Origin of the sequence: Cellulomonas chitinilytica (assembly GCF_016862675.1) — a bacterium.
GTDB classification, from domain to species: Bacteria; Actinomycetota; Actinomycetes; order Actinomycetales; family Cellulomonadaceae; genus Cellulomonas; species Cellulomonas chitinilytica.
The window spans coordinates 1-114,215 of sequence record NZ_BONK01000003.1 but is presented as its reverse complement, the minus strand read 5'-3'; the positions used below and the strand labels follow the sequence as shown (position 1 = coordinate 114,215).

Genomic DNA, 114,215 nt, shown 5'->3' with positions numbered 1-114,215 from the left:
TGGTCCCCCACCGCCACAAGACCGGTGCGCTCGCCCGCGTGCTCGCCGTGTCCGAGGCCGACGCGGCCATCGTCTTCGTGCGCACCCGCGGTGCGGCGGAGGAGGTCGGCAGCGCGCTCGTCGAGCGCGGGATCTCGGCGGCGTACATCTCCGGCGACGTCGCGCAGACCGAGCGCGAGAAGATCGTCGACCGGCTCCGCACGGGTGCGCTCGACGTGCTCGTCGCCACCGACGTCGCCGCCCGTGGCCTGGACGTCGACCGCATCGGTCTCGTCGTGAACTTCGACGTGCCGCGCGAGCCCGAGACGTACGTGCACCGCATCGGCCGCACCGGCCGCGCCGGTCGGGAGGGCGAGGCGCTGTCGTTCGTCACGCCGGCCGAGCAGTCGCGCCTGCGCCAGATCGAGCGGACCACCCGGCAGTCGCTGCTCGAGGTGAAGATCCCCACGCCCGCCGAGGTCTCCGCGCACCGGGTGCAGGCGCTCCTCGCCCGGACGGCGGCACGTGCCGAGGTCGGCCGCCTGGACCTGTACCGCGAGGCGATCGCGGTGCACCTCGCGCAGAACCCGGGCGTCGACCCCGTCGACCTGCTCGCGGTGGTCGCCGCGCTCTCCGTCGGCGACGAGGGCCCGGTCGCGGTCCAGGGCGACGACCTCGACGACGCGCTCTCCCGCGCCCACCTCACCGGTGGCGGCCGCGAGCGTGACGGCGAGCGCGGCTACGACCGTCCCGAGCGGGGCGAGCGTCGCCGTGCCGACACGCACATCGCCGGCGGGCCGCCGCGGTGGCGCGTCGCGGTCGGGCACCGTGACGGCGTCCAGCCCGGTGCGCTCGTCGGGGCGCTGACGGGTGAGGGCGGCCTGACCGGCAAGGACCTCGGCAAGATCGACATCTTCGGCAGCTTCTCGCTCGTGGACATCCCGGGCGGGCTGTCGGCCGAGACCGTGGACCGTCTCGCGCGGACCCGGGTCGCCGGCCGGCCGCTGCGGATCCGGCTCGACACCGGCCCGCGCCCCGGGCACGGTGCCTCGCGCCCGCCGCACGGCTCGCACGGCCCGCAGCGCGGCCGCAGCTGACCTCGCCTCACGCACGACCTGCCGAGCCCGGACCGCACGTCGGCCCGGGCTCGGCCCGTCCTCAGCGCAGGACGGGCCCGGGACGCGCCTCGGCGCGGTGGGGTGCGGGTCCGCCGCGGAGCACCACGATGTCCGCCTCGCGGAGCACCTCGGTGACGTCGCGGAACCCGCGGATGCTGCCGAGGACGCCCACGCGGACGCGCGTGCCCATCTCGTGCTGGAGCTGGTCGAGGAGCTGCGAGAGGCGGTCCGGCAGGCCGCCAGGCCCGACGTCGTCCAGCAGCACGGCGAACTCGTCCTCCCCGATCCGGGCGGGCGTGTCGCCCTCGCGCAGCGGGCGACGCAGCCGGCGCACGAGCTCCCGGTGCAGGTCGACGCGGGCGTCGCCGTCGGGGCGGCCCTGCGTGGGCACGGCCTGGTCGTCGATCACCCGGACCACCGCGAGGGCGCAGTCGTACGTCGACGAGCGGCGGGTGCGCAGGACGGCGGTGCCGAGCCGGTCGAGGAACAGCAGCCGGTTGACGAGTCCCGTCTCCGGGTCGTGCAGCGCGTCGCGCTGCAGGGCGAGCTCGGCCTCCTTGCGCTCGGTGACGTCCACCAGCGCTCCGACCAGCCGCGCGGGGCAGCCGGCGTCGTCGAGCACCGTGACGGCGCGGCAGAGCATCCAGCGGTAGTCGCCCGACGACGTGCGGACGCGGTGCTCGAGCTCCAGGGGTGTGCCCGTGCCGGCGAGCTGGGAGGCGATCGACGCGGAGACCTCGTCACGGTCGGCGGGGTGGATCCGTTCGAGCCACTCGCCGGGCGAGTCGCCGATCACGTCGTCGTCGTAGCCCAGCGTCTGCTTCCAGCGCGGCGAGTAGTAGACCGTGCCGGCGGACACGTCCCAGTCCCAGGTGCCGTCGTGCGCGGCCATGGAGGCGAGCGCGTACCGCTCCTCGCTGGCCCGCACGGTGTCGGCGAGGGAGCGCTCGCGTGCGGCGGCCTGCTCGAGCGCGCGCCGCTGCTCGCGCAACGAGGCGAGCAGGCGCTCCTGGTCGAGGGCGACGGCGAGGAGGGCGGCCCAGTGGTTGAACCGGTCGCGTGCGCTCGTCGCCCGTGTCTCGACCGTGCCGTCGATGGCCAGCAGGCCCCAGTCGCTCCCGCCGAACGTCACGGGGACGACGAAGGTCAGCTCGTTGGACCCGACGGTCCCCGCGCGGGTCAGCGCGGCGGGCGGGAACTGGCTCGCGGTCGTCCGCATGCCCACCAGCCGAGACAGCGTGCCGGACGTGTCGTGGACGCCGACGATCTCCATCTCGCGGTCGCCCGGGCCGCGGTCCGCACCGAGCCACAGCGCGAGGCACGCGTGGCCCCGGACGCCGCGGGGCAGCCAGCCGAGCGCGCGCGGGCTCGCGCCGTCGCCGCGCAGCAGGTCCATGTCGACCTCGTACTGGTCGACGATCGTGCGCTCGAGCTGGCCGCTGCGGGCGAGCATCGCGCGGGTGCAGCCCTTCGTCAGGGCGAGGAGCACCTCGGTGACGGTGCGGCGCAGCGGGGTCTCGTGGGCCGGGTCGGAGAGCGCTTCCACGTGCTGCGACTCGATCGCACGGACGCACGTGACGAGCTGTTCGAGAGCCTCCGGGTGCGGCTGCATCGCGGACGTGAGGTCCGCGAGGCGGGCGAGGGTCGGCGGGTTGGGCACCGCGCCACGCTCCGCCGCCGCCTCCAGCGGCTCGACGACGGCGTGCCACCAGGTGTCCCGCGGCGCGCTGCCCGACCGGCGTCCCGCGCCCGCGCCGAGCGGGCCGACGAACGCCGACTCCGCGACGGCCCGCAGGGCCTGGTGGCAGGCGGCGAGCGTCGACCCCGGCGCCCCGACGCGCGTGGCGGCGGCGAGGTCCGTGCAGCCGCACGACTCGCGCAGCACGAGCGAGGACGGGGCGCGGTACTCGCCGCCCGGAACGTCCTCGCCGCGCATCTTCGACAGCAGCAGCGAGACGGCGGTCTCCCCCACCCGGTCGTAGTGCGCGTCCACGGTGGACAGCCGCGGCGTCACCCGGGCGCCCGAGTCGGCGTGGTCGAAGCCGATCACCGCCTGGTCCCGGGGCAGCACGAGTCCCGCGGCGCGCAGCGCCCGCTGGAACCCGATCGCGTTGCGGTCGGTCGCCGCGACGACGGCCGTGGTCGGCATCCCCGCGGCGAACATCCGGGCCGCGGCGTCGGCGCCACCCTGCTCGTGGTTGTCGGACGCCTCGTAGACCCACTGCTCGGCCGGCTCGATGCCGTGCTCGGCGAGGGTCGCCCGGTACGTCGCGAACCGCTCCCGCTGGTCGCGCTGGGTCAGGCAGCCGAGGAACCCGATGCGGGTGTGGCCGTGCCCCAGGAGGTGCTCGACGGCGGCCCGGATGCCCCCGTCGTTGTCGGGGACGACCACCGGGTCATCGGCGGAGGTCGGCTCTTCACTCACGAGGACGAGCGGGACGCCCCACTGCTGGACGGCCGCGAGACGGTCCGCGCGCAGCGCCCTGCCGACCACCACGAGCCCGTCCACCGCCCCGAGCGCGACCGGGGCGTCGAGGATCGACTCGTCGGGGTACCGCTCGCGGTCGAGCCCGGCAGGGTACGTCTGGACGGCGACGACGCGGTGACCTGCGGCGCGAGCCGCCCGGGCGACGCCCGCGATGAGCGCACCGAAGTAGAAGCCACCCACGACGGGCGACAGCACGCCGATCGTTCGTCGTGCCGTCGGTGACACCGGCCCACGCCGCACCGTTCCCATCACAGACACCCCTCGCCCACATCGTCGGAGTCGAGATGATGCATTTGACCCGCATCGGGCGACACACTAGGTGATCGTGGTCACACCTGCATATGACTCAGCGCGTCACGGTTCCTCCGGAACGTCCGTCCCGACCCCCGCCGGGGGCGTCGGTGTACCGGTCGCTCCCCCGACCCGGCGCCCCACCATCACCGACGTCGCCCGCGCCGCCGGCGTCTCGATCGCCGTCGTCTCGTACGCCCTCAACGGGCGGCCGGGCGTCTCGGCCGCGACCCGGGAGCGCGTCCTGCGCGTCGCCGACGAGTTCGGCTGGCGTCCGAGCGCGGCGGCGCGCTCGATGCGGACCGGTCCACGGGCGGTGGGGCTCGTCGTGGACCGGGGCGCGTCGGGACCGGCGGCACCGGCCTCCGGCGTCCTGGAGTTCGTGACGTCGCTCCAGGAGGTGCTCGCGACGCGCAACCTGGCGCTCGTCCTGCAGATCGTCGACGGCCCGCAGGCCGCGGTCGCGCTGTACGGCGAGTGGTGGGCGGAGCGCCGGTTCGACGTGATGGTCGTGACGGACGTGCTGCTGGAGGACCCCCGGATCGACGCCCTGCGTCGCCTGCGCGCACCCGCGGTCGTGGTCGGCGGCGACGGCGAGCACGACCTCGGGTCGGTCGCGCTCGACGAGTCCGAGGCGTTCACCCGGGTGGCGCGGTACCTGCTCGAGCTCGGTCACCGGCGCGTCGCCGCGGTCACGGGACCGGCGAGCCTCGCCCGGACCCGCACGCGGGCCGCGGCCCTGGAGCGTGTCCTGGACCCCGCGGGCGGCACGCTGATCCACGAGGCCACGGCGGGCACGGCCGAGGAGGCGGCCGTCGCGACGAGGCGGCTGCTCACGGGCGGCCGGGCGCCGACGGCGATCGTGTTCGACACCGACCAGATGGCGATCGCGGCGCTCGACGTGGCGCGCCGGACGGGGCTCGCCGTGCCGTGGGACCTGTCGATCGTCGCGGGCTCGGACTCGGCGCTGTGCCGGCTCGCGACGCCGTCGATCACCACGCTCCCCTCCGGCCAGCGCGAGCTCGGGACGGCGACCGGTGAGGCCGTCCTCGCCGTCCTCGACGGCGACGTGCGCGCCCGGCGCGAGCTCCAGCTCGGTGGGCTGGCCGTGCGCGGGAGCACCGGGCCGCGCTCGCGCTGACGAGGCTCCCGGCCGGGGTCGGCGCCGGGAGTCTCGAGCTAATGTCACGATTCGGTAACGGCGTTTGCTTAAACGATTTGCCCCATGCCGTCCGGGTGGGCCGCGTGATCAGGTGGCGGCCAGTCGCCGTGGACTCCCCCCGGGCGACTCGCGCCTGAGCAGGACGGTCTGCCGGGCGTGCCGAACGACATCCGGAGGACTACGTGTCCACACACGGCAAGAGAGCAGTCGGGCGGCGCCTGCGCGCCGTAGCGACGGCTGCGACGGCGACAGCCATGGTGGCTGTCCCGCTGACCTTCTCGGCGACAGGCGCCAGCGCCGCCGAGGCGCACGTCGACAACCCTTACGCGGGCGCCACGCAGTACGTGAACCCGACCTGGGCGGCGTCGGTTGAGAGCGCTGCCACACGGCAGAGCGACTCCGCGCTCGTGGCCAAGTTCCACACCGTGGCGAAGCAGCCGACGGCCGTGTGGATGGACCGCATCAGCGCGATCACGGGCAACGCCGACGGCCAGGGCCTGAAGTTCCACCTCGACAACGCGCTGACGCAGAAGTCGGGCTCGACCCCGCTCGTCGTCAACATCGTCATCTACGACCTGCCCGGTCGTGACTGCTACGCGCTGGCCTCGAACGGTGAGCTGCCCGCCACCGACGCCGGTCTCGCGCGCTACAAGACCGAGTACATCGACGCGATCGCCGCGCTGCTGTCCGACAGCAAGTACGCGAACCTGCGGTTCGCGCTCACCATCGAGCCCGACTCGCTGCCGAACCTCATCACGAACAGCTCCGAGGCCCTCTGCCAGCAGGCGGCCCCGTACTACCGGGCCGGCGTGAAGTACGCGCTCGACAAGTTCCACGCGATCTCGAACGTCTACAACTACATCGACATCGGCCACTCCGGCTGGCTCGGCTGGGACAGCAACGCCGGCCCCGCCGCGCAGCTGTTCGCCGAGGTCGCGAAGACCACCACCGCGGGCACCGCGTCCGTCGACGGCTTCGTGTCCGACACGGCGAACACCACGCCGCTCAACGAGCCGTTCCTCCCCGACGCCAGCAAGCAGGTCGGCAGCGGGCAGATCAAGTCCGCCGACTTCTACGAGTGGAACCCGGACCTCGACGAGGCCGACTTCACCGCCGACATGTACACCCGTCTCGTCGGCGCGGGCTTCCCGTCGTCGATCGGCATGCTCATCGACACGTCCCGCAACGGCTGGGGCGGCACCGCCCGTCCGACGGCCGTCTCGACGAGCACCGACCTCAACACCTACGTGAACGCGTCGAAGGTCGACAAGCGCATCCACCGCGGTGCCTGGTGCAACCCGCTCGGCGCGGGCATCGGCGAGCTCCCGAAGGCGTCGCCGTCGGGCTACACCGCCTCGCACCTCGACGCCTTCGTCTGGATCAAGCCCCCGGGCGAGTCCGACGGCGCCTCGACGGACATCGCGAACGACCAGGGCAAGAAGTTCGACCGCATGTGCGACCCGACCTTCACCTCGCCCAAGCTGAAGAACCAGCTCACCGGTGCCACGCCCAACGCGCCGCTCGCCGGCCAGTGGTTCGAGGAGCAGTTCGTCACGCTCGTCAAGAACGCGTACCCGGCCATCGGCGACAGCAACCCGCCGCCGGTCGACACCACGGCGCCGTCCGCGCCGACCGGCCTCACCGCCGGCACGCCGACCGCGACCACCGTGCCGCTGTCGTGGACCGCGTCGACCGACAACGTCGGCGTCACGGGCTACGACATCTACCGGGGCACCACGCTCGTGGGCTCCTCCACCACGACGAGCTACACGGCGACCGGCCTGACCGCGTCGACCACCTACTCGTTCACGGTCAAGGCCAAGGACGCGGCGGGCAACGTCTCGTCCGCCTCCGCCGCGGTCTCGGCCACGACGTCGAACACCACGACGAACGACACCACCGCGCCGTCCGTCCCGACCGGTCTGACCGCCGGCACGACGACGCAGACCTCGGTGCCGCTGTCGTGGACCGCGTCCACGGACAACACCGGTGGTTCCGGCGTCGCCGGCTACGAGGTGCTCCAGGGCTCCACGGTCGTCGGCACCACCACCTCGACGAGCTACACGGTGACCGGCCTGACGGCCGGCACGGCGTACTCGTTCTCCGTCCGGGCCAAGGACGTCGCGGGCAACACGTCCGCCGCGTCGTCGGCCGTCTCGGCGACGACCCAGCCGGGCACCGTCACCGACACGACCGCTCCGTCGGTCCCGGCCGCACTGGCCGCGAGCACCACGACCACGAGCAGCGTCCCGCTGTCGTGGGGTGCCTCGACGGACAACTCGGGTGGCTCCGGCCTCGCCGGCTACCAGGTGTTCCAGGGCTCGACGCTCGTCGCCACGGTGACGACCACGAGCTACACCGTGACCGGCCTGACCGCGAACACGGCGTACACCTTCACCGTCAAGGCCAAGGACAACGCGGGCAACGTGTCCGCCGCCTCCAACGCCGTGACGGCGACGACGCAGAACACCACCACCACCGGTGCCTGCAAGGTCGTCTACACGGCCAACAGCTGGAACAACGGCTTCACGGCCTCCGTCAAGGTCACCAACACCGGCACGTCCGCGCTGTCGAGCTGGAACCTCGGGTTCTCGTTCGCGAACGGCCAGAAGGTGACCCAGGGCTGGAGCGCCGACTGGTCGCAGTCCGGCACGGCCGTCACGGCCAAGAACGCCGCCTGGAACGGCACGCTCGCCGCCGGCCAGTCGATCGACATCGGGTTCAACGGCTCCCACACGGGGACCAACAACAACCCCACCGCGTTCACGCTGAACGGTGCTCCCTGCACCATCGGCTGATCCGCACCGCATGACGCAGCGGGGGTCCTCCGGTTCGCCGGAGGGCCCCCGCCCGTCGTCCGCCCCCGGGGCGCGACCTGTGCCGTCAGGCGGTCGGGACGGCGCCGAGCGCCGCGGCGACCGCCGCGACGAGCTCGTCGACGTCGGACTCCTGGGTGTCGAACGAGCACATGAGCCGGACCTCGCCGGTCTCGATCCGCCAGCCGTAGAAGCGCCAGCGCTCCCGGAGCAGGGCGGTGACGTCCGCGGGCAGCGCGACGAACACCCCGTTGGCGTGCGTCGGCTGCGTGATGTCCGCGCCCGGGACGTCGGCGAGACCCGCGGCGAGGCGGGCCGCCATGGCGTTCGCGTGCCGGGCGGACCGCAGCCACAGGTCGCCCTCGAACATCGCCACGAGCTGCGCGGACACGAAGCGCATCTTCGAGGCGAGCTGCATGTCCATCTTGCGCAGGTACGGCAGCCCGGTGGCCGCCGCCGGGTCGAGCACGACCACGGCCTCGCCGAACAGCAGGCCGTTCTTGGTGCCCCCCAGCGACACGACGTCGACGCCCGCGTCGGTCGTGAAGGCCCGCAGGGGCAGGTCGAGCGCCGCGGCGGCGTTGGCGATGCGGGCCCCGTCGAGGTGCAGCCTCAGGCCGAGGGCGTGCGCCTGGTCGGCGAGCGCGCGGACCTCGTCGGGCGTGTACAGCGTGCCGAGCTCGGTCGCCTGGGTGATCGAGACGACGCCGGGCTGCGCCCGGTGCTCGTCGCCGAAGCCCCAGGCCTGCCGCTCGACGAGCTCGGGGGTGAGCTTGCCGTCGGGGGTCGGCACGGTGAGCAGCTTGATGCCGGCGACCCGTTCGGGTGCGCCGTTCTCGTCGGTGTGGATGTGGGCGGTGTCCGCGCAGATGACGGCACCCCACGGCGGCAGCACGGCCTGCAGGGAGAGCACGTTGGCGCCGGTGCCGTTGAACACCGGGTACGCGCTCGCCTGCGGGCCGAAGTGCGCGGCGACGACCTCCTGGAGGCGTGCCGTGTAGACGTCCTCGCCGTAGGCGATCTGGTGGCCGCCGTTCGCGTCCGCGATCGCGGCGAGGACCTCGGGGTGGGCGCCCGCGTAGTTGTCGGAGGCGAAGTCGCGGTGGTCGGCGTCGTGCAGTCGGGTCACGCGCACCAGTGTCCCCCGGACGTGGCCCTTCCCGCGCAGCAGCGGTGCCGGTGAACTTGCGCGATGATCCGACCGACGACCAGGCAGGCAGGAGGAGCTGTGACGCTGGAGCGCGACGCGGACCCGACGGACGACCGGCACGAGACGTTCACGGAGCGGATGGACCGCAACTGGGACGAGCTGCTGCAGGAGCTGCGCGTCACGCAGACCGGCGCGCAGATCCTCACGGGCTTCCTGCTGACGTTGCCGTTCCAGCAGCGGTTCGCCGAGCTCGACGACTACCAGCGCACGCTGTACCTGGTGCTCGTCGTCCTCGCGGCCGTCGCGACCGCGCTCATCGTCGCGCCCGTGAGCCTGCACCGGGCGCTGTTCCGCCGGCGGATGAAGGCCGAGCTCGTGGGTGCCGCGAACTGGTTCGCGCGGGCCGGGCTGCTGGTGCTCGCGCTGGTGCTCGCGGGCGGGCCGATGCTCCTGTTCGACATCGTCGTGTCGCGGACCGCCGGGTGGGTCGTGGGCGGTGCCGTGCTCGTGATGCTCGTGGCGTGCTGGTGGGTGCTCCCCCGCGTCATCGCGCGGCGGGCGCGGGTCTGAGCACGAGACTCGGTCAGCCGGCCGCCCGGCACGTCGCGCACGTGCCGACGAGCTCGATGGTGTGGTCCACGTCGTCGAAGCCGTGCGCCGCGGCGACCTGACCGGCCCAGGCCTCCGCCTGACCGGCGTCGATCTCGACGGTGCGCCCGCAGGACCGGCAGACGAGGTGGTGGTGGTGGCTGCGCTGGGCGCACCGGCGGTAGACGGACTCGCCCTCCGCGGTGCGCAGCGAGTCGACCTCGCCCGTCTCGGCGAGGCTCTGCACCGCGCGGTACACGGTCGCGAGCCCGATGCTCGAGCCGCGGGTCCGGAGCATTTCGTGCAGCTGCTGCGCGCTGCGAAACTCGTCGACGTCGTCCAGGAGGTCGAGGATCTCGGCGCGCTGCCGCGTCTGCCGCACCACCATCGCCGCGCCGCCTTCCTGAGAGTCGTTCGCATCATAGTCGACGGCAGGAACGGCGTCGGGCCGGGCACGACCCCCGAGGAGGTCGTGCCCGGCCCGATGCGGTGCGGGTGTGCTCAGCCCTGGACGGCGCGCTTGAGGGCGCTGCCGGCCGTCAGCTTGACGCGGTAGCCGGCCGGGATCTCGAGCTTCTCGCCGGTCTGCGGGTTGATGCCCGTGCGGGCCGAACGCTCGGCACGCGCGACGGCCAGGAAGCCGGGGATGGTCACGCTCTCGCCGCTGGACAGCTGCTCGACCAGCACCTCCTGGAAGGCCTTGAGGGCCTTGTCCGCCTCGGTGTTGGAGAGGCCGGCCTTCGCGGCGACGGCCTGGACGAGCTCGGTGCGGTTCACGCTCACGGAATCATGCTCCTTGTTGACTGTGGGACATGCGGCCCGGTCCCCGGGCGGGGCGCCCCGAGACGCGCGGGCGGGCCGCGTGCACGGGGTCGATGCGCAAGACACTAACCCGTCCGTGAGGCCTCGCCGTGCACGACGACACGCGGGATTCACGCGCGGGTGCGGGCGAGCAGGTCCTGCACGGGCCACGTCGTGAGCACCCGGGCGGGGTCGATCGCGTGCTCGGCGGCCCTCGCGCAGCCCGCGCCGAGCCAGTCGAGCTGGCCCGGGGCGTGGGCGTCGGTGTCGATCGTGAAGTCGCAGCCGACGTCGACGGCGAGCTGCAGGAGGTCGTGCGGCGGGTCGAGCCGGTCCGGGCGGCAGTTGATCTCGACGGCGACGCCGTGCTCGACGCACGCCTCGAACACCGCCCGGGCGTCGAACTCGCTCTGCGGCCGCTGCCGGCCGAGCAGGCGCCGGCCGGTGCAGTGGCCCAGCACGTCGGTCCGGGGGTCGCTGACCGCGGTGATCATGCGTCGGGTCATCGCCGCGCGGTCCATGCGGAGCTTGGAGTGGACCGACGCGACGACGACGTCGAGCTCGTCGAGCAGGTCGGGGTCCTGGTCGAGGGTGCCGTCGTCCAGGACGTCGACCTCGATGCCGGTCAGCACGACGAACGGCTCGACGGCCCGGTTGAGCGCACGCACCTGCTCGAGCTGGGCCCGCAACCGGGGTGCGGACAGGCCGTTCGCGACGGTCAGCCGAGGCGAGTGGTCCGTCACCGCGAGGTACTCGTGCCCGAGCTCGAACGCCGCGAGCACCATCTCCTGCATCGGCGCCGACCCGTCGGACGCCTCCGTGTGGGAGTGCAGGTCGCCGCGCAGCGCGTCGCGCAGCGCGTCGCGCAGCGCGGCGGCGGCCGGGTCGACAGCGGTGGGCACGGACGCGGCGAGCTCGGCCTCGAGCGAGGCCAGGTACGGCGACGTGCCGCCGCGCAGGGTGATCGCGACGACCTCGGCGGTGCGGGCGCCCACCCCGGGCAGGTCGGTGAGGGCACCCGCCTTCGCCAGGACGTCCAGGCGGTCGGGGTCCTGCTTCTCGACGGTGCGGGCGGCGTTGCGGAACGCGTCGCTGCGGTACGGGCTCGCCTGCGCCCGTTCGAGCAGGAACGCGACGCGACGCAGCGCCGCGACGGCGTCGTCGCGGCGACCGGACGCCGTCACGACGCCTTGCGGCGGGTCTTGCGGGGCTTGGTCTCATCCGGCTCGTCGGCCGGCTTCGCGTCCGCGTCCTTCGCGCGCGCCTTCGTCTTCTTCGCCGGCGCCTCGTCGTCGGCCTTTCCGGTGCTCTTCGCCGCGGGCGTCGCCGTGTCCCCGCCCGGCCGCGACCCGCGGGCCTTCTCCACGCTGCGCTGCAACGCCGCCAGCAGGTCGACCACCTCGCCGCCGCCGGCACCCTCGGCCTCCTCGCCCGCCGGGACCGGCACCGGGCGGGTGCTGCCCGACGACACCTTGGCCTCGATCATCTGCTCCAGCGCGGCGGCGTACCTGTCCTCGTACTGGCTCGGGTCGAAGTCCGCGGCGAGCGACTCCACGAGCGACGACGCCATCGCGAGCTCCTGCGGCCGCACCGTGACGTCCGCGTCGAGGATCGGGAAGTCCGCCTCGCGCACCTCGTCCGGCCACAGCAGCGTCTGCAGGCAGATGACGTTGTCGCGCACCCGCAGGACGGCCATCGTCTCGCGCTGGCGCAGGGCGACCTTGACGACGGCCATCCGGTCGGCCTGCTCCAGGGCGCCGCGCAGCAGCGCGTACGGCTTGGCCGCGGTCTTGTCCGGCTCCAGGTAGTACGTCTTCGCGAGCAGGATGGGGTCGACCTGCTCGGCGGGCACGAACTCGAGCACCTCGATCTCCCGCTCGGTCGCGAGCGGCAGCTGCTGGAAGTCCTCGTCGGTCAGGACGACGAGCTCGCCGTCCTCCGTCTCGTACCCCTTGGCGATCTCGGAGTACTCGACCGTCTCGCCGTCGATGCTGCACACCTTGCGGTAGCGGATCCGTCCGCCGTCCTCACGGTGCACCTGGTGCAACGTCACCTCGTGCTCGCCGGTCGCCGCGTAGAGGCGCACCGGCACGTTGACCAGGCCGAACGCGACCGCACCTTTCCAGATCGCTCGCATGGGTCGTCGCCTCCGGGGGATGAGGGCCGGTGCGGCCGGGGCAGGCCGCCGGCCCGTGACGTGCACGGGTCCTGTCGGCAGGATGGACCCGTGGAGCCCATGCTCGCCACCCCTGCACCGCAGGTCGGCGCCCTGCCGCGGGGTCCGGCGTGGGCGTACGAGGTCAAGTGGGACGGTGTCCGGGCGCTCGCGGACACCACGGGCACCGCCCTGCGGCTGTGGAGCCGCAACGAGCGGGACGTCACGCCCGCGTACCCCGAGCTCGCCGGTCTCGCCTCCGTCCCGGCCGCGGTGCTCGACGGGGAGATCGTGCTCCTCGCCGGCGGCGTGCCCTCGTTCGCGGCGCTCGCCGAGCGGATGCACGTGCGCGACGCGCGCCGGGCCGCGGCGCTCGCCCGGCGGCAGCCCGTGTCGTACCTCGTGTTCGACGTCCTGCGCCTGGACGGCGTCGACCTCACGGATCGCTCGTACGACGAGCGGCGGGACGTGCTCGGCCGGCTGGCGTTGCCCGAGCACGTCCAGCTCTCCCCCACGTACCCCGACGGCGACGACCTCTGGCAGGTGACCCGCGAGCACGGCCTCGAAGGGGTCGTGGCGAAGCGGCGGACCTCGACGTACCAGGCCGGCCGTCGCTCCGCCGACTGGGTGAAGTCCGCCCACGTGCGGACCCGGACCGCGGTGGTCGGCGGGTGGCGGGAGGAGAGCACCGGGACGGGTCGCCTCGGGGCGCTCATGCTCGGCGCCTACGACGAGCACGGGGCGCTGCGGTTCCTCGGCCGGGCCGGCAGCGGCCTGACAGGTCCCGTCGCGCAGGACCTCGGTCGCCTCCTGACGGCCCGCGGCTCGAGCCCGTTCGACGACGAGGTGCCGGCGCTCGACGCGCGCGGCGCCCGGTGGTGCGATCCCCTGGTGGTCGTCGACACCCGCTACCTCAACCGCACGCCCGACGGTCGTCTGCGGCAGCCCGTGATCCGCGGCATCCGCACGGACGCCGCCGCCGCCGACCCCTGGGAGCAGCCGTGACGCCCGAACGTCAGATGGTCGACGTCGAGGGCCGCCAGGTCCGGGTGAGCCACCTCGAGAAGGTGATGTACCCGTCGACGGGGACGACGAAGGCGGAGGTGATGAACTACCTCGTCCGCGTGGCCCCCGCGCTGCTCGCCCAGCTCGCGGACCGTCCGGTCACGCGGATCCGGTGGCCCGACGGCATGGGCGGCGAGAAGTTCTTCGAGAAGAACGTCCCGCGTGGGGCCCCCGACTGGGTGCGGCGGCAGACGATCCGGGCGGCTCCGGGGTCGGACGACGAGGGGGCCGAGCTGGTCCTGCCGTTCGTCGACGACCTCGCGGGGCTCGTCTGGTGCGCGAACCAGGGCTCGCTCGAGCTGCACACGCCGCAGTGGACCGTCGGTCCGCGCGGCGGCGTCCGCAGGCCGGACCGGCTGGTGGTCGACCTCGACCCCGGGGCGCCGGCGGGGCTCGACGAGTGCGCGCAGGTCGCCCACCTGGTCGCCGACCGGCTGCGCGAGGACGGGCTGCCGGAGTCGGTGCCGGTCACGTCGGGCAGCAAGGGGATGCAGCTGTACGCGAAGCTCCCGGGCACGCGTTCCGTGATGGAGGTCCGGCAGTACGCCCGCGACCTCGCGTACGCCGTCGCGGCGGCTCACCCGACGCTCGTCGTCGCGGTCATGAAGAAGGACGTCCGGGGCGGGAAGGTGCTCATCGACTGGTCGCAGAACCACCCGGCGAAGACGACGATCACGCCGTACTCGCTGCGTGGCCGCGACCTGCCTCGTGTGGCGGCGCCACGGTGGTGGGACGAGGTGGGGCCGGGCCTGCAGCAGCTCGGTCCCGACGAGGTAGCGGACCGGCTCGAGGCCGACGGGGACCCGTTCGGGTGAGCCGTCACGGCGGCCGGTCGCGCGCCGGGCTCCGATGGCGGGCTCGCGTCACCTGAGGCAGCGTGGACCGACCGGGAAGACGTACCCGAGCGACGAGCACAAGGAGCGCCCTCATGGCACAGAAGCTGCCCAAGTACACCGTCCCCTCCCTCACGAAGCAGCAGGGGGCCGAGGTCGCCGCGATCCTCCAGCAGCGCCTGGACTCCCTCAACGACCTCGCGCTGACGCTCAAGCACATCCACTGGAACGTGGTCGGCCCTCACTTCATCGCGGTGCACGAGATGCTCGACCCGCAGGTCGACGCGGTGCGGCTCATGGTCGACGCCATCGCCGAGCGCATCGCGACCCTCGGCGTCGCACCCGTCGGGACGCCCGGCGCGCTCGTGGCGAACCGCACGTGGGACGACTACTCGATCGGCCGTGACGGTGCGATCGCGCACCTCGGCGCGCTCGACGAGGTGTACGTCGGCGTGATCAGCGACCACCGCCAGGCGGCCAAGGACACGGAGGAGACCGACCCGGTCACGAACGACCTCCTCATCGGCCACCTGCACGAGCTCGAGCTGTTCCACTGGTTCGTCCGGGCCCACCTGGAGTCCTCCGGCGGCGCGCTGAGCACGGCCGCCGCAGACGGGGAGAAGGCGTCGGCCCGGAAGGCGGCCGAGAAGGAGAGCGCGTGACGACGGTCCGACCCCACCGGCCCGGGCACGCCCGCAGCGACGGCTCGACCGTCCTGCGGGCGGCCCGGGCGGGCGCCCGTCCCACCGGGTCCGCGCGACCGCCGGTGCACCGGGCGGCGCGCTGGGAGGACGCCTTCGACCGACGTCTGGCCGCGGTGCTGAGACGACGCGGGTGGACGGTCCGCATCGAGCCGTACGCCGGCTACGGCGCGCCCGGCTGGGTCCGCGTCATGGCGCGCACGCTGCTCGCCGCGCCCGTGGTGCGGGACAAGGACCTGCCGGGGGCCGGCGCCACGGCACAGGCGGGGACGCGTGCCGCACCGAGCCTGCGCGGGTGGCGCAGCTTCGCGACGGCGCAGGTCGCCGGGGCCGAGCTCGACGTGACCGTCGGAGACCGGACGCACCGGGTCGTGACCGACCGCGGCGGGTACGTCGACACGCTCCTGGAGTCCGACCTGCCGCCGGGGTGGCACGACGTGGTGCTGCGGACGCAGGACGGGGACCGCGCGGTCGCGCCCGTGCACGTCGTCGACCCCGAGGTGCGGTACGGGATCGTCAGCGACATCGACGACACCGTCGTCGTGACGCGACTCCCCCGGCCGCTCGTCGCGGCATGGAACGTCCTGGTCCGTCATGAGAACGCGCGCGAGCCCGTCCCCGGCATGGCGGACCTCTACCACCGGCTGCTCGCCGCCGACCCACGAGCGCCCGTCGTCTACCTCTCGACAGGGGCGTGGAACGCCGCTCCGACCCTGGGGCGGTTCCTGCGCCGGCACGGCTACCCGGCCGGCCCGATGCTGCTCACCGACTGGGGTCCGACGAACACGGGGTGGTTCCGCAGCGGCCCCGAGCACAAGCGTGCGCAGCTGCGTCGGCTCGTGCACGAGCTGCCGGACGTGCACTGGATCCTGGTCGGCGACGACGGGCAGCGGGACCCCGAGATCTACGCCGAGGCCGCCCGGCTCTTCCCCGACCACGTCCGAGCGGTCGTGGTCCGGCAGCTCACGTTCGGCGAACACGTGCTCGCACGCGGCCTGCCGGTCCAGGGGCCGGCAGGGGTGCGGGCGGAACGGGCTGCCGAGCGGGAGGGCGTCCCGGTGGTGCTGGGGGCCGACGGGTCGGCGATCCTGCGGCAGATGCGGGCGCGCGGGCTGCTCGACCCGTGAGGCGACCGGCCTGCTAGAGGCGCTGCGGGTCGTCCCAGTCCTCGAGGCTCGCGATCGCCTCGTCGTCCGCCTCGAGCTCGACGGCGCGCAGCGACCGGGGCGCGCGCTGGGCGTCGCCGCCCGAGCGGGCGTCGGCGGCGGCGAGCTGCGCCTCGGGCAGGACCGGGTCGGCGAGGTGCTCGACGGCGGGGTCGGACGTCAGGTCGCGATCGCGGCTCATGTCTTCGGTTCTACCCCGGTCAGGGCCGGTATGCACGCGCCGTCCGAGGGGTGTTCATAAACCTTTCGCACACTGCCCCGCGTTCGAAGCGCTTCGATACGTTCCCCGCGACCGACGCCGGGCCGGCTGCGACCACGCACCGCGCGACGGTCGCCCGCGCCCCCGCGGACGTCGTCGGGGCGTCCTGACCGCCACGAAGGAGTGCAGCGGATGCGTGTCCCCGTCCCACCACCCCGGGAGGCCGAGGCGCCGACGCGCCCCGCCACCCGGACCACCCGAGCGACCGCCGTCGCCGGGCTCGCCGCCGTCCTCGCCGCAGGACTCGTCCCCGCGGTGCTCGCCGGCGCCTCCCCCGCCGTGGCTGCCACCCCCGCGTACAGCTGGGGCAACGTCGAGATCGTCGGCGGCGGGTTCGTCCCCGGCATCGTCTACAACCAGTCCGAGAAGGGCCTCGTCTACGCGCGGACCGACATCGGCGGCGCCTACCGGCTCGACCAGACGACCAAGCGCTGGGTGCCGCTGCTCGACGGCGTCGGCTGGGACGACTGGGGCCACAACGGCGTGCTCAGCCTCGCGACCGACCCCGTCAACCCGAACAACGTGTACGTCGCCGCCGGCATGTACACGAACAGCTGGGACCCGAACAACGGTGCGATCCTGCGCTCGTCGGACCGCGGTGCGACCTGGAAGAAGACCGCCCTGCCGTTCAAGGTCGGCGGCAACATGCCCGGCCGTGGCATGGGCGAGCGCCTGCAGGTCGACCCCAACGACAACCGCGTCCTGTACTTCGGCACCGAGGGCGGCAACGGCCTGTGGCGGAGCACCGACTCGGGCGTCACCTGGGCCAAGGTCACGACGTTCCCGAACGCCGGCAACTACGTCGCCGACCCGTCCGACCCCAACGGGTACCTCACGGGCAACCAGGGCGTCGTGTGGGTCACGTTCGACCCGACGAGCGGCACCAAGGGCTCACCGACGAAGACGATCTACGTCGGTGTCGCCGACAAGGACAACAACGTCTACCGGTCCACCGACGCGGGTGCGACGTGGTCGCGCGTCGCCGGGCAGCCGACCGGGTTCATCCCGCACAAGGGCGTCTTCGACGCCAAGGGCAAGCAGCTCTACGTCGCGACGAGCGACACCGGCGGCCCGTACGACGGCGGCCACGGCGACATCTGGCGGCTCGACGCCGCGACGGGCACCTGGACCAACATCTCGCCCCTGCCGTCGACCAGCAGCGACCAGTACTACGGGTACAGCGGCCTGACGATCGACCGGCAGCACCCCGACACGATCATGGCGGTCACGCAGATCTCCTGGTGGCCGGACATCATCGTCTACCGGTCCACCGACCGCGGTGCCACGTGGTCGCGGATCTGGGACTTCAACGGCTACCCGAGCCGCACCGACCGCTACACGCAGGACATCTCCGGGGCGCCGTGGCTCGACTTCGGCAAGCAGGCCGTCGCGCCCGAGACGAGCCCGAAGCTCGGCTGGATGACGGAGTCGTTCGAGATCGACCCGTTCGACTCCAACAGCTTCCTGTACGGCACCGGCGCGACGATCTACGGCGGGTCCAACCTCACCGCGTGGGACACCGGCGGCAAGGTCGCCATCGGCGTGAAGGCGCAGGGGCTCGAGGAGACCGCCGTGCTCGACATCGCCGCTCCCCCGGGCTCGACCGAGCTGCTCTCGGCGCTCGGCGACATCGCCGGGTTCGTGCACACCGACATCACCAAGGTGCCGTCGAAGTCGATCGGCACCGCGCCCGTGCACTCCTCGGAGCTCGGCATCGACTTCGCCGAGAAGGCGCCCGCGACGATGGTCCGGGTCGGCAACGCCGAGTCCGGGGTGTCCCGCATCGGCGTGTCCACCTCGGGCGGGAGCTCGTGGTGGGCCGGCCAGGAGCCGCCCGGCGTCACGGGCGCCGGGACCGTCGCGATGGCGGCGGACGGCAGCCGGATCGTGTGGAGCCCGACCGGTGCGGGCGTGCACGTCTCGACGACGTTCGGCTCGAGCTGGGCGAAGTCGACCGGCGTCCCCGTCGGGGCACGGGTCGAGTCGGACCGGGTCAACCCGCTGAAGTTCTACGCGTGGTCGGCCGGCACGTTCTACACGTCCACCGACGGCGGTGCGACGTTCACGGCGTCGGCGGCCACCGGTCTGCCGACCGCCGCCGCGCGGTTCGGCGCCGTCTTCGGCCGTGAGGGCGACCTCTGGCTCGCGGGCGGGGAGACGAACGGCACCTACGGGCTGTGGCACTCGACGAACGGCGGCACGTCGTTCACGAAGCTGACCGGCGTCGCCGAGGCGGACACGATCGGCTTCGGCAAGGCCGCACCCGGCACCACCTACCCGGCGCTGTACAGCTCCGCGAAGGTCGGCGGCGTGCGCGGCATCTACCGGTCGATCGACGCGGGTGCGTCGTGGGTCCGGATCAACGACGACCAGCACCAGTGGGGCCACACCAACGAGACCATCTCGGGCGACCCCGACGTGTACGGGCGCGTGTACGTGGGCACCAACGGCCGGGGGGTGATCGTCGGCAACCTCACGGGCACCGACCCGACGACGACCCCGACGCCGACGGTGACCCCGACGCCGACCGTCACGCCGACACCCACGGTGACCCCGACGCCGACCGTCACGCCGACACCCACCGTGACGCCGACGCCGACGCCGACGCCGACACCGACGCCCAGCCCGACGACGACGGTGGTCCCGACCGGCTGCAAGGTCAGCTACACGACGTCGGACTGGCCGACCGGGTTCACCGCGTCGGTGAAGATCACCAACGCGGGGACGGCCCCGGTCAACGGCTGGAAGCTCACGTTCCAGCTCACGGCCGGCCAGCAGGTGACGAACGGATGGTCGGGCGTGTTCAGCCAGTCCGGCTCGCTCGTCACCGTGACGAACGCGGCGTGGAACGGGACGATCCCGGGCACGGGCAGCGTGGAGCTCGGCTTCAACGGCTCGCACACGGGTCAGAACCCGAAGGCCACGTCGTTCACCCTCAACGGTCAGGTCTGCGGCTCGTAGCGGGCTGACCAGCGGCTGCGGGGCGGGGTGCCGAGAGGTGGCCCGCCCCGCAGTCATGGGACGAGACGAAGATCACATCTTCCTCGTCGTGGAGATTCTCGACGTCAACATACGATCGATTTCGTGACGGCACGCAGAGACCAGGTGGACGTCGTCCTCGTCGGGGGCGGGATCATGAGCGCGACGCTCGCCGCGCTCCTCACGACGCTCGAGCCCACGTGGACGGTCGAGATCCACGAGCGCCGCGGCGCACCCGCCCAGGAGAGCTCGAACCCCTGGAACAACGCCGGCACCGGCCACGCCGCCCTCTGCGAGCTCAACTACACGCCCGAGCGGGCCGACGGCACGATCGACATCACCAAGGCCGTCACGATCAACGAGCAGTTCGAGCTGTCCCGCGAGCTCTGGCACCACCTCGCCACCCACGACCGGCTCCCCGGCGGCACCGGCTTCCTGTCGACGACGCCGCACATGACCTTCGTCCGCGGCGAGTCCAACGTCGACTACCTGCGTCGCCGCTGGGAGACCCTGCGCCGGCACCCGCTCTTCGCCGACCTCGAGTTCAGCGACGACCCCGCGCAGATCGCCCGGTGGGCTCCCCTGCTCACGGCCGACCGCGACCCCTCCGAGGCCGTCGCGGCGACGCGCGCCCCGTCCGGCACGGACGTCGACTTCGGCGCCCTGACCCGCTCGATGCTCGACGACGCCGTCGCCCGTGGCGCCCGGCTCGTCACCGAGAGCGAGGTCACGCGGCTGCGCCAGCAGGCCGACGGCTCGTGGCGGCTCGCGATCAAGGACCGCCGCTGGAACGGCCACCGCCGCGCCCGGAAGGTCAACGCGCGGTTCGTCTTCATCGGGGCCGGCGGCGGTGCGCTCCAGCTCCTGCAGCGCTCCGGCATCCCCGAGGCCAAGGGCTTCGGCGGCTTCCCCATCAGCGGGCAGTTCCTGCGGACGACGAACCCCGAGATCGTCGCCCAGCACCAGGCGAAGGTGTACGGCAAGGCCGACATCGGCGCACCGCCCATGTCGGTGCCCCACCTCGACACCCGCGTGGTCGACGGCGGCACCGCCCTCATGTTCGGCCCGTACGCCGGCTGGAGCATGAAGTTCCTCAAGCACGGCTCGTGGCTCGACCTGGTCCGCTCCATCCGGCCCGGCAACATCGTGCCGATGCTCGCCGTGGGCCTGAAGAACCTCGACCTCGTGAAGTACCTGGTCGGCGAGGTCACGGCATCGGACGTCGACCGGCTGCGCACGCTGCGTGCCTTCATGCCGTCCGCGCACCCGCGCGACTGGGAGCTCATCACCGCCGGTCAGCGCGTGCAGGTCATCAAGAAGCACCCGACCAAGGGCGGCGTGCTCGAGTTCGGCACCGAGCTCGTCACCAGCGCCGACGGCACCATCGCCGGTCTGCTCGGCGCCTCGCCCGGTGCGTCGACCGCGGTCGCGACCATGCTCGACCTGCTCGAGCGCTGCTTCCCGGACCGTCAGGAGTCGTGGCGCCCGCAGCTGCACGCGATGATGCCCAGCCTCGGCGGAGAGTGGGACGATTCCTTCGACCAGCTGGTCGACGAGGCAGTGCACAGCGAGAGGTGACCATGACCCCGACGGGCGAGGAGATCACGGCGTCCGTCCCGGTCAGCGCTCCCATGCGGGCCGCGAAGGTCCGCGCCGCGACCGAGCACACGACGGTCGGCCAGGTCGAGACCACCCCCGACGGACGCGTCACGATCACGTGCGCGTGCGGCATGACGCTCACCAACGGGCCGACCTGGTCCCTCGACGAGCACATCCGCCTGCACCGGGCCGAGGCCCGGTTCCTCGCGCTGGCGGCCGTGGCTCCCGAGGGCATCCCCCGCCTCGTCGCGTGGCCGCTGGCGCCGGGCGTGGACTCCCCCGCCTGACGGGTCGGCCCGTCCGACGACACCCCGGGGCGGACGGCTCGGCCCGCCGGGCGCGGCGCGGCTCAGTGCACGGAGGCGGCCTGCAGGTCGTCGTCCTCGTCGTGGGTGTGCGGCAGGCCGAGCTCGTGCAGCCGTTCGTGCTCCTCGCGGGCCGCGATCCGGGCGGCGATGCGTGCCTGCACCTCGGGCCGGCGCAGCGGCGGGACCGTCGCGGGTGGCTGGCGCCGCTCGGGCAGCTCGCGGAGCAGCCGTGCGGTGATCGCCGCGACCTCCGCGACGGCCGCCTCGAACGGGTCGCGGGTCGCGTCGCTGAGCTGCTGGACGCCGGTCACCTTGCGGACGTACTGCCGCGAGGCGGCCTCGATCTCCTCGGACGTCGCGGGCGGCTCGAGCCCCCGCAGGTTCGTGATGTTCCGGCACATGCCCTCGACGCTACGCCGCGGCACCGACCGTCGTCTCGAGGGCCAGCAGGGTCAGCTTCGCCTCGTCGCCGCCCGCGTACCGACCGGGTGAGCCGTCGGAGCGCACCACGCGGTGGCACGGGAGCACGAGCGGCAGCGGGTTGAGGGCGCAGGCGGTGCCGACCGCGCGCACGGCCCGCGGGCTCCCGGTCGCCGACGCCACCTCGGCGTAGCTGGCGGTCCGTCCGTACGCGATGTCCGGCAGGTGCTCGACGACCGACCGGCGGAAGCCGTGCAGCAGCCGCAGGTCGAGCGGGACGTCGAACGTGCGGCGGTGCCCCGCGAAGTACTCGTCCAGCTCGCGGGCGACGTCGTCGAGCAGCGACTCGGCCCGCAGCACCCGCGGGCTCACCGTGTCGGCCAGGGACTGCAGGACGGCGTCGTGGTCCTGCACGGCGAACGCGACGCGGACCAGCCCCGCAGGCGTGCGCGCGAGCAGCAGCGGGCCGACCGGGCTGTCGACCGTCCGGTACGCGACGTCGAGCGTGCCGTCCGCCTGGGCGGCGGTCGCGAGCCGGGTGCGCAGGCGGGCGAGGTCGGTGTCGTCGGTCGGTGCGGTGGTGGTCATGGGGTGGCTCCTCCCGGGTGCGGGGTGGGCAGAGTTCCGGCGTAGGTGCGGCGGAGGGTGGCGACGCCGTCGGCGGCGGCGCGACGGGCGGCTGCGGCGGTGCCGCCGAGCACGCCCGCGACCTCGTCGTAGGGCAGGCCGGCGAGGTGGTGGTAGGCGACGGCGTGGCGTTGCTTGGTGGGCAGGGCGGCGAGGGCGGCCCACAGGTCGAGGTCGCGGCCTTCCGTGGGGGCGACCGCGTCGGGGAGGTCGGCCACCGGGACCGCATGGCGGGCGGCGCGGCGGACGACGTCGACGGCCTTGCGGTGCGCGATGGTGACGAGCCAGGCCTGCACGTTCGCGTCGTCGGGGAGGTCGGGGTAGGCGCGCAGGGCGGACAGGAACGTCTCGGACCAGGCGTCGTCGGCGTCGACGGGGCCGACGACGGCACGGCACACGCGCAGCACGGTGGCGCCGTGGGTCTGCACGACACGGTCGAACGGTTCCTTCACGGTCACAGTGTGCAGACGTGCGGGGCCGGGCGTTCGTGAGGTCCGGGTGGCGCTCGTCCCCCGCGCGGGTGCGTCGGGAGGCAGAGTGTGGGCATGACGAACCTCGACACGCGTCCCGACGAGGAGGTCTGCGGCGCTGTCGTGCCGCGTGGCCCGGTCGTGGAGCGGTACGACGCCCGTGAGGTGCCGCTCGGTGGGATCCGGGCGATGCAGGTGCGCCGGACGTTGCCGCAGCGGGGTCTGCCGTTCGTGGGGGCGTGGTGCTTCCTGGACGAGTTCGGGCCGCAGCGCGTGGACATGCGGGTGCTGCCGCACCCGCACACGGGTCTGCAGACGGTGACGTGGCCGGTCGCGGGCGAGATCCGGCACCGGGACAGCGTGGGGTCGGACGTGGTGGTGCGGCCGGGGCAGCTCAACCTGATGACGGCCGGTCGTGGGATCGCCCACTCCGAGTTCTCGCTCGGGGACGAGCCGTTCGTGCACGCGGCGCAGCTGTGGGTGGCGCTCCCGGACGGGCCGGCGGACGGGCCGGCGTCGTTCCAGCAGGTCGGTGACCTGCCGGTGTGGGAGGCGCCGCGGGTGCGGGCGACGGTGATGGTCGGTTCGGTGGACGGTGCGGTGTCGGCCGCGCGGGTGCACTCGCCGCTGGTGGGGGCGGACGTGGTGGTCGAGCCGGGAGGTGCGGTGGAGGTACCGGTGCGGTCGGGGTTCGAGCACGCCGTGCTGGTGCTGTCGGGGTCGGTCGAGGTGGCGGGGGTGCCGCACGGGCCCGGTGGTCTGCTGTACCTGGGTGACGGACGGGACTCCGTGGCCTTGCAGGCCGACGAGGGGGCGCGGCTGCTCCTGCTGGGGGGTGAGCCGTTCGGGCACGACCTGGTGATGTGGTGGAACTTCGTCGGGCGGACGCACGCGGAGATCGCGCAGGCGCGGGCCGCGTGGGAATCGCCGGACCGGGCCGACCGTTTCGGAGAGGTGGCCGGTCACGACGGTGCGCGCATCCCTGCGCCGGAGCTGCCGAACGTGCGCCTGCAGCCCCGTCGGCGGGACGCCCGGTGACCGAGCCCGCGACGCGCGACCGGGCCGCGTCCGCCCCACGTCCTGCGCTCCTGACGGTCGACGACGACCCGGCGGTGTCGCGGTCGGTCGCGCGCGACCTGCGGCGACGGTACGGCGACGAGTACCGGGTGGTGCGGGCGGAGTCGGGTGAGGCGGGCATGGAGGTGCTGCGCGAGCTGAAGCTGCGCGGCGAGCAGGCGGCGGTGCTGGTCGCGGACCACCGGATGCCGGGGATGAGCGGGATCGAGTTCCTCGAGCACGCGATGGACCTGTACCCCCAGGCGCGCCGGGTGCTGCTCACGGCGTACGCGGACACCGACGTGGCCATCGACGCGGTCAACGTGGTCGACCTCGACCACTACCTGCTCAAGCCGTGGGACCCGCCCGAGGAGAAGCTGTACCCGGTGCTCGACGCGCAGCTGGAGGCGTGGGTGGCGTCGGCGCCGCGCCCGGTCGTGGAGACGAAGGTCGTCGGGCACCGGTGGTCGGCGCGGTCGTCGGAGCTGCGGGAGTTCCTGGCGCGCAACCAGGTGCCGTACCGGTGGTTCACGTCGGACGGGCCGGAGGGGCGGCGCCTGCTGGAGGCAGCCGGGCTGGACGAGCGTGCGGTGCCGGTCGTCGTCACGACGGAGGGCGAGGTGCTCGCGGCGCCGTCGGACGCGGAGGTCGCCGCGCGGGTCGGGCTCAGCGTCGAACCGGCGGCCGAGTTCTACGACCTGGTCGTGGTCGGGGGCGGGCCGGCCGGTCTGAGCGCGGCGCTGTACGGCGCCTCCGAGGGGCTGCGGACGGCACTCGTCGAACGGACCGCGACGGGCGGGCAGGCCGGGCAGAGCTCACGGATCGAGAACTACCTGGGCTTTCCCGACGGGGTGTCCGGGTCGCAGCTGACCGAGCGGGCCCGCCGGCAGGCGCTGAAGTTCGGTGCGGAGATCGTCATGACGCGCGACGCGGTCGGTCTGGAGGTCGCCGGGTCGGCGCGGGCCGTGCGGTTCGCGGACGGGAGCACCGTCGGCGCGCACACCGTCATCCTGGCGTCGGGCGTCGCGTACCGGGAGCTCGACGGGCCGGGGTTCGCGGCGTTGACGGGCAGCGGCGTGTACTACGGGTCCGCGCTCACGGAGGCGCCCGCGTGCCGGGACCACGACGTGTACGTGGTCGGTGGGGCGAACTCCGCCGGGCAGGCGGCGATGTTCCTGTCCCGCACCGCCCGGTCGGTCACCCTCGTCGTCCGCGGCGCGTCGCTGGCGTCGTCCATGTCGCACTACCTCGTCGAGCAGGTCACCACCAACGACCGGATCCGGGTGCTCACCCGCACGGAGGTCGTCGAGGCCGTCGGCGACGGGCACCTGGAGCGGCTGGTGCTGCGCGACTGCGACACCGGCGCCCGGCAGACGGTGGACACCGGGTGGCTGTTCGTGTTCATCGGCGCCGCACCGCACACCGGGTGGCTGGAGGGCACGCTCGCGCGCGACGAGCACGGCTTCGTGCGGGCCGGGCACGACCTGCTCGTCGACGGGCACGTCCCGGCGTCCTGGCCGCTCGACCGGCCGCCCTACCACCTCGAGACGAGCGTCCCGGGGGTGTTCGCGGCCGGCGACGTGCGCGCCGAGTCCGCCAAGCGCGTCGCGTCCGCCGTCGGCGAGGGCGCGATGGCCGTCATGCTCGTGCACCGTTACCTGGAGCAGCTGTGACCACCTTCCTGCCGTGCGACATCGACGAGCTGCGCACCCTGTTCCTGTTCGAGAAGCTCACCGACGACCAGCTCACGTGGCTCTGCGAGCACGGCCACATCGAGCTCGTCGGGCCGGGGATGCTGTACCGCGAGGGCGACGACGCGACGTCGTTCTACGTGCTCATGGACGGCGGCGTGGCGCTGTACCGGCGCGTCGGCGAGGACGACGTCGAGGTGAGCCGGACGACGCAGCGCGGCGTGTACGCCGGCGCGTGGGCCTCCTACCTGGGCGAACGGGTGCAGACGTACACCCAGTCGCTGCGGGTGCTGGAGCCGTCCCGGTTCTACGTGCTCGCCGCGGGTGACTTCGCCGCCCTCATGCACGACTGGTTCCCGATGGCCGTCCACCTGCTCGAAGGGCTGTTCTTCGGCCAGAGCAAGGCCCAGCAGGCGATCGGCCAGCGCGAACGGCTCCTCGCCCTCGGGTCGCTGTCCGCCGGGCTCACCCACGAGCTCAACAACCCCGCCGCGGCCGCCGGCCGCGCCACCGCGACCCTGCGGCAGCGCGTCGCCGGGATGCGGCACAAGCTCGCCCTCGTCGCCGCCGGACCGTACGACCGGGAGACCCTCGCGACCCTCATCGCCCTGCAGGAGAAGGCCGTCGACACCCTCGCCGCCGGGCGCGGCGACGCCGCGCTGACGCCGCTGGAGATCTCCGACCGGGAGGACCAGCTCGCCGACTGGATGGACGACCACGACCTCACGGCCGGCTGGGAGATCGCCCCGGTGTTCGTCGCCGCCGGGCTCGGCACCGAGTGGCTCGAGCACGTCGCCCAGCTCGTCGGACCCGAGGTCCTCGAGGGCGCGGTGCGGTGGCTCGCGTACACCCTCGAGACCGAGCAGCTCATGAACGAGGTCGAGGACGCCACCAGCCGGATCTCCGCGCTCGTCGGCGCCGCCAAGCAGTACTCGCAGATCGGGCGCGCCCCCGACCAGGTCGCCGACGTGCACGAGCTCCTCGACTCCACGGTCACGATGCTCGAGCAGCGCATGGGCCCCGGCATCACCGTCGTGCGGCACTACGACCTCGCGCTGCCGAAGATCCCCGTGTACGCCGCCGAGCTCAACCAGGTCTGGACGAACCTCATCGACAACGCCGCGCAGGCCATGGACGGCCACGGCACCCTGACCCTCACCACCCGCACGGTCGACGACTGGGTCGAGGTCGAGGTCGCCGACACCGGGCCGGGCATCCCGCCCGAGATCGTCGGCCGGGTCTTCGAACCCTTCTTCACCACCAAGCCCGTCGGGTCCGGCACCGGGCTCGGCCTCGACATCTCCTGGCGCATCGTCGTGGGCAAGCACCACGGCGACCTGTCCGTCACGTCGGTGCCGGGTGACACCCGGTTCCGCGTGCGTCTCCCCCGTTCCCTCACGGAAGGACCGACCGCATGACGACCTCGAACGGGACCGTCGACCATGCAGTACCGCCGAGCGGCACCGGCTGTGCCGAGTGCGACGACGCCGGTGGCTGGTGGGTGCACCTGCGGCGGTGCGCCGCGTGCGGGCACGTCGGGTGCTGCGATACCTCCCCCGCGCAGCACGCGACGGCGCACTGGCGGGAGACCGGCCATCCCCTGATGCGGACGTTCGAGCCCGGCGAGGACTGGTGGTGGGACTACGCGGCCGACGAGTACGCGGACGGGCCCGCGCTCGCGGACCCGCAGCACCGGCCGGTCGAGCAGGGGTCGCCCGCTCCCCGCGACAGGGTGCCGGACGACTGGCGGTCGCTGATCCACTGAGCCCGCACGCCACCGCGGCGGCCGGGTTGCGAGCCGTCCGCCCGTGCTCGCTCGTGCGTGGCGTGCGCGGGGGCGAGTGCGGTGGCCGGTCCTCGAGGCCGCGACTAGCGTGATCGGCTGACCGGGCCGACGACGACGGGGGGCGCTGCGCATGGGTCCGACCCTCCGCACCCCCTGACGGGTGCTGGACAGGTTCGACGACGTCCTCGCCGCCGCCCGCACAGGGCACGGCGAGGCCTTCGAGAGCCTGTACCACGACCTCGTGCGACCGGTCGCCGCGTACCTGCGGGCCCGCGGTGCGCCGGACGTCGAGGACCTGACGAACGAGGTCTTCCTGGCCGTGTTCACGGGTCTGCCGCGGTTCAGGGGGGACCAGGCCCACTTCCGGTCGTGGGTGTTCACCATCGCGCACCGCCGGGTCGTCGACGCGTGGCGACGACGCGCACGCACCGTCGCGACCGAGCTCGTCGCCGACCCCGACCCGCCCGCGTGCGGGAGCGCCGAGGACGACGCGCTCGCCCTGCTCGCGACCGAGGGGGTCGTGGCGCTCCTCGCACGGCTCACCGACGACCAGCGTGACGTGCTCAGCCTGCGGGTCGTCGCCGACCTCACCGTCGAGCAGACCGCCGCCGTGCTCGGCAAGCCCGTCGGCGCGGTCAAGGCGCTCCAGCGCCGCGGGCTGGCCGCGGTCCGCCGGATCATCTCCCGTGAGGGCGTGCCCCTGTGACCCGTTCCGACGATGACGAAGACGTGCGCGGCATCCCCGACGACCGGCTGCTGGCCGGGGAGGCGGTCCCGGGCGAGCCCGAGCTGACCGCCTTCGTGGCCGCGCTGCGCGCCACCGCGGACTGCGAGCCGCCCGCGCCGGACGACCGGCTCCGCGCCCTGTTCGCCGGCGGCCTGGTGCCGGCCACGGCCGCGCGGGCCGACGAGGACGTGATCGCCGCGGGACCGGTCGCCCCGAGCGCCGCCCCCGGCGTCGACGGGGGGCCTGCCGGTGCCGACGAGCGCGGTGCCGTCGTCGACGAGCTCGCCGCCCGCCGCAGGGTCGGTTTACTGCGCCGTGCGGCGGCCGTCGTGGGCACGAGCGTGGCGCTCAAGGTCGTGATCGTCACCGGGGCCGCCGCGGTCGGGATCGTCGGTGCCGCGACCGTCCCCGGGGTGCCCGACGTCGTGCGGGCCCCCGCGCGTGCCGTGCTCGGGGTGGTCCTCGACGAGTGGCATGCCGTCACGGACACCACGCCCGCGACCCCCGACGGGTGCGGCACGTGCGACGGGAACGGCCGGCCGGCCGGCCGGCCCGACAGCGGCACCGCCGACGGCTCCCCCGGACGGCCCTGGTCCGGCGAGGGCCCGGGGACGGACGGCGTCCGCGGCGTGACGTGGTGGCACGCCGGCGCACCCGAGGCGTGGCGGGACGCGGGCACGGGCGCGTCGGACCGCTCGGCCTGGCGCACGGACGCCTGGTCGGACGGCACGGACCGCTACCGGGATCGCTGGACGGGCGGACTCAGCGGCGCGTACGGCGGCGGCGACCGCTTCGGGACGTGGACGAGCGGGACGACGACCGACGGGAGGTGGACGGACGGGACGTGGACCGACGGGACGTGGAACTACGGGACGTGGACCGGCGAGACGCGGACCGACGGGACGCCGGTCGACGGGACCAGGACCGAGGGCACGCAGATCGGGATCGATCCGCGCCACAGCGGCGGCATGCCCGTGCGACCCGGCGCGACGCCCGGCGGCACCGGCGGGGCCACCGCGGGGCAGCGTGATGGCGGGGCGGCGGCTGGCGGCGGCGCAGCCGCCCGTCGGGGCGGCGCGGCCGGAGGCGCAGGTGGGTCGGGCGGGACCGGGCAGAGCGGGTCCGGGCAGAGTGCGGGCGGGCAGGGTACGGGCGCGGATGGGCAGGACGCGGGCGGGCAGGGCGCGGCTGGGCAGGGCGCGGCTGGGGCGTCGACGGGCCAGCGGGGTGGCGGCGGGGCCGCCGGGTCGGCGGACGGCACGCCCGTCGGCGGCGGTGCCGGTGGCGCAGGTGCCGCGGGGCGCGATGCGGGCGGCGCCGGCGCAGGTGGCGCGGACGCGGGGGGCGGGTCCGACCGGGGCGGCCAAGGCCCGGGCGGCGACGGACGTCCCTGACCCGGCCGGGTCCGGCGTCGCGAGACGCTCACGTCGCGACCCGTCGACGTTCGTCTCGCCACGACCCGTACCCCTGAGCGCGGCGGGTGCGATGTCTCCGGTGTGTGCCGCGGCCCGCGCCCCGACGGGGTGGTCACGGGACCGCGACCCTCCTGGAGGTGAACGTGAGCACCACGACCCTCGCAACCGTGCTGGCGAAGCTGGGCGCGGCGAGCATCCCCGTCAAGGTGACGGGTGTCGTCCTGGCGGTCGGGCTGGTCGGCGCCGCGCCGGCGCTGGCGCACCGCGTCGACGGGGCGGCGCCGGCGCCGCCACTGGTGACCCCGACGGCGACTCCCACCGTCGCGCCGACGCCGACGCCGACACCGACCACCCACCCGCGGCCGACGCCCACGCCGACGCCGATCGTGACCCCCACGGCCACGGCCACGGCGACGCCTGCGCCGGCCCCGACGCCGACCCGCACGCCCAAGCCGGTTCCGGACCCGACGTCGGCACCGACCCCCACGCCGACGCCGACGCCGACGCCCACCGACCCGTGCGCCGATCACAGCAAGGACCCGAGCAAGGACCCGAGCAAGGACCCGAGCAAGGACCCGAGCAAGGACCCGAGCAAGGACCCGGGCGCCCGGGACGGCGACCCCGACCGGTCCGGGCACTCGTGGCGGGACGCCGGGCGATGGGGCCCTGGGGGGGACCGTGCACCGGGCGGAGCTCCGGAGCGCGGGCAGGGTCCCACCGGCAGGTCACGCGGCTGACGGCTGCGGCGTGACCAGGGGGCGACGGGCTGGACGTCGCCCCGGCGGCCGCGCGGTGCGGGTCCTCCGGCCCGCCCGCGCGGCCGTTGTTCGTCTGCCTGCCGGGGAGAGCCGCCGCGGACCGCGAATGTCACCCGGCCGCCGGGACCTTCGCCCCGACTGTCGGCTATCCGACACGTGTTGGCTGGGTTCACCCGAACGGCGTAAGGCGAGGAGGCCGACATGCACACGGACGGACCTGTGGTCGTCGCGATCGACGGCTCGGAGCACAGCGGGCAGACGATCGCCTGGGGCGTGGACGTGGCCCGCTCCCGCGGCGCGGCGCTGGTCCTCGCCCATGCGTACCGGGACCCGCGGGAGGCCACGCGGTGGGGCTGGTACCCGGTCGTGCTCGACGCCGAGCTCCTCGAGGCCGAGGCGGTGACCGCCGTGCGTGAGCTGCGCGACAAGGTGCGGGCCAACCACCCGGACCTCGCCGTCGACGCCCGGGTGCTGCACGGTCCAGCCGTGCCGGCGCTGCAGGAGCTCACCGACGAGGCGTGCGTCCTCGTGGTCGGTGCCCGCGGCGTCCACGGGCGCACCGGCATCGGGCCCGTCGGGGACCACCTGGTGACGCATGCGCGGTGTCCTGTGCTCGTCGCGCGCACGCCGGGCCCGGGCGACGACGCGCTGCCCGTCGTCGTGGGCGTGGACGGCTCCGCGGCGTCGTTCGACGCCGCCCACGTCGCCGCCCGCGAGGCGCGCAGCCGGGGCGCGGTGCTGCGCCTCGTGCACGCCCGGCACCCGCGTGGGCCGTTCCGTGCGGGCGGCCGACCGGCGACCGACCTGCGGGACCGGGAGGACCCGGCGCAGGCCGCGGCGTGGCGGCTCGCCGAGGAGCTCGTCGCGTCGCGCCCCGGCCTGGCCGTCGAGCTCGTGCTGTGCGAGGACGACCCGGTGCCGACGCTCCTGGCGGAGTCGCACGAGGCGCAGCTCGTGGTCGTGGGGTCACGTGGCCTCGGCGTGTTCCGGGGGATGCTCCTCGGGTCCGTGAGCCGCGAGGTCGCCGCGGACGCCTCGTGCAGCGTGGTGGTGCTGCGGGACGGGACGGAGCGCGCCGCGTCCTGACGTATCCGGACGCTCGTCCGGGGCTCCTCGCAGGTAGCGCGTCGCCCGACGCGCTACCTGCGTGCGTCGCCACTCAACGAGGAGCCACCGATGCCTTACGCCAACGACGGCAAGCTTCCTGTCATCTACGTCCGCGGGTACGCCGGCGGTGCGTCGGGGATCAACACCGCGGTCAACGACCCGTTCTACGGCTTCAACGAGGGCGCGGTGCAGGTGCGCGTCGACGGTGAGAACCGCCCGCGGTTCCACCAGTTCGAGAGCCCGCTGCTCCGGCTCATGACGGACCACGGCTACGACCTGCTCGTGAAGGGCAACCAGGAGCTGTACCTGAAGGGCCAGCCGGACGGGACGGTGCCCGCGGCGAGCATCTGGGTGCACCGGTTCTACGACGAGTACGCGTCGCGGATCACGAAGGACCCGAACAGCTTCAGCATCGAGGACGCCGCGGACGACCTGCTGACGCTCGTGCGCCTCGTCCTGGTGAAGACCGGTGCGCCGCGCGTGTTCCTCGTCGCGCACTCGATGGGCGGGCTCGTGGTCCGCTCGATGCTGCAGCGGTCCGCGCCCGACGACGAGTTCCTCGGGCACGCGCCGGACGCCGCGACCGGTCTCGTCGACCGGGTGTTCACGTACGCCACGCCGCACGGCGGGATCGAGTTCGCGCACGGCTTCGGGCTGCTCGAGAAGCTGCGTGACCTCACCGGCTTCAATGGCGCCGACATCTTCGGCCCGGAGCGGATGCGCGAGTACCTCACGCCGAGGTCGGCGCCGAGAGCCCCCGCGGACGAGCCGTTCGACGCGACGCGGATGCCGGACGACGGCTTCCCCATCGACCGGCTGTTCTGCCTGGTCGGGACGAACGCCGACGACTACGCCGTCGGCATGGGGATCCCGAAGAGGCTCGTCGGCGAGCGCAGCGACGGCCTGGTCCAGATCGACAACGCGGCGGTGCGGGGTGCGGCCCGGGCTCTCGTGCACCGCAGCCACTCCGGCCCGTTCGGGATCGTCAACTCCGAGGAGGGCTACCAGAACCTGCAACGGTTCCTGTTCGGCGACCTGGAGGTCGTGGCGAACCTCACGGGTGTGGAGCTGCCGGGGACGCGCGGCGACGACATCACGTGGCAGCTCGAGGTGTCCATGTCGATCCGCACGCTGCCGGTGGTCCTGCACGAGCAGTCGGCGGCGCACCTGTGCCCGGTCCAGATCGAGTGGCAGAACGATGCCGACCAGACCGCGAAGCCCGTCCCCCTCGTGCGGACCTTCCTGTCGTCCGCGGCGGCGCGACCGACCGACGCGACGGGCGCGAAGGTGCCGACCCTGCGGCACGTGCTGGGGCTGCGCCTGGTGTCGTTGCGGGACCGGAACGGCCTGCTGTCGTTCTTCGACCACGTGGAGAACGCACCGGAGTGGACGGACGCCCTCGTGGTCGACATCGGCGAGGTCGACGGGCACCGGACGACGTGGGCGACGTGGAACTCGGCGATCACCACGGCGATCCGGGACTGGGAGCCCCGGCCCGGTGTGGACGAGCCGGTGCGGGACGTGGCGGACGAGCGGGGCCACTGGAAGGGCGTCGTGCCGTTGCCCGCCGTGACCCGCCGGATGCTCGGGCCGGACGCCGCCGTGACGCTCGAGGTGTTCCCCCGGGCCACGCTCGACCTCGCGGCGGGTCGGGCCGTCCCCGCGCCGGCCTGACCGCGCGGGCGCGGCGGCCGTCAGGTCGTCGCGCTCGCCACCGGCTTGTCGGCGCCGCGGAGCCGGATCTGCACCTCGGCGATGTCCGCGGTCGCGACGCTCGACGACGCGCCCAGTCCGCGCGCCTGCGTGGAGTGCGCGACCCAGGTCGCCACGACGGTGCTCGTGCCGTCGTCGTCGACGAGCACGAGCTCGTAGACGGGTCCGCTGCTGCCCTCGTCGTCGCCGTACCCGCGCCCCGACGCGCCGGCCGGGTAGGTGCACGACCAGTCGATCCGGGTGCCCCACCCCTTGGCCTGCAGGGTGAGGTCGGCCCGGACGTCGACGGTGCCGACGGGTTCGAGGTCGAGGCGGGTCACGTCGGAGGCCACGGGCGGCGCGGCGCGTGAGGCCGCCCGGTCGACGACGACGCCGGCGGTGCCGGCGGCGACGACGAGCGCCGCGGCGGCTCCGACGAGGAGCACGCGGCGCCGGCGGCGGTGCGCGTGCGCGGTGCGTGCGACCGTGCGCAGCTCGACGACGGCGGCGTCGTCCGGGGCCGGCGCGTCGTCGCGCACCTCGTCGGCGGGGACCGTGCGCAGCAGCGCGGGGATGCCTGCGAGGTCGCCGACGGCCGCGCGGCACGCGTCGCACGTGCGCAGGTGCTCCTCGTACGTGCGCCGGTCGGACGCGCTGAGGGCTCCGAGGACGTACGCGGCGTCCCACTCGCGGAACGGGTCGTCGGTGCGCCCGCCCGGTGTCGGCTCGCGGCCGCTCATGACGTCACTCCCCTCTCCTGCAGCGCGAGCCGCATGGCCCGCAGCGCGTAGTGCAGCCGCGACTTCACGGTGCCCTCGGGGATGCCGTGCTCGTGGGCCAGCTCGGCCACCGACCGTCCCCGGTAGTACGCCCCGACGACGACGCCCCGGTGCTCGGCCGACAGCTGCTCGAGCGCGTCCGCGACGAGCCAGGAGTCGAGCACGGCCTGCGTCCGGTCCGGCTCGGCGACCTCCGGTGCGCTCTGCGTGCTGCGCTCACGCACGTGCCGGGCGCTGCGACGGTCGTCCACGACGAGGTTGCGGGCGACGGTGAACAGCCAGGCACGCGTCGCGCCCTGCTCGCGCTCCAGCACCTCGGGGTGCCGCCAGGCCCGCACCATGGCCTCCTGCACCACGTCCTCGGCGAGCGCGTGGTCGCCAGTGAGGCGCACGACGTAGTGGTGCAGCGGCCGCGCGTAGGCGTCGTGCAGGGCGCGCATGAGCGCGTCGGGTTCGTCGCCCACGTGCCGGCCTCCTTCCGTCGTCCACACCGCTCAACGTTGCCGCGGCCTGTTCGGTTCAATCCGTGCCGCGAGTGAACCGGCGGCGCACGTCGACCGTGGTCCTCATGACCGCACAGGCACGGGCAGGCCCGCACGGAGCCTCCCGGCACCTTCAGGAGGAGCAATCATGCGTCGCACACGCTCGGCCTTTATCGTCTCCGTCGTCTCCGCGCTCGGCGCGCTGGCGCTCGTCGGCTGCTCGTCCGGGTCGGACTCGGGCTCCGGCGACGAGGCCGTCACGTCCAGCCCCACCAGCGAGGAGTCGGAGACGCCGTCGGCGGCGGCTGCCGCGATGGGCACCGATCTCGGCACCGCCGAGACGTCGCTGGGCACGATCGTCGTCGACGGCAAGGGCATGACGGCGTACTACTTCCTCAAGGACACCAAGGACTCCGGGACGAGCGCGTGCGCCGACCAGTGCGCGGCGGCGTGGCCCGCGATCACGACCGAGTCCGACACGCCCGACGTGGGGGGCGTCACCGCGGAGGTCGGCACGATCCCCACGGCCGACGGGCGCAAGCAGATCACCCTCGACGGCCGCCCGATCTACACCTACGCGCAGGACATGGCGCCGGGTGACGTCAACGGGCAGGGCGTCAACGACGTCTGGTACGTGATCGCGCCCGACGGCTCGGAGATGGACAACGACTGACCGGTCGCTCACTGCCCCGTCTCGATGTTGAGGACGTTCCCGTCCGGGTCGGCGAACCAGGCGGCCTTGGTGCCCTCGTGCTCGAGGACGCCGTCGTTCCAGGTGCCGACCGGGACGTCGAACGTCTGCAGCGAGACGCCCTTCGTCCGCAGCGCGTCGACCTCGGCGTCGAACGCGTCGGCGGGGATCTGGAAGGAGATGCCGGTGGCCTGGTTGGTCCCGGCGTACGACGACGGGTAGACGAGGAAGGTACCGGAGGCGGCGCGGTACATGACGCCCTCGGTGCCTTCCCCCGTGCTCGTGAACCCGAGCGTCCCCTCGTAGAAGCCTCGCGCCCGCTCGAGGTCCGTGACCGCGAGGACGGGGATGGCGGGGTGGTCGGAGAGCATGGCGCCTCCCGCGCGGGCCAGACGACCGTCGGCTGGCCGGCGCATCGACGCTAGGACGGTCCTGGACGCGCGGTCAACGGCCCCCGACAGGCGTGCACAGGTTCACCCGCGCGGGCTCGTGCGGGAGGACTAATCTGGACAACCCGGACATCGTGCCCGAGGTCGAGAGACACCCGCGAGGTGCGCGATGAAGCGTTCGTCGTTCTGGTCCGTCGTCCTCCTGGGCCTCGCCCTGCTGCTCGTCCCGGCCGCGCCCGGGTCGGCCGCCCCGTACTGCGGCCTCGTGTGGGGGTCGCTCGACAAGACCGCGCCCGGGCTGTCGGCCGCGCCGCTGACGGCCGTCCGCACGGGCCGCCACGCCTGCTACGACCGGCTCGTGCTCGACCTCGCCGGGCCTGCCGGCGGCTACACCGTGCGGTACGTCGCGGAGGCCACGCACGACGGCTCCGGGATCGTGGTGCCGACCCGCGGCGGTGCGTCGATCCAGGTCACCGTGAACGACCCGGCGTACGACACGGCCGGGACCCCGACGTACCTGCCGGCGGACCCGGGCGAGGTGCAGGACGTCACCGGGTACAGCACGTTCCGGCAGGTGGTGTGGGCCGGGACGTTCGAGGGGTACACCTCCGTGGGGCTCGGGGTGCGCGCGCGGCTGCCGTTCCGGGTGTTCGTGCTGCCCGGGCCGGGGGCGGGCTCACGCCTCGTCGTCGACGTGGCCCACCGGTGGTGACGGGGCCGGGCCGTCGACGAGCGCGGCGGCCATGGCGCGCGCCTTCACCAGCGTCTCCGCGTACTCGGCGGCCGGGTCGGACAGCGCGGTGATCGCGCCGCCCACGCCCAGCGTCGTGCCCGACGCGTCGGCGACGATCGTGCGGATCACGATGCTCAGGTCCGCGGCGCCGTCGAGGGAGAACCAGCCGAGCGCCCCCGAGTAGACGCCCCGGGGGCCGCCCTCGAGCTCCTCGAGGATCTCGAGGGTGCGCCGCTTCGGGGCGCCCGTCATGGACCCGCCCGGGAACGCGGCCCGCACGCAGTCGACTGCGGTGCGGTCCGGGCGCAGGTGCCCGCGCACGCTGCTCACGAGCTGGTGCACCAGCGGGTACGTCTCGACCGCGAACAGCTCCTCGACGTGCACGGAGCCGGTCGTGCACACCCTGCTGAGGTCGTTGCGCATGAGGTCGACGATCATGAGGTTCTCGGCGCGGTCCTTCTCGCTGGCCAGCAGGTCCGCGCGCAGCAGGTCGTCCTCCCGCGGCGTGCGGCCGCGCGGGCGGGTGCCCTTGATGGGCCGCGTCTCGACGTCGCCGGTGCGGGACACCGCGAGGAACCGCTCCGGGGACGCGCTGAGCACCGTCGTGCCACCGCACTGCAGGTACGCGCCGTACGGCACGGGACTGATGCTGCGCAGCCGCTGGTAGGTGGCCCACGGGTCCGCGAGCGGCCCGGTCCGCAGGGTGTTCGTGAGGCAGATCTCGTACGACTCGCCGCGCCGGATGTGCTCCAGGCAGCGCTCGACGAGCGCCAGGTACTCGCGGCGGGGGTGCCGGAACTCGAGCACCTGCTCGATCGTGTCGAGCGGCATGGGCGGGGCCGGCACGTCCGGCAGGGCCGGCGCTGCCGGGACGGGGGTGGCGGACCGCTCCCCCGGCCGGTCCGCGGCGAGCCACGTCGTCGTGTCCTGCAGCCACCGGCGCGACGCCGACGTCAGCGCGTCGTCGTCGCAGACCAGGGCCAGCGCGTGCACCTGGCCGGTCCGCGCGTCGAACACCAGCGCACGCTCCGCGAGCACCAGGAACGCGTCGTCGTGCTCCGACCGGACACTCACGGGCATCTCGCACGAGTCGCCACGCAGCTCGTACCCGAGGTAGCCGACGTACCCGAGCGCGAACGGCGACGGCACGTCGCCGGGCTCCACGGCGAAGCGGGCCACCGCGTCGGACAGGAACGTGAACACGTCACCCGGCACGGCGGTCCGGCGCCCGTCGGTGCCGGTCACGGTGACGGCGCCGTCGCCGAGGCGGTACCGCACCGTGTGCGACAGGACCCCGTCGGCGGCGCCGACGATCGACCAGCGGCCACCGTCCGCCGAGGCGCTGTCCAGCCAGAACGCGCCGTCGCGTCCCGCGTACTGCTGCGCGAACACGTCGGCGGGTGCGGCGTCCGTCGTCACCGTCGACCACTCGACGCGGTACCGGCGACCAGGCGTCGGCGTCGTCCCGGTCAGGCTGTCCACGGGGCAGAGTGTCACACGCGCGGGACCTGCGCCGTCGTCCCCGGTCGCAGCCCGGCACCGGATCGCCCGCAGCACGGCTCGATTCCGGGCGGCGGCGACCGATGGGACCGGTGCGGGACACCCGCGCCGCCCGACCGCTGCAGAGGCCACCATGACGAGCACCTCGATGAAGACCGAGCTCGAGTCCCGCAAGGACACGTTCTGGATGCGGGGCTACTTCGCCCTCGCCATCGCGGTCGTGCCCTTGATGTGCACGTTCGTCGTGCCGGCACTGGTGGCGAAGAGCGTGTCGCTGTGCCTGGCCATGGTCGGGGCGCTCGTCGGGTACGTGTTCGTGCAGTGCGCGCGGCAGCTCGAGCGGGTCCTCGCGCCGCTGCCCGCGGCGCCGCACGTCGTCGGCGGCGACGAGGACCGGGACGAGCGCACCTTCCGCTGACCGGGCGGCTCCTGTCGCGCGGGACCACCGCACGCGGGCCACGATGGACGGGCACCCCTGGACGGCACGAGCCGAGGAGGACCCGTCATGGCGTACAGGATCGGCTACCTCGTCGGGAGCCTCGCGTCCGGCTCCATCAACCGCCGGCTCGCGACGGCGCTCGTCGGCCTCGCACCCCCGGAGCTCGAGTTCCACGAGATCGCGATCCGCGACCTGCCCCTGTACAGCCCCGACCACGACGCCGACTACCCGCCGTCCGCGCGGACCCTCAAGGAGGCGATCGCCGCGTCGGACGGGATCCTGTTCGTGTCCCCCGAGTACAACCGGTCGATCCCCGGTGCCCTGAAGAACGCGATCGACTGGGGCTCGCGCCCGTGGGGCACGAACTCGTTCGCCCGCAAGCCCACCGGGATCGTCGGGGCGTCGATCGGGCCGATCGGCACGGCCGTCATGCAGTCGTCGATGCGCAGCGTCCTCAGCTTCCTCAACGCGCCGCAGCTCAACTCGCCCGAGGTGTACATCCAGTTCCGGCCGGAGCACTACGCGGACGACGGCACCGTGACCGACGAGCGGACCGCCGAGTTCCTGCGGCACTACATGGCGGAGTACGCCGCGTTCGTGCAGCGCGTGCTGTCGGTCACCGCACCCGGGCACATCGGCGACGAGGGCTGACCGGTCACACCGCCGGCGCGCCGTCCAGGAGCCGCAGCCCGGCGGTGTCGCCGACCACCCGCCCGTCGTCGTCGACCGCGAGCACGGCCGTCGCACCCTGCCCGGCGGCCCACGCCACACCGTCGCGGCCGAGCGCCAGGACGCAGGTCGCGAGCACGTCGGCCGTCGTGAGGTCCGCGGCGAGGACGGTCGCCGACAGCAGCCCCGACGCGGCCCGGCCCGTGCGGCCGTCCCACACGTGCGCCCCACGCTCGTAGGTGCCCGACGTCGCGACGGCGCCGTCGCGCTGCTCCACGACGACGAGGAAGCGGTGCGCGTCGGACGGGTCGCGCACCCCGACCCGCCACCCGCGACCCGGGACCGGCTCGCCCCGCGTCACCACGTCTCCCCCGGCGTTGAGGCAGAACGCGCCGACCCCCGCCGCGTCCAGGACGCCCGCGGCACGCTGCGCCGCCCACCCCTTGACCACGCCGTCGGTGTCGAGCGTGCCGTCCGGCCGTCGCACCGTGAACGCGCCGCCCGAGGCCAGGCCGGCCCGCGTGGCGAGCGCCAGGACCTCGGTCAGGTCGGCGCTGAGGTCCTCGGGCCGCAGGTCGCCCGCGCCGAACCGGCTCACCTCGCTCTCCGAGCGGAACCGGCTGAACCGGCGGTCCGCCTCGTGCAGCCGCGCGAACGCCGTCCGCACGGCACGCTCGGCCCGGCGGGGGTCGGCCGGCGCGGGCACGTCGACGGACATCGGGATGCCCATGACCACCTCGACGTGGCGCACCGGTCAGCCCCGCTGGTCGATCGCGGACTGCACAGACGCGAGGTAGCCCTCGGAGGTGTACGTCGCGCCGGACACGGTGTCCACCTGCGCGGACTGCGCGTCGAGCACCTCCTGGGCGAGGACCGGGACGGACATCGACGAGATCTGCTGGTCGCGGCGCTCCCGGTCCGGCACCTGCAGCGCCTGGACGTCGGTGATCCGGTCGCCGTCGAACGTGACCGAGACCTGGACGTCGCCGTAGCGGGTCGGCTCGACGGAGCCGACGACCGTGACCGTGCCCGAGTCCGTGGTGCCGTCGGAGCCGGTGCCTGCGGCGTCGGTCCCTGAGGAGCCGGTCCCCGCCGTCGACGCGCCCGACGACGCATCCGACGACGCGCCGGTCGCCCCCTGCCCGCCGTCCGTGGCGACCGAGCCGGACCCGGCGGCCGCCGTCGCGTCGTCCGGCGCCACCACGAAGCGGGCGATGCCCGCGGCGCCGATGGCCGCGACCGTCCCGGTGTAGATCAGCGTCCCGCGCCAGCGCATCGTCGACATCAGGTGAGCTCCTCTCGGTGGATCGCGCTGCGGGGCACCCCGAGGGCGCGGGCCGCGGTGGCGACGGCGGTGACCATGCCGTCGGGTCCGGACACGAACACGTCCCGCTCGGCGATGTCGGGGACGAGGTGGCGGAGCGCGGACGGGTGCAGCGGGTCGTGGCCGAGGTCGGTGCGGCGGCCGGGCAGCGGCACGTACCGCAGCGCCGCCGACGGCGTGAACTCCGCGGCGAGGCCGAGGGACTCGGCGTCGTGCGCCCGGTGCAGCACGACGAGGTCGTGCCCGCCGCGCAGGAGGTCCTCCGCGAGCGCCCGGACGGGCCCGACGCCGGCGCCGCCCGCGACGAGGAGCACCTTGTGCGCGGTCGCCCGCTGCGCGGTGAACCGGCCGAACGGCCCCTCGACCAGCACGGGTGTCCCGGGCCGGAGCGTCCCGACGGTCGACGAGTGGTCCCCGAGGGCGCCGACGGTGAACCTCAGGTGGCCGGGCGTCGGGACCATCGACAGCGAGTACGGGTGTGCGCTCCTCCAGTGCCCGGCGGTGAGGAACCGCACGAGGAAGAACTGGCCGCCGCGGGCCGCGAGGCCGGCGACGTCGCGGCCGTCGAGCCACACGCTCACCAGTCCGCGCCCCTCGGGCACGACGGCCGCGACGCGCAGGCGGTGGCGCCGGTGCGCGAGCAGCGGCAGGGCGACGCGCCAGGTCAGGATCGCGGCCGCGGTCGCGGCGTACAGCAGCACCCACACCGTGCGGGCCGTGGGCGAGCTGACGAAATGGGTGCCGCCGACGACCTGGTGGGCGAACGCGAGGTAGATCCCGACGTACGTGGTCAGGTGCAGAGCGAACCACGCCTCGTACGACAGGCGGGTGCGGGCGGCCCGGGCGCTCGAGATCCCGACGAGGACGAACAGCGCCGTCCCGACGACCGCGGACCACAGGTACGGCTGGCGCGCGAGGACGCTGGGCACCTCGGCCCAGGGCGTCAGGGAGTCGAGGAGCGCGCCGCCGACGACCATGAGCAGCACGTGGGTGAGCACGAGGAGCACGACCGTGGTGCCGAGCGACCGGTGCCAGGAGACGAGCCGATCGAACCCGACGGACCGCTCGAACCACGGCACCCGCGCCACGAGGAGCAGCTGCACGCACACGAGGAACGAGCCGAGCAGGCCGGCGAGCTCCCCGAGGCTCGTCAGGGCGCCGCCGGGTGTGGCCCCGGTCGCCGTGGGCGTCGCGGACCACCAGAAGGCGAGCACCGCGAGGGACCCGACCCACACGGCGCACGCGGCGGCGGGGAACGGTCGGCGCGGGGTCGGTCGCGCGAGGACCGGGGCGCGGGGCGCGGTGTCCTGCGTGAGCGTGCTCATGGGTGACAGCGTGCTGAGGCTGCCTGGGAGCACGCTGGGAGGACCCCATGGGGTGGCTGTCGGACGTCCTGGCGGTGCGGTCAGCCGCGGTCGGGCGTGCGCGCGAGCTGGCGGGCGAGCTCGGCGGGGTCCGTCGTCGGCCGGTCGCACACGAACCCGCGGCACACGTACGCGGCGGGCACGCCGTCCACGAGTGGCCGGTCCTGCAGCAGCGGCACGTCGGTGTCTCCGGGCTCGCCTCGCACGACGACGACGCCCGGCGCGGTGGCGCGCAGCGCCGTGTGGTGCAGCGCGTCCGTGCGGGGGTCGTGCTCGGGGCCGACGACCGCGACCTCGCGCGGGCCGTCGAGGAGCGCCTCGGCGACGGCGAGGGCGCCGCCCGCTGCCCGCGGGTACGCGGCCGCGATCGCGAGCGGGCCGCGCAGGGCGCGTTCGGCGGCTTCCCGGTGCCGCAGCGAGCCTGTGAGGGCGCTGTACGCGAGCAGGGCGCCGGCGGCGGCTGCCTGCCCCGACGGGGTGGGGCCGTCGGCGACCTCCCGCGGTCGGCCCACGCGTGCGACGACGGCGTCCGTCTCGTCGTCCGCGGTGTCCTCGAGGCCGCCGTCGTCGGCGCCGAAGTGGCCCAGCACGGTGTCGAGGAGGTCGCCCGCCGCGACGGACCAGCGGTGGTCGGCGGTGACCGCGGCGAGCGTGAGGTACCCGTCCGCGACGTGCGCGTAGTCCGCGAGGAGCGCGGGTGCGGCCCCGGGAACCCCGTCGCGCGACGCACGCACGAGCCGGACGGAGCCGTCGTCCGCGCGCCGGGTGTGGGGGCCGGCGAGGAGCGTCGCGACGCCGACCGCGGCCTCGACGAGGTCCGGCCGGTCGAGCAGCGCACCGGTCTCGGCGAGGGCGGCGACGGCGAGGCCGTTCCAGCCGGACACGACCTTGTCGTCGCGGGTCGGCCGGGCGCGCAGCGCCCTCGCGGTGCGCATCCGCGTGAGCACGGGGCCCAGCCGGGCGGCCTCGTCGTCGTCCTCGGCGCGGTGGCTGCGACGCAGCACCGACGCGCCGTGCTCGAAGGTGCCGGTGTCGGTGACGCCGAGCACGGCTGCCGCCCACCGGCCGTCGTCGTCTCCCAGGACGTCGCGCACCTGTTGCGGGGTCCACACGTAGAAGGTGCCCTCGTGCCCCGCGGAGTCGGCGTCGAGTGACGACGCGAGCCCGCCCTGCGGGGTGCGCAGCTCGGCGAGCAGCCAGTCCGCGGTCTCGACCGCGGCGCGCCGGGCCTGGGCGGAGCCGCTGAGCCGCCACGCGTGGACGAGCACCCGCAGCAGCGCAGCGTTGTCGTCGAGCATCTTCTCGAAGTGCGGCACGGTCCAGGTGGCGTCGACGGAGTAGCGCGAGAAGCCGCCGCCGAGCTGGTCGTAGATGCCGCCGCGGACCATCGCGTCGAGGGTGCGGTCCGCCATCGTGAGCGCGTGGGCGTCGCCGGTCCGTGCGTGGTGGCGCAGCAGCCACTCGAGCACGGGCGTCGGCGGGAACTTCGGTGCGCCGCCGAAGCCGCCGTCGGTCCGGTCGAACGTCGTCGTGAGCCGGGCCAGCGCCTGCTCGGCGACCTGGGTGTACCCGAGGTCCGCGCCGGTGGCCGCCGGCCGTGCGGTCGCGAGCGCGTGCGTGATCGCGTCGGCGCTCTCGGCGACGTCGGCCCGACGCGTCGTCCAGGCGTCCGCGACGGCGGACAGGACCTCCACGAACGCGGGCATCTGCTGGACGCGCCGGGGCGGGAAGTACGTGCCGCAGTAGAACGGCTCCCCCGTCGGCGTCGTGAAGACGGTCATCGGCCAGCCACCGTGCCCTGTCATCGCCTGCGTGGCGGCCATGTAGACGGCGTCGACGTCGGGCCGTTCCTCCCGGTCGACCTTCACGCACACGAAGTGCGTGTTCATGACGGCGGCGACGGCGGGGTCCTCGAACGACTCGTGGGCCATCACGTGGCACCAGTGGCACGCGGCGTACCCGATGGAGACGAGCACCGGGACGTCGCGCCGGACGGCCTCGCCGAACGCGTCGTCGCCCCACTCCCACCAGTCGACGGGGTTGCCGGCGTGCTGCTGCAGGTACGGGCTCGTGGCGGTCGCGAGGCGGTTCGGCACGTGACCCAGGATCGAGCCGACGCCCGAAGGCCGCCACCGACGAGCGGTGACGGCCCTCAGCGCTGCGGGATCAGCGGTGCTGGGTGCCACGCCGGCGGACGGCGACCAGCAGGCCACCGACGGCGGCGAGCGCGCCGGCCAGGATGCCGATCGCGGCGGCGTCGGACCCGGTGCTCGCCAGGCCACCGGCGGCGGTCGTCGGCGCGGGTGCGGCGAGGACCTCCGAGACGTAGGTCTCCGGGGTGGTGGGCGTGGCCGGCTCCACCGGGGGCGTGACCTTGCGGTACACGTACGTGACCTCGGTGCCCTCGGCCATCTCGCCGGACGCGTTGGCCGGGACCGCGACGAGCTCGTAGCCGGGGACCGCGGCGGGGGCCGTCGTGTAGTGCTCGCCGGGCGTGCCGTCACGGTGCGTCGGGTCCGCGAGGGGGTTGCCCTGCTCGTCGACGAAGCGGACCGTGAGGTCGGCCTTCGCCGGGACGACGACCGGCGCGTAGACGTACGTCACGACGGTGCCCTCGGCCATCGCGCCCGACGCGTTGACGGGGACCGCGACCAGCTCGTAGCCGGGGAACGTCCTGGCCTCGGTCGTGTACTGCTCGCCGGCCTCGCCGTCGCGGTGCGTCTCGTCGGCCAGCGGGTTGCCGGCCTGGTCGACCCAGCGGACCGTCAGGTCGGCCTTCGCCGGGGCGGGCTGGTCCTTCGTGTAGACGTACACGACGACGTTGTGGCCCTTGTCGATGGTGCCGTTCGCGTTGGCGGGGGTCGTCTTGAGCGTCCAGCCGTCGACGACCTTCGGGCTCGTGCCGTACTCGGCGCCGACCTCGTACGTGTCGAACGTCGAGTCGGCGATCTCGTTGCCGTTCTCGTCGACGAACAGCACGGTCAGGTCGGCCTTGTCGGCCACGGCGACGGAGGCGTACACGTACGTGACGACCGTCGGGTCCTGGGTGTAGCTGCCGTGGGCGTTCGCCGGGGTCGAGATCAGCTCGTACCTGTCGAACGAGCGGGCCTGCGTCGTGTACGCGTCGCCGACCTTGCCGGTCGTGGTGATGTCGTCGGTCAGCGGGGTGCCGTCGAGCAGGTGGTGCTTCACGACGAGGGTCGCGGGCGCCGGGGCCGGGTCCTTGAACGTGACCGTGGTGGTGTCCGGGGAGTCCAGGCCGCGGCGCACGGTGATGTTCGTCGGGCCGTTGCTGTACGTCCCGGCGGTGGCCGACGTGACGTTGAGCGAGATGGTCAGCGCCTTGTCGCCCGCCACGAGGTCGCCGTTCGTCACGGTGATCGCGGTGGCGCCCGGGTTCGCCTGCACGGTCGCGGCGCTGCCCTCCTCGACGACGACGCCGGGTTCGTTCGCGACGACCATGCCGGCGGGCAGCGAGTCGGTGAACGACCAGCCGGTCTTCTGCGCCAGCTCGGCGGTGTTGGTCACCGTGAACGTCAGGCGGACGGAGTCGCCGGTGGTGGCTTCGCCCTGACCGAACTGCTTGTCGAGCTGGGGGGTGACGTCGAGGACCTTGATGTCGTCGAACGCGCCGTCGTTGCCCATGTGGGCCGAGGTCATGTTGCGGATGACGATGCCGAACGCACCGCCGTCGTACAGGAACGACCGGTCGGACGCGTACTGCCCCGCCCAGACGTCCTCCTTGGCGCCGCCGGTCAGGGCGGTGACGGCGACCTTCGAGGCGCGCGGGTCGGTGATCGGGTTGATCGGCGCGGTCGTGAGCGCCGTCTCGTGGCCGCTCTGGGCGACGTAGAACATCAGCTCGGGGTCCTCGCGGCCGACACCCGGCTTGTTCGCGGCGGCGCTCGTGGCGGCGGCGCTCATCTCGAACGCGAGGAACCGGCCGTTCGAGTCCTTGAGCTGGATGTCCTCGTCCGTCTTGAACATGACCTTGCCGCCCGCGGCGGCCTTGCCGGTGTCCTGCGTGTACGCCGAGATCGCGGTGTTCGTCTGCGGGTTCGTGGTGCCGTTGACCTTGCCGAGCGCCTCGGACAGCTGGCGCAGGACCTTGAACGCGGTGTCCTCGGTGCCGTTGTCCGCGGCCGTGCCGTCGACGGGCATCTTCGTGTTGTTCCAGGACAGGACGAGGCCGTTCGCGCGCGGGGCGCTCATCCAGTACGGGTCGGCGGTGTAGTGCTTGCCGTCGGCGGTCACGTAGCTGGACAGCAGCGTGCGGGCGCCGGTGTCCGGTGCGTCCTCGAAGTCCTCGTGGAAGACGACGACGGGGGCGTCGGGGGTGCCGGGGTGGCCGGGTGCGGCCTGCGCGGCGCCTCCGACGACGACCGTGAGCACGAGCGTCGTGACGGTCGTGGCAGCCAGTGCGGCGACCGTCCTGCGACCGGTGCGGATGGGCATGGGGGGTGGCTCCTTCGGGGATGACGTTGGGCCGATAGAGCGAATGTATTTCAGCGACCGCGACCAATATGAGGGACCAATGTCCTGATTTTCAGCGGTCAGTGCGGTTGACTGGTCGCATGCCGATCCCCACCACCCCGATCGACCTGATCGGCACACCCGCGCGCGACGAGGTCTACGAGCTGCTGCTGCGCAAGCTCGTCGGCGGCGACCTCGCACCCGGCTCACGGCTCAGCGACCGCGAGCTCCTCGCGACGACCCACAGCTCGCGTGCGCCCCTGCGCGAGGCCCTCAACCGGCTCGCCCACCTGGGCCTCGTGCAGGTGGTCCCCCGGCAGTACACCGAGGTCGCGCCGCTCGACGGCCGGCGGGCGCGCGAGGCGCTCGCCGTCCAGGGCGAGGTGCTCGCTCAGGCCGTCGTCGAGGCGGTGCCCGCGCTGAGCGACCACGACCGCCGCTCGCTGGCCGACCTGGTCGACGACGGCAGCGACGTCCAGACGGTCCGCCGCGGTCTGATCGGGGTGTTCCTCGCGGCGGCCGGCAACCGCGAGTACGCCCGCATCTGCGACGACGTCGGCCCGTACGTCGAGCGGGCGCTGCGGCTGCTGCCCGCACTGGACACCGAACGCCTCCACGGGCATCTTCGCGAGCTCGCCCGCCGGGCGGTCGACGGCGGTGCCGAACCGGCCGCCGCCGCGTGGTGCGCCGCCCAGGAGGAGCTCGCCGCCGCTCCCTTCCCCGGCAGCGGCGTCGGCGACGGGCGCCCCTCGGCACCGGCGGAGGTCGCGACCCTGCGTGAGAAGGCCGCCGCGACGATCGAGGAGGCGATCGCCGACGGCACGCTCGTGCCCGGCGAGATGCTGCGGGAGTCGGCCCTGATGGCGTGGCTCGGCATCTCCCGGACGCCGGTCCGCGAGGCGCTGCTCCAGCTCTCCGGCCGCGGCGTCGTGGAGGTCGAGCACCACCGCCCCGCGCGCGTCGCGACGATGGAACCCGCGACCGTCCGGGACGCGCTGCGGGCGGTCATCGTGCTGCGCCGGCTCGGCGTGCGCGAGGCGATGCGCGACGACCCCGTCGCACTCACCACGACCATGCGCAGTGCGCACCGCGACCCGGTCGACCTGCGCACGGCGGACGACGTCGTCGCCCTGACGACGGCGGTCGCCGATGCGCTCGAGGCCGCCAGCCACAACGCCGTGTGGCTCGGCGTGCACCGGGGTCTGACCGCCCGCGTGCGCTGGTACGCGGTGCACGACCCCGAGGTCGTGGGCCTCCTGGACCCGGCCCTCGTCGTGGAGCTGATCGACGCGATCGCCGGCGGACGGACGGACGAGGCGCAGCGGGTGCTCTCGTCGTTGCACGCCCGCATCCCGCGAACCGCGCGCTGACGCGCCGCGGTGCCCGGCGACGAGTGTCGTCGGGCACCGCGGCGAGCCAGGCTCCGGTCAGTGGCAGTACAGCCGCTGCAGCTGCCCCGTCGTGTCGAGGTAGCGCCGGGTGATCCAGCTCAGGTTCACCGCGTACGCGCACGCCGGGTCGCCCGAGACGTCGATCGCGATGCCACCCGTGCCGGACCCGTTGTGCGGCCCCGACGCCCCGCCGCGGAACGAGTACACCCCCGTGACGAACGCGCCCGCGGGCGTCTGCGGCGGCGAGTGCACCGTGCCGCCGTTGTTCGTGATCGACACCGAGAAGTTCCGCAGGTGCGGGTGGTCGACGGTCTCGAGCAGGTGGATCGTCGTCGCCCCCGACAGCGGGTTGCAGCCGTTGAGCCGGAGCTCCTCGAGGTCGAGCGCCGCGATGACCGGCGAGTTGTCGAAGATGATCGACTCGAGCTGGTCGGTGAACAGCGGCGAGTCCGTGACGGCGTCGCGCACCTCGAACTGCAGCCGGTAGCGGCGCACGGGCTCCTGCTCGTTCGCCGGGAGCGTCTCGCCGGCCTGCGCGATCGGCAGGCCGCCCGGCTTCTTGGGCGGGTGCACCGCCGTGATCGCCGCCGTGTTCAGCTCCATCAGGTCGAACGTGCGCAGGAAGTTCGACCCGCTCACGTTCACCACGGCCGTCGAGCCCGGTGGGTTGTACATGGGGACCGTGACGGCCAGCCCGTCGACCTGCACGAAGCCGTCGCCGTCGAGGTCGCCCGCGGTGACGACCACGGGCGAGGACTGCGCGGCGCCGTTGCCGTCCGTGTAGAACACGTAGCCGACGAGCGTCCCGCCGACCTGGGTCGTCACCGGCGACAGGCTCGCCGGGGCCACGGTCGGCGGGTTCGCCGGGTCCTCGACGCCGCCGGTCCACGTGTACTCGCCGACCAGGAACCGGTACTTCAGCGAGTGGCCCGTGACGACGTCGGTCAGCGGGCAGTTGCCGCGCAGCGTGACCGTGCCGCCGAACACGTACGCACCGCCCGCCGGGTCCGCGTACCCGAGGCTGTCGAACGTGGAGCCCGGCAGGCCGTTGCCGGGGTGGATGTCGAAGACCTCGACCTGCTGCCAGTGCGGGGTCGTCTCCGGTCCGCCGACGATCTTGTCGGTGCACAGGTCCAGGCAGAAGCAGTGCCCGACGTTCTGGCGCCCCTTCGCCCGTCCGTCGGCCTGGGTCTCGGTGATGATCGGCTGCCCGCCGAGCTCGACCTTCACGTAGACGTCCGGCCCCTCGGTCAGCTCGACGTTCACGTACGGCGAGAACGGCGTCTTGCGGAAGCTCGACGCCAGGTAGGTCAGCACGTAGTGCCCGGTGCCGTCCGTCGTGGCCGAGCCGAGCGGGTCGTCCTGCAGCCAGTCGGCGTCGAACGCCGACACCACCGCACCCGGGATGGGGGTCCGGTCGTCGCACGTCGTCACGTACCCGCTGATCGTCCAGATCCCGAACAGCGCCAGGATGTGGCACCAGAACCGCTCAGGCAGGGCGTAGTCCCACGCCGCGAGGAAGTCCTTCTCGGTCTGCCGCCACCGCGGCTGCAGGGTCGTGACCGCGAACTGCCGGGGCTCGGCGTCCGGGTCGTGCTTCGGACGCGGCGGCGTCGCGCAGTACAGGTCGAGGTCCAGCGCCTCACCGTCGTACGAGCGGTCCTCGATCCGCAGGACGTAGCTCCCCGACGCGTCGACGACCGCGACTGCGAGCGGTGCGTCCGGCCGCTCGCCGTCGGCGATCTCGTGGAACGTCTCCTTGTCGGGCGCGACCGCCCGCTCGGTGCTGCGCTCCCCCGTCGACCGGTACGCACGCAGCTCGAGCCCCGCCAGGGGCTCCTTCCAGTCGTGACACAACGTGCCCTGCAGGGCACCACGGATCTCGTAGGCCACCTGTCCCACCCCCTGATGACGCGCGCACGCCGATGTGCTCGCCTGGCGGTGAGGAGGGAGGCGCCTGCCTCGAGATACGGCGCCCGCGCGACCTCACCCGCGCCGCACCACCGGCTCGGCGCGGGCGTGGCTGGGAGACTGTCGCCGTGACGCACATCGAGACCAACCACCCCGACGAGTGGGACGTCCGTTACGCCTCCGCCGAGCGGGTGTGGAGCGGCGACCCGAACGGCGCGCTGGTCGCCGAGGTGTCGGACCTGCCGCCCGGCCGGGTCCTGGACGTCGGCTGCGGCGAGGGTGCCGACGCCGTCTGGCTGGCGTCACGCGGCTGGACGGTGACGGCGATCGACGTGTCCGCCGTCGCGCTCGGACGGGCCGCGCAGCACGCGCGCGACGCCGGGGCCGACGTGACCTGGGTCTGCACCGGCCTCGTCGAGGCCGACCTCCCGGCCGGCGGGTTCGACCTGGTCTCCGCGCAGTACCCGGCGCTCCTGCGCTCTCCCGGCCTCGACGCCGAGCGCGCGCTCGTGCGTGCCGTCGCCCTCGGAGGCGAGCTCCTCGTCGTGCACCACGAGGTGCTCACCGACGAGGCCCACGCGCACGGGTTCGACCCGTCGATGTTCGTGATGCCCGCGGACGTCGCCGCGCTGCTCGACGACGACTGGCGCGTGCTCGTCGACGAGCGCCGCGACCGCACCGTCGCCGGAGGGGCCGGGGCCCACCACGCGCACGACCTGGTGCTCCGCGCGCGCCGGCTGCGCTAGCCGCCCAGCCGGCGCGCTCCTGCGCTAGTCGTCGCCGGACCCCTCGTGGTCGGCGGTCGTCGCCACGACGGCGAACTGCTCGTCGAGCTGGACGTCGACCTGGTGCCCGTCGGCCAGCGTGACCTCGACCTCATAGTAGCTGTCCTCGTCGCCGACCTCGGTGCCCGTCACCGTCCCGCCTCCCGTGCTCCGCAGGGCGACCTCGCTCGCGTGCGTGAGCGCGTCGCCGGTGATCGGGCTCGCCGGGTCGTCGTCGGCCGACGCCAGTGCGGCGCCGCCGGCGAGGACGGTGGCGGCCGCTGCCGTGACGACGACGGTCCATGTGCTCCTGCGCATGACACACCTCCGGTTCGTGCGGGTCGACGATGTCGTCAGGAGCAGGGTGCGCGCACGCACCTGAACGCCCGCTGACGGTTCAGGTGGACGTCAGCGGGTCGGCGGATGATCGAGGCAGGGCGTCGCGGAGGAGGGCGCGTGAAGCTGTTGCTCGTCGACGACGACGTGAAGCTCGTCGGCACGCTCCGGCGTGGCCTGCGAGCCGAGGGGTTCCAGGTCGAGGTGGCCCTGGACGGCATCGACGGTGCCTGGCGCGCGGCCGAGAACAGCTACGACCTGATCCTGCTGGACGTGATGCTGCCGGGCCGCAGCGGGTACCGGGTCTGCGCCGACCTGCGCAGGGCAGGCGACGTGACGCCGGTCCTCATGCTGACGGCGCGGGACGGGCCGCTCGACGAGGCCGAGGGCCTGGACATCGGGGCGGACGACTACCTCACGAAGCCGTTCTCGTTCACGGTCCTCGTCGCGCGGATCCACGCGCTGATCCGCCGCGCGGCGCTCGGCGAACCGGCGCCCGTGTCCGTCGGCGACCTCGAGCTGGGGCTGCGCGCGCGCCGCGTCCACCGTGCGGGCGTGGAGATCCCGCTGACGGCCCGGGAGTTCGACCTGCTCGCGTACCTGGTCCGCCGACCCGGCCAGGTCGTCTCGAAGCACGAGATCCTCACCGGCGTGTGGGACGACGACTTCCAGGGCGACCCGAACGTCGTCGAGGTGTACGTCGCCCGGCTGCGGCGCAAGGTCGACGTGCCGTTCGGGCGGCGCACGATCGAGACCGTCCGGGGTGCCGGCTACCGCGTCGTGCCGGCATGAGCCCGCTCCCGGACCTGCGCCGGCGCTCCGCGACGCTGCGCTTCCGGGTCACGGCGCTCGCCACGGTCGCGGTGCTGGTGCTGCTCACCGCCGCGAGCGTCGCGCTCGTCCTGGCCCAGCGTGCGATCCTCACCGACAACCTCGACGAGGCCCTCGGGCAGCGGGCCGACGCGGTGGCGGGCGCGCTCGAGGCCGGGACGCCGGGTGCGGCGGACGCGGCGGGATCCGAGGACGTGCTCGTGGTGGTCGTGGGCGGCGACGGACGCGTCGTCAGCAGGTCACCGGCGGCGGTCGGCGAGCGCGGGTGGACGTTGCCGTCCGCGCCCGTGGGGGCCGTCACGACCGTCACGCTCCCCGGCGGCCAGGGCCGGATGGTCGTGAGGTCGGTCGGCACGGCCACGGGCGGCACGCTGACGGTCCGGGTCGCGGGGAGCCTGGACGACGTCCGCGAGAGCACCGCTGCGCTCGCCGGTTCGCTGGCCGTCGCCGTGCCGATCAGCGTGGCCGCGCTCGCGGCGATCGTCTGGTGGTCCGTGGGGCGCGCCCTGCGGCCGGTCGACGACATCCGTGCGGAGGTCGACCTCATCTCCGGTGCACGGCTGGACCGCCGTGTCCCGGTGCCGCCGACGCGTGACGAGGTCGCGCGGCTGGCCCGCACGATGAACGCCATGCTCGACCGGCTCGCGGACGCGGCGGAACGCCAGCGCCGGTTCGTCGGGGACGCGTCGCACGAGCTGCGGGGGCCGCTCGCCCGCATCCGGTCCGAGCTGGAGGTCGACGCCGCGCACCCGTCGACGGCGGACCTCGGTGCCACCCACCGCAGCGTGCTCGCGGAGACGGTCGGCCTGCAGACGCTCGTCGACGACCTGCTGCTGCTCGCCCGCGGCGACGCCGGCGCGCTCGCGATCACCCAGCCCGTGACCGTCGACCTCGCGACCCTCGTGCGGGTCTGCGCGGACGAGCACGCCCCGGACCCGACGCCGGTCCGCGTCGACGTCGACGGGGTCGAGGCGGTCCACGTGCCCGGCGACCCGGCCCAGCTGCGACGGCTCGTCGCGAACCTCGTCGACAACGCGCTCCAGCACGCCGCCCGCACCGTGACCGTCACGCTCGCCGCGACGCCGGGCGGGTCCGCGGAGCTCGTGGTCCTCGACGACGGCCCCGGGATCCCCGCCGAGCACGCCGACGACGTGTTCCTCCGCTTCTTCCAGCTCGACGACGCCCGCCCGGCGACCGACGGCGTCGGGCTCGGCCTCGCCATCGCCCGCGACATCGCACGGCGGCACGGCGGCACGCTCGTCGTCGACCCGCGGCACAGCCCGGGCGCCCGTCTCGTCCTCACGCTCCCGCTCGACGGCGGGTAGCGACGAGATTTCGCTGGCCGGCCCCCCGGGTCGAGATCAGCATGGGTCACATGCCCGCTCCCGGCGCCGACGACCACTGAGCACGCCTCGACCCACCGCGTGACCACGCCCGTCCCGACGACGGGCCCCGACGCGTGCCACCGTCCGACGTGGAGCCTGCCGATGACCACCCACGTGCCCTGGGTCGAGATCGCGTGCGACGAGTCCGGGTTCTCCGGGACCAACCTCCTCGACCCCGCCTCGCCCGTGCTGACCCACGCCAGCGTCGACCTGACCCTGCACGAGGCCGGCCAGGTCGTCGCCGTGCTCGGGCCGGTGCTCGGCGGCTGGTCCGAGCACCGGTCGAGCCGGCTCCTGCGACCCGAGCACGCTGCGGCCCTCGAGTGGTTCCTCGGCGCGCTGGCCGGTCGCGCGCACGTCGTCGTCGTCGACAAGCCCGGCTTCGTCGCCGCCCGGGTGCTCGAGCTCTTCACCGAGGACCCCTCGTACGGCGCCGGCACCCGCCTGGGCAGCGACCACTCCCGGGCCGTGCGCACGCTGCGGCGACGGACGACGTTCCTCGCCTCGTTCGTCGCGCTCGTCCGCACGGCGAGGCGCCGACCGGTCGACGACCACGCGATCGGCCGCTTCCTCGCCACGATGCCGACCGACGAGCCGGGGCTCGCGCCCGTCACGCCGGTGCGGGTCCGCGACGCGATGCGACGGCTCGTCGACGGGGACCCCGTGCTCCCCCCTCCGCTCGAGCCGCTCGTCCCCGCGCTCGCCGAGACGCTGCTGCACTGGAGCGCCGGAGGCCGGTCGGTCGCCGTGGTGCACGACGAGCAGAGCGCCCTGACGGCCGGCCGGGTGAGCCGGTTGGGGGCGTTCCTCGCCGACGCGGTCGCTCCCGATCCCCCGCCGCTGCGTTCGTTCGTCCACGTCGACTCGAGGACCGACCCGCGGGTGCAGGTCGCGGACCTGTTCGCCGGTGTCGCCCGCCGGCGCGCTCAGCAGGACCTGAGCACGTACCCGTCGGTGCCGGGCGTACGCAGCTCGCGGTCACGCAGGATCGTCGACGCCGGCTGACGTGGGTCGGCGCACACGGCCGCCCAGCCGTCGGCCTCGTACTCGACGTCGATCACCGCCGCGCCGTAGACGTCGGTGTAGGCGGCGCACTCGTCGTGCTCGCCGCACTCCTCGGCCACCGCGAAGTCGTAGCCGGCCTCGTCGCGGCCACGAGCGCCCAGCTCGGCGGCGTTCTTCTGGCCCGCTGCGAGGCCGGCCGCGTGGGCCACGGCCACGAGGCGCGCCGCGAGGTCCAGCGCACCGTCCTCGGTGAGGCGGCCGCCGGACCGCGTCCACGAGTCGAGGTTGTCGAGCTCGACCGCGTCGAACCCGCGCTCCGCGCACGCGACGACCTGCGCCCCGACGGCGTCGGCGATCGCAGCGCGCTTTTCCTGCGTCGACGTGTCGAGCAGCAGCTCGTCCGGCCAGCCCGGGTCGGCCACCGGCTCGCCCGCGTCGTCGCGCAGCACCAGGTCGGGGTGCTCGCTCAGCCAGGTGTCCCGGTCGTCCGGCTGGGTCTGGAACCCGTTGACGTAGCAGCCGGACCACGTGCCCGGCTCCGGCACGTCGGTGACGTCCCGCACGACGCCACCGATCCCGTCGGCCGGCGGGTAGCCACCGCCGAGCTGGTAGTCGACGACGACCCCCGCGGGCGGGCCGGCGAGCCGGTCCGGGTGGTCCGCGGCGCAGCCTGCGGTCGCGGCGAGCGCTCCTACGACGACCGCGACGACCACCATGCGCACCCCCCGATGCTAAGAGCCCCGCTCGAGTTGCCGGACGACGGGCGCGGTCTAACGTCGAACAGATCATCAGTTAGAAGCGCGCCGCCGACGCAGCCGCCACGGACGTGCCGCACAGGGCACGTCGCCGACACCCAGGAGCGGCCCGAGGAGGACCGATGTCCCACCGCCGAACCATCCGGACGACCGCCGTCGCAGCGGCCGCCGCCCTGTCCGCCATGTCCGCGCTGCTCGCCGCAGCCCCCGCGACCGCGCGCACGGACACCACTCCCCCGAGCACCCCGGTCTTCGGGTACGCCCAGGGCTTCCAGTGCCTCATGCTCATCGTCGGCGTCCCGAAGGTGACCGACGACGTCACCCCGCAGGACCGGATCGTCTACCGGGTGCTCGCGAACGGCGTCGACGTCGGCGCTCTCGAGGACCGGGGCACGAGCGGCATGTGGGCCGTCCTGCACCTCCTGCAGCCGGGCCCGAGCACCGTCCGGGTCCAGGCGGTCGACCTGGCAGGCAACCGCTCGACCAGCCGCGGTGTCGCCGTGACCGGGTACTTCACGCCGGGTTGCACCCCGGGGCACCTCTGAGCGGGCACGGCTCGTCGACCGTGACGCGTTCGCGGTCGGGACCGCGAACGTTCGATACGGGTCCTCGCCGTCGACTATCGTCCGATCGCCCCCTCCCCGGTGGGCTCCGGTGCGAGCCGGACCGGACGTCCGCCTCCGCGCGGAACCGTCGAGAGTGGGTCCCGTGAACGTCCAGCTCGAGATCGCGATCCAGGACCCCGAGGGCATCGCGGCGGCCGCCGCAGGGGGTGCCGACCGCGTGGAGCTGGCCGCCGCGCTCGCCCTCGGCGGCCTCACCCCCGCGCCCGGGCTCACCGCGGCCGCCGTCGCCGCCGGCGTCCCCGTCCACGTCCTCGTCCGGCCCCGGGACGGCGGCTTCGACTACAGCGCCATCGAGCAGACGGTGCTGCTCGACGACGTCCGGCGCGCGCTCGACGCGGGCGCCCACGGGGTCGTCGTCGGCGCGCTGCGCGACGGCGGCGTCGACACCGCCCTGATCGCGGCGGTCCGGGGCCTCGCCAAGGGCGCCGAGGTCACGTTCCACCGTGCGTTCGACACGCTCGCCGACCGGGACGCCGCCCTGGAGCAGCTCGTCGACCTCGGGGTGGACCGGATCCTCACGTCGGGTGGCGCCTCCCGGGCGATCGACGCGCGAGACGAGCTCGCCCGGCTCGCCGCGGTGTCGCGCGGGCGCATCCAGGTGATGGCCGGTGCCGGCATCGACGCCGACAACGTCGACGCCCTCCTGGCCACCGGCGTCGCGGCGATCCACGCCTCGGCGAAGCGCTCCGTCGAGGAGGTGCAGGCCGTCCGCCTCGGCAGCCGCGCCGACGCCGGGGCGTCGACGCGGGAGGTCACCGACGAGGCGCGGGTGCGTGCGCTGCGCGCCGCGGTGGACGCGTTCCGGCAGACGCACTGAGCGGCCCGACCTGCCTGACCGGACGAGCCCCTCAGATGCGGCCGCCCCCGGTCGACTCCCCCGCGACCCGCTGGCTCAGGTAGATCGGCACGACGGAGACCAGCACCAGCACCGCCGCGACGACGTTGACGACGGGCGCCTGGTTGGGGCGCTGCAGGTTCTGGAAGATCCAGATCGGCAGCGTGGTCACCCCGGGCGGCGCGGTGAACAGGGTCACGACGATCTCGTCGAACGACAGCCCGAACGCGAGCAGCGCGCCCGCGAGCATCGCCCCCCGCAGGAGCGGGAACGTGACGAGCCGGAACGTCGTGAACCCGTCGGCGCCGAGGTCCATCGACGCCTCCTCCGGCGCGAGCCCGGTCCGTCGGAGCCGCGCGACGGCGTTGTTGTAGACGATGACCACGCAGAACGTCGCGTGCGCGATCGCGACCGTCCAGATCGACAGCTCCAGGCCGAGGAACGTGCGGAACCCGGTGCGGAACGCGAGGGCCGTGACGATGCCGGGCAGCGCGATGGGCAGGACGACGAGCAGGGACATCGCCTGCTGCCCGAAGAACCGGTACCGCGCGAGGGCGAACGCGAGGAGCGTGCCGAGCACGAGCGCGACGGCCGTCGCCACGACGGCCACCTCCACGGACGTGACCACGGCGGCCCGGACGCTCGGGTTGTGGGCCGTCTCCACCCACCATCTCGTGGTGAGCTCCTTCGGCGGCCACGCGAACACGGTGCTCGCGTTGAACGAGTTGATGACGATGACGACGAGCGGCACGTAGACGAACGCGAGGCCGAGCGCCATCATCGCGCCGAACGTCCAGCGGGCGCGCCGCGAACCCCTCATGCCGCCCTCACAAGGTGTCCAGGGCGCCGGTGCGCCGCACGAGGGCCAGGTAGACGACCATGATCGCCACCGGGATGAGGGCGATCGCGGCCGCGAACGGCAGGTTGCTCGTGTACGTCTGGTAGACGATGTTGCCGATCATCTGGGTGCGGCCGCCGACGATCTGCACCGTGATGTAGTCGCCCAGGCTCAGCGAGAACGTGAACACCGAGCCGACGACGATCGACGGCCAGACGAGCGGCACGACGACGCTGCGCACGGTGCGCGCCGGTCGGGCGCCGAGGTCGCCGGACGCGTCGAGCAGCGAGTCCGGCATGCGCTCCAAGCCGGCGTACACGGGCAGCACCATGTACGGCAGCCACAGGTACGTCAGCGTGAGCACGGTCGCCGTGACGCCGAACCCGGGCCCTGGCAGGCCGAACGGCGTCAGCAGCCACGCGATGAGCCCGGTCTCCGGCTGCACCATCGCCTGCCAGGCGTACACCTTCACCAGGTAGGACGCCCACAGCGGCGTGACCACCAGCGCGACGAGCAGGTTGCGTGAGCGCGGCGGGGCGATCTTCGCCATGAAGAACGCCATCGGGAAGCCGAGGAGCACGCACAGCACCGTGACCGTCGCCGCGATCGCGACGGTGCGCACGGCGGCACCGACGTACGCCGGGGTGGTCAGCACCTCGCGGACGTTGTCGAGCGTGAGCTCGCGCACGACGGCGCCCGTGAACTCGTCGACCGTGAAGAACGCGGTGACGAGCAGCGACAGCAGCGCGGACAGGTAGACGAGGACGAGCCACGTCGCGGGCAGGGTGAGGAGCCCGACGAGCCGCACGCGCGGGTGGCGGAAGAGCGCGGCCGAGAGCCGGCGCCGCAAGGGCGCCGGCTCCTCGACCCGCACGGGGGTGTCCGTCACCACGCGGTCACCCGTTCTTGACCTCGCTCCACGCCTTGCCCCACTCGGCGTACGGCACGCACTTCACGTCCGTGCGGCCGTCGAGGCACGTGGACTGCGGCGTCGTCCAGAACCAGATCTTCGAGAAGAAGTCCGCGTCGTCCGCGTGGTACGTGTCGCAGTGCGTCGGCTCGGTGGTCAGCCCGCACGCCTTGACGTTGGCGGGGGCCTCGCCGAACCACTCGGCGACCTGCGCCTGCACCTCGGGGCTCGTCACCCAGTTGATCCACTCGTACGCGCAGTTCGGGTGCGGCGACTTCGCGTCGACCATCCACGTGTCCGCCCAGCCCGTCGCACCCTCGTCGGGGAGCACCGACGCGACCGGTGCGGCGTCCGCCTGCGCGAGGTTGACGATGATCTGCCACGTCGAGCCGACGACGGTGCTGCCGTTCTCCAGCGCCTTCTGCGCGTCCGTGTAGCTCGCCCAGTAGCTGCCGACGTGCGGCTGCTGCGCCTTCAGCAGCTCGACGGCGGCGTCGAACTGGTCCTGGTCGAGGGCGTACGGGTTCTCGATGCCGAGGTCCGGCTGCGTCGACATGAGGTACACGGCCGCGGCGGCGATGCCGTCGGTCGGCGAGTCGTAGTCCGTGATCTTGCCGGAGTACGGGGACGACGGGTCGAAGACGACGTCCCACGACGTCGGTGCCGGCGTCACGACGTCGGACCGGTACGCCATGAGCTGGGCGCCCCACCCGTGCGGCATGCCGTACGGGACGCCGTCGACGGAGTTCCAGGCCTGCAGGCGCTGGAACTCGGGGACCTCGAGGTAGTGCGTGAACAGGTCGGTGTTCACCGGGGCGACCTTGCCCGCGTAGATCATGCGCAGCGACGAGTCGCCGGACGCCGAGACGACGTCGAAGTCGCCGGTGCCCATCTTCTCGAACATGGAGTCGGACGTGTCCGCGACCTGCACGTTCGCCTGACAGCCGGTCTGCTGCTCGAACGGGGTCACCCAGTCGACGGCGGGGTCCGTGCTGCCGTCCTCCGCGTAGCCGGCCCACGCGAGGATGTTGACCTCGCCCTCGCCTTCGCCGATCGTGTCGAGCGCCTGGATCGTCGGCGGTGCCCCGCTCGCGCCCCCGTCGCCCCCGTCGGACGTGCAGCCTGACAGGGCGAGGACCGTGATCGCCCCGACGGTCACGAGCCTGCTGCAGTGGTGTGCCATGGTCGACTCCTTCGTCATCGGCGTGTGCTGGACCGCGTCACGGCACCGGATCGGGCACCGGGACAGCCGGGTCGCTCGCCTCGTCGGCCACCCGGAACTCGTGCTCGGGCCTCCACGTGAGCCGCACGCGCGCGCCGCGCAGGCCCTGGACGTCCATCGAGGAGGTCTGGAGGTTCTGCTGGAGGGCGACGAGGGTGCCGCCGACGTCCAGGTCGACGACGAACCGGGTCGCCGAGCCGACGTAGACGACCTCCCGCACCGTCCCGCGGGTGCCGTGCCGGTCGTCCGGCGCGGCGCCGGTCCCGTCGTCCTCGCGTTCGACGCGGATCTTCTCGGGCCGTACCGACCACGTGCCGTCGCGGCCGACGACCTGGCGGGCCGCCTCGCCCGCGAGCAGGTTGGACGTGCCGACGAAGCCCGCGACGAACGGCGTCGCCGGCCGCTCGTACACGTCGGCCGGCGTCCCGACCTGCTCGATGCGACCGCCCGCGAAGACGGCGATGCGGTCGGACATCGTCAGCGCCTCCTCCTGGTCGTGCGTGACGAAGACGAACGTGATGCCCACCTGCCGCTGGATGGCCTTGAGCTCGACCTGCATCTGCTCGCGGAGCTTGAGGTCGAGGGCGCCGAGCGGCTCGTCGAGGAGCAGCACGCGCGGCCGGTTGACGAGCGCGCGCGCCAGGGCGACCCGCTGGCGCTGCCCGCCGGAGAGCTGCGACGGCCTGCGTGCGCCGAACCCGCCAAGCTGCACGCTGCCCAGCGCCTCGAGGGCGCGCTGCGTGCGCTCGCGCCGGCCGACGCGCCTGACGCGCAGCCCGTAGGCCACGTTGTCCAGGACCGACATGTGCGGGAACAGCGCGTAGTCCTGGAACACCGTGTTGACGTCCCGCTCGAACGGCGCACGCCGCGTGACGTCCACCCCGCCCAGTTCCACGGTGCCGGCCGTCGGCAGCTCGAACCCGGCGATCATCCGCAGCACCGTCGTCTTGCCCGACCCCGACGGCCCCAGGAGCGTGAGGAACTCCCCGTCCCGCACGTCCAGGTCCACGCCGTCCACCGCGACGACGTCCCCGAACTCCTTGCGCAGCCCGCGCACCCGCACCGCGAGCGTCCCGCCGTCCTGATCGTGCGCGCCGACCATGTCTGCAGCCCTTCCGTGGCTGGCACGGGCCCCGACCGCCGGATTTCGCGGCCGTTGGTCGGAATCTAGTCCCGATCCGTCGAGATGTGACGTGCTGTCATCACGAATCGGTTGCGGTCCGGTGCCATCGGGTCACGGTGCGCGCGACCTCGGGGAGGGGGGCCGCGGCCCCCCTCCCCGAGGTGGTCGGGCCTAGGCGACCGCGACCGTGTGCGAGTAGACGGCGTTCGCGTTCGGGTCGGCCTCCGTGTGGTTGTCGAACACGTGGTCCCACGAGGACGACCAGCCCGCCACCGAGACGCGCACGAGGTCGGTGGCGGTGGTGGCGACCCTGGTCGGCTTGAAGAAGAGCGGGCCGGTGGCCCAGGTGACCAGGTCGTCCTCGTGGTGCGCGGGGAGCGTCGGGAAGAAGCCCGGGCTCGTCGTCAACGAGCTCGCGTACTGCGCCGCGGCGCCGTTCCCCTTGACGAGCGTGCCGTTGAGGCCTTCGACCGTGAACGTGACGTCGGTCATCGTCAGCATCCCGCGGTTGGACGCCCGGAACCGGATCTCGACGTCCTCCTCGTCGTTGAGCGCCACGCCGTCCCAGTCGACGTCGTAGATCTCGATCGTCACGTACGTGCTGGGGTAGTTCTTGATGTCCTCGTAGACATCGTCCAGAGCGGTCATCGTCGTGCCTTTCGTCGGGTCAGGTCGCGTGTCGACCTGTCACCGAGAGACGAGTGCCCTGGGGTCGCCGTGATCGGTGGGGAAACCCCAGCCGAACCCTCGGACGTCATCGGGTCCCGAGGCCGCCGCGTCGCTGTCGCGGTCGTCCGACGAGCAGGACGAGCCCGACGGAGAAGAGCAGCAGCTCCCCCACCGGTACCCCGGAGACGGCGGGCAGCAGCCCGTCAGGCCCGCCGACGCCGAGCCCGGCGAGCCCGGCGAGGCTCGCGACGACGCCCGCGCCGGTGGTCCAGGCCGACTGCGCGGCCCGTTCCGCGGACGACCGCGGGCGCTCCCAGCGTCCGGCCACCGCGACGATCGCCACGAGCAGCACCGTGAGGACCGCGAGCCACGGCAGCCGCCAGGCCCACCAGGCGCCCGAGCCGACGTCGTGCTGCGGGAGCACCCCGCCCCGGACGAGGGTCGTGCCGACGACCACGACGGGCACCATGTGCCACAGGTACACGGTGAGCACGACGGCGTTGACGGCGACGACCGCGAGCCACACGCGGGGTCGGCGCAGCCACCGGTCGGCGGCGGGTCGCAGCAGCAGCACCACCCCGGTCTGCGCGGACGCGAGGGCCAGCAGCGCGAGCGTCGGCGGGGCGGTGTTCGCGAGCGCCGGGGGCGGGGCACCACCGACCATCGTCACGGCGTACGGCCCCCACCCGGTGAGCGCGACGAGCACTGTCAGCCCGCCCCCGGCCAGCGCCCAGCCCGGCCACCGTCCGCGGGTGAGGGCACCCCGGTACCAGGCGACGCCGAGCTGGTGGACCGCGACCCAGGCCGCGACGTAGCTCGCCGCACCCGCAGCCGGTGTCCCGGTGAGCAGCCGCGCGACGTCCCCCGCCGCCACGACGCCGACGAGCCCGAGCACGCCCCACAGCCCCCAGCGCCGGTCGGCCGCGAGCAACACCGGCGCCAGGCTCACGACCGCGAGGTACACGACGAGGAACCACAGCGACATCGCGGCCGCCCAGATCGCCGTGCGAGCGACGACCTCGTCGGCCCCGAGCGCGACGGCGACGCCGTACCCGCCGACGAGCGCTGCCAGGAACGCGGCCGTCGGCCGCAGGAGCCGCAGCGCACGGCCGCGGACCCACCCCGCCGCGTCCTCGCCCCGGGCCGAGCGGGACGCCCACGACGCGGCGTTCGCGTACCCCCCGACGAGGAAGACGACGGGCATGACCTGCACGAGCCACGTCAGCGGGTGCGCCCAGGTGAGGACCCCGAGCGCGTTGACCCAGCCGAGCCGGCCGTCGTCGACCGTGACCGCGGAGATCGTCCAGTGGCCGAGGACGACCACGCAGATCGCGACGGCGCGGAGCAGGTCGACGTACCGGTCCCGGTGCGGGGGCGTGGCCGCCGCCGCGTCGGTGACGCGGGTCCGCAGGCCGACGGACCTCGTCCAGCCCGTCGGCTGCTCGGCGTCGCCGCGCCCGTCAGGCACCCGGCCCTCCCGACCCGGCCGCCGAGCCTCGGGCGGCCGCTCCCTCCCGAGGCTAGCGCTGGGCCCCTGCGGGGACGCGACGACAGGCGGCCGGCCGGCCGGTCAGTGCAGGGCGAGCTCGACGGTCACGTAGGAGTGCGGCGGCAGCTCCACCTCGAGGCCGCGCGCGTGCGGGCGGACGCCGTCGAACTTCGCGGGTGCGACGTGCTCCGGGCGCTGCGGGGTGTTGTGCGCGTCGAGCGTCGCGGCGGTCAGGACGCGGGCTGCGTGGCCGGCGACCTCCCGGCCGCGCAGGTCGAGCACGAGGGTCAGCGGCTCGTCGGCGTCCAGGTTCGACAACGAGACGAGGGCCGAGCTCCCGGTCGTCGACGCGGACGCGGACAGCAGCGCCAGCGGTGTGCCCTCGACGTCTCGCGTCGGCACGTCGCCCTTGAGGTGCACCGCCAGCGCGGACGCGTCGTGGTGCCCGGTGTTCATCTCGAACACGTGGTAGCTGGGCGTGAGGACGAGCGCGCCCGTCGCCGGGTCGGTGAGGATCATCGCCTGCAGGACGTTGACGGTCTGGGCGATGTTCGCCATGGCGACGCGGTCGGCGTGCCGGTGGAACGCGTCGAGGTGGGTGGTCGCGACGAGGGCGTCGCGCAGGGTGTTCTGCTGGTGCAGGAAGCCGGGGTTGGTGCCCTGCTCGACGTTCCACCACGTGCCCCACTCGTCGACGACGAGGCCGACGCGCTTCTTCGGGTCGTAGCGGTCCATGACGGCGCCGTGCCGGTCGAGCAGCGTGTCCATCACGGCGGCGCGGGCGAGGGCGACGTACCACTCGTCCTCGGTGAACCGGGTCGCGGACCCCTTGTCGGACCACGGTCCGGTCATCGTGTAGTAGTGCAGCGAGATGCCCTGGAACGGCTGCGCCGGGCCGTCGCCCGCGTCGAGCGCGTCGAACGACTGCATGAGCACCTCGGTCCAGTGCAGGTCGTGGTCGCTCGCGCCGGCCGCGACCCGGTAGAGGTCGTTGCCGGCGTGCTCGCGCACGTACGTCGAGTACTGCCGCGCCAGGGACGCGAACTGCTCGACGCGCAGGTTGCCGCCGCAGCCCCACGCCTCGTTGCCGATCCCCCAGAACGGGACGGTCCAGGGGTCCTCGCGGCCGTTCTCGCGGCGCAGCGCGGCCATCGGGGAGTCGTCGGCGCGGGTCAGGTACTCGATCCACTCGCTCATCTCGCGGACCGACCCGGACCCGACGTTGCCGCTGACGTACGGGACGGCGCCGAGCAGCTCGCACAGGTCCATGAACTCGTGCGTGCCGAACGCGTTGTCCTCGACGACGTCGCCCCAGTGCGAGTTGACCATCCGTGGCCGCTGGTCGCGGGGGCCGATGCCGTCGCGCCAGTGGTAGTCGTCGGCGAAGCAGCCGCCCGGCCAGCGCAGGTTCGGGATGCGCAGGGCGCGCAGCGCCTCGACGACGTCGCTGCGGATGCCGCGGACGTTCGGCACGGGCGAGTCCTCGCCGACCCAGAAGCCGCCGTAGATGCAGCGGCCGAGGTGCTCGGCGAAGTGCCCGTAGACGTGGCGGCTGATCGTCGGGCCCGGCAGGTCGAGGTCGATGACGGCGGTGAGCGTGGTCAACAGGGCTCCTGAGGTCGAGAGGTGGGACGGGCCGCCGGCGATGTGCTGCTGAGGAGGACGAGTCCTCGGGACGAGAGGTTGCGCCGCGAAGGTGTATCGATACACCATCGTGGCTGGACCGACTGTAGCCATGCCCCGTCCCGTACCGTCAAGGCGCCGAGCCGGCCGACCGGTGACCGTCGACCGACCAGCCCCGTGAGGAGGCCCCGCAGTGACGACGCTCAAGGACGTGGCACGCGCGTCCGGCGTGTCCGTGATGACGGTGTCCAACGTCATCAACGGGGTCCCGCGCGTCGGCACAGCCACCCGCGAGCGCGTGCTCGCCGCCATCGACGACCTCGGCTACGAGGTCAACCTCACCGCCCGTCGCCTGCGCGCCGGACGCAGCGGCACCGTCGCGCTCGTCGTCCCACGTGTCGACCACCCGTACTTCGGCGAGCTCGCCGCCCGCTTCACCGACGCGCTCGCCCCGACCGGCCGCCACCTCGTCGTCGAGCAGAGCGACGCCAGCAAGGAGGGCGAGCTCACCGCCCTGTCGCAGGCGCGCCTCCAGCAGTACGACGGCGTCCTGCTCAGCGCCGTCGGCCTGCAGTACGCGGACGTCGACCGGCTCGACGCCGACCTGCCGCTGGTCCTGCTCGGCGAGAAGCCGATGCCGCCCCGGTTCGACCACGTCTCGCTCGGCAACCTCGACGGCGGACGCCTCGCGACCCAGCACCTGCTCGCCCGGGGCGCCCGCCGGGTCCTCATGGTCGGCGGCACGCACGGGCTCACCGACGGCGGCATGGCCGACCAGCGGACCGACGGCTGGCGCTCGGCGCACCGCGCCGCAGGGCTCCCCGTCGACGACTCGCTCGTGCTGCACCCGGCGGCGTTCGAGATGGGACTGGCCCGCGAGGCCGTCCACGACGCCGTCGCAGCCGGGCTGCGGTTCGACGCCGTGTTCGCCGTGACCGACCAGGTCGCCATCGGCGTGCTCGCGGGGCTCCGCGACGTCGGGCTGCGCGTCCCCGAGGACGTGCAGGTGGTCGGCTTCGACAACCTCGCCGTCAGCGAGCACCTCTCCCCCGCCCTCACGACCGTCGACCCCAGCAACGACGTGCTCGTCATGCACGCCGTCCGGCTCCTCGAACGCCGCATGGCCGGCGCCGCAGGCGATGCCGAGCACGTCGTGACGCCGACCCGGCTGGTGGAGCGCGGCTCGACGCGGTGAGCCGGTGCCGGGGTCGGATCGGTCGAGGGTGCCGTGCCGGTCACGGTGGTCCACCGCTCGCCCCGCCGCCGGACGTCCCGCCAGGCCCGCCGCCACCCCCGGCCCCGGCCTTCGCCGCCGCGGCCGCGCTCGCCTCGATGCGCTGCTGGACCCGGTGCAGCGCCTCCATGGCCTCCTCGTAGCGCTTGAACGCGTCCGAACGCGCGGTCGCGCGGGTCCCCCTGCCCGTCCGGGCGGGGTTCTTGGTGGCGCGGTCGGCGTCGTTGAACGCCCGGTACGCGTCGCGGGCCCGTTCGCGGGCCTGCGGCAGCATGCGGGCGTCGTGGAGGATGGCGCGGGCGACGTCCTGGCCGTGGGTGCGGGCGTCGATCTCCTCGATGAGCATCTCGTAGTCGTTGTGCGCCCGGTCGTTCAGGGCCTTGGCCTCCTGGTACCGGTCGCGCGCGTCGACGAGCTGCGGGTCGTTCTCGGGCACGTTCGGCCCTTCGAGGACCTCCAGGCGCTTCATCGCCATGCGGAGCTCCTTGGCCCGCACGTCGTGGGTGAAGTAGATGTTCTCGCGCGCCGCACGGTTCGCGCCGAACACGCTCTCGTAGAACGCCGCCGCGGCGTCGTGGTGCAGGTCGCCCGCACGGAACTGCTCCGCCGGCCGAGCCCCGGTCTGCGCCTCCCACGCCGCCTTGACGGTCTGCGGGTCGAAGTCCTTGAGGACCGCGTCCCCTGCGGCGCGCGCCGCCTGCACCTCGGCGTAGCTCTTGCCCGGCATCGTCCGCTCGATGTGCAGCCGCGCCATGCGGAACCACTGGAGGTGGTGGCGCGCCTCGTGGGCGATCGTGTCGCACACGAGGGCGAACTCCTCGGGTGTCGGGTCCTTCTGCGAGACGAGGTCGCGGTTGATGTGCAGCTCCCCTGTCGACGCCGGCTGACGACCGAGCTGGTCGGGCGTCGGGTTGTCGATGTGGTTCGGGATGAGCGCCGGCGCTCCTGACGCCGTGAGCTGCCGGTTCGCGATCGCGAGCACGGCGTCGAACCGGGCCTCCGGGCTCATCGCGCGGTAGCTGTCGTACAGGGGCACGAGCTCCGCGGCGAGCGCCCGCGCCTCCGGGCTCAGGTGCGCGGCGACCAGCCCCGCGTCCCGGGCACCCGGTCCGACCGTCGTCGCCGTCGGCGACCTCGTCGACGCCGGGTCGGCCACGAGCCGCACCTCGGTCTGCCTCTCCCAGCCCGGTGACTTCGCGTCGAGGTACTCGGTCGCCTGGTGCACGCGCTGCGCCGCCCCGTCGCCCGCGAAGTGCACCTCCACCTGACGTCCGGCGCCCACGTCGACGATCACGACCGTGCCGTCGAAGACCGAGCCCGCGTTGCGCGCGAGCCCCTCGCGGTGCGCCTCGAACCGGGAGATCAGCGCCTGCCGCTCGGGCAGCGGCATGCCCGCGCCGAGACCCGTCCCGCCCTGCAGCTCGGCGTTCAGCCGCTGCCACCCGCCGCCCTCGGTGAGCAGCGACCGGACGGCGACGTCGGAGAGCCTGCCGTTCGAGGCCTTCCCGCTCCCCTTCCCGGCCGCGGTCGCCACGTCCACCGTGGGTGCGGCGCGACCGGTGTCCTTGCCCGTCGGCTCGGGCACCGTGACCGCGGGACCGTGCGCGCCGCCACGCCACGCCTCGTACTCCTTCGCGACCCGGCTGTTCACCCGGGCGAGGCCCAGGTCCATGGCGACGTTCTGGACGACGCCGTCGACGATGAGGTCGGCGAGCTCGTTCGCGTTCTTCGGCAGCGCCTTGCCCTCGACGACGGCCTTGAGCGCGGTCTCGGTCGCCGTCATGTACACCGACGACGTGCCGGCGGCCATCGCGCTCGCGGTGAGCTCGGCGAGCTTCGTGCCCGCGAGGTCGGGGATCCGGTCGATGCGCGCCTTGATCGCGACCTGGAACCGTGCCTGCAGGGCGCCGCCGAGGTACGTCATGACGGCGCTCACGCCGGCGGCCTCGAGGAGGCTCGCGAGCCCGAGGTTCGTGCGCTGGCCGTAGTGCAGCTCGGCGGCGCGGCCGAGCCCCTCCTGGGTGAGGGTGTACCCGCCGGCGACGAGGGCCGAGCCCGTCAGGCCGAGGCCGCCGGACGCGATGCCCGCGGCGATCGTGCCGGTGGTCTTGAGCCGGTTGAGCCACTTCACCGCGATGCCCGCACCCGTCATGACGCGGTTCTCGTAGGCAGAGAACCGCTTCGCGGCGTCGGCGGTCGCCTGCTCGGCCATGGCGATGAGCGGCACCGCGAGCTCGTACTTGCGCTCCCGCAGCAGGGGCCACGCGCGCTCGATGAGGTCGTGCGGCTGGTCCCAGATGCGGACCGACGGATACGGCGCGCTGCCCTCGCCGAGGGCCTCGGAGACGTGCCGGACCGCCCCGAACCCGATGCGCCTGGCGTTGATGGCGCTGCGCTCGACGTGCATCGGCTGCAGCTCGTGCCACACGTCGGTCGTCTCCTTGAGCGCCTCCCGCAGCTTCGCGAGCTCCTCGCGGTCCGAGACGCGCCGCCGGTACTCCTCGGCGTAGTCGTTGCGCAGGTCGTCGGCCGTCACGAAGCCCTTCGTCTTGTGGACGATCCCGGGCATCGGGTGCTGCCCGAGCGCCTCTCCGGGCGTCGGGCGCATGCTCAGCTCGAGCGGCCGCCGCGTGATCTGCTCGACCGCCCACTGGCGGAACTCGGTCTCCGCCTTGACGTCCCACTCGGGCGGCTGCCGCACGTCGTCCGCGAGCAGCAGGCGCACGTCGACGGTGAGGTGCTCGTCGGGCCTCGCAGGCACGGCGCGCAGCAGCCGGCGCCGCTCCTTCAGGTAGTCGGGGTGCTGCTCGCGGACGGTGCCGTAGTAGGCGAAGTCGTCCCACAGCTGTCGCAGCCGCGCGTCGACGTGCCACGCGATCGTGAAGTGGTCGACGACCTTCTGCCAGTGGGCGAGCTGGTCCGCGGTGAGGGCGCCGAGCAGCGCCGGGTACGTCGCCTGCAGCGCGGGCCGGACGTCGGGCCCGCCCTTCGGGATCGGCTCGCGTGCGTGCTTGCCCGCGAGCGAGTCGGCCTCGAGCTCCCGCTGCAGGTGCGTCACGACCGCGCGGTTGCCGGCGTCCCGTTGCAGGTCGACGACGTCCTCGGGACGCAGAAGCGACAGGGCCTTCGGCGACCTCGACGGCGCCCGCGGACGGCGCGCGGACCGTCTCGCGGGCGTCGCTCCGCCCGCGCGTCTCGCGCGGTTCGCACCCTGGTCGCCTCGGTCGTGCGTCGGCACTCCTCCTCCTCGGTCCACCCGACCCTCCATCACCGCGCGGGACGGCCGGCGCCTCCAGGACCGGCGTGCAGCGAGCCGTGCACGCCTCGTTGCCCGAGCGGGCAGCGGCTCGGACGCCCACCGGGACACGGATCAGGCCGCAGCCGACCGCCGTCGGCAGGGGCTCGTTCCGAGGTTGGACCGATCGGATGACCGGCGGCGCAAACCCGGGACTTGGCGTCGGCCCCGTCGATGAGAACGCGAAACCGCCACCGAGCCGCCACCACCTCCTGGAGCCCGCCATGCACACTCGCCGCACCCTCACCGTCGCCCTGTCGACCGTCCTCGCGCTCTCCGTCGCCGGGATCGTCGGCGCCACGGGCGCGCAGGCCGCACCTGTCGCTCAGACCCAAGTCAGCGCGCAGGTCGCGACCAAGCAGGTCGCCAAGAAGCCGAAGCCGAAGAGCCGCGCCGTGCGTGGTGCACGTGGTGGGTCGTTCGCCGCGCAGGTGCAGGCAACCGCCGCGTCGGTCGCCGCCCCGTACTGGGTCGACGTCGCCTGGGTCGACACCACGTCGTGCGGCGAGCGAGGTGGCGTGTCCCGCACGTTCGTGACCGTGCGCGGCTGCTCCACGCCGGGCACCGGCACCATCGAGCTCTCCCTCGGCGGCGGCAACCCCGCCAACACGCGGGTCTCCCGCGGCCGGGTCCTCGCGATGGTCACCGCGGTCACGCAGCACGAGGTGGCCCACCGGCTCATCGAGCGCACCACCGGCTCCCTGTTCCCGGTGGAGCGCAACGAGAACGTCGCCGACGCCTACGCCGTCACTTACCTCGGCATGAACCCGGCCCTCGTGTCGTACGGGTACACGGACGGCGACGTCGCGACGGCCGTGGCGATCCACGGCTGACCGCGGGCCCCGGTCTGCGTGCGTGCTCGCACGCTGACCGGGGCACGCCCGTCCGCCGGGAACTACGCTCGTCCGCGTGGAGGGCATCGCCTCGGTCGGGCACGTGGGGCACGACGGCACCGAGGGCTGCCCGGTGCGCAAGCTCACGTCACCGGACGACCCGGCACTGCCCGCGCGAGCCCTCGAGCACGTCTCGACCGGTCCCGAGCCGCGGTGGGTCGTCCGGTCGTTCGAGCTCGCACGCCAGGTGCTGCGCAGCGCCGAGAGCACCCACCAGGCGGGCTTCGGCGCCGAGCAGGTCGAACGGGCAGGTCCGCGGATCCGACCGGGGATCCTCTACCTGGAGGGTGCCGCGCACCACACGCAACGCCGGGCCACGGCGCGGTTCTTCGCACCGAAGGTGATCGAGGGTTACCGCGAGATGATGCAGGCCCTCAGCGACGACCTCGTGGCCCAGGTCCGCCCCGACCGGTGGGTCGACCTCAGCGACCTGTCCCTGCAGATGGCGGTCCGGGTCACGGGGAACGTCGTCGGGCTCACCAGCTCGTCGACGGTGCGGATGGGCCGTCGGCTGAGCACCTTCTTCGAGGGCGATCCCACCGAGAAGGTCCACGACGCCGGCTCGCTGGTGCGCACGCTGCGCCGGCACACCGTGCTGCTGCGGTTCTTCCTTCTCGACGTCAAGCCGGCGATCGGGGCCCGTCGCCGCACCCGGCGCGAGGACGTCATCAGCCAGCTCCTCGACGCGGGCTTCAACGACCTCGACATCCTGACGGAGTGCGTCACCTACGCGGCCGCCGGCATGGCGACGACCCGCGAGTTCATCTCGGTCGCCGTCTGGCACCTGCTCGACGACCCTGCGCTGCTCGCCCGCTACCGCGGGGCCTCCCGCGACGAACGCCTCTCGATCCTCGACGAGACCCTTCGCCTCGAGCCCGTCGTCGGGCACCTGTTCCGCCGGACCATCGCGCCGCTGACGCTCGACGGGCCGGACGGCCCGGTCGGGCTGCCCGTCGGGACACTCGTCGACATCGACCTGCGGGCGGCCAACGCCGACCAGCACGTCGCCGGCGCCGACCCGGTGTCGCTGTGCCCGCACCGCGACCTGGCACGCGGCGTCCCGCCGACGGTGCTGAGCTTCGGCGACGGCCACCACAAGTGCCCGGGTGGTCCGCTCGCCCTCATGGAGACCGAGGTGTTCGTCTCCACGCTCCTGCGGGAGGACGTCGTCGCCGACGGCCCGCCGCGCGTCCGGTGGAACCTGGTCAGCCAGGGCTACGACCTCGACAGGTTCCGGGTCAGGCGGCCGGCCTGATCGGCGGCGCCACGCCGCTCAGATCGACCTCACGACGCGCGCCGGGTTGCCCACCGCGAGGACGTTCGCCGGCAGGTCCGTGGTGACCACCGCTCCCGCGCCGACGACGGTGTTGTCGCCGATCGTCACCCCCGGGCACACGATCACGCCGCCGCCCAGCCACACGTTGTCGCCGATCGTGATCGGCTCGGCCGCCTCGAGCTTCGCCCGGCGCGGCTCCGGGTCGACCGGGTGGATCGGGGTCAGCAGCTGGACGTTCGGGCCGATCTTCGTGTCGTCGCCGATGCGGATGTGCGCGACGTCGAGCGCGACCAGCCCGAAGTTCACGTACGACCGTGCGCCGAGGTGCAGGTGCACCCCGAGGTCCACGTGCAGCGGCGGCCGGATCCAGGAGGCCTCGCCCAGCGAGCCGAGCAGCTCGCGCAACCGGTCCACGGCGTCGTCGTCCCCCGCTCGGACCGCCTCCGCGAAGCGCTCGGAGCGCACGTGGGCCGCCGCGGTCAGGGCATGGATCTCGGCGTCCGCCTCGTACCAGTCGCCGGCGACCATCCGTTCGTACTGCGTGCGGGTGTCCTCGTTCATGTCGGCGACGCTCTCACACCCCCGCCGACGGAGGCGCCCTGGCGGCTGGGCCGGCGGCGCCGCTACTGTGACGCTCGGCGCGCGGACGCACCGCACGCGGGACGAGGCGCAACGACGCGCCGGTGGCCCGCACACCGGGCTCCGCGCCCCGGCACGACCGACCAGCACGACGACCGGCCCGCCTCCGCACGTGGGGGTGCGGCTCATCCGGCGAGGACCCCAGCCATCGCCCGTTCCTCCGGTCCCACCACGTCCGACGCCACCACCGGTCCCCGCGCGACGACGCGCGCCCGGCAGCGCCGGCACGTCGGTGCCCGGACGTCGACGGTGATGCGAAGGGCGACTCCTCATGACAATCCACGCGCGGCTCACGGCCGCACTCCTCGCCGCGGTCACGGCCGGTGCCGCGCTCGCGGCGGTCCCCGGCCCGGCGCGAGCGGCGGCCACCACGAGCGGTGACGCGATCACGCTCGTGCAGCTCGGTGACTCCTACTCGGCCGGCAACGGCGCGGGTGAGTACTACGGCCCGGCCGACTGCTATCGGTCCCACCGGAGCTGGGCGGCGCAGTACGCGCGCTGGCTGTCCGACCAGGGCCAGCACGTCACGCTCCTCACGCGGGCGTGCAACAACGCGGTGACGGCTGACGTCACCGCACCGCGGCACCTCGACGCGAGGGTCGCCGACGCGACCGCGGTGGGTGCGTCCGCGGGCTCCGCCGAGGCCGCGCTCGACGCCGCGCGGGCGGCGGACGTCTGCGGCACGAGGTACCCCGGTGACGAGTACTTCGAGTACTCGGTCGCCTGGTACGTGCCGCACGTGTCGTTCGCGGTGACGTGCGACCGCTGGCTGGCGCCGCAGATCGACGCCGTCGGGCCGGACACCGACGCCGTGATGCTCACGCTCGGCGGCAACGACCTCGGCTTCCCCCTCATCGTCGCGCAGTGCTTCGTGCCGGCCCTGCGCTCCCCCGCCGGTTGCCGTGAGCGGGTCGCGCAGGCGCGGGCCGCCGAGCAGCGGCTGCAGGACGACCTCGTCCGGGTGCTCGGTGCGCTGCGCGCACGCATGCGGCCGGACGCGACCGTCGTCGTCGTGTCCTACCCGTACCTCTCGAGCCGGCCGAGCTTCGTGCTGCGCAGCCTCGTCGACCTGGTGCCGTTCGTGGGCGGAGACACGTACGACGTCGGCGCGGGCATCCGGCAGCTCGGCGACGAGGGCGACACCGTCGGGCGGACCGCGGTGCAGCGCGCGAACGCGCTCGGCGCAGGACCCGAGGTCGTGTTCGTCGACACCGTGAAGGCGCGCTTCGCCGGGCACGAGCCCGACCCGTCGTTCACCGGTGAGAACCCCGACCGGTGGATCCACGAGCTCGACTCGCCGATCCTCTTCGAGTGGTACCACCCGACCGAACGGGGGCACCTGGAGGCGTCGACCCTGCTGCACGGGCTCGGTGTGCGCGGGCGGACGCCGGGCGTGGCTGCGGCGCAGGGGCGCGCGCGCCTCGATGCGCAGGGGCTCGACGGCGGCGCCGCCGGTCCGGGGCTGCACCGCGCCGCGCCCGAGGCTCCCTACGCCTGGCTCGACGGGCCCTACGCGGGTGTCGTGGGGGCGCCCCTCACCCTTGACGCGCGGGGGTCGTTCGCCGCGTCCGGCTCTGTCACGAGCTACGCGTGGGACTTCGATGGCGACGGCACGACGGACCTCACGACGGCCTCACCGGTCGTGCGGCACGCGTGGGGCGGCGGGTTCGACGGGTTCATGACGCTCCAGGTCACGGACACGTCCGGGCGCACCGGCAGCGTGACGACCGCGGTCGTCGTGACCGACGACGGCGACCCGGTGCCGCGCGACGCCGACGTGTGCCCCGACGTCGCGGACGCCGGCCAGGAGGACGCCGACGGCGACGGCGTGGGCGACGCGTGCGACCCGACGCCGCTGCCGGCCCCCGCGGGCGGCGGGGTGATCGACGAGCAGTAGCCCCGCCGCACTGTGCGACGTCGCCGGTTCCCGGCGCGGCGGTCACGGGCGACCGCCGCGCCGAGGACCGGCTCACCTCAGGGCGGCCCCGACGTGGTCGAGATCGAGGGACGGCACGAAGTCGGGCCGCTCGTACAGGGCCTGGAGCGCGTCCCGGTCCATCGCCACCAGGTCACCGGGCGCGAACCTCTGCTCGGCACCGGCCTGGACCCACGCGGCCTCCCAGATCCCCGCGAGCGTGAGGGCCCCGTCGGCCAGGACGTCGATCGTGGCGTCCCCGAACTGCGTCCACAGGGCCTCGAGCACCGCGTGGTTGTGGGTCGGGTTCTTCGTCTGGCCGGTCTGGGTCGCCGCGTACGCGTCGACGAGCGCCAGCGGGTCGATCGTGTGCGCGGTCCGGTCCATGAGCTGCACGACCGCGACCGCGGCGTCGTGGCCCGACGAGACCGGCGGGCGCGGGTTCTGGGCGAGGGCGGCCACGCTCGCAGGGAGGCCCGTGAGGATCTCGCCGGCCTTGAAGTCGATCATGTAGCTCTCGAACGCCGAGTGGACGCCCTTGCCTTTGCCCGCGTCCGGGCCGGAGTCGATCCCGTCGGCGAGATGCGATCCGTGCAAGGGCTGGCAGGCGTCGCCGACGTAGTGGGCCATGAGCCCGGCGGCGCAGACGTACCGGCTGAGGTCGCCGTCGGTCAGGGCGGCCACCAGCTCGTCGTAGAACTGCCAGACCCGGAACGGCAGCAGCCCGCGTTTCGAGGAGTCCGTCTCGCCGAGGGCGTCGTAGGTCGCCTGCCACACCGCCACGTCCACCTTCGCGGGGTCGTCGACGCAGCGCTGCCGCAGCGTCCTGCCGTCGGCGTCGGCGACGTCGATGTCGGCGTAGTGCGTCGGGTGCTCGGGCCCGCTCGTGCCGTGCCCGCTGAACCCGGTGTCCCGCCCGCCCGGCACCTTGGTGCCCAGGTTCTTCCAGATCAGGTCCGCCACGTCGGCCAGCGGCATGAACCCGCCGGTGTCCTTGGCGTCCTTCGTCGCCTGGTCGATGACGTCGGGGTCCAGCCCGCCCGACGGGAAGCTGATCCGGTCGACGTTCTCGCGCAGCAGCGTCCGCAGCCCCGGGGACGTGACCTGCTCGCACGCGAGGGCCGCCACGCCGTAGTGGCCCGTCTTTCCCCAGAACGGCTGGGCGCCACGGTTGTGGTCCAGCACGAGCTCGACGTCCAGCAGCCGGATGATGTTGGTGAGGTTCGCCGCCAGCGTGAAGTTGAAGTTCGTCGTGCCGCTGTCGGCGATGAAGCTCTGCCCACCCCACTGCAGGGCGATCGGTCGCAACCGGCCGGTGTCCTCCTCGAGCAGGTGCCACAGGGTGCCGGAGTCACCCGGCTGGGACCCCGGGCTGCCGGGCAGCGGGGCGATGAGGAAGTCGGTGACCTCGTCGTACCCGCCGATGGTGCGGTACCGGTAGAACAGGGCGGCGATCCGCCCGTCCAGACGACCGGAGGCGGCGCCGAACGCCACGACGTGCGCGTCGACCAGCCGGGTGCCGATGTTGCGTTCGCTGAGGTCCGCGAGCTCGCCCAGTGCCGGCAGGCCGTAGACCTGCGACGTCCACTGGTCCAGGTCGCCCACCTCGACCAGGCCCGCGTCGAGGGTCAGGAAGGTCCGCCGGACGGGGAGGTCGACGTAGACCTCGGACAGCGGCAGCCGCGTCAGCTGCTTGCTCGTGGACACCCCGACCGTGACTCGTCGACCGCGCAGCATCGTCTCGACCGGCGCACCTGCGGGTCCGGCGACGTGACGGCTCGTCAACGCGAACACGGTGTGCCCGTCGGTCACCAGCCCGCCCACGCTCGCGACGTGGTCCACGCCCTGCGACCGCGAGATCAGCGGGAACCCGCCGCCGACCATGGACTTCGGCCAGGTCCACGCCGGCAGGAGGTCCCGTGCGGGCTCGCTCGGGTCCACCTTCACCACGCACACCGGGACCGTCCGGCCGTCCGGCATGTACAGCGTCTTGGGCACCATGTCCCCCGGCGGGACCCGCCCGTCCCCGGTGCCGAACTCCTCCGGGTCCACCCATCGCTCGACCAGCACCACGACGCAGGGCCACGAGTACGACCGCACCTCGCTGTTCGCGAAGGTCCGCGGCTCCTTCGCCACGGCGGTCGGGTGCTCGGCCCGAGCGGACCGCACGCCGCTCGGCCACGGGTCGGACTTGCGGACGTAGTACAGGCCCACCGCGGTCCCGACGACGTTCGTCATCGACGTCAGGTGCCAGTGGTAGTTGTCCCGCGCCTCGACCAGGTCCTTCAGCGACAGGCTCGCGAAGCTCCGTTCCACAGCCAACCGGTCCACGGCGACCCCCGCTCCGACGGTCCTCAGGGCCCGGCGACGGTGCCGCGCCCTGTCCCACTCTTCCCCTGGGCGTGCGGCAGGACGCGCACTTTCGGGCAGCCCCGCGGGACGCGCTGCTCGCGGGGAGCGTCGGACCCGTCCGTCGGGCCCTACGCGACCTCGGTGGTGGCGCTCGCCGGACCGGGCCCCCGGGCGTCCGCGCGACGCGCTCCTGACTCCGGGGTCCACGGGCGTCCGTACGGCCCTGACGGGGTCGTCGTCGGGCGAGGTCGTCGCTGCGTCGGAAGGAACGCCGGCGGTGGCACGGCGCGCGCGTCGGGCGTCCCGGCCCGGGGCGAGCGGTCCCGCGGCGCTCGACGGCCGCGCGCCGACCGGGCCAGCAGGAGCGCGCCGCCGAGGAGCGCGACCCCGAGGACGAGCCAGTAGAAGACAAGGCCGCCGAGCACGGCTCGCACCGGCTGCCCACCGGGAACGAGCAGGTCGCCGATCTCCACGACCGCGCCCAGCGCCCCGAACAGCACGCCGCAGACCGCCACGGCCAGGCCGACGGCCAGCATCGCCCGCCCACGCACCCTGACGGGAGCGCGCTGCTCCACCGCCCGCGGGCCGGAGGGGCGCGACGGCCGAGCCGCGAGCGCGGCGGCGCGTGCGTCACGCCGGCGGGACCACCAGTGATGGATCGCCCTCGCCGTCTCTGCCCGCCAGCGGGCCCGGGAGTCCTGCCGCGCCCGCTTCGCCGCCGCCCTCCGGCGCGCCCGTGCGTCGAGCGCGGCCTGCCTGCGGGCGGCGTCGGCCCGGGCGAGCCGTTCGGCCTCCGCCGCCTGGGCCCGGCGGGCCGTCTCGCGCTCCCGCTCCCGCCGGTCCTCCTCGGCGTGCGCGGCCACGGCGGCGCGGTGCAGCTCGCCGGCGTGCCCGTTGCACGGCCACACCCGGCCCGCACGGTCGTACCCGAAGAGGGCGATGCCGTGCTGCATGGCGTACGACTTGGCGCCGTCGGAGTACTGGGCGAGGGAGAAGAAGCACAGCTGCCGCTCGGGGGCGTGGGCCGCCGCGCCGAACAGACGCTGCAGGTCCGGCCGCCCGGTCGTGCCGACCTTGAACTTCACCTGGGCCAAGGTCTCCCGCGAGTCGACGTCGAGCCCCGCGTCCGCACCGGTCGGGGTGCGGGTCGCGTCCAGGAACCCCGCCCACCGCAGGTAGACGGCCGCGAGCTCCTCGGCGGTGTCGGGGCGGGCGACCGCGAACGGCGGGGGGAAGTCTCGGGTGCTCAGCGGCGCCAAGCGATCGCTCCTCGGGGTGGGCGTGCGCGCGCGGACGACGACGACCGGTCGCGGGCGTGCGGGTGGTGGCTTCCGCTCGGGCGGGGGATCCCTCGCCACGACGCCCAGCACGGGCTGCGGAGCGGACAGGTCCACGATAGGTGCCGAGCAGCCACGCCGAGAGGGACGAACGGCCCTGCCCGCCGGGGCGCGCGCCTGTGGCCGGGATCGCGTCGGGCTACTGGACGCCGTCCGCGCGGGCACCGGCGAGCACCTCGTGGGCGGGCAAGGTGCGTGCGACCACCGCCGTCGCCACATCCGTCAGCTTCATGTCGTGCTCACGGGCGAACTGGCGGAGCCGGTCGAAGGCCTCGCTCACGTCGATCGAGCCCGCATAGGCGACGACGCCCTTCGCCTGCTCCAGCACCACACGGCCGCTCAGGGCCGACTGGAGGTGCGTGGCGAGTGCGATCTGGTCGGCGGCGGTGCGTTCCTGGACGAGCGCGACGCTCGCGACGTCCGCCAACGCCTGGGCCAGCGCCCGGTCGTCGTCGTCGAGCGTTCCGGTGCTCGTCCCGAACAGGCCGAGCGCACCGAGGATGTGGGTCCGCAGCCGCAGCGGGACGGCGTGCACGCTGGCGAAGCCGGCCTCGAGGGCACGCGGGACGAACTGCGGCCAGCGCTCGACGTCGGCCGCGAGGTCGGGGACGTCGATGGGGGTCCCCGCGTGGAAGCAGTCCCGGCAGGGGCCTTCGTCGCGCTGGACCTGGAACACCTCGAGCTCGCGTGCGGCGCCGGACGACGCCGCGAGCAGGTGCAGCCGACCGAGCGGGTCCGCGAGCAGCAGCCCCGCGGACGCGACGTCGAGCACCCCGACGCAGCTGTGGGCGAGTCGGTCGAGCAGGTCGACCGCCTCGAGCCCGCTGGCGAGTCCTTCGGCGAGCTCGACGAAGGAGCGGACGATGAGCTGTTCGCGGTCATCGGTCACCGGTCGGTCCTCCCTGCGTGCCGGACGGTCCCCAGAGTCCTTCTTCGCGTGGGTCGAGCCGTCGCTCCAGGATCTCCCATGCGAGCTCGCTCGCGGTGATCCCCCGGGCGTAGGCGTTCCCCCTGAGCCGCACGAGCGCCTCGTCCGGCCCGATGTTGAGGGCGGCGACGATCATCCCGGTGGCCTGGTAGACCTCCACGCGCTCGAGGGACGCGAGCTGGTCCCAGCCGTACTCCGCCTCGGCGTGCTCGGCGATCTTGGCCGTCGCCCCCATGACGTCGAGCAGCGGCAGCGCCGCGAGCTCCGCGGCCAGCAGCCCGCCCGTGAGGGCTTCGCTGGTCAACGGGCCGGTCTGTCGCTTGAACAGGTCGAGGGCACCGACGGGGCTGGAGCCGATCCCCACCGGGAGCGCGAACACCGCGCGCACGCCCACGTCGAGGAGCGCCCCGGCGAAGGCCGGCCACCGGACCTCGCTGGTCGCCGCGAGGTCGGCGACCAGCACCGGGACGCCGTGGCGCACCGCGTCGAGGCACGGACCTTCGCCGAACGTGAACTGGAACTCGTCGAGTCGTCGGCTCAGCTCGCCGCTCGACCCGAAGGTGCCACGGGTGGTCTCGTGGTCGGCGACCGAGATCGAGGCCCCGTCGACGTCGAGCAGGTCCACGCACGCACGGCAGAGCTGGTCCGCGGCGGCCAGCGCGCTGGTCGCGCCCATCATCGCCGTGGCGAGGCCACTGCGGAGGTCGTCGATGCCCACAGCTCCTCGATCCCCTGGTCGTCGTGCGGGCCCCTATCGTCGCACCACCTGGCCGAACGGCCGGGAGCGGACGTTCACACCGCGCGGCGGGCGGCGACGAGCGGGCACTCGAACGGGTCGCGGGCCGCGAGCCCGACCGCGTTGAGGTAGCGGACCACGATGCCGTACGAGGCGGCGAGGGTCGTCTCGGTGTAGGTGACGCCGTGGGTGCGGCAGAACTCACGGACGATCGGCCGGACGGCGCGCAGCGCGGGGCTCGGCATGCTCGGGAACAGGTGGTGCTCGATCTGGTGGTTCAGCCCGCCCATGAAGAGGTCGACCCAGCGTCCACCGGTGACGTTGCGGCTCAGCAGCACCTGCCGGTGCAGGAACCCGAGCTTCACGGAGGCCGGGACGATCGGCATGCCCTTGTGGTTCGGGGCGAACGTCGCGCCCATGTACACCCCGAACAGCCCGAGCTGCACGGCGAGGAACGCGAGGGCCATGCCGAACGGCAGCAGCCAGAACAGGACGCCGACGTACCCGCCCAGCCGCAGCGTCAGGAACGCGAGCTCGAGTGCGCGTCGCTTGACCGGCGCCCGGCCCACCAGGCTGCGCACGCCGGCGACGTGCAGGCTCAGCCCTTCGAGCAGCAGGAGCGGGAAGAAGAACCACCCCTGGCGCTGCGCGAACCACCCGGCGAGCCCGGTGCGTGGGCGCGGGAGGTCGGCGGTGGTGAAGACGATCGCCCCCGGTGCGATGTCGCCGTCGGCGCCGAGGGTGTTGGGCTTGGCGTGGTGACGGCTGTGCTTGCGGTTCCACCACCCGTAGCTCATGCCGGCGTACAGGTTGGCGAGCACCAGGCTCGCCCAGTCGTTCCACCGGCCGGAGCGGAAGATCTGCCGGTGCGCCGCGTCGTGCCCGAGGAACATGACCTGCCCCAGGACGACGGCGGCGGCCGCCGCGACGAGCAGCTGCCACCAGGACCGGCCGACGGCGACGAACGTCACGACGAGCCCGACCAGGATCGCGGTGAGCAGGACGAAGCGGATCCAGTAGTACGCGTACCGGCGGCGCATGAGGCCGCTGTCCTGCACGGTGTGCATCAGCTCGGTGAAGTCGCTGCCTGCGTGGCGCGGCGGGACCGACGAGGTCGAGGTGGTGGTCATGATGACTCCTGGCTGCTCCGCTGCCGTCCGCTGCCGTCAGCAGTACCGCGGCCCGGTCCTGACCTCCTTCCACGGTAACCCGTGAGCGCTCGATGCGCCCCGCGCGGGCGTAGCCTGCACGTGACTCGCACCGGTCCGTCCCTGCGTGAGGGGGAGCCCAGATGGACGACCCGCTCGACCGCGCAGCCGTGATGACCGAGCTGCAGGCGCTCCTGCTCGAGACGCCGGCCCTGCACGAGTTCGTCGAGGGCATCGCCGTCGCCGCCGCCCAGCACGTCGTCCCCGCCGCGTCCGCGACCGTCTCGATGCAGCGCGACGGACGCCCCTACGCCGTGGCGGCCAGCGATCCCCTCGCGGCGGCCTGCGACCAGGCCGAGTACGCCGCGAACGACGGGCCGTGCCTCGAGGCCATCCGGCGCGGCGCCTCGATCGTGTCCGACGACCTCACGACCGAGTCCCGCTGGCCGCAGTGGCGCGCCGCCGCGTCCCAGCGCGGGTTCCTCTCGGTCGCGGCGGTCTCCCGTCCGGTGCGGCCGGGCGTGTCCATCGCGTTGAACCTGTACGCCCGCGCCACGTCCGTGTTCGACGAGGAGGCGATGCGGACCGCCGACATGTACGCCACGGAGATCGCGCGGACCATGGGTCTGTACCTGCGCGGCACCGACCAGGCCGAGCTGAACGCCGACCTGCGTGCGGCGATCGCCTCCCGCGCGGTCATCGACCAGGCGATCGGCGTGATCCTCGCGCAGAACCGTTGCACGCAGGACGAGGCGATGGCGATCCTGCGCGCCGCGTCGCAGCACCGCAACGTCAAGCTGCGCGACATCGCGGCGAGCATCATCGAGGCCGTCACCGGCGGCCCGCCGAGCCAGGCCGGGACCTTCCACGAGCGGGCACGGTGAACGTCCACGAGCTCCGCGTGGAGCTCCTCGCATCCGGTGACCGCGAGGCAGTCAGAGCGATCCTGGACGACCTCCCGCAGTGGTTCGGCCGCCCCGAGGCCACCGCGGCGTACGTGGCGGCTGCGGACACGTTCCCCCAGTACGTCGCGGTCACGGCCGCCGGCGAACGGGTCGGGGTGGCGCTCGTCCAGCAGCACTTCCCGGTGGCCGCGGAGATCCACCTGATCGCGGTCGCGGAGCGCTGGCACCGCCGAGGCGTGGGCAGGGCACTTCTGACCAGGATCGAGAGCGACCTCCGGCGGACCGGGACACGCATCCTGACGGTGAAGACACTGGGCGCGGCCGACCCCGACGAGGGCTACCGGAGAACCCGCCTGTTCTACGAAGGCACGGGGTTCCTGCCCCTGGAGGAGTTCACCGACCTCTGGCCCGGCACGCCGTGCCTCTACCTGGCCAAGCCTCTGGGCTGACCAGACGTGTCCACCGGCCCGTGGATCAGCTCCCGGAACGGCGTCAGCGCCTCGCCCACCCTGTCCGTGCCGACGAACCCGTGCTCGGCGCCCTCCAGCTCGACGAGCCGGCAGTCGACGCCGGCGCGCCGACAGGCCTCCGCCAGCGCCCGAGCGTCAGGAGCCAGGGAGTCCAGCGTCCCCACGGCGACGACCGTGCGGGGCAGCAACCCGGCGTCGCGGTCCAGTCGCGGGGCGTCGCCGAGGTCGACCACCCGCGTCCACGCCCGGAACGACCACGCGGACAGCTCGGGATCAGGCCCGCCCGGCAGTGTGCGGTCGAACGACCTCAAGGTCAGGTCGAGACTCGGGTTCGTCAGCATGAGGCCCGCGAGCGGGAGGGTCGACCGCTGGGCAGCAAGGGTCGACACCGTCCCACCCGCGGAGTCCCCGCACAGGAAGAGCCGCGTCACGCCCTCGTCCGCGAGGAGCCTGAGGCCCGTGAGGGCATCCGTCGCTGCGTCGTCGAGCGTCGCCTCCGGGGCGAGCCGGTAGTCCACCGACAGCACCTCGACGGACAGAGTGTCGGCGAGCACGCGACAGTAGGGATCCTGCATGTCGAGGTCCCCGAACAGGCCGTACCCGGCGTGGAGGAACACGACGCCGCATTCGGGCTCGCGGACGTCGGGCACGTACCGGCGCATCCGCACCCCGCCGTGCGTCAGGTCGCCGATCACCCCGGCGAACGCCGGTCGCGGCCGGAGGCGGGCCCGCTGCCGGGCGTCGTGCCGCAGGCGCTCCACGTCGATCGGCACGGCGGCTCCCGTCCTCTCGAGGTCGACGGCTCAGGCGTAGGAGAACACGGGCGGGAACGCCAGCACGACGGTCGCGGCCCAGACCGCGTAGACGGGCAGGTAGCGGGTCTGCCAGCGCTCGACGGCGTCGAAAGTGCCGCGCCGGCGCAGGAACTGCCACAGCAGCCACCCGGTGCCCACCAGGTGCACGAACAGCACCACGTTGAGGCCGAGCGCGGCGGTCTTGTTGGCGGTCCAGCCGGCGTCGGCGATCCGCGTGACCATCGCGGTGAGCGCGACGACGTTGACCGCGAACGCCGCCCCGACGAGAGCGAGCTGGAGCCAGTCGAACAGCGTGCCGGGTGCGAGGGGGTCGCGGGCGCTGATCGAGTAGAGCAGCAGCGCCAGCACGAGCAGCAGGATCGCGTCCATCAGGATGAGCAGGTTGCGGTCCACGGCGGTGAGCGGGCCGCCCGTGAGCAGCGCGACGAACGCCGCGACCAGCAGCACGACGGTCAGCGGTGTGAACACCCGGGTGAGGACGGGCGCCATGTTCTCGACGACGCTCTTCTTCGCCTCGACCAGCCAGGCCGCCACGAGGAACGCACCGGGCACCGCGAACGGCATGAGCCACCCCTGCACGAACGGCTCGATGTCGATGTCGACGACGTTGAAGGTCGCGAACAGCAGGCCCATCAGCAGCCCGCCGCCGAGCGCGATGAGGGCGAAGTAGATGACCAGCTCGCCGGTGAACCGCACGAAGTCCATGCGGCGGGCGTGGTCGCGCCACGCTCCCCCGGTGTACGCGACGCCGAGGAGCAGCCACAGCAGCACCGGCAGGTGGGTGGCGGTGAGTACGTACGTCATCGGTGGGCTGGCGCCTTCGTCGATGACGAAGGGGTACAGGTTCACCGCGACCGCCACGGCGGCCGTCATCGCGACCAGGACGCCCGCGACCCGGCCGGGCAGCCGGCGCGACCAGGCGAAGTACGCGGCGAGGAAGGGCAGCACGGCGAACGCGAGGTTGAGCCCGAACACCTGGTCGTCGCCGACCGCGAGCAGCGACTTGACCGCGATCCCGGCGCCGACGGCGAGGGCGATGAGCACGCCGAGATCACGCCAGCGACCGTTCGCCTCCGACGACGTCTCGGGGACGAGCACGAGCTGCTTCCACAGCCGCTCCGAGTGCTCGCGGGCGAACTCGCGCGAGACCTCGTCGAGGTTGCCCATCCGCCTGACGGCGACGAGGAACGCCTCCTCGTCGTCCAGGCCGCCGGCCCGCAGGTCGGCGATCCGGCCGCGCAGGTTGTCCTCGAGCTCGGCGGCGTCGTCGGGGGTGATCGCCCGGCGCGCGAGCACCCAGGTGCGCCACTGGTCGATCTGGTTCTCGAGGCCGGCCCGCTCGTCGAGGGAGAACTGCTCGCTCATGCCCAGGCCCCCGCCGTGCCGGGCGCCTGGAGGGTGTTCCACACCTGGCGCAGCGCGTCCGCGACGACGTCCCACTGGGCCTGCCGCTGCACGAGGGCCTCCCGGCCGGACGCGGTCAGCGCGTAGTGCTTGCGCTTGCGGCCGGCGTCGGACACACCCCACTCGGCGCACACCCAGCCGTTGCGCTCGAGGCGGTGCAGCAGCGGGTACAGCATGCCGTCGGTCCACTGCATGCGGCCCTGGGACAGCTCGCCGACCCGCTTGAGGATGGCGTACCCGTGCAGGTCGCCGTCGGCGAGGATGCCGAGGACCAGCGGGGTCGCGGAGGCGGCGACCAGGTCTTTGTCGATGTGCACGCGCAGGCTCCCGATACCTCGGAGTGCTAGGGGTAGGAACCCTAGCACCACAAGGTATAGGCGCGCGGTCGGCCCGCCGGGCGCGGGTCGTCAGGTCCGACGCCGTCGCAGCGCGACCAGCCCCGCACCGGCGACCGTCACGACTGCGGCCAGGGCGGCCACCCGCGCGGCCTCGCCGCCGGTCAGGGCCAGCACCTCCGTCGAGGTGGTCGAGCTCGCGCCCTGCACCTCGTCGGTCAGGGTGAGGCCACCGCTCGCGAACAGCGGGCTCACCGGGATGGTCGAGGCGAGCGGGGCGCCCGGCGCGACAGGTTCGGTCGGGACCGCCGGATCGACGGCGGCCGCGGGGTCGGCCGGATCGGCAGGGCCGCTCCCGTCCGCTGGGTCCGCAGGGTCGGTCGGATCGGCAGGGTCGGTCCCGTCCGCCGGGACCACGGGGTCCGTCTGATCGGCAGGGTCGGTCTCGTCTGCCGGAATTACGGGGTGGACGGGCTCGACCGCGCACACCCGGGCCTGGCCGCCTTCACCGAAGTGCTCGTCGTACCCGCTCACCTGCACCCAGGTGATGCAGAAGCCGCCCGGGAACATGGCGCGGAAGTGCGGGTGGTCGGTCCACCGGTAGAAGGACTTCCCGATGTACTGCTCGTCCGGCCAGAGACCGTTGGCCGGCTGCCCGTTGTGCACGTTGAACGTCCACGCGCCGGAGCCGTCGAGGTCGGTCACCCGGTAGTTGATGTGCCCGTTGGCCTCGAAGGCGCGGTCCGCGGGCAGCTGGAGCCCGGCGGAGGTCACCGCGTACGGCGTCGGCGCGTCGGAGCCGGCGGCTGCGACGGGCGAGGCGGTGAGCGCGGCGGCGGCGCCGCCGGCGAGCAGGACGGCGGCGACCGCCCGAGCCGTGCGCCGACGCGCTGAAGGGGTCGTGGGGCTGGTGCGGCTGACGCTTCTCATGATCTGTTCCAGGGTCGAGCGAAGTTGAACGTTCAATTGAACGCTCGTCCAACCCGTCCACCCTCGGGACGTTCGTCCCGCCAGCCCTGCGTCCCGGGACCTGAGAACGGCCCTCGCTCACGCGCCCGCGTCCACCGGGCCCAGGAGGAGCCGAAGCTCGGTGCCCTTGACGAACCAGGAGACGCCGAACGCCAGGACGGCGAGAGTCTCGCCGAAGAACACCGCCTTCTCGTCCAGCAGTCCCGGCAGCGCAACGGCTGCGGCAACCGCGATGTACGCGACGGCGACGACGATCGAGCCGGCGCACGTGTAGTGCAGCGCTCTCCCCCGTGCGTGCTGCCGCGGTGTCCGGTCGGGTCGTACGCCCTCCCCCCGACCGAAACGCCAGCAGATGGCTGCCAGCGCGAGAACGAACACAGCGGCAGACGTGAAGTGGATCGCGCCCGCGACCCGCTCCCCGAGCAGCTCCTGCACGGGTGTCAGCGTCGGCCCGCCCGGCGTCGGGAAGAACGCCACACCGAGCGCCGCGATCCCGGCGACGATGCTGACGACGTTGTCGAAGTTGCGCTCGAACGCCATGTAGGAGAACAGGAAGAGCGCCGTCGCACAGAACGCCCCGACGAACACGTCGCCCATGCCGAAGTGGTAGTAGGCGCTGATCGAGTCCTTCCACGGGTCGTCCTCCCCCAGCACGAACGACCCTGCCACCAGGACGATCGGCAGGGACCAGCCGAGAAAGCCGATGACGAGGCGGATCAGCAGGAACGACTGCACGTACTTGCGGCCACCGAGGTCCGTCGGCGCCGGCCTCGGTGGAGTGGTCACGAACTCGTCGAACCGCATCACGCCTCCTCGGTAGAGTCCCGCCCGTCCAGGCTCTTGCCGCTGTCCCGCGCAGTCCACAGGAACGGCGTCCCGGACGGTGTCCGTCGGCGGCGTGCTTATACCAGAGCCGTTCGGCTCGCCTCGTGCGGCAGGCAGTAGTCAGAGCTTCCACTCTGCTCGGGTGGTGTGTGCGCACCGCCGGCCGCGCAGTGCGACGACCCGACTCCGGGCCCCCAGAACAGCCCCTGGCATCGGTTGCACCACCGCCAGTCGTCTTGGCGTCGCGGTGAGATCGGGAGGCTGTGCGGGAGGCAGTAGTCGTAGCTCCCGGTCTCGTTCGCCGTGGCGTGGCGTCCGCCCGCCGAGCAGTGGGAGTCGTTGACACCGGGGCCCCAGAAGAGGCCCTGGCACTTGTCGCACCAGCGCCAGTCCCGCTGACGACGGGCCGTTGCCGGGACACCGAACGGCAGCGTGTAGTTGCCGCTGTGGCTCTGCCCCTGTGACGCGTGAGCGTCACCGACGGGGCACCGCGAGGTTGCCTGCTGGCCGCCGAAGAAGAGCGACTGGCACTTGCTGCACCAGCGCCAGTCACCCTGCGTGGACGTCGCCGGGACCGGCGTGCCGACCTTGTGCAGCAGCCCGCGTGCCTGCCCGGCGGCGAAGACATGGACCTTGCCGTTCGCCCACACTGCTGCGGGAGCCGTAGCGACAGTCTCGGTTCCGATGGGCTCGTACCCTGACCACTTGCCGTCGAACGACGTCTGCCAGATGGCGTTGTCGGATCGCCGGACGAACACATCGAGCGTCGTCGGGCTCGCGGTGCAGATGCTTGGTCCGCTGCTGGTGATTCCCGAGTTGATCCGCGTGGAGGCCGACCAGGTGTTCGCCGCGAACGACTTGTGCCACAGCGCGTTGTCGGAGCCTTGGAAGACGACGTCCATCCGACCGCTCCCGCGCGACGTCGCCGCGGGCGCCGCAGGGAGCTGGTCGGTCTCGAGCTGGGTGGCGACGAGCCACCTCTTTCCGTCGAACGCCAGGATGAACAAGGAGTGATCGGTGGCAGATCGGACGAAGACGTCGATCCGGTCGGTCGATCGGGAGCAGACGGCTGGAGTCGTGTTGGTGAAGAGCTCCGGCCCCACCGGCTCGTAGGGCGACCAACCGATGTTGATGTCGTAGGCCTTGTGGCCCAGCTGGTAGCCGGGACGGCGCACGAACAGATCGCGAGAGCCCGGCGTCCGCGCGACCACTCCCGGCGCGGACACGATCGGTTCGCTGTCCAGCAGGCGAAGACCCGACCACACGTGTCCGTCGAGCAGCGAGCCGTACCAGAGTTCGAGCTCCGGCCCCACGGACGCGTACACGCTGATCGACCCGGCGGCGGTCACGCACACACCGGGTGCTGAGTTCAGCTTCTCCGTGCCGAGCGGTTCGAAGTCGGTCCAGTCGATGATCATGTCGCACCTCGTCGATGTGTCGGTGAGCGGGCGGAGCGTCGATGGAGTGCCTGCCCCACTCACGAAGGACTGTCGCCAACGCCGCCCGTGAGGGTTCCCTGCTCGGACACGCCGAGAGGTGCCCCGGGAGCCTGGTCCCTGTTCTCGCGGCAGCTCTCTGGCCCCCGCGGGGAACCGCGGCGGTGTGACGGTGCGACAGTCCTTGTATGCACGCCGAACTTGGTTCGGACGACCCGGGACTGCTGAGCGCTGTGGCGCACGGCGATCTGGACGCCCTGCGCGTGCTTTACGACCGGCATGCTCCGTGGTTGTCGGCGCGCCTGACCCGCCGGTGCAACAGCCCAGAGGCCGTGGCAGACGTGCTCCAGGACACCTTCATGGCCCTGTGGAAGGGCGCCGACCGGTGGCGCGGTGACGGCGAGGTCGCCGCCTGGCTCTGGGGTATCGCGGCACGGCGGCTCGTGTCCCGACTGCGCGGGCATCGCGAGGACCTGGTCCTGCCCCTCGAGGTCGTGTCCGCCTCGAGCCGGGCCGAGACCAGCGCCGAGGAGAAGGTGCTGCTCGGTGTGGAGTACGGCGACCTCGGCGCGGCGCTCCAGCAGCTGTCCCCTGACATGCGCGCGGTCGTCCAGGCGACCGTGCTGGACGGCCTGACCACCCGGGAGGCGGCGCAGCTGCTGGGGATCCCGGCGAACACCGTGAAGACCCGCTTGTTCCGGGCCAAGGCCCATCTGCGACAGAGCCTGACGGAGGACCTCGCATGAGCGCCACGTGGCATGCAGACGACGAGCTCTTCGCGAGCTACGTCCGGGGCGACGCGGACGCGCTGCGCAGCGCGTCCCTCGAGCAGCACCTCATCCACTGCGAGACGTGCCGGTCCCGGATCGCACAGCACGTCGAGCCACGCCCCCTGGAGCTGGTCTGGGACCGGATCCGGGAGGACGTGCAGGCGCCGGCGCATGGGCCCGTGGAGCGATTCCTGGCGCGGCTGGGGCTGCCCGAGTCGGACGCGCTGGTGATCTCGGCGGCGTCCTCGCTCCGGGTGTCCTGGCTGTGGGGTGTGGTGCTGTCCCTGACCTTCGTGGGTGCGAGCGTCGCGTGGGGCGGCACACGGGGCCTCGCGCTGTTCCTGGCGATCGCCCCGCTCGTGCCCGTCGTCGGCGTCGCGTTCGCGTACGGACCGGCGGTCGACGACACGTACGAGCTCGCCGTCGCCTCGCCGTACTCCGGTCCGCGGCTGCTCCTGCTGCGCACCGCCGCGGTGCTGGTCACCTCGATCCCGCTCGTGCTCGTCGTCGGGCTGCTGGCGCCGGGCCTGTCCTGGACCGCGGTCACCTGGCTGCTGCCCGCGTCGGCGTTCACGGTCGTGGTCCTCGCGGCCGCGACGTGGGTCCCGGCGACGGATGCGGCCGCCGTCCTGATGGTCGCGTGGGTCTGCGCCGTCGGGGCGGCCGCGGTCCGTCACGACCCGGCCGCGGTCGTCGATCCGGCCGTGCTTCCTGCCTACGTCCTGCTCGCGGGCGTCGCGGCGGTCGTCCTGCGCCGGCGCATCCGCCATCTCACCGTCGTCCGGAGACTGCCATGAGCACGCCCACGACCATCAGCCTGGCCGGCGTCGCGAAGCGGTACCGCGGCACGACGGCGCTCGACGGCGTCGACCTGTCCTTCGGGCCGGGGATCACCGGCCTGCTGGGGCCCAACGGTGCCGGCAAGACGACCCTGCTACGGATCGCCGCGACCGTGCTCGCGCCCGACGCCGGCGACGTCCGACTGCTCGGCCGCACCCTGCGCAGCACGGAGGCGCTGCACGACGTGCGCTGCCGGCTCGGCTACCTGCCGCAGGAGATGGGGTTCCCGCGCACGTTCACGGGCTTCGGGTTCGTCGACTACATGGCCGTCCTCAAGGAGTGGACGCAGCGGGCACCCCGGCACGACGAGGTGCGGCGGGTCCTCGCGCTGGTCGACCTCGACGGTCTCGCGACGAAGCGGGTGCGGACCCTGTCCGGAGGGCAGCGTCGGCGGCTGGCCCTGGCGCAGGCGCTGCTCGGCGAGCCGAGCCTCCTGCTGCTCGACGAGCCGACCACCGGCGTCGACCCCGAGCAGCGGGTGGCCCTGCGCCAGGTCCTGTCCCGTGCGGGAGAGCGCTCGACCGTGCTGCTGTCGACCCATCAGACCGAGGACGTGGAGGCCCTGTGCGACCGCGTCGTGGTCCTCGACCGCGGCCGGGTCCGGTTCGACGGCGCGGTCACCGACCTCGTCGCGACGGCCACCGGCAAGGTCTGGCTCGCCGACGGCCCGGACCCCTCCGCACGGGCGTCGTGGCGGACGGGCACCGGCCGGCACCGCAACGTCGGCGAGGGCGCTCCCGCGGGCGCCGAGGCAGCCGAGCCGACCCTCGAGGACGCCTACCTGCTCCTGCTCGGCGACCGTGCCAGGGCCGAGGGTGTGGCGGCATGACCGCGCTCGCCACGAGGCCCACGACGGCGCCCGGCCGACGGTCCGCGCTGCGCACGCTCGCCGGCCTCGAGGCCCGTCGCTACGCGTTGCACCCGCTGTTCGTCGCCGGTGTGCTCCTGCTGACCGTGTTCACCGTGCAAGCGGCCTACGACCTCGCGACGGGGACGATCGAGCCCACCTGGTTCGGCGGCGGCGACCTCGTCGTCATGCCGGCGTTCTTCCTCGGCATGGTCGGGGTCCTGGTGGCGAACCAGCTGACGCGGTCGTTGTCGAGATCGGCCGAGGCCGTCGCGCCGTCGCCCGCGGACGGGCTCACCCGGACCGCGGCCCTCTGCCTGGCGTGCCTCGTCCCCGGCGCAGCGGCGGTGGTCTGGCTCACCTGGACGTTCGTCGCCCAGACCCTCTGGACGATCCCCCCGACGTCCGTCCCTCCGGCCGATACCGTTGCCATCCTGTGCGCGGGCGTCGTCTGTGCAGTTGGAGGCCCGCTGCTCGGGGTGCTCGTCGGCCGCTGGACCGCCGTTCCCGGTGCCGGCATCCTCACGTTCGTCCTCCTCTACGCGTGGGTCGGGGTCGCCTCGATCGGGGGCTCGACGATGGCGGCCTCACATCTGAGCAACCTCGTGAGCCTGGCCACGCCGTTCACGCTGTGGACCAGCGGCGGCGCGGGTGCCGCCTTCATGGGCGGGTCACCCGGGTGGTACCTGCTGTTCCTCACGACGCTGTGCGGGCTCGCCGCAGCAGCGGCTCTGTGGCACGAGGCCCGGGGAGCCTCCCGCGCACGCCTCGGTCGCACACTCGTCGTCCTCGGCCTCCTCGCTGCTGCCGGCCTCCTTCTCGCGGCGGCGGCGGACCCGGCACGGATCCCGCTGTGACCCTTCTCGTCGGCGCCTCTCCGCCCCCCGCCACCGAACGGCTGACGCCGCGCACGCTCGTCGGGGTCGAGGCCCGCCGCTTCGCCCGCCATCCCCTCTTCCTGACCGGCGTCGCCCTGCTCGTCGCGTCCATGGCTACGGCGTCCGATGACCTCGACGCGACCGTCAACGAGGCCGGGTTCCTGCCCGCCGTCTTCCTGGGGGTCTTCGGGACGGTCGTCGCCCACCAGCTGGTCACCTCGATGGACCGCTCCGCGGACGCCGCCGACGCGTCGCCGACCGGGCGGGCAGCGCGGACCGTCGCGCTGTGCACCGCGTGCCTCGTGCCCGGCGCCGTGGCTGTCGCCTGGCTGGCGTGGATGTACGTGGCGATGGCCGTCTGGCCAGTGCCGGCCTCCCCCGCGTACAGCTCCCTCGAGCTCGCCGCGATGCTCACCGCGGGGGTCGTCTACGCGATCGGCGGCCCGCTGGTCGGGGTGGCGGTCGCACGGTGGGTCCGCATGCCGGGCGCCGGGGTGCTCGCCGCTCTCCTCCTGGTCGGGTGGGGCCTGCTCGGCACGGTCGGACTGAGCTTGCCCCCGTCCACGCTCGGCACCCTGGCTCGCCTGCACGCACCGTTCGCCGCCTGGGTGTCGTCGGACGGCCCCGGCGCCGAGCTGTGGCTCTCCGGGGGCTCGCCCGCCTGGTACCTGATGTACGTCACGCTCCTCTGCGGCCTGGCGGCGACGGTCGCCGAGCTCCACGACACCACCGGCGCACGCCGGGCACGCGTGACGCGCACCATCGTCGCCCTCGTCGTGCTTGCGCTCGTCAGCCTGGTTCTCGCGGTCACCGACGATCCCACCCGGATCCCGCTGTGACCCTCCGCGGCGTCGACCTGGTCCCGCTCCTGGCCGGCTGCGCCCTCGGCTCGGTCATCCTCGCGGGCTGCGTCGTCGCGGCGGACGACAGCCCGCCGCTGACGTTCGTCCGGCTGGCCCTCGTCGCGCTCGCAGCCGCGGCGGCGTGGATCCTCGACGACCCGGCGGCCGCGGCGGTCGACGCCGTGCCCCGCACACGGCTGCGCCGCACGCTCGCCCGGTCGGTGGCCCTCGCGGTGCCGCTGTCCGTGTGGGTGGTGGCTGTCGTCGCGCTCGACCTGCGCAGCACCGCCACGCCCGCCGGTGCGCTGCTCGTCGAGGGCGCCGGGATCCTCACGATCACGGTCGCCCTCGCCGCGATGCTGCGCTTCGCCGGTCGCGACGAACCGGGCGACGTCGCCGCCACGGTGGTCTGCGCCGCGATGGTCGCCCTCATCGTCTTTCCGCACCCGTGGTCCGCTCACGTGTTCCCCGTCGAGGACGGGTGGACCGGCAGCAGCGTCCTCTGGAGCGCTCTCGGCGCAGCAGCCGCGGCTGTCGTCGTCGCCGCGTCACGCGACCCGGCGCGACGGGACCGTCGTCCGATCGCCGCTCACCGGGAGGAGGCGCGTGGGCTGTGACCCAGCTCCACCACGAGTGCGCAGGGCACGGGCCCGTCGTCGTCCTCCTCCACTCCGGGGTGACCGACCTGCGGCAGTGGGACCCCCAGTGGCAGGCGCTCGCCGAGCATCACCGGGTCGTCCGCTACGACCGGCGTGGATGGGGCCGCAGCCCGCTGCCTGAGGCGTCGGCCCCGCCGTACTGCTCCGCCGACGACCTGATGGCCCTCCTCGACGAGCTCGACATCGACCGGGCCGCCCTCGTCGGCTCGTCGGCGGGCGGCGCGATCGCGCAGCAGGTCGCGTCCACGTGGCCGGAGCGGGTCAGCCACCTGGTCCTGCTGTGCACCGACGGCGACGCCGTCGAACCCACGTCGTCGGTGCGCGCCTTCGGCCGGCGTGAGGACGAGCTGCTCGAGGCGGGTGACGTGGCGGCGGCGGTCGAGCTCAACGTCTCGACGTTCCTGGGTCCGGACGCGAGCGCGGGCACCCGCGACCAGGTCCGGCGGATGCAGCGCAACGCGTTCGACGTCCAGCTCGCCGCCGGCGACGACGTGCCCTGCACGCCGGGCCCGCCCATCGATCTCACGCGGGCCACCATGCCGGCGACCGTGGTCAGCGGGAGCCTCGACCTCGACTACTTCACTCTGACCGCCGACGCGATCGCGCAGCAGCTTCCCGGGGCGCGCCGCACCGTGCTGCCGTGGGCCGGGCACCTTCCCAACCTCGAGCGACCGGACGACGTCACCACGCTCCTGCTCGACGCGCTCGCCTGAACGGCGCCGCCTCGCAGCCGGCCGGCCGTGACGTCACACCCACAGCCCCAGCGGCCCGACGACCCGGTCCCCCACGCAGACCATCCACTGCGGCCCGTCGTCCAGCGCGAGCCACAGGCGCATGGTGACGACCTTCGTGACCTCGTCGACCCGGAAGCCGCCCGCAGCATGGCCGCTGTGCACCTCGGCGAGGACGACAGGGCTGTCGACCTCCGGGCCGCGGGGGCCGAGACGGACGCGTTCGTGGACCTGCAGGTCGACGGCCGCGACCTCGACGCCGCCCAGCCGGGCCGCCGCCCCGTCGACCGCGTCGAACCGTCGACGCAGAGGCGTCGCCCTGACGAGCTCCACGTCCGCGGTCGGCTCTGACGGACGCCGGCGGAGCGCGCGGACGACGAGCACGAGGCAGACGGCCGCAGCGACGTACGGCAGCCACGGGAGGGAGAGACCGAACGCCGCCGGGTAGCCAGTGAGCTCCACGACCGCGGCGACCGCGCACAGCGTGATCACCCAGCGTGCCCTGCGGAGCCTGCGCCGACCCACCTCGGCGCAGCGGCGCCACACGCGCCGCCACTGTCGTGCGTCCAGGGCCGGGAGCTCGGCGCCGCCGAACCGCCGGAGCGCCCGTCGGTGCCGGCGCAGCACGAGCGGCTTGACCGCGGCGACGAGCGACGACATCAGGCTGGGCACGGCGAGGCAGGCTCCCAGCACCGCGGCCGTCCACCGTTGCCCCATGCCGTTGAGGGCGTAGATCGTCGCGGCCACCGGGGCGGTCAGCAGCGCGACCTGCAGGCTCCAGTAGAAGAGGTACGTCTGGGCGTGCGGCCGCCGACGGTAGAACGCGAGCGCGTACTCCTCGCTGCCTCCGTCCCAGGCTTCCTTGAAGACCGTTGCCTGGACGTGCAGCCATCGGGCGAACCCGGCCACGTCCTCACCCCCCTTCCCGCACGAGCGGGCGCCGGCACCGTCCGGTGCCGGAGGCGCTCCTGAGCTCGGGAGCACCATGAGCGGGCGATCAGGAGCCGGCACTCCCCCGCGGACGGTCAGCCCATCCGCGGGCAGCGGCCTTCGCCTTCGCCCGGTCCCGGACCTCGGGACGCCTCTAGGAGTCGGAGTCGGCGACGCGCGGATCTGATACGCGCCGCGCCGAGGCCCGTGGCCTCAGGTCTGCTCCTGCTGGCTGGGCTTGGTGCCCGCGATCCGCAGGTTGCCCAGCTTCGACAGCGCGTCGAACCAGAACGGTGCGCCGAAGCTCACCGCGATCCCGGTCACGACCCACCCCAGGAGCTTCAGCCCGAACGCAAGGGCCGTGTTCGGCGGCGAGAACGCGGTCGTGAGGCACCCCGCCCACCCGTCCTGCTTCGACAAGCACTCCTTCTGCCACAGGATCGGCAGTCCCGCCTTCGCGAGCTCGTCGAGCTTCTTGTCGACGCACTCGGCCGTCTTGTCGCCCTCGTCCCGGCACACGGTGCCGTTCCCCGCCGCAGCGACGACCGCCGTGCGGACAGGCTGGTCCACCCAGAGGGTGTGGCCCACCTGCATCGTGTCGACGTTCGCGAAGACGGCGACGGCGAAGCCGATGACGAACAGCAGCCCGACCGACCAGCGCTTGTACCAGCCGCTGATCCTGCCCATCTGCCCGTCGTACCACTCCTCGATCGACGTCCTCAGCCTCGTGACGCCCCCCTGAGCCTGATTGAGCAGGGCCAGGAGACTTGCACGCGCCGGGAAGTGCTGCGGGAGGTTCGTGACGCCCTCACGAAGGAGGCGCAGGACGTCGGCGTCCTGCGCGGACTCCGGGAGCTGGTGATCGATCCACGTGATCGCCGCGTCCCTCGCGCCGGTCCCCGTGTGCGCGGTCATCGCGGCGGAGAAGCCATCCAGCCGGCCCTGGACGAACTCGGCGGTCGCCTTCAGGTCGCGCAGCGCGCGCAGGCAGACCTCCTTCGGTCCGGACCCGGAGTCGCTCACCGCCTTGCGTACTCGCTTGATGCTCGCCCCGAACGCGTCGTCCGAGGACCCCTGAGGGACGAGCGCCAGCACCGCCTCCTTGGTGGGGTCGACGAGGGCGTCGACGGCGGCGATCGTGTTGCCGAGCTCGGTCGCCTGTGCGGTCGTCAGGGGTCTGACGCCGTCCACGAGCGCGACGACGTCGTTCGCGGACGCGGTCGCCGGCAGCGCGGACACCTGGGTGCGCAGCGCACGGAGCGGCTCGGCACCCTCGTCGCCGGGCATGAGCGTGTCGATCAGGGCGCGCGCGAACGTCGACGCCGGGACGTACTGCGGGTTGCGGACGGCCGAGCGTCCCAGGCCGTGCAGCTGGCGGGTCTGGAGCGACCGCATCATCGGATGGCTGAACAGCCGCAGCGTCACAGGTGACTCGTCCTGCGAGCCGCTGTCGGGGTTCTCCTTCACCAGCTTGACGACCTGCCTCGTCGTCGCGTTGCTCACGTCGGCGGCGGGCTTGTCGAGCATCGCGCTGAGACCCGCCAGCAGGTAGTGCGCTCGTCGCTGCATGAACGTCGAGATCGTCTCGACGACCACGGAGGCCAGCAGGGACACGAGCGCGAAGATGAAGACGACCCCGATCAGCGTGTCGAGCACCTGGGACCACATACGTCTGGCTCCTCTCGACCCCCGAGATCGTGTCACCACGATCTCGGGGGTGTTCCGACCGGAACAAGCACTCTCGTGTGCCCCATCGGGCACCTTCGGTCAGGTCGGGATGTACGGCGGCAGGTCGTCCTCCGGGCGGCGGCCCGTCGCATTCGCCTTGGCGGCGAGCCGGCGGTAGGCGGCCCGCACCGGGATGCCCTTTTGCTCCGCGACGGCGGCGACCCTGCCCGTGAGCTTGGCGGCGGCGAACGACGTCCCGCTCCACGCGGCCCAGCCCTCGAACGGGGGCGGCTCGGTCGGCGCCTGCTGCGCGCCGTCGGCGGCCGGCCCGGACTCGGTGCCGGCTGGCTCGACCTCGGGCGGCGGTACACGGACGGCGCCGGTGAAGTACGTGCTGACGACGGGGTCACCCACCGTCACGACGTCGATCCACGCCGCCCTCGGCGGCGTGAACGGCGAGAGCCCGAGCTTGCTGCCCTTCCCGTCCTTGGTCACCGAGCCGACGGCGACGACGTCGTCGAGCGCGGCCGGCCACGCGGGCCTGCGGTTGACCTCATCAGGCCCGGGTTCCCGGCCGCCGTGGTTCCCGGCGCAGGCGATGACCAGCACGTGGGGCGGGAGCCGGTCGATCGCGGTCGAGAGGACCAGCGGAGGTCGTCCGTCCTCGGTGTAGCAGACGAGCGACAGGTTGAGGATGTCCACGCCGGCGCTGCCCAGCTCGACGATCGCGTTCGCGACCTCCCACGACGTGGCGGTGCCCGCCCCGGAGAGGACCTTGCGGACCCGGACGACGGCCCCCGGAGCGTCCTTCAGGATCAGCCCGGTGACGAACGTCGCGTGACCCTGCGCGTAGTCGTACGGCCCGTCCTCGACGACGAAGTCCTCGGGCGACGCGGCGATGTAGCCGCCGGCGAGCACCTGGTGCGGGAACAGGGCGGTGTCGAGGACGCCGATCGTGATCCCCTTGCCCGCCTGCCCCGAGCGACCCGGGTTCCAGGCCTTCGCCTTCGTGGGGTTGGGTCCGCCGCCGTAGGAGATGCTCCCGCCGCCGTCGGTGACGACCCCCACGGTCCGGTTCTTGCCCATCGTCGGCGTCCAGTGTGCGTGGCCGTCGTCGAAGACGAAGCGGAGGCGGGCCAGCACGACGTCGTCGAGCCCCTCGGTCCGGCCGGGCTCGGCCGGGAGCCTCGGGAGGCCGACCAGGGTGGGGACCTCGTCAGGGTCGAGCGTGACGAGCGTCAGCCCGAGCGGCTCGCTGGGCTCCGCGTTCACCACGTGGAGTCCGTCGTTCTCCAGGGCTGTCATCACGAGCGGCGCATGCTCGAGCGCGACGACGATCTCGGTCGGCTCGGTCTCGGTACTGGGATCGCTCAGGTGCACGAAGTCATTCATGTCGTCCCCACCTCGGTTGTTCGGCCACCATGACAGGGGGACAATTCGGGCGAAAAATACGTGCAGGTCGACTGGGGTGGGCGACATGGCGGCGGCGACGCGCACGGCGGTCCGCGCGGACGTGCGGAGCGCATCCGCCGCGGGCCGCGGGGACGACCTTCGGGCTCGCGCCGAAGAGGCGCTCCGCCTCGCGGGAGTCGACCCGGGTGCTGCGACACCGCTCGCGTCCCACGTGGCGGAGCAGGCTCGCCTGGCCCGCGACTGGGCGACGGTCTGCGTCGCCGAGCGGGCCGCGGGCGTCGCCGCGATGCAGCAGTCCCGCCTGGACGTCGCCGTCGAGCGGCTGCGAGCCGCCGTCGCGGCCGGGCGGCGTGCCGGCGAGCCGACCCGCACCGGCGAGGCGCGCATGAGCCTCGCCGGCGCCCTCCTGCTGACCGGGCACCCGGGCCGGTCCCTGCGCGAGATCGACCAGGCGTGCGCCGAGCTGTCGGGGCTGGCGGCAGCCAGGGCCCGCGTGCAGCGTGCGGCGATCCTGCAGGACATGGGTCGGCTGGACGCGGCGCTGGACGACCTGCGGCACGCGCTCCGGGTCATCCGTCGAGCCGGTGACGCCCAGTGGGCGACGCGCGCGCTGTCCAACCGGGGCCTGCTGCTGGTGTCGAGGCGGGAGCTCGTCGCCGCCCGGCGCGACCTCACGGAAGCCGCCGCACTGTGCGAGGCGCACGGCCTCGCGGTCGCGGGAGCCCTCGTCGAGCACAACCTGGCCTGGGTCGACGCGCAGGCCGGGGACGTCCCCTCGGCCCTCGACCACCTCGACCGCACCACAGTCCTCTTCGAGGCACTGGGCCTCCCCCTCGGCTCGGTCCTCACCGACCACGCCGAGCTCCTGCTGTCGGTCCGGCTCGTCGACGAGGCGCGTGAGCTCGCCGAGGCGGCCGTCGCCGCCAACACGCGCGACGGTCGCGAGCGCCACCTCCCCGAGTCGCGGCTGCTGCTGTCCACCGTCGCGCTCGTGCAGAGCGACCTGGACGCCGCGCTGGACGCCGCCCTGACGGCTCGCCGGGAGTTCGTGCACCTCCAGCGCCGCGAGTGGGCGACGCTCGCGGACTTCGCCTCCCTCCAGGCGCTCACGGCCGCCGACCGGCCGGTCACGTCGGCGCGGTGCCGCCGGGTGGCCGACGCGCTCGAGCACGCGGGATGGATCGTCCCGGCGCTGGAGGCGAGGCTGCTGGCCGGTCGGGTCGAGATGTCGGCGGGGCGGACGACCGCAGCGCGGCGCGACTTCGCCCGCGCCGGGCGCGCACGTCACACCGGACCGGCGGACGCCCGTGCCCGGGCCTGGCTCGGCGAGGCCCTGCTCCGCGAGGCGGAGGGTCGCCGTCCTGCCGCCCTGTCGGCGCTGCGCGCGGGCCTGCGGGTGCTCGAGGACCACCGCGCGACCATGGGCGCCACGGAGCTGCGCGCCCACGTCTCGACCCACCGGGGCGAGATCGCGGGCACCGGCCTCCGGATGGCCCTGGAGGCCCGCGACCCGCGGTCCGCGCTCGGCTGGAGCGAGTGGACGAAGGCCACGGCGACGCTGCGGCGCGACGCGCGGCCGTCGAGCGACCCGGTGCTCGCCCAGCTGCTCGCGGACCTGCGCTCGACGACGGAGTCGATCGGTGAGGACCGCGAGGCCGGTCAGCCGACCGGAACCCTCGTCGCGCGGCAGGTGGCGCTCGAGCGCCGCATCCGGGACCACTGCCGGCACGCCTCCGGCGGCGACGCGACGGTGCGGCCACCGACCGTCGAGGCGCTCGCCGGGCTCCTCGGCGACCACGCGCTCGTCGCCTATCTCGAGGTCGCAGGGCACATGCACGCGGTCACCGTCGTCGACGGCCGCCCGCGCCTGCACCACCTCGGGCCGGCGGAGCGGATCCGGCACAGCGTCGAGCGCGCGTCGTTCGCGCTGCGACGGATGGCCCGTGGCGATGCCCGGCCCGCCAGCGTCGAGGCCGCCGGGGCACTGCTCGCGCAGTCGTGCGCCGCGATCGGCGCGGACGTGCTCGCCCCGCTCGCGACGGCGGTCGGCGACCGACCTCTCGTCGTCGTCCCCGTCGGCTGGCTCCAGTCCGTGCCCTGGTCCGCGCTGCCGGAATGCGCGGACCGTCCCGTCAGCGTCAGCCCGTCGGCGACGCACTGGCACGCGGCCGCGAGCCGGCCCGCCTCCACCGGCGGTCGCCGGGCCGTCGTCGCCGGACCAGGGCTGGACGGAGCACTCGCCGAGGCCCGGGACATCGCCTCGCTGCACCCCACCGCCGCGCTGCTGGTCGGCGAGGACGCGACCGCCGACGCAGTGTCGCGGGCGATGGACGGCGCCGCGCTCGTCCACGTCGCGGGCCACGGCCGTCTGCGCGCCGACAACCCGCAGTTCTCGGCGCTGATGCTCACCGACGGACCGTTCACCGTCTACGACCTCGAGCGCATCGCGACCGCGCCGCGCCACGTCGTCCTCGCGGCCTGCGAGACCGCGACGACAGCCGTCGTGGCCGGCGGGGAGATCATGGGGCTGTCCGCCGCGCTGCTCGCCGGCGGCACCGCGACGCTCGTCGCGCCGGTCATGGCGATCCCCGACATCGCCACCGCGTCGCTCATGGCCTCGTACCACCGCGAGCTCGTCGGCGGCCACCCGCCCGCCTCCGCGCTCCGCCGCGCGCAGAGCCGCACCGCGTCTGCGGACCCGGCCGCCGCGGCTGTCGCGGCGAGCTTCGTCCAGGTGGGGTACGGCGGCCCGGAGAACTGACCCGGCCGGCGACGTATCACGCCCGGCCGGCGCGACTCTGCCTGGTGTGTGGCGCGGATGCATGCTCGTCGCCGTCGGCGCGCCCGATGCGCGTGAGGACCGCAGGGGTGCACCTCTGCGGTGCGGCAGAGGCCGCTACCCTCGATGACGGACGACGAGGGACAGGTGAGTGGCCATGACGACGTCGGGACGGTCGGACGACGACCTCCTCCTGGCCGCCCTCGGCGAGGCGCTGGACGCGAACCGGCCCAGCGACGCCCTGCTGGCGGCCGGCAAGGAGGCGTTCGACTGGCGTGACGCCGACGGCGAGCTGGCCCGGCTGACGTACGACTCCCTGCTCGACTCCGGCGCGGTGCTCGCCCGCCGGGCGGCCGGCTCGTCCGCCCGCAGCCTCTCGTTCGACTCCCCCACCCTGACGCTCGAGGTCGAGGTCGGCCCGTCGCACGTCGCCGGGCAGGTCGTCCCGTCGCAGGCCGCACAGGTCGTCCTGCAGACCACGGCGCACGACGACCGGGAGACGGCCGTCGACGCAGACGGCTACTTCACGATCGCTCGCGGCGCGCACGGTCCGTCCGCGGGCGACGAGCTCGTCCGCATCCGGTGCTCCACGGCGACCGGGACCGTCGTCACGGACTGGGTGCGGATCTGACCACCGCGTCGTCGCCGAGCATCGCGGCGACGGCGGGATGCTCACGGAGGTGCTGCAGCGCCCGGGCCCTGGTCGGGCCGATGCTGCCGACCGGGATGCCCAGCCGGCGGCCGATCTCGGCGTAGGGCACCGGCGGGTCGTGCAGCAGGAGGAGCAGCAGGTCGCGGTGCCTCGTCGAGAGCTCCGCGAACGCGACGAGCAGCGCCTCGTGGCGCGAGGCCGCCGTGACGCCGTCGACGACCGCCGCGTCCAGCGCCTCCTCGGCCTCCGCGGGCCGGTCCCGCGCCGGGTCGAGGGGGTCGAACGGCTCGGTCCGCCGTCGTAGGCGCAACGTGCGCAGGCACTCGTGGCGCGCGGTCGTCGCGATCCACCCCGCGATCGCGGCCGGGTCGTGGATGTCGTCCAGGTGCTCCACGAGACGCATCCAGAGCGTCTGGGCCATGTCCTCCGCGTCCGCACCCGCGAGGTGGTGCCGGCGCGCGACCGCGAGCACCAGGGGCATGAAGCGCTCGACCAGCGCGTCCCAGGCGTGCCGGTCGCCGGCGCGGGCGCGAAGCACGAGGTCGGACGCGGTGAGGTCCTCCCGGTCCATCGTCGACCTCCGGGCTGCTCACGGTGACCAGACCGCCGAAGCGGAGACTCACGGCTGACGGTACGCCAGGACGGTCCCCCAGGTCAGCGCCCCGCGGCACCCGGCGTCGAGCCGTCGGCGTGGGCCTGCGGCCGCACGCGGCCCCGTATCAGACGCCCACCCGCCTCATCCGGATGGTGACCGCACTCCCGCTCCCCCAGAGAGGCACTCCCCATGTCCAGCGATCTCGACGTCGGCAGACCGACCAACGGCACGAGCACCGAGGAGATGCTCGAGCACGTCTCCGCACTCCCCGCACCCGTCGACGGAACCGCCGGCGGCACCGCGGCACCGGAGGCGGCCGGCTTCCCGGCCCCCTTCCCGGCTCCCTTCCCCGTCCCCTTCCCGTGGCTGGTGGTCAGGTCCGGCGTCTACCAGGTCGACCCGCGCCCACCGGTGGTGACCTTCCCGGAGCCGCCCGTCGGCACGCCGTTCCCCCCGCCGCCGCTGCCGACGAACCCGCCGATCCCGCCCCTCCCGCCGAACCCGCCGGACCCTCCGCCGTGGTTCGGCACCGCGGCGGCCGAGGTCCCCCACCCGCTGCCCGTGCTCGGCACCGAGGAGCTCCGCGTCGACATCGACGGCGCCAACCCCACGATGACCATGAGCGGCACGATCACGCGCTTCTTCTCCTCTCTGACCTGGCTGGCACGGGTGACCCTCGACTCCACGACCGGGGCCTGGGTCGGAGAGATCACCTACCAGGACGGGGCGACGAACCTCCGGCCGTACAGCTGGGTGTCCGTCACCCTGACCGGTCACCCGTTCCTGCCGGCCGGGCAGCGCGCCAGCGCGACGTTCTCCAGCCTGGGCCGGCGGCCCGTGACCGTGGACTACACGTGGGCGAGCGCCACGTTCCGCAACGTGACGCTCGAGGTGGACACGGTCGACGGCGCCCTGTCGACGGCGACGTTCAACCCGTGGAGCCACCCGGTCCACTCCCCGAAGGCGCCCAACCAGGCGCTCACGCTCGAGGGCGCGTACGCGCGGGCCGGGATCTCGGTGACCCGGACCGCGGGTGACTCGGTGATCCCGCTCGTGGACGCCGGCGCCGGCGGCACCTGGTCCAACCTCGAGCTGCACGACGCGATGGAGGCGCACTGGTCGCAGTGGGTCGACGCGCCGCAGTGGGCGACCTGGCTGCTGTTCGCCGGGATCTCCGACGACGGCTGGGGGCTCGGCGGCCGGATGTTCGACTCGTCGGGCACGGTCCAGCGCCAGGGTGCCGCCGTGTTCACCGTCGGGACGTTCATCGCCGACGCGCCGGCCAGCGACCCGGACCCGGCGGCCTGGCGGGAGCGGATGCGGTTCTGGACGGCCGCGCACGAGCTCGGTCACACGTTCAACCTGCTGCACTCGTGGCAGAAGGACCTCGGCGCCCCCTGGGTGCCCCTGACCGCGAGCGACACGGCCCTGAGCTGGATGAACTACCCCTTCCGGTTCCCGACGGGCTCGGACGACTTCTTCACCCAGTTCACCTGGAACTTCGACCCGGACGAGCTGCTGTTCCTGCGGCACGCCCCGGAGCGGATGGTGAAGATGGGCGGCTCGACCTTCGCGACCGACCACGGCTTCGAGCAGGACGCGTACGAGCGGCTCCGGGCGGCCGTCACCGGCCCGCTCCGGATCGACCTGCGCGTCCACCGGTCGCCGCGCTTCGAGTTCCTCGAGCCGGTCGTCGCCGAGATCCGGCTCAAGAACGTCTCGACGACCGCAGTCGTCGTCGACCGCAGCGTCCTCGACGAGGAGAACCTCACGATCGTCGTCGCGAAGGACGGTGGTGAAGCGCGTCAGCGTGTGCCGTTCATGCGGTCGTCGACCGCGCCCGAACCGGTCGTCCTGCAACCCGGCGAGGCGCTCTACAGCTCCATCCTGCTCTCCGCAGGGTCACGGGACTGGCTGATCAGCGAACCGGGCACCTACCACGCGGTCGTCGTGGCGGACACCGGCGCCGGCGGCGCGGCGCTCAGTGCCCCGCTCCACCTCACCGTCGCGGCGCCGACCGACCCGGACGCGGAGCGGCTGGCCGGCGACGTGTTCACACGGCCGGTGGCGCACACCGTCGCGTTCGGCGGTTCCCGCGTGCTGCACGGGGCGAACCAGACCCTCCAGGACGTGGCCGACAGCCTCCCGGGGTCGCGCGCCGCGCTGCACGCGAACGCCGTGCTCGCGGGTCCTCTGGTCCGCGCCGGGAAGGTCCTGACCCCGGCCGTCGACGGGCCCCGACGCTTCGACGTCGTGGCCCCGCAGGTCGAGGCCGGTGCGAGCCACCTCCGGTCCGCGCTGGCGGACGTCGACGTCGCCGCCGACTCGCTCGGCCACATCGAGGTCGTCCGCAAGACGAAGGTCCTCGCCGACGCGCTCGGCACCGAGGACGCGGTGGACGAGCGGACCGACGCCCTCAACCGGACGGCCGACGTCCTCGACCGCCGCGGGGTGCTGCCCCGGGTCGTCGACGACCTGCGCCGGTACTGAGCAGCGCAGGCACCACACCGGGGCCCGCCCGTCGAGGGCGGGCCCCGGTGTGGTGGGGACGCTCGGTCAGGTGCCCGATGTCGCGTGAGGGTCGGCGTCAGGCGTCTCCTCCGGGTCGACGCCGTGGTCGGTGCTGAGGTCAGGGCCGCCCAGCCCTGCGAGGTCCTCGAGGACGCTGATGACTTCATCCTCCTCGTCCGGAACCTCGCCGACCGTCTCGAGCTCCGGGGCGTCGCCGTCCGCGAGGTGCGGGTATTTCTCGAGCAGGAACCGGCGCCGGTACGCGACGTGCGCGGCGTCGGTGACCTGCTCGAGCGTGGCCCAGTTGAACCCGCCGCTGATCAGGATGCCCACGACCGGCACCAGCTTCCCCAGCCCTTGCTTCGTCGTCCGGACGACGAATCGCGCGAGCACCTGCTTGTAGAGACGAGCGAGCAGCGACGAGTCCAGCAGCTTCTTCCACGTCGCTCCACGCACCAGCTGCTGGGTCAGTCGTGACACGTCCGCCATCGCCGCGAGCTTGGCACCACCCGAGAGGGCGGTGCCGGCGTTCACGACGGACAGGATGAAGAGCTTCTCGGCCGGGTCCTCGGGGTCGTACCCGTAGGCGAGCGCCTGCTGGCCCACCGCACGAGACATGAGGCCCATCACCGTGGCGACGTCGAGCGCCATCGCCCCGACGATCGCCGTGCCTCCGGGCGCCGAGGCAGCTCCCCCGGACGCCGTCACGACGATCTCGCCGCCCGTGATGACGAACGACGTCACGACCCCGGAGGCCGCCGCGGTCCCCGGGTACGTGAAGCGCGTCGTGCGGGGGCGGACCTTGTCGATGAGGGCGAGGTCGAGGGTGCGCAGGTCCGCGAGGGTCTCGACGTCGTGGCCGACCTTCCGATGCTTCTCGACGACCTTCTCCGGCGACAGTCCGGCGCGCGACGGACGCGACCATGCGCTCCAGCGAGGCCGTGGCCGATCGGCCCCACCCCGCGGCCTTGTCGGGGAGCGCGTCCGGCACGACGCCTCCGACGGCGTGAGCGGCGCTCCCGATCGCGTCCGAGGCGCGCTTGAGATTCGGGTGCCCGTCGACGAGATGCTCGAGCTGCCGTCCGGCGGCGCGGGCGCCCTCGCCGACGGTGCGAGCGCCCTTGACCGTGACGTCGCTGAACGCGCGGACGCCGCGCGTCATGGGCCTCGACTTGAACCGTTGGAGATCGGTCCACGCCTGCGACTCGTACTTCGATGGCTCCGGCACGAGGTCACCGTAGGGGACCGCTTCGTCGGCAGGCGGGTGAACCTGCGGCAGCGACCGTGCCCTGGGAGCTCGGCTACGGCTGGTAGCAGATGTCGTCGATCCAGAGCTCCTGCCCGCCGATGGCGAACTGCCCCAGGCCGAACGCCTGGTCCGGCATGGTCCCGGTCAGCTCCAGGACGCCCATGTCGTTGCCGAACCCGCCGGTGGGCACGCTCACGGTGACGCCGCCCATCGTCTTGCCGTTCAGCGACGCGAGGTCGGCGACGTTCGCCGTGACGCCGTCGACCGACAGGTTGACGTTGCCCCCGTACTCGCCGAACCGGATGCGCGCGGCGTGCATGACCTGGCCGAAGCCGATGCTCACGGACAGGACGATGTTGTTGACGCGGATCTCGGTGCCGCTGCCGCCTGCCCGTCCCCCGGCCTCGGTGGTCGCCTGGCCCGCCGTCGTGGTGACCCCGCTGGCCCAGGCGAAGGGGTGTGCGGCGATGTCCATGAGCGGCGGCTGGAAGCTGTTGACCGGTGGCAGCCCGTTGACGACCGTCAGTCCGACCGGGAGCGAGTCCAGCGACTCGCAGACGAAGGCCGGGATCGGCCGTGGAGGGATGGGGCGCGGCCACGGCCGGCTGCCGATGCACGGGACGAGGGTCACACCGACCGAGCAGACGGCCAGCGCCGTGGTCACGAGATGCCGCTTCATCGGTCCTTCTCCTTCACTCACGCCTCGGTCGCCCGGGCTCGGTCGTCCGACCTCGAAGGGACGGAGTCGGCGACGCGCCGCCGTGATACGTGAGCCTCGCAAGCACCAGGGACACAGCAGCCCCGCCGGAGCGGGAGCGCTGCGTCCCTGGTGGTGCCGTCGTTACCGGGTGATCGTGAACGACGCCGTCATGGTGGCGGCGGACGAGTCTCCGCCGTACACCTCGATCGTCCCCGGCTCCACGACGAACCTGCCGCGGTTGTCGTAGAAGCCGAAGTCGCTCTTGTCGAGGGTGAACGTCACCGTCGTCGACGCACCGGGCTCCAGCGACACCCGCTCGAAGCCGCGCAGCCGGCGCACCGGCTGGGACAGGCTCGCGACGGGGTCGTGGATGTACAGCTGCGCGACGTCGTCACCGGCGCGGTCGCCCGTGTTCGTCACCACCATCGAGACCGTGACGCTGCCGTTGCGGCCGACGCTCGTGCGGCTCAGGGTCAGGTCGGAGACGTCGAACGACGTGTAGCTGAGGCCGTAGCCGAACGCGTAGAGCGGGTCGCAGGTGGGCAGGTCGCGGTAGCGCGCGTTCCACTTGAACGTCGCGTCGCACGGCCGGCCTGCCGGCTCGTGGTTGTAGTAGTACGGCACCGTGCCGACGCCGCGCGGGAACGAGACGGGGAGCTTGCCGCCCGGGTTGACCTTGCCGTACAGCACGTCGGCGACCGCGTTGCCGCCCTCGGTGCCGGGGAACCAGGCCTCGAGGATCGCCGCCGGCTCGTCCACCACGGCCGTCAGGTCGAGCGGGTGGCCGTTGAGCAGCACGACGACCACCGGCTTGCCCGTGGCCACGACCGCGTTCAGCAGGTCCTCCTGGTGGCCCGGGAGGTCGAGCTGGCTGCGGCTGTTGGACTCGCCGCTCATGAAGCCGCTCTCGCCGAGGGCGAGCACGACCTGGTCGGCGCTGTTCGCCGCCGCGACGGCGTCCTGGATCGTCGTCCCGTCGACGCCGGGGCCTGCGCACACCTCGTCGTCGGCGGTGATCGGCGGGACGGCGTTGTTCGGCGGGTCGAAGTTGTGCGCCAGGTTGCATGCCGCGGTGTAGGTGACCGGGGCCGAGCTGGCCGCGGTCAGCCCGTCGAGGAGGCTGACGAACTTCGGGGCCAGGTCGTCGGAGCCGCGTCCCGACCACGGGCCGAGCATCTCGTCGACCGTCTGGCCGAACGGCCCGATCAGCGCCGTCGACCTCGTGGCGTCGAGCGGCAGAGCCCCGCCGTCGTTCTTGAGCAGCACCATCGACCGACCGGCGGCCCACCGGCTCTTCGCCAGGTCGGCCGGCTGGCCGTAGCTCGCGGGGTCGCTCGCGGTCCCGACGTCGACGTACGGGTGGTCGAACAGCCCGGCACGGAACTTGACGCGCAGGATCCGCCGTACCGCGTCGTCGAGGCGCGACATCGTGATCCGTCCGTCCGCGAGCAGCTCCTGGCCGTAGTCGCGGAGGTTGGTGCTGACCATCTCCGAGTCGGTCCCGGCCATCAGGGCGGCCGCGCCGGCGTCGGGGCCGTCGGCGGCGACGCCGTGGCCGCAGGGGCCGCTGTCCGGCTTCACCGGCGGGCAGGCGCGCAGCTCGGCGACGGCGGTGTAGTCGCTCTCGACGAAGCCGTCGAAGCCCCACTCCTTCTTCAGGATCTCGGTCTCGGTGTACTCGTTGGCACACCCGGGGACGCCGTTGATCGCGTTGAAGGAGCACATGACCGTGTCCGCTCCGGCGTCGATCGCGGCCTTGAACGGCGGCAGGTACAGGTTGCGCAGCCGGGACTCGGACAGGTCGGTGGTGTTGTAGTCACGGCCGCCCTCGGGCTGCCCGTACGCGACGTAGTGCTTGACGCTCGCGACGACCTTGTCGGGAGCGCTGTAGTCGGTGCCCTGCGTGCCCTCGACGCGCGCGGCCGACATCACCGACCCCAGGTACGGGTCCTCCCCCGCGCCCTCGACGATGCGGCCCCACCGGGGTTCGTGCGAGACGTCGACCATCGGGCTGTAGATCTGCTTGAGCCCCTGGATCGCGGACTCCTTCGCGCCGACGACGGCGTCGGCCTGCGCGACCGCGGGGTCGAAGGAGCTCGCCGCACCGAGCGGCACGGGGAAGATCGTGCGGTAGCCGTGGATGGTGTCGTAGGCGAACAGGATCGGGATGTGCAGCCGCGACTGCTCGACCGCGACGTGCTGGAAGTGGTTGATCGCCACCGGGTCGACGAGGCTGAAGACCGAGCCCACGCCCGCCTCGGCGTCGGCGTCGGTGATCTGGCCGTCGGACAGGAGCTGCACCTGCTGCAGCTTCTCCTGCGTCGTCATCCGGGAGAGCAGACGGTCGACCTTCCGCTCGATCGTCCTGCCGGCGTGGTCCCGCGTGCGTGCCGACGCCGGATCATCGTCGGACCCGCCGGCCGCGACAGCGCTTCCTCCCGCCATGAACGCGAGTGCGAAGGCCGCGCTGATCGCGGCAGTCCTTCGTCCGAGCCTTGCCATGGGGAACACCTCCGAGAACTCGATGTGATCACCGGACACTCCACGGCCGTCCCACCACGAACGGTGCGACGCCGTCGCTCGTCGGGCCCCGCGGGCAGCCCACCTGGCGCCCGTCGACGCCCTTCCGCGGGACGAGGGCGCCAGGGCGGTCGGTCATGCGGGCGAGGCGCGGAGCCACCTGCTCGTCGCTGAACGGCACGCTCCTGCGCCTGGACTCGACCGGTCGCCGATCGAACCCCGGGGTCCATCGACACGATCCACCCACCCGGGCAGGCCCGCATCACCAGGCCGGGACGACCGCATGCGCTGCGGCCGAGCCGGCGCTCTCAGGCGACGTAGGCGAGCAGCACCGGCTGTTCGACGCCGGACCACGTACCCGTGAGGGTCGACTCATGGTCGGCGGGCGACGCATCTGCATCGAGACGTCGGCGGACGACGATACGGAGATCTCCGCAGGTCATGACGGTCGCCGCTCCGTCCGACGACGCGACGACACCGTCGAGCGGCGGCACCTCGCTCGCACCGGTGGCGCTGCCGGTGACGCGGACGGTGGGTTCGCGGGGAGCGTCGGCGCCCTCGACGTGCTCGGCCGCCTGGACGACACCCGCCAGCAGCACAGACGCGAGCACGTCCGCGTAGACGGGGTCGCCGGTCGCGTCGTAGATCCAGCGTCGACCGAGCACCGAGTGCTCCATGGTGCAGATGAGGAACGGCTCCGCTCCGGCCAGCGGTGCACCCCGGTACGTCAGCGGGGCGTGCAGCAGCTGCCCGCCGGCAGCCGCCAGGACATGCGTCTCGATGCCGACCTCACCGTCCGGGTCGTCGAACCGGTACGCACCCACCAGCTCGACCTCCGTCGCACCCCACGGCTGAGCGGGCACCCAGCCGCCGAGGAGCTCGGCCTTCGTCGGACTGATGGTGGCGCGGTGGATCAGAGCCATGGGCCGACCGTACCGGGTGCCGTCCTCGAGCCTCGGCGCGGCAGGAACCCGGTCCTCACCAGCCGCGGACGCTCTCCACGACGAGCTCAGGCACGAGGTGGTCGTCGTCGCCGACCGACCGGTCCGGGAAGTCGAACACCGCGAGCATCATCTGCAGCGGGTAGGCAGGCGGCTGCGGGCAGCGGCGCACGAGGGCGTCGTCGACGCTGAGCTCGACGGTGTCCACGGTCCACGACGCGCCGAACGTGTGCGGCTCGGCGACGTCGATCCGGAGGCGCGACGCCGCGAAGTCCTCAGGCACGTCGGGGTCCCGGAACGCGTGCAACCCCATCCCGACGCCCGCTGACCGCCCGGGCTCCACCGCGTCCCCGAACACCTCGAACAGGCACAGCTCCGCGCACTCGTGCGGCTCGACCTCCCGCCCCACCAGCCAGCAGGCCGCCATCGACCGTGGCGACACGGTCATGCGCGCCCGCACCTCGATGCGGCCGGGCCCCGGCGTCCAGCCCCAGAACTCGTCCTGCTGCTCCCGCACGGCGAGGCCGTCGCGGTACGGCTGCTGCCCGCGTGTCCCCCCGACGGGCCCCGACCAGGAGCCAGACTGGATGCCGCTCACCCGCGTGGCGGGCCGGTGGTCGGGCCAGCACCACGCCGGGGCACCGGGGTCGATCCGCAGATGCAGCGCAGAGTCGCGCACCGCGTACGTCGCCGCCGTCTCGGCTCGCGAGCTCCACGCCGGCAGGTAGTGCGGCAGCCACACGGCGCGGTCGAGCTCGTCGCCGTCGAAGTCGTCGAGGAAGAGGCCGGCGCCGTGCTCCACCCGTCCAGGGTGGCATCGGACGGGGCCTCGGCGCGAGGTCGCGGGCGCCCGGGTCGTCAACGCCCCAGCAGCACGTCCACGACGGCGGGCCGGTCGAGATGGCGCGCCCAGTCCAGGGGTGTCGCACCGAACCGGGAGTCGCGGAGCGACGGGTCCGCGCCGAGGTCCAGGAGCAGCTCGACGAGCGGGACGTCCCCGGCCCCGGCCGCGGCGTGCAGCGCGGTCTCCCACGGCTGCTCGACGGGGGCGTCGTGCCGCCCGAAGGCGTTCACGTCGAAACCCAGCTCCACGAGCAGCGCGACCGCGTCACGCCGGCTCCGCGCCGCTGCCCAGACGACGAGCCCCGGTCGGGCGCGGCGTGCCTCGGCCAGCACGGCGTCGCCCAGCGCGGACGCCCGGTCGCGGTCTGCCGTCATCGCCGCCGCGACGAACGCGTCGACAGGGTCCAGGTCGGTCGACGGGGTGCCGCGCGAGACGAGGTAGTCGGCGATCTCACGCTCGCCACTGAGCATCGCGAGGCCCCACGGCGTGCGCCCACGAGCGACGCCGTCCCGGGAAGCAGAGCCCGCCGCCGGCCACGCGCCGCCGTCCAGGGGTGAGTCGACGTCCACGCCGTGCTCGGCGAGGAGCCGGACCCGGTCGACCTGGCCGTGCTCGACCGCCCAGTGCAGGAGGTCGCGCAGCAGCTGCCGGGGCGGGTCGACGACCTCGGGCCCGAGCCGGCGCCGCCACACCCCGCCGTCGCCCTGGCCGAGGCCGTGCTCGAAGAGCAGCACGAGATGGTCGTCGTCGGTGCCGAACATGCGGTTGTACAGCGTCTGGCCGTCGTTGGGCTCCGCGCCGTGGTCCAGGAGGAGCCGGGCGAGCGCGATCGAGTCGGGATGGCGCGGCTGGCGGACCGGTCCGCCCTCGCCCTCGCCGAACACGCCGGTGAGCAGCGTGAACGGGGTGGGCAGGCCTTCCCAGAGGTACCCCTCGTCCGGGTCCGCGCCCGCGTCGAGCAGCAGCCGGGCGGTGCCCACGGGGTCGCCACCGCCGACCCTCGAGTACGCCAGGTAGGCGAGCGGGCGCCACCGGTGCGGGCCGCCAGGCCGCCTCGCCAGGCCCGCGTCCCGGGCGAGCAGCCGCGCCACGGCGTCCGCCCGAGCCGCCGCGGCAGCAGCCCAGATGTCGTCGACGAGGTCGGGACTCGCGTCGAGCAGCGCCCGCGCGGCGGCCCATCGGTCGGGACCGTCGGCGGCGGAGTACGTCAGGCAGGCGAGCCGGCAGAACCGCGCGGCCACGTCGGCGTCGGGCGTGTCCGGGTCGACCGGCGACCAGCCGTGCTCGGCGACGGCGTCGAGGTAGTGGCGCAGGCGTGGCCAGCTCGGGAAGCCGTGCTCGCGCGCGACCGTGAGCTGTGCGGCGTTGAGCGGGAAAGAAGCAAGGTCGTCCGGCGGGTTCGGGTGGTGCCGGGCGATCCGGGCGGCGGCCACGGGGTCGCCCGCGACGGCGGCGCGCTGCAGGGCGCGGGCCTGTCGACGGAGGTGTCCCAGGTTCGGGTTCGCAGGCAGTGCGACGGTCGCCACAGCGACCTCCTCTCGTCGCCCGGTGTCCGCGTCGTCGGGCCGAAAGGAGGTGGAGGCCAGTGTGCCGTGCCGCACGTGCCCAGGTGGGCTGTGCCCTGCCCGCGGACCGGTCGGCTGCCTGGGAGCCGCGCCCCAGCCTAGCCAGCGGCGCTCGCCGGGTCACCACCCGGCACCGACCAGGCGCGGGGTGGCCACGGCGCACCTGGGTCGGTGCGCCGTGGCCGGAACCCGCAGGGACGAGGCTGCGTCGTTCGTGGGACGGTCCTTCGGTCGCCGGTCAGTCCTGGTTCACCGTCTCGCAGGCGACCAGGTCCGCCTCGACCGTCGGGAACGGCACCCGGCACGAGTCGGTGCCGAGGTTGCCCTGCGCGGTGTCGATCGCGCCGTCCGCGACCGGCGCCCCGAACAGCTGGTTGCTGGCCAGCAGGTCGTCGCCCGGGCCGCCGTCGATCACGTCCTTGCCGAGCAGACCTTCGATCACGTCGTCGCCGAGGTTGCCCGACAGCAGGTTGTTCGCCGAGCTGCCGAACAGGACGTCGTCGCCGTGCCCGCCGAAGACGTCCTCCACGGTCGTGGTGACGAAGTCGCCCTCCTGGCTGGACGACGTGCCGAGCGCCCGCAGCCCGTCGTCGGCGTGGAGATCGATCGAGACGACCAGCCGCGCGTAGGGGTCGTGCCCGGTGTCGAGGTACGCCACGGCGTCGTGCGCACCCGAGCCGCCGTCGAAGTGGTCGGCGCCGAGCCCCCCGCGCATGGTGTCGTCCTGCGCTCCCCCGCGCAGGATGTCGTCGTTCGGTCCCGCCCGCAGGTCGTCGTCGCCCGCGCCGCCTTCGAGGACGTCGACCAGCCCGTCCTGCTGGCTGAGCTCGGTGGACAGCGTGTCGTTCCCGTCGTTGCCGCGCAGCGTGTCCCGGCCGAAGGAGTCGTCGAGGTTGTCCGACCCCGTCCCTCCTTCCAGGACGTCGTTGCCCGGGCCGCCGTCGGCCCGCATGCCGATCGCGGTGGAGTTGCGGATCACGTCGTCCCCGCCGCCGCCGACGACCCGGAACGACTTCGGTGTCCCGTTGGGGCTCGAGGGCACCTGGCAGCTGACCTCGAACACCCCCTTGGCGGTGGGCAGGCAGCCTGTGCCGGCCGTGATCGGTGCACTGTCGGCGATCACGTACCGGCCGCCGACCAGGTTCACCGTGATGGTGTTCGGTGCGCCGAGGCCGGTGTAGACGAGACCGGTCGCGGTGACGGCGACGGTGGCGTTCGGCGTCGACGAGACCGCGTCCGGCGTGGGTACGGCCGCGCCGGCCGGGGTGAGGTGACCGGCACCGGCGACGAGCGGCACCGCGGCGGCCAGTCCGAGCACCGCGGTGCGCACACGGGTCCGGGCGAGGTTCGTGCGTGTTCCAGACATGAGTGGTTCCTCCGAGGTCGGGTTCCCGGGATACCCGGGGCGCCGACGTGCGTGCCGGCGCATCGAGGAGGAACCGCGGCGACCCGCGTCCGTCCGCCGGTTGCGCAGAACTGCGCAACCGGCGACGGGCCGTCCATGGTCACGACGCGTGCCTCGAGGCGCAGCGGGACGCGTCCGGATCGTGGGCGTTGTGCATCAGGGACGACGCCCGGCGGTCCTCCTCGTCATGGAGGTCAGCCGCGCGCCGACGAGCGCAGACCTGCGCCGACTGCTCGTCTGGGCCGGCGAGCTGCTCGAGCTGAGCGAGGACGGTGCGATCACCACGACGCTGCTGCGTGGTGCGGCCGAGGTGGTCGGCAGCGACACCGCGACCGTGACCCACGTCGACGTGCGGACCCGCCAGGAGGTCGCCGTCCTGTGGCCGCAGGCCAGGGCGGTGATCTCCAAGGTCGGTGCCTACGCCGAGCTGGGCCACACGCACCCGCTGCGCCCGCCGGCGCTCACCGCGACCGCCGAGCGCGGCCGGGTCCTGCCGGTGCGGATCAGCGACGTGCTCACCCGGCCGGCCTGGCGTCGCTCCGCACTGCACGTCGACGCCATGCCCGACATCGCCGACCAGATCACGCTTCCGCTGTTCCGCCGGGACGGTGTGCTGCACGCGCTCACCCTCGGCCGGCACTCCGGCACGTTCACCGACCGCCAGCGTGACCTGCTGGCCGAGGCGGGTGCCCACGTCCGTGCCGCCCTGGCCCGCGTCCATGCGGCCAGGACCGGTCTGGGCGGCGTCGGCCTGCAGCTCGCTCCGCACCCCCGATGGGTACCGCTCGGCGTGGCACCGGGCGTCCCGGCCGATCCTGGCGGCGGCACCGGGCGGTCGCGGGCTCCTGGGCGCCCGGCCGCGGCGCTGTCGGCACGGGAACGCGAGGTGCTCGAGCTGGTGGCCGAAGGGCTCACCGACGCCCAGGTCGCCCGACGGCTAGGGCTGCGCCCCGCCACGGTCTCGCGTCACCTGCACCGGCTGTACGGGCGCAACGGCGTGACGAACCGGGCCGCCGCCGTCCTGCTGCTGGGCGCGTCGTCCGGAACGCGAGGACGCGACGTCAGGTGACGCCTGACTGATCGCCGCGCCTCGGGCTCCCGGGCGCGAGCCCCGCGGTCCGTCGGTGAGCGCGTCGGCCGGCGCTACGGGTGTCGAAGCGGCGTCTGGACACGTGCCGGCCCCGGGACGCCACCTTCGTGCGGCGGCGTCGTGGGCGCCTTCGCGGCCGGTGCTCGTCCGAGCCCGGCCTCCCGCGCGCGCACGATCGCGTGCGCCCGGTCGGCGACCTGCAGCTTGGAGAGGATGTTGGAGATGTGGTTGCGCACGGTCTTGTCGCTCAGGTGGAGCTGACGGGCGAAGTCTCCGTTGCTGCCGGCGCGGGCGACCAGGTCGAGGACCTCCCGCTCCCGAGCCGTCAGCTGCGGGAACGGGACGGTGGTGGGTGCCGACCTCCCGCTGAAGAGGTCGAGCACCCGACGGGCCACCGCAGGCCCGAAGATCGCCTCTCCGCTGCCGACCGCGTGGATCGCCCGCACGTGTGGCCTCCACGCCGCTGATCCCCGGCATCTTCAGGTCCATGACGACGACGTCGGGCTGGAGCTCGAGAGCCAGCTCGGTCGCTGCCGTCCCGTCGGCGGCGTCGGCCACGACCTCCAGGCAGGTGTCGTCCTCCAGCGCGGCCCGCAGGCCGTCGCGGTACATCGGGTGATCGTCGACGATCAGCACCCGCAGCGGCTCGCTCATGTCGGGGCCTCCAGCGGGAGGGCGGCACGGACCTGCGTGCGTGGCACGCCACAGCGGCATGTGCCTGGACGTCGCGTACGCCCTGACCACGGCCGGCGCGCAGGTCGTGCAAGGCACGTGCTGGCACGGCCCGAACCAGCAGTGGCGGGTGGTCTCATAGCCCGTCCCGACCAGAGCGGTGGCGATCCCTTCACCTGACGAGCGTCGTCCCGGTGCAGGGGTTGCCACCGCTCCAGTCCGCCTGCTGCCGAGTGCCCCTTCGCCTGCCCGCAGGGACCTGTCCACAGCGAGGAACCGGGCCGTAGCGTCCCGATCCGGGGCGCCGTAGCTGCGGGCGGATCGACAGCGCTCCGGGTGAGGAGTGATCCATGCCTTGGACCGAGCTGGACAACAACCCCGCGACGGTCGACATCGTCGCTGACGGTGGCGCGCTCTACCAGCGCCACAACTCCGGTCT

Annotated in this window: 103 protein-coding genes and 1 pseudogene (1 of these 104 running past the window's edge); 49 read left to right on the top strand and 55 right to left on the bottom strand. The window is 73.6% G+C overall.

All coding sequences use genetic code 11. The annotated features are described in order from the left end of the window. Positions 1–1,076, top strand: partial view of a DEAD/DEAH box helicase gene (locus Cch01nite_RS05160; protein WP_203749483.1) — the 3' portion only. The gene continues 721 nt to the left of window position 1, outside the view; only the last 1,076 of its 1,797 coding nucleotides appear in the window; its start codon lies beyond the left edge, outside the window; its stop codon occupies positions 1,074–1,076. A 61-nt stretch (positions 1,077–1,137) separates the two neighbouring features. On the opposite strand, the gene Cch01nite_RS05155 is transcribed toward Cch01nite_RS05160, so the two are convergent. Then, positions 1,138–3,780: a substrate-binding domain-containing protein gene (locus Cch01nite_RS05155; RefSeq protein WP_239069915.1), complete on the bottom strand. Its 2,643-nt coding sequence runs from the start codon at positions 3,778–3,780 to the stop codon at positions 1,138–1,140. Positions 3,781–3,910: 130 nt separating this feature from the next. Here Cch01nite_RS05155 and Cch01nite_RS05150 point away from each other — a divergent pair, with 130 nt between their 5' ends. Together Cch01nite_RS05150 and Cch01nite_RS05145 are read left to right on the top strand one after the other, a co-directional pair. Then, positions 3,911–5,017 carry a LacI family DNA-binding transcriptional regulator gene (locus tag Cch01nite_RS05150; protein WP_203749477.1) on the top strand — a complete coding sequence of 369 codons (1,107 nt, stop codon included), beginning with the start codon at positions 3,911–3,913 and terminating at the stop codon, positions 5,015–5,017. A 203-nt stretch (positions 5,018–5,220) separates the two neighbouring features. Next, the gene (locus tag Cch01nite_RS05145; RefSeq protein WP_203749475.1) at positions 5,221–7,836 is read left to right on the top strand and encodes a glycoside hydrolase family 6 protein; all 2,616 of its coding nucleotides are present in this window, start codon (positions 5,221–5,223) and stop codon (positions 7,834–7,836) included. Between the two features lie 85 nt (positions 7,837–7,921). Here Cch01nite_RS05145 and Cch01nite_RS05140 read toward each other — a convergent pair whose 3' ends face one another. After that, positions 7,922–8,983, bottom strand: coding sequence for a threonine aldolase family protein (locus tag Cch01nite_RS05140; RefSeq protein ID WP_203749473.1), 1,062 nt, complete (start codon positions 8,981–8,983; stop codon positions 7,922–7,924). A 63-nt stretch (positions 8,984–9,046) separates the two neighbouring features. Between Cch01nite_RS05140 and Cch01nite_RS05135 the strand changes: the two genes are divergently transcribed. Then, a complete protein-coding gene (locus Cch01nite_RS05135) occupies positions 9,047–9,574 on the top strand; it encodes a DUF6328 family protein (protein WP_373309766.1) in 528 nt (175 codons plus the stop codon). Between the two features lie 13 nt (positions 9,575–9,587). Here Cch01nite_RS05135 and Cch01nite_RS05130 read toward each other — a convergent pair whose 3' ends face one another. From Cch01nite_RS05130 to ku, 4 genes are all read right to left on the bottom strand, one after another. Then, on the bottom strand, positions 9,588–9,980 hold the full coding sequence (locus tag Cch01nite_RS05130) for a Fur family transcriptional regulator (protein ID WP_203749471.1): 393 nt from the start codon (positions 9,978–9,980) through the stop codon (positions 9,588–9,590). A gap of 113 nt (positions 9,981–10,093) precedes the next feature. Then, positions 10,094–10,375 (bottom strand): HU family DNA-binding protein, encoded by a 282-nt coding sequence (locus tag Cch01nite_RS05125; RefSeq protein WP_203749468.1) that lies wholly within the window; start codon positions 10,373–10,375, stop codon positions 10,094–10,096. A 149-nt stretch (positions 10,376–10,524) separates the two neighbouring features. Beyond that, complete coding sequence (locus tag Cch01nite_RS05120) at positions 10,525–11,577, bottom strand: PHP domain-containing protein (protein ID WP_203749467.1); 1,053 nt, start codon at positions 11,575–11,577, stop codon at positions 10,525–10,527. Beyond that, entirely contained in the window at positions 11,574–12,530 is a 957-nt protein-coding gene (gene ku / locus Cch01nite_RS05115; protein WP_203749465.1) for a non-homologous end joining protein Ku, read from the bottom strand. The genes Cch01nite_RS05120 and ku overlap by 4 nt, the downstream gene beginning before the upstream one ends. Before the next feature lie 99 nt (positions 12,531–12,629). Between ku and ligD (Cch01nite_RS05110) the strand changes: the two genes are divergently transcribed. The 4 genes from ligD (Cch01nite_RS05110) (at position 12,630) to Cch01nite_RS05095 (ending at position 16,274) form a co-directional block, all read left to right on the top strand. Further along, on the top strand, positions 12,630–13,553 hold the full coding sequence (gene ligD, locus Cch01nite_RS05110) for a non-homologous end-joining DNA ligase (protein WP_308439207.1): 924 nt from the start codon (positions 12,630–12,632) through the stop codon (positions 13,551–13,553). Further along, complete coding sequence (gene ligD, locus Cch01nite_RS05105; RefSeq protein ID WP_203749459.1) at positions 13,550–14,428, top strand: non-homologous end-joining DNA ligase; 879 nt, start codon at positions 13,550–13,552, stop codon at positions 14,426–14,428. The genes ligD (Cch01nite_RS05110) and ligD (Cch01nite_RS05105) overlap by 4 nt, the downstream gene beginning before the upstream one ends. Positions 14,429–14,541: 113 nt before the next feature. Beyond that, positions 14,542–15,108, top strand: a complete 567-nt coding sequence (locus Cch01nite_RS05100; RefSeq protein ID WP_203749456.1) for a Dps family protein — start codon at positions 14,542–14,544, stop codon at positions 15,106–15,108. Then, complete coding sequence (locus Cch01nite_RS05095) at positions 15,105–16,274, top strand: App1 family protein phosphatidate phosphatase (protein ID WP_239069913.1); 1,170 nt, start codon at positions 15,105–15,107, stop codon at positions 16,272–16,274. Before Cch01nite_RS05100 ends, Cch01nite_RS05095 begins: the two co-directional genes overlap by 4 nt. Before the next feature lie 13 nt (positions 16,275–16,287). Here the strand turns inward: Cch01nite_RS05095 and Cch01nite_RS05090 are convergent, their stop codons facing one another. Continuing rightward, positions 16,288–16,494 carry a hypothetical protein gene (locus tag Cch01nite_RS05090; RefSeq protein WP_203749453.1) on the bottom strand — a complete coding sequence of 69 codons (207 nt, stop codon included), beginning with the start codon at positions 16,492–16,494 and terminating at the stop codon, positions 16,288–16,290. A 210-nt stretch (positions 16,495–16,704) separates the two neighbouring features. Here Cch01nite_RS05090 and Cch01nite_RS05085 point away from each other — a divergent pair, with 210 nt between their 5' ends. From Cch01nite_RS05085 to Cch01nite_RS05075, 3 genes are all read left to right on the top strand, one after another. Next, a complete protein-coding gene (locus Cch01nite_RS05085; RefSeq protein WP_203749450.1) occupies positions 16,705–19,533 on the top strand; it encodes a cellulose-binding domain-containing protein in 2,829 nt (942 codons plus the stop codon). A 123-nt stretch (positions 19,534–19,656) separates the two neighbouring features. Next, positions 19,657–21,129: a malate dehydrogenase (quinone) gene (gene mqo, locus Cch01nite_RS05080; RefSeq protein ID WP_275407168.1), complete on the top strand. Its 1,473-nt coding sequence runs from the start codon at positions 19,657–19,659 to the stop codon at positions 21,127–21,129. 2 nt (positions 21,130–21,131) lie between these two features. Continuing rightward, positions 21,132–21,437, top strand: coding sequence for a hypothetical protein (locus Cch01nite_RS05075; protein WP_203749447.1), 306 nt, complete (start codon positions 21,132–21,134; stop codon positions 21,435–21,437). Between the two features lie 62 nt (positions 21,438–21,499). Here Cch01nite_RS05075 and Cch01nite_RS05070 read toward each other — a convergent pair whose 3' ends face one another. From Cch01nite_RS05070 to Cch01nite_RS05060, 3 genes are read right to left on the bottom strand one after another with little or no spacing between them, the layout of a single operon-like run. Further along, positions 21,500–21,859: a DUF2277 domain-containing protein gene (locus Cch01nite_RS05070; RefSeq protein ID WP_203749444.1), complete on the bottom strand. Its 360-nt coding sequence runs from the start codon at positions 21,857–21,859 to the stop codon at positions 21,500–21,502. A 10-nt stretch (positions 21,860–21,869) separates the two neighbouring features. Further along, positions 21,870–22,466 carry a methylated-DNA--[protein]-cysteine S-methyltransferase gene (locus tag Cch01nite_RS05065; RefSeq protein WP_203749441.1) on the bottom strand — a complete coding sequence of 199 codons (597 nt, stop codon included), beginning with the start codon at positions 22,464–22,466 and terminating at the stop codon, positions 21,870–21,872. Continuing rightward, on the bottom strand, positions 22,463–22,957 hold the full coding sequence (locus tag Cch01nite_RS05060; protein WP_203749438.1) for an RNA polymerase sigma factor: 495 nt from the start codon (positions 22,955–22,957) through the stop codon (positions 22,463–22,465). The genes Cch01nite_RS05065 and Cch01nite_RS05060 overlap by 4 nt, the downstream gene beginning before the upstream one ends. 93 nt (positions 22,958–23,050) lie before the next feature. Here Cch01nite_RS05060 and Cch01nite_RS05055 point away from each other — a divergent pair, with 93 nt between their 5' ends. The 9 genes from Cch01nite_RS05055 to Cch01nite_RS05015 all read left to right on the top strand — a co-directional run bounded on the left by Cch01nite_RS05055 (position 23,051) and on the right by Cch01nite_RS05015 (position 33,189). Continuing rightward, positions 23,051–24,013: a pirin family protein gene (locus Cch01nite_RS05055; RefSeq protein WP_203749434.1), complete on the top strand. Its 963-nt coding sequence runs from the start codon at positions 23,051–23,053 to the stop codon at positions 24,011–24,013. After that, the gene (locus Cch01nite_RS05050; RefSeq protein ID WP_203749431.1) at positions 24,010–25,704 is read left to right on the top strand and encodes an NAD(P)/FAD-dependent oxidoreductase; all 1,695 of its coding nucleotides are present in this window, start codon (positions 24,010–24,012) and stop codon (positions 25,702–25,704) included. The genes Cch01nite_RS05055 and Cch01nite_RS05050 overlap by 4 nt, the downstream gene beginning before the upstream one ends. Next, positions 25,701–27,140: an ATP-binding protein gene (locus tag Cch01nite_RS05045; protein ID WP_203749428.1), complete on the top strand. Its 1,440-nt coding sequence runs from the start codon at positions 25,701–25,703 to the stop codon at positions 27,138–27,140. The genes Cch01nite_RS05050 and Cch01nite_RS05045 overlap by 4 nt, the downstream gene beginning before the upstream one ends. Further along, on the top strand, positions 27,137–27,487 hold the full coding sequence (locus Cch01nite_RS05040) for a UBP-type zinc finger domain-containing protein (protein WP_203749425.1): 351 nt from the start codon (positions 27,137–27,139) through the stop codon (positions 27,485–27,487). Before Cch01nite_RS05045 ends, Cch01nite_RS05040 begins: the two co-directional genes overlap by 4 nt. Before the next feature lie 181 nt (positions 27,488–27,668). Beyond that, on the top strand, positions 27,669–28,214 hold the full coding sequence (locus Cch01nite_RS05035) for an RNA polymerase sigma factor (RefSeq protein ID WP_203749422.1): 546 nt from the start codon (positions 27,669–27,671) through the stop codon (positions 28,212–28,214). A gap of 23 nt (positions 28,215–28,237) precedes the next feature. Next, on the top strand, positions 28,238–29,629 hold the full coding sequence (locus tag Cch01nite_RS05030) for a hypothetical protein (RefSeq protein WP_203749419.1): 1,392 nt from the start codon (positions 28,238–28,240) through the stop codon (positions 29,627–29,629). A gap of 164 nt (positions 29,630–29,793) precedes the next feature. Continuing rightward, complete coding sequence (locus Cch01nite_RS05025) at positions 29,794–30,387, top strand: hypothetical protein (protein WP_203749416.1); 594 nt, start codon at positions 29,794–29,796, stop codon at positions 30,385–30,387. Between the two features lie 222 nt (positions 30,388–30,609). Then, positions 30,610–31,494 (top strand): universal stress protein, encoded by an 885-nt coding sequence (locus tag Cch01nite_RS05020; RefSeq protein ID WP_203749413.1) that lies wholly within the window; start codon positions 30,610–30,612, stop codon positions 31,492–31,494. A gap of 90 nt (positions 31,495–31,584) precedes the next feature. After that, a complete protein-coding gene (locus Cch01nite_RS05015) occupies positions 31,585–33,189 on the top strand; it encodes an esterase/lipase family protein (RefSeq protein ID WP_203749410.1) in 1,605 nt (534 codons plus the stop codon). A 20-nt stretch (positions 33,190–33,209) separates the two neighbouring features. Here the strand turns inward: Cch01nite_RS05015 and Cch01nite_RS05010 are convergent, their stop codons facing one another. Continuing rightward, positions 33,210–33,947, bottom strand: a complete 738-nt coding sequence (locus Cch01nite_RS05010) for an anti-sigma factor family protein (protein ID WP_203749408.1) — start codon at positions 33,945–33,947, stop codon at positions 33,210–33,212. Then, the gene (locus tag Cch01nite_RS05005) at positions 33,944–34,450 is read right to left on the bottom strand and encodes a sigma-70 family RNA polymerase sigma factor (RefSeq protein ID WP_203749405.1); all 507 of its coding nucleotides are present in this window, start codon (positions 34,448–34,450) and stop codon (positions 33,944–33,946) included. The genes Cch01nite_RS05010 and Cch01nite_RS05005 overlap by 4 nt, the downstream gene beginning before the upstream one ends. 166 nt (positions 34,451–34,616) lie before the next feature. Here Cch01nite_RS05005 and Cch01nite_RS05000 point away from each other — a divergent pair, with 166 nt between their 5' ends. Continuing rightward, a complete protein-coding gene (locus Cch01nite_RS05000) occupies positions 34,617–35,141 on the top strand; it encodes a COG4315 family predicted lipoprotein (RefSeq protein ID WP_203749402.1) in 525 nt (174 codons plus the stop codon). A gap of 8 nt (positions 35,142–35,149) precedes the next feature. Here the strand turns inward: Cch01nite_RS05000 and Cch01nite_RS04995 are convergent, their stop codons facing one another. After that, positions 35,150–35,530 (bottom strand): VOC family protein, encoded by a 381-nt coding sequence (locus tag Cch01nite_RS04995; RefSeq protein ID WP_203749399.1) that lies wholly within the window; start codon positions 35,528–35,530, stop codon positions 35,150–35,152. Positions 35,531–35,717: 187 nt separating this feature from the next. Between Cch01nite_RS04995 and Cch01nite_RS04990 the strand changes: the two genes are divergently transcribed. Further along, complete coding sequence (locus Cch01nite_RS04990) at positions 35,718–36,260, top strand: AMIN-like domain-containing (lipo)protein (protein ID WP_203749397.1); 543 nt, start codon at positions 35,718–35,720, stop codon at positions 36,258–36,260. On the opposite strand, the gene pabB is transcribed toward Cch01nite_RS04990, so the two are convergent. Continuing rightward, positions 36,225–37,763 carry an aminodeoxychorismate synthase component I gene (gene pabB, locus Cch01nite_RS04985; RefSeq protein WP_203749395.1) on the bottom strand — a complete coding sequence of 513 codons (1,539 nt, stop codon included), beginning with the start codon at positions 37,761–37,763 and terminating at the stop codon, positions 36,225–36,227. The genes Cch01nite_RS04990 and pabB overlap by 36 nt on opposite strands. A gap of 151 nt (positions 37,764–37,914) precedes the next feature. Here pabB and Cch01nite_RS04980 point away from each other — a divergent pair, with 151 nt between their 5' ends. Next, positions 37,915–38,199, top strand: a complete 285-nt coding sequence (locus Cch01nite_RS04980) for a hypothetical protein (RefSeq protein ID WP_203749393.1) — start codon at positions 37,915–37,917, stop codon at positions 38,197–38,199. Positions 38,200–38,286: 87 nt separating this feature from the next. Beyond that, positions 38,287–38,871 (top strand): NADPH-dependent FMN reductase, encoded by a 585-nt coding sequence (locus Cch01nite_RS04975; protein WP_203749392.1) that lies wholly within the window; start codon positions 38,287–38,289, stop codon positions 38,869–38,871. 4 nt (positions 38,872–38,875) lie between these two features. Here the strand turns inward: Cch01nite_RS04975 and Cch01nite_RS04970 are convergent, their stop codons facing one another. From Cch01nite_RS04970 to Cch01nite_RS04950, 5 genes are all read right to left on the bottom strand, one after another. Next, positions 38,876–39,619: an FAD:protein FMN transferase gene (locus tag Cch01nite_RS04970; protein WP_203749390.1), complete on the bottom strand. Its 744-nt coding sequence runs from the start codon at positions 39,617–39,619 to the stop codon at positions 38,876–38,878. A 24-nt stretch (positions 39,620–39,643) separates the two neighbouring features. Then, positions 39,644–40,174: an FMN-binding protein gene (locus Cch01nite_RS04965; RefSeq protein WP_203749388.1), complete on the bottom strand. Its 531-nt coding sequence runs from the start codon at positions 40,172–40,174 to the stop codon at positions 39,644–39,646. After that, a complete protein-coding gene (locus Cch01nite_RS04960; protein ID WP_203749386.1) occupies positions 40,174–41,538 on the bottom strand; it encodes a ferredoxin reductase family protein in 1,365 nt (454 codons plus the stop codon). Before Cch01nite_RS04960 ends, Cch01nite_RS04965 begins: the two co-directional genes overlap by 1 nt. Positions 41,539–41,618: 80 nt before the next feature. Continuing rightward, positions 41,619–43,673, bottom strand: a complete 2,055-nt coding sequence (locus Cch01nite_RS04955; RefSeq protein ID WP_203749384.1) for a thioredoxin domain-containing protein — start codon at positions 43,671–43,673, stop codon at positions 41,619–41,621. 70 nt (positions 43,674–43,743) lie between these two features. Next, the gene (locus tag Cch01nite_RS04950) at positions 43,744–46,032 is read right to left on the bottom strand and encodes a MucBP domain-containing protein (RefSeq protein ID WP_203749381.1); all 2,289 of its coding nucleotides are present in this window, start codon (positions 46,030–46,032) and stop codon (positions 43,744–43,746) included. Between the two features lie 119 nt (positions 46,033–46,151). Between Cch01nite_RS04950 and Cch01nite_RS04945 the strand changes: the two genes are divergently transcribed. After that, positions 46,152–47,420, top strand: coding sequence for a GntR family transcriptional regulator (locus Cch01nite_RS04945; protein ID WP_203749378.1), 1,269 nt, complete (start codon positions 46,152–46,154; stop codon positions 47,418–47,420). A 57-nt stretch (positions 47,421–47,477) separates the two neighbouring features. Here the strand turns inward: Cch01nite_RS04945 and Cch01nite_RS04940 are convergent, their stop codons facing one another. After that, complete coding sequence (locus Cch01nite_RS04940) at positions 47,478–49,334, bottom strand: carboxypeptidase-like regulatory domain-containing protein (protein WP_203749375.1); 1,857 nt, start codon at positions 49,332–49,334, stop codon at positions 47,478–47,480. Positions 49,335–49,480: 146 nt separating this feature from the next. Between Cch01nite_RS04940 and Cch01nite_RS04935 the strand changes: the two genes are divergently transcribed. Beyond that, complete coding sequence (locus tag Cch01nite_RS04935) at positions 49,481–50,098, top strand: class I SAM-dependent methyltransferase (RefSeq protein WP_239069911.1); 618 nt, start codon at positions 49,481–49,483, stop codon at positions 50,096–50,098. A gap of 24 nt (positions 50,099–50,122) precedes the next feature. Here Cch01nite_RS04935 and Cch01nite_RS04930 read toward each other — a convergent pair whose 3' ends face one another. Continuing rightward, positions 50,123–50,434: a PepSY domain-containing protein gene (locus Cch01nite_RS04930; protein WP_203749370.1), complete on the bottom strand. Its 312-nt coding sequence runs from the start codon at positions 50,432–50,434 to the stop codon at positions 50,123–50,125. Positions 50,435–50,572: 138 nt separating this feature from the next. Between Cch01nite_RS04930 and Cch01nite_RS04925 the strand changes: the two genes are divergently transcribed. The 3 genes from Cch01nite_RS04925 to Cch01nite_RS04915 all read left to right on the top strand — a co-directional run bounded on the left by Cch01nite_RS04925 (position 50,573) and on the right by Cch01nite_RS04915 (position 53,673). After that, a complete protein-coding gene (locus Cch01nite_RS04925) occupies positions 50,573–51,244 on the top strand; it encodes a response regulator transcription factor (RefSeq protein WP_203749367.1) in 672 nt (223 codons plus the stop codon). Continuing rightward, the gene (locus Cch01nite_RS04920; RefSeq protein WP_203749364.1) at positions 51,241–52,608 is read left to right on the top strand and encodes a sensor histidine kinase; all 1,368 of its coding nucleotides are present in this window, start codon (positions 51,241–51,243) and stop codon (positions 52,606–52,608) included. The genes Cch01nite_RS04925 and Cch01nite_RS04920 overlap by 4 nt, the downstream gene beginning before the upstream one ends. A 162-nt stretch (positions 52,609–52,770) precedes the next feature. Beyond that, complete coding sequence (locus Cch01nite_RS04915; RefSeq protein ID WP_203749361.1) at positions 52,771–53,673, top strand: hypothetical protein; 903 nt, start codon at positions 52,771–52,773, stop codon at positions 53,671–53,673. Here Cch01nite_RS04915 and Cch01nite_RS04910 read toward each other — a convergent pair. Then, positions 53,595–54,389 (bottom strand): endo alpha-1,4 polygalactosaminidase, encoded by a 795-nt coding sequence (locus tag Cch01nite_RS04910; RefSeq protein WP_203750070.1) that lies wholly within the window; start codon positions 54,387–54,389, stop codon positions 53,595–53,597. The two genes, Cch01nite_RS04915 and Cch01nite_RS04910, sit on opposite strands and share 79 nt — an antisense overlap. Positions 54,390–54,550: 161 nt before the next feature. Here Cch01nite_RS04910 and Cch01nite_RS04905 point away from each other — a divergent pair, with 161 nt between their 5' ends. Next, positions 54,551–54,973, top strand: a complete 423-nt coding sequence (locus Cch01nite_RS04905; protein WP_203749359.1) for a hypothetical protein — start codon at positions 54,551–54,553, stop codon at positions 54,971–54,973. 163 nt (positions 54,974–55,136) lie between these two features. Next, positions 55,137–55,871: a copper homeostasis protein CutC gene (locus tag Cch01nite_RS04900; RefSeq protein ID WP_203749357.1), complete on the top strand. Its 735-nt coding sequence runs from the start codon at positions 55,137–55,139 to the stop codon at positions 55,869–55,871. 31 nt (positions 55,872–55,902) lie between these two features. On the opposite strand, the gene Cch01nite_RS04895 is transcribed toward Cch01nite_RS04900, so the two are convergent. From Cch01nite_RS04895 to Cch01nite_RS04865, 7 genes are all read right to left on the bottom strand, one after another. Beyond that, positions 55,903–56,709, bottom strand: a complete 807-nt coding sequence (locus tag Cch01nite_RS04895) for an ABC transporter permease (protein ID WP_203749355.1) — start codon at positions 56,707–56,709, stop codon at positions 55,903–55,905. A gap of 7 nt (positions 56,710–56,716) precedes the next feature. Next, a complete protein-coding gene (locus Cch01nite_RS04890; RefSeq protein ID WP_239069906.1) occupies positions 56,717–57,619 on the bottom strand; it encodes an ABC transporter permease in 903 nt (300 codons plus the stop codon). Between the two features lie 4 nt (positions 57,620–57,623). Further along, positions 57,624–58,820, bottom strand: coding sequence for an extracellular solute-binding protein (locus Cch01nite_RS04885; protein ID WP_203749353.1), 1,197 nt, complete (start codon positions 58,818–58,820; stop codon positions 57,624–57,626). Between the two features lie 37 nt (positions 58,821–58,857). Further along, a complete protein-coding gene (locus Cch01nite_RS04880; protein WP_203749351.1) occupies positions 58,858–59,961 on the bottom strand; it encodes an ABC transporter ATP-binding protein in 1,104 nt (367 codons plus the stop codon). 192 nt (positions 59,962–60,153) lie between these two features. Further along, the gene (locus tag Cch01nite_RS04875; RefSeq protein ID WP_203749349.1) at positions 60,154–60,630 is read right to left on the bottom strand and encodes a hypothetical protein; all 477 of its coding nucleotides are present in this window, start codon (positions 60,628–60,630) and stop codon (positions 60,154–60,156) included. A 106-nt stretch (positions 60,631–60,736) separates the two neighbouring features. Beyond that, complete coding sequence (locus Cch01nite_RS04870) at positions 60,737–62,119, bottom strand: acyltransferase family protein (protein ID WP_203749346.1); 1,383 nt, start codon at positions 62,117–62,119, stop codon at positions 60,737–60,739. A gap of 102 nt (positions 62,120–62,221) precedes the next feature. Further along, positions 62,222–63,745 (bottom strand): alpha-N-arabinofuranosidase, encoded by a 1,524-nt coding sequence (locus Cch01nite_RS04865; RefSeq protein ID WP_203749345.1) that lies wholly within the window; start codon positions 63,743–63,745, stop codon positions 62,222–62,224. 211 nt (positions 63,746–63,956) lie between these two features. Between Cch01nite_RS04865 and Cch01nite_RS04860 the strand changes: the two genes are divergently transcribed. Next, positions 63,957–64,958: a LacI family DNA-binding transcriptional regulator gene (locus tag Cch01nite_RS04860; protein ID WP_203749342.1), complete on the top strand. Its 1,002-nt coding sequence runs from the start codon at positions 63,957–63,959 to the stop codon at positions 64,956–64,958. Between the two features lie 40 nt (positions 64,959–64,998). Here the strand turns inward: Cch01nite_RS04860 and Cch01nite_RS04855 are convergent, their stop codons facing one another. After that, on the bottom strand, positions 64,999–68,055 hold the full coding sequence (locus Cch01nite_RS04855) for a hypothetical protein (protein ID WP_203749339.1): 3,057 nt from the start codon (positions 68,053–68,055) through the stop codon (positions 64,999–65,001). Between the two features lie 461 nt (positions 68,056–68,516). Here Cch01nite_RS04855 and Cch01nite_RS04850 point away from each other — a divergent pair, with 461 nt between their 5' ends. Together Cch01nite_RS04850 and Cch01nite_RS04845 are read left to right on the top strand one after the other, a co-directional pair. Then, a complete protein-coding gene (locus tag Cch01nite_RS04850) occupies positions 68,517–69,125 on the top strand; it encodes a hypothetical protein (RefSeq protein ID WP_203749337.1) in 609 nt (202 codons plus the stop codon). 76 nt (positions 69,126–69,201) lie between these two features. Then, on the top strand, positions 69,202–70,440 hold the full coding sequence (locus Cch01nite_RS04845) for a cytochrome P450 (protein ID WP_203749334.1): 1,239 nt from the start codon (positions 69,202–69,204) through the stop codon (positions 70,438–70,440). An 18-nt stretch (positions 70,441–70,458) separates the two neighbouring features. On the opposite strand, the gene Cch01nite_RS04840 is transcribed toward Cch01nite_RS04845, so the two are convergent. Then, positions 70,459–71,022, bottom strand: a complete 564-nt coding sequence (locus tag Cch01nite_RS04840; RefSeq protein WP_239069905.1) for a sugar O-acetyltransferase — start codon at positions 71,020–71,022, stop codon at positions 70,459–70,461. A gap of 349 nt (positions 71,023–71,371) precedes the next feature. On the opposite strand from Cch01nite_RS04840, the gene Cch01nite_RS04835 reads away from it, so the two are divergent. Then, positions 71,372–72,997 carry a GDSL-type esterase/lipase family protein gene (locus Cch01nite_RS04835; RefSeq protein ID WP_203749331.1) on the top strand — a complete coding sequence of 542 codons (1,626 nt, stop codon included), beginning with the start codon at positions 71,372–71,374 and terminating at the stop codon, positions 72,995–72,997. Between the two features lie 72 nt (positions 72,998–73,069). Here the strand turns inward: Cch01nite_RS04835 and Cch01nite_RS04830 are convergent, their stop codons facing one another. The 5 genes from Cch01nite_RS04830 to Cch01nite_RS04810 all read right to left on the bottom strand — a co-directional run bounded on the left by Cch01nite_RS04830 (position 73,070) and on the right by Cch01nite_RS04810 (position 79,498). Beyond that, the gene (locus Cch01nite_RS04830; protein ID WP_239069903.1) at positions 73,070–75,331 is read right to left on the bottom strand and encodes a Nal1-like putative serine protease; all 2,262 of its coding nucleotides are present in this window, start codon (positions 75,329–75,331) and stop codon (positions 73,070–73,072) included. 164 nt (positions 75,332–75,495) lie between these two features. Beyond that, entirely contained in the window at positions 75,496–76,626 is a 1,131-nt protein-coding gene (locus Cch01nite_RS04825) for a restriction endonuclease (RefSeq protein WP_203749327.1), read from the bottom strand. A gap of 217 nt (positions 76,627–76,843) precedes the next feature. Then, on the bottom strand, positions 76,844–77,593 hold the full coding sequence (locus tag Cch01nite_RS04820) for a GAF and ANTAR domain-containing protein (RefSeq protein WP_203749325.1): 750 nt from the start codon (positions 77,591–77,593) through the stop codon (positions 76,844–76,846). Then, entirely contained in the window at positions 77,583–78,350 is a 768-nt protein-coding gene (locus Cch01nite_RS04815; RefSeq protein WP_203749323.1) for a GAF and ANTAR domain-containing protein, read from the bottom strand. Before Cch01nite_RS04815 ends, Cch01nite_RS04820 begins: the two co-directional genes overlap by 11 nt. A gap of 74 nt (positions 78,351–78,424) precedes the next feature. Further along, positions 78,425–79,498 (bottom strand): fatty acid desaturase family protein, encoded by a 1,074-nt coding sequence (locus Cch01nite_RS04810; RefSeq protein ID WP_203749321.1) that lies wholly within the window; start codon positions 79,496–79,498, stop codon positions 78,425–78,427. Between the two features lie 161 nt (positions 79,499–79,659). On the opposite strand from Cch01nite_RS04810, the gene Cch01nite_RS04805 reads away from it, so the two are divergent. Both Cch01nite_RS04805 and Cch01nite_RS04800 read left to right on the top strand, forming a co-directional pair. Next, on the top strand, positions 79,660–80,400 hold the full coding sequence (locus Cch01nite_RS04805; protein ID WP_203749318.1) for a GAF and ANTAR domain-containing protein: 741 nt from the start codon (positions 79,660–79,662) through the stop codon (positions 80,398–80,400). A 17-nt stretch (positions 80,401–80,417) separates the two neighbouring features. Beyond that, positions 80,418–80,870, top strand: coding sequence for a GNAT family N-acetyltransferase (locus Cch01nite_RS04800; RefSeq protein WP_203749316.1), 453 nt, complete (start codon positions 80,418–80,420; stop codon positions 80,868–80,870). On the opposite strand, the gene Cch01nite_RS04795 is transcribed toward Cch01nite_RS04800, so the two are convergent. The 6 genes from Cch01nite_RS04795 to Cch01nite_RS04770 form a co-directional block, all read right to left on the bottom strand. Beyond that, entirely contained in the window at positions 80,846–81,664 is an 819-nt protein-coding gene (locus Cch01nite_RS04795) for an alpha/beta hydrolase fold domain-containing protein (RefSeq protein ID WP_203749313.1), read from the bottom strand. The genes Cch01nite_RS04800 and Cch01nite_RS04795 overlap by 25 nt on opposite strands. Positions 81,665–81,694: 30 nt before the next feature. Continuing rightward, positions 81,695–83,071, bottom strand: a complete 1,377-nt coding sequence (locus tag Cch01nite_RS04790; RefSeq protein WP_203749311.1) for a permease prefix domain 1-containing protein — start codon at positions 83,069–83,071, stop codon at positions 81,695–81,697. After that, complete coding sequence (locus tag Cch01nite_RS04785; protein WP_203749309.1) at positions 83,068–83,427, bottom strand: PadR family transcriptional regulator; 360 nt, start codon at positions 83,425–83,427, stop codon at positions 83,068–83,070. The genes Cch01nite_RS04790 and Cch01nite_RS04785 overlap by 4 nt, the downstream gene beginning before the upstream one ends. A gap of 90 nt (positions 83,428–83,517) precedes the next feature. After that, positions 83,518–84,375: a hypothetical protein gene (locus tag Cch01nite_RS04780; protein WP_203749307.1), complete on the bottom strand. Its 858-nt coding sequence runs from the start codon at positions 84,373–84,375 to the stop codon at positions 83,518–83,520. Between the two features lie 117 nt (positions 84,376–84,492). Next, on the bottom strand, positions 84,493–85,218 hold the full coding sequence (locus Cch01nite_RS04775; RefSeq protein WP_203749305.1) for a hypothetical protein: 726 nt from the start codon (positions 85,216–85,218) through the stop codon (positions 84,493–84,495). A 98-nt stretch (positions 85,219–85,316) separates the two neighbouring features. Continuing rightward, positions 85,317–86,657: a DUF8189 domain-containing protein gene (locus tag Cch01nite_RS04770; RefSeq protein ID WP_203749304.1), complete on the bottom strand. Its 1,341-nt coding sequence runs from the start codon at positions 86,655–86,657 to the stop codon at positions 85,317–85,319. A gap of 206 nt (positions 86,658–86,863) precedes the next feature. Between Cch01nite_RS04770 and Cch01nite_RS04765 the strand changes: the two genes are divergently transcribed. From Cch01nite_RS04765 to Cch01nite_RS04735, 7 genes are read left to right on the top strand one after another with little or no spacing between them, the layout of a single operon-like run. Then, on the top strand, positions 86,864–87,421 hold the full coding sequence (locus Cch01nite_RS04765) for an RNA polymerase sigma factor (protein WP_239069901.1): 558 nt from the start codon (positions 86,864–86,866) through the stop codon (positions 87,419–87,421). Beyond that, complete coding sequence (locus tag Cch01nite_RS04760; RefSeq protein ID WP_203749301.1) at positions 87,418–88,242, top strand: hypothetical protein; 825 nt, start codon at positions 87,418–87,420, stop codon at positions 88,240–88,242. Before Cch01nite_RS04765 ends, Cch01nite_RS04760 begins: the two co-directional genes overlap by 4 nt. Then, positions 88,239–89,114: an ATP-binding cassette domain-containing protein gene (locus Cch01nite_RS04755; RefSeq protein WP_203749299.1), complete on the top strand. Its 876-nt coding sequence runs from the start codon at positions 88,239–88,241 to the stop codon at positions 89,112–89,114. Before Cch01nite_RS04760 ends, Cch01nite_RS04755 begins: the two co-directional genes overlap by 4 nt. After that, positions 89,111–89,989 carry a hypothetical protein gene (locus Cch01nite_RS04750; RefSeq protein WP_203749288.1) on the top strand — a complete coding sequence of 293 codons (879 nt, stop codon included), beginning with the start codon at positions 89,111–89,113 and terminating at the stop codon, positions 89,987–89,989. Before Cch01nite_RS04755 ends, Cch01nite_RS04750 begins: the two co-directional genes overlap by 4 nt. Continuing rightward, positions 89,986–90,849, top strand: coding sequence for a hypothetical protein (locus Cch01nite_RS04745; protein WP_203749285.1), 864 nt, complete (start codon positions 89,986–89,988; stop codon positions 90,847–90,849). The genes Cch01nite_RS04750 and Cch01nite_RS04745 overlap by 4 nt, the downstream gene beginning before the upstream one ends. Then, entirely contained in the window at positions 90,846–91,469 is a 624-nt protein-coding gene (locus Cch01nite_RS04740; protein ID WP_203749282.1) for a hypothetical protein, read from the top strand. Before Cch01nite_RS04745 ends, Cch01nite_RS04740 begins: the two co-directional genes overlap by 4 nt. Beyond that, positions 91,466–92,224 carry an alpha/beta fold hydrolase gene (locus tag Cch01nite_RS04735; protein ID WP_203749279.1) on the top strand — a complete coding sequence of 253 codons (759 nt, stop codon included), beginning with the start codon at positions 91,466–91,468 and terminating at the stop codon, positions 92,222–92,224. Before Cch01nite_RS04740 ends, Cch01nite_RS04735 begins: the two co-directional genes overlap by 4 nt. A gap of 33 nt (positions 92,225–92,257) precedes the next feature. Here the strand turns inward: Cch01nite_RS04735 and Cch01nite_RS04730 are convergent, their stop codons facing one another. The 3 genes from Cch01nite_RS04730 to Cch01nite_RS04720 all read right to left on the bottom strand — a co-directional run bounded on the left by Cch01nite_RS04730 (position 92,258) and on the right by Cch01nite_RS04720 (position 96,232). Then, on the bottom strand, positions 92,258–93,151 hold the full coding sequence (locus Cch01nite_RS04730) for a hypothetical protein (protein WP_203749276.1): 894 nt from the start codon (positions 93,149–93,151) through the stop codon (positions 92,258–92,260). 234 nt (positions 93,152–93,385) lie between these two features. Beyond that, positions 93,386–94,840, bottom strand: coding sequence for a hypothetical protein (locus tag Cch01nite_RS04725; protein ID WP_203749272.1), 1,455 nt, complete (start codon positions 94,838–94,840; stop codon positions 93,386–93,388). A 99-nt stretch (positions 94,841–94,939) separates the two neighbouring features. Next, the gene (locus Cch01nite_RS04720; protein ID WP_203749270.1) at positions 94,940–96,232 is read right to left on the bottom strand and encodes a S8 family peptidase; all 1,293 of its coding nucleotides are present in this window, start codon (positions 96,230–96,232) and stop codon (positions 94,940–94,942) included. An 85-nt stretch (positions 96,233–96,317) separates the two neighbouring features. On the opposite strand from Cch01nite_RS04720, the gene Cch01nite_RS04715 reads away from it, so the two are divergent. Both Cch01nite_RS04715 and Cch01nite_RS04710 read left to right on the top strand, forming a co-directional pair. Further along, entirely contained in the window at positions 96,318–99,014 is a 2,697-nt protein-coding gene (locus Cch01nite_RS04715; RefSeq protein WP_203749268.1) for a CHAT domain-containing protein, read from the top strand. A gap of 175 nt (positions 99,015–99,189) precedes the next feature. Beyond that, positions 99,190–99,663 (top strand): hypothetical protein, encoded by a 474-nt coding sequence (locus Cch01nite_RS04710; RefSeq protein WP_203749265.1) that lies wholly within the window; start codon positions 99,190–99,192, stop codon positions 99,661–99,663. Here the strand turns inward: Cch01nite_RS04710 and Cch01nite_RS04705 are convergent. Continuing rightward, a complete protein-coding gene (locus tag Cch01nite_RS04705) occupies positions 99,641–100,255 on the bottom strand; it encodes an RNA polymerase sigma factor (protein WP_203749262.1) in 615 nt (204 codons plus the stop codon). The genes Cch01nite_RS04710 and Cch01nite_RS04705 overlap by 23 nt on opposite strands. Positions 100,256–100,468: 213 nt before the next feature. Here Cch01nite_RS04705 and Cch01nite_RS04700 point away from each other — a divergent pair, with 213 nt between their 5' ends. After that, positions 100,469–102,769, top strand: coding sequence for a hypothetical protein (locus Cch01nite_RS04700; protein WP_203749259.1), 2,301 nt, complete (start codon positions 100,469–100,471; stop codon positions 102,767–102,769). A gap of 66 nt (positions 102,770–102,835) precedes the next feature. Here the strand turns inward: Cch01nite_RS04700 and Cch01nite_RS04695 are convergent, their stop codons facing one another. The 7 genes from Cch01nite_RS04695 to Cch01nite_RS04665 all read right to left on the bottom strand — a co-directional run bounded on the left by Cch01nite_RS04695 (position 102,836) and on the right by Cch01nite_RS04665 (position 111,975). Further along, positions 102,836–103,534 (bottom strand): EcsC family protein, encoded by a 699-nt coding sequence (locus tag Cch01nite_RS04695; RefSeq protein WP_239069899.1) that lies wholly within the window; start codon positions 103,532–103,534, stop codon positions 102,836–102,838. A gap of 557 nt (positions 103,535–104,091) precedes the next feature. Further along, positions 104,092–104,718, bottom strand: a complete 627-nt coding sequence (locus tag Cch01nite_RS04690; protein ID WP_203749256.1) for a hypothetical protein — start codon at positions 104,716–104,718, stop codon at positions 104,092–104,094. 162 nt (positions 104,719–104,880) lie between these two features. Beyond that, positions 104,881–107,184 (bottom strand): beta-glucosidase BglX, encoded by a 2,304-nt coding sequence (bglX, locus tag Cch01nite_RS04685; RefSeq protein ID WP_275407173.1) that lies wholly within the window; start codon positions 107,182–107,184, stop codon positions 104,881–104,883. A 383-nt stretch (positions 107,185–107,567) separates the two neighbouring features. Then, entirely contained in the window at positions 107,568–108,182 is a 615-nt protein-coding gene (locus Cch01nite_RS04680; RefSeq protein ID WP_203749250.1) for a CG0192-related protein, read from the bottom strand. A gap of 55 nt (positions 108,183–108,237) precedes the next feature. Further along, positions 108,238–109,002 (bottom strand): glycoside hydrolase family 16 protein, encoded by a 765-nt coding sequence (locus Cch01nite_RS04675; protein WP_203749247.1) that lies wholly within the window; start codon positions 109,000–109,002, stop codon positions 108,238–108,240. A 56-nt stretch (positions 109,003–109,058) separates the two neighbouring features. Further along, complete coding sequence (locus Cch01nite_RS04670) at positions 109,059–110,570, bottom strand: ankyrin repeat domain-containing protein (RefSeq protein ID WP_203749244.1); 1,512 nt, start codon at positions 110,568–110,570, stop codon at positions 109,059–109,061. A 277-nt stretch (positions 110,571–110,847) separates the two neighbouring features. Next, positions 110,848–111,975, bottom strand: a complete 1,128-nt coding sequence (locus tag Cch01nite_RS04665) for a calcium-binding protein (protein WP_203749239.1) — start codon at positions 111,973–111,975, stop codon at positions 110,848–110,850. Between the two features lie 190 nt (positions 111,976–112,165). Between Cch01nite_RS04665 and Cch01nite_RS04660 the strand changes: the two genes are divergently transcribed. Beyond that, the gene (locus tag Cch01nite_RS04660) at positions 112,166–113,083 is read left to right on the top strand and encodes a helix-turn-helix transcriptional regulator (protein ID WP_203749236.1); all 918 of its coding nucleotides are present in this window, start codon (positions 112,166–112,168) and stop codon (positions 113,081–113,083) included. A gap of 74 nt (positions 113,084–113,157) precedes the next feature. Here the strand turns inward: Cch01nite_RS04660 and Cch01nite_RS04655 are convergent, their stop codons facing one another. Together Cch01nite_RS04655 and Cch01nite_RS22670 are read right to left on the bottom strand one after the other, a co-directional pair. After that, positions 113,158–113,550: a helix-turn-helix domain-containing protein gene (locus Cch01nite_RS04655; protein WP_239069897.1), complete on the bottom strand. Its 393-nt coding sequence runs from the start codon at positions 113,548–113,550 to the stop codon at positions 113,158–113,160. Between the two features lie 58 nt (positions 113,551–113,608). Beyond that, positions 113,609–113,716 (bottom strand): annotated as a pseudogene (locus Cch01nite_RS22670) (hypothetical protein); the annotation flags it as partial. A gap of 82 nt (positions 113,717–113,798) precedes the next feature. On the opposite strand from Cch01nite_RS22670, the gene Cch01nite_RS04650 reads away from it, so the two are divergent. Next, the gene (locus Cch01nite_RS04650) at positions 113,799–113,918 is read left to right on the top strand and encodes an RICIN domain-containing protein (RefSeq protein WP_203749233.1); all 120 of its coding nucleotides are present in this window, start codon (positions 113,799–113,801) and stop codon (positions 113,916–113,918) included. The last annotated feature ends 297 nt before the right edge of the window (positions 113,919–114,215 follow it).

Bases quoted from the DNA above. Each gene is read 5' to 3' on its own strand.
- Cch01nite_RS05135 (WP_373309766.1), top strand. From the start codon at position 9,047: ATGATCCGACCGACGACCAGGCAGGCAGGAGGAGCTGTGACGCTGGAG.
- Cch01nite_RS05130 (WP_203749471.1), bottom strand. From the start codon at position 9,980: ATGGTGGTGCGGCAGACGCGGCAGCGCGCCGAGATCCTCGACCTCCTG.
- ku (WP_203749465.1), bottom strand. From the start codon at position 12,530: ATGCGAGCGATCTGGAAAGGTGCGGTCGCGTTCGGCCTGGTCAACGTG.
- ligD (WP_308439207.1), top strand. From the start codon at position 12,630: ATGCTCGCCACCCCTGCACCGCAGGTCGGCGCCCTGCCGCGGGGTCCG.
- Cch01nite_RS05100 (WP_203749456.1), top strand. From the start codon at position 14,542: ATGGCACAGAAGCTGCCCAAGTACACCGTCCCCTCCCTCACGAAGCAG.
- Cch01nite_RS05090 (WP_203749453.1), bottom strand. From the start codon at position 16,494: ATGAGCCGCGATCGCGACCTGACGTCCGACCCCGCCGTCGAGCACCTC.
- Cch01nite_RS05085 (WP_203749450.1), top strand. From the start codon at position 16,705: ATGCGTGTCCCCGTCCCACCACCCCGGGAGGCCGAGGCGCCGACGCGC.
- Cch01nite_RS05075 (WP_203749447.1), top strand. From the start codon at position 21,132: ATGACCCCGACGGGCGAGGAGATCACGGCGTCCGTCCCGGTCAGCGCT.
- Cch01nite_RS05070 (WP_203749444.1), bottom strand. From the start codon at position 21,859: ATGTGCCGGAACATCACGAACCTGCGGGGGCTCGAGCCGCCCGCGACG.
- Cch01nite_RS05065 (WP_203749441.1), bottom strand. From the start codon at position 22,466: ATGACCACCACCGCACCGACCGACGACACCGACCTCGCCCGCCTGCGC.
- Cch01nite_RS05055 (WP_203749434.1), top strand. From the start codon at position 23,051: ATGACGAACCTCGACACGCGTCCCGACGAGGAGGTCTGCGGCGCTGTC.
- Cch01nite_RS05040 (WP_203749425.1), top strand. From the start codon at position 27,137: ATGACGACCTCGAACGGGACCGTCGACCATGCAGTACCGCCGAGCGGC.
- Cch01nite_RS05020 (WP_203749413.1), top strand. From the start codon at position 30,610: ATGCACACGGACGGACCTGTGGTCGTCGCGATCGACGGCTCGGAGCAC.
- Cch01nite_RS05015 (WP_203749410.1), top strand. From the start codon at position 31,585: ATGCCTTACGCCAACGACGGCAAGCTTCCTGTCATCTACGTCCGCGGG.
- Cch01nite_RS05010 (WP_203749408.1), bottom strand. From the start codon at position 33,947: ATGAGCGGCCGCGAGCCGACACCGGGCGGGCGCACCGACGACCCGTTC.
- Cch01nite_RS05000 (WP_203749402.1), top strand. From the start codon at position 34,617: ATGCGTCGCACACGCTCGGCCTTTATCGTCTCCGTCGTCTCCGCGCTC.
- Cch01nite_RS04995 (WP_203749399.1), bottom strand. From the start codon at position 35,530: ATGCTCTCCGACCACCCCGCCATCCCCGTCCTCGCGGTCACGGACCTC.
- Cch01nite_RS04990 (WP_203749397.1), top strand. From the start codon at position 35,718: ATGAAGCGTTCGTCGTTCTGGTCCGTCGTCCTCCTGGGCCTCGCCCTG.
- Cch01nite_RS04980 (WP_203749393.1), top strand. From the start codon at position 37,915: ATGACGAGCACCTCGATGAAGACCGAGCTCGAGTCCCGCAAGGACACG.
- Cch01nite_RS04975 (WP_203749392.1), top strand. From the start codon at position 38,287: ATGGCGTACAGGATCGGCTACCTCGTCGGGAGCCTCGCGTCCGGCTCC.
- Cch01nite_RS04970 (WP_203749390.1), bottom strand. From the start codon at position 39,619: ATGGGCATCCCGATGTCCGTCGACGTGCCCGCGCCGGCCGACCCCCGC.
- Cch01nite_RS04965 (WP_203749388.1), bottom strand. From the start codon at position 40,174: ATGTCGACGATGCGCTGGCGCGGGACGCTGATCTACACCGGGACGGTC.
- Cch01nite_RS04960 (WP_203749386.1), bottom strand. From the start codon at position 41,538: ATGAGCACGCTCACGCAGGACACCGCGCCCCGCGCCCCGGTCCTCGCG.
- Cch01nite_RS04950 (WP_203749381.1), bottom strand. From the start codon at position 46,032: ATGCCCATCCGCACCGGTCGCAGGACGGTCGCCGCACTGGCTGCCACG.
- Cch01nite_RS04945 (WP_203749378.1), top strand. From the start codon at position 46,152: ATGCCGATCCCCACCACCCCGATCGACCTGATCGGCACACCCGCGCGC.
- Cch01nite_RS04930 (WP_203749370.1), bottom strand. From the start codon at position 50,434: ATGCGCAGGAGCACATGGACCGTCGTCGTCACGGCAGCGGCCGCCACC.
- Cch01nite_RS04920 (WP_203749364.1), top strand. From the start codon at position 51,241: ATGAGCCCGCTCCCGGACCTGCGCCGGCGCTCCGCGACGCTGCGCTTC.
- Cch01nite_RS04915 (WP_203749361.1), top strand. From the start codon at position 52,771: ATGACCACCCACGTGCCCTGGGTCGAGATCGCGTGCGACGAGTCCGGG.
- Cch01nite_RS04910 (WP_203750070.1), bottom strand. From the start codon at position 54,389: ATGGTGGTCGTCGCGGTCGTCGTAGGAGCGCTCGCCGCGACCGCAGGC.
- Cch01nite_RS04905 (WP_203749359.1), top strand. From the start codon at position 54,551: ATGTCCCACCGCCGAACCATCCGGACGACCGCCGTCGCAGCGGCCGCC.
- Cch01nite_RS04895 (WP_203749355.1), bottom strand. From the start codon at position 56,709: ATGAGGGGTTCGCGGCGCGCCCGCTGGACGTTCGGCGCGATGATGGCG.
- Cch01nite_RS04885 (WP_203749353.1), bottom strand. From the start codon at position 58,820: ATGGCACACCACTGCAGCAGGCTCGTGACCGTCGGGGCGATCACGGTC.
- Cch01nite_RS04880 (WP_203749351.1), bottom strand. From the start codon at position 59,961: ATGGTCGGCGCGCACGATCAGGACGGCGGGACGCTCGCGGTGCGGGTG.
- Cch01nite_RS04875 (WP_203749349.1), bottom strand. From the start codon at position 60,630: ATGACCGCTCTGGACGATGTCTACGAGGACATCAAGAACTACCCCAGC.
- Cch01nite_RS04850 (WP_203749337.1), top strand. From the start codon at position 68,517: ATGCACACTCGCCGCACCCTCACCGTCGCCCTGTCGACCGTCCTCGCG.
- Cch01nite_RS04840 (WP_239069905.1), bottom strand. From the start codon at position 71,022: ATGAACGAGGACACCCGCACGCAGTACGAACGGATGGTCGCCGGCGAC.
- Cch01nite_RS04835 (WP_203749331.1), top strand. From the start codon at position 71,372: ATGACAATCCACGCGCGGCTCACGGCCGCACTCCTCGCCGCGGTCACG.
- Cch01nite_RS04810 (WP_203749321.1), bottom strand. From the start codon at position 79,498: ATGACCACCACCTCGACCTCGTCGGTCCCGCCGCGCCACGCAGGCAGC.
- Cch01nite_RS04805 (WP_203749318.1), top strand. From the start codon at position 79,660: ATGGACGACCCGCTCGACCGCGCAGCCGTGATGACCGAGCTGCAGGCG.
- Cch01nite_RS04790 (WP_203749311.1), bottom strand. From the start codon at position 83,071: ATGAGCGAGCAGTTCTCCCTCGACGAGCGGGCCGGCCTCGAGAACCAG.
- Cch01nite_RS04780 (WP_203749307.1), bottom strand. From the start codon at position 84,375: ATGAGAAGCGTCAGCCGCACCAGCCCCACGACCCCTTCAGCGCGTCGG.
- Cch01nite_RS04775 (WP_203749305.1), bottom strand. From the start codon at position 85,218: ATGCGGTTCGACGAGTTCGTGACCACTCCACCGAGGCCGGCGCCGACG.
- Cch01nite_RS04770 (WP_203749304.1), bottom strand. From the start codon at position 86,657: ATGATCATCGACTGGACCGACTTCGAACCGCTCGGCACGGAGAAGCTG.
- Cch01nite_RS04765 (WP_239069901.1), top strand. From the start codon at position 86,864: ATGCACGCCGAACTTGGTTCGGACGACCCGGGACTGCTGAGCGCTGTG.
- Cch01nite_RS04760 (WP_203749301.1), top strand. From the start codon at position 87,418: ATGAGCGCCACGTGGCATGCAGACGACGAGCTCTTCGCGAGCTACGTC.
- Cch01nite_RS04755 (WP_203749299.1), top strand. From the start codon at position 88,239: ATGAGCACGCCCACGACCATCAGCCTGGCCGGCGTCGCGAAGCGGTAC.
- Cch01nite_RS04750 (WP_203749288.1), top strand. From the start codon at position 89,111: ATGACCGCGCTCGCCACGAGGCCCACGACGGCGCCCGGCCGACGGTCC.
- Cch01nite_RS04725 (WP_203749272.1), bottom strand. From the start codon at position 94,840: ATGTGGTCCCAGGTGCTCGACACGCTGATCGGGGTCGTCTTCATCTTC.
- Cch01nite_RS04720 (WP_203749270.1), bottom strand. From the start codon at position 96,232: ATGAATGACTTCGTGCACCTGAGCGATCCCAGTACCGAGACCGAGCCG.
- Cch01nite_RS04715 (WP_203749268.1), top strand. From the start codon at position 96,318: ATGGCGGCGGCGACGCGCACGGCGGTCCGCGCGGACGTGCGGAGCGCA.
- Cch01nite_RS04710 (WP_203749265.1), top strand. From the start codon at position 99,190: ATGACGACGTCGGGACGGTCGGACGACGACCTCCTCCTGGCCGCCCTC.
- Cch01nite_RS04705 (WP_203749262.1), bottom strand. From the start codon at position 100,255: ATGGACCGGGAGGACCTCACCGCGTCCGACCTCGTGCTTCGCGCCCGC.
- Cch01nite_RS04700 (WP_203749259.1), top strand. From the start codon at position 100,469: ATGTCCAGCGATCTCGACGTCGGCAGACCGACCAACGGCACGAGCACC.
- Cch01nite_RS04690 (WP_203749256.1), bottom strand. From the start codon at position 104,718: ATGAAGCGGCATCTCGTGACCACGGCGCTGGCCGTCTGCTCGGTCGGT.
- bglX (WP_275407173.1), bottom strand. From the start codon at position 107,184: ATGGCGGGAGGAAGCGCTGTCGCGGCCGGCGGGTCCGACGATGATCCG.
- Cch01nite_RS04680 (WP_203749250.1), bottom strand. From the start codon at position 108,182: ATGGCTCTGATCCACCGCGCCACCATCAGTCCGACGAAGGCCGAGCTC.
- Cch01nite_RS04665 (WP_203749239.1), bottom strand. From the start codon at position 111,975: ATGTCTGGAACACGCACGAACCTCGCCCGGACCCGTGTGCGCACCGCG.